The organism is Streptomyces sp. NPDC048172 (assembly GCF_043202595.1).
In the GTDB taxonomy this organism is placed as follows: domain Bacteria; phylum Actinomycetota; class Actinomycetes; order Streptomycetales; family Streptomycetaceae; genus Streptomyces.
The window spans coordinates 70,194-181,346 of record NZ_JBIDAT010000002.1 but is presented as its reverse complement, the minus strand read 5'-3'; the positions used below and the strand labels follow the sequence as shown (position 1 = coordinate 181,346).

General features: G+C 71.8%; 107 protein-coding genes and 6 tRNA genes (1 of these 113 cut by a window edge). 69 read left to right on the top strand and 44 right to left on the bottom strand.

What is annotated here, in order from left to right; all coding sequences use genetic code 11:
• On the bottom strand, positions 1-162 hold the 5' portion of the coding sequence (locus tag ACGF3A_RS09365; RefSeq protein WP_393727557.1) for a hypothetical protein. The gene continues 144 nt to the left of window position 1, outside the view; only the first 162 of its 306 coding nucleotides appear in the window; its start codon is at positions 160-162; its stop codon lies off the left edge, out of view.
• 187 nt (positions 163-349) lie between these two features.
• On the opposite strand from ACGF3A_RS09365, the gene ACGF3A_RS09360 reads away from it, so the two are divergent.
• Positions 350-1,381: a LuxR C-terminal-related transcriptional regulator gene (locus tag ACGF3A_RS09360; RefSeq protein ID WP_393727555.1), complete on the top strand. Its 1,032-nt coding sequence runs from the start codon at positions 350-352 to the stop codon at positions 1,379-1,381.
• Between the two features lie 64 nt (positions 1,382-1,445).
• On the opposite strand, the gene ACGF3A_RS09355 is transcribed toward ACGF3A_RS09360, so the two are convergent.
• Together ACGF3A_RS09355 and ACGF3A_RS09350 are read right to left on the bottom strand one after the other, a co-directional pair.
• Positions 1,446-2,309, bottom strand: coding sequence for an ABC transporter permease (locus ACGF3A_RS09355; RefSeq protein WP_393727553.1), 864 nt, complete (start codon positions 2,307-2,309; stop codon positions 1,446-1,448).
• Positions 2,309-3,277 carry an ATP-binding cassette domain-containing protein gene (locus ACGF3A_RS09350; protein ID WP_393727551.1) on the bottom strand — a complete coding sequence of 323 codons (969 nt, stop codon included), beginning with the start codon at positions 3,275-3,277 and terminating at the stop codon, positions 2,309-2,311. The genes ACGF3A_RS09355 and ACGF3A_RS09350 overlap by 1 nt, the downstream gene beginning before the upstream one ends.
• A gap of 295 nt (positions 3,278-3,572) precedes the next feature.
• Here ACGF3A_RS09350 and ACGF3A_RS09345 point away from each other — a divergent pair, with 295 nt between their 5' ends.
• The 7 genes from ACGF3A_RS09345 to ACGF3A_RS09315 all read left to right on the top strand — a co-directional run bounded on the left by ACGF3A_RS09345 (position 3,573) and on the right by ACGF3A_RS09315 (position 12,001).
• The gene (locus tag ACGF3A_RS09345) at positions 3,573-5,837 is read left to right on the top strand and encodes an MMPL family transporter (RefSeq protein ID WP_393727549.1); all 2,265 of its coding nucleotides are present in this window, start codon (positions 3,573-3,575) and stop codon (positions 5,835-5,837) included.
• 108 nt (positions 5,838-5,945) lie between these two features.
• Positions 5,946-6,953: a 2,3-diaminopropionate biosynthesis protein SbnB gene (gene sbnB, locus ACGF3A_RS09340; RefSeq protein ID WP_393729058.1), complete on the top strand. Its 1,008-nt coding sequence runs from the start codon at positions 5,946-5,948 to the stop codon at positions 6,951-6,953.
• 136 nt (positions 6,954-7,089) lie between these two features.
• On the top strand, positions 7,090-7,389 hold the full coding sequence (locus tag ACGF3A_RS09335) for a hypothetical protein (protein ID WP_393727547.1): 300 nt from the start codon (positions 7,090-7,092) through the stop codon (positions 7,387-7,389).
• A 328-nt stretch (positions 7,390-7,717) separates the two neighbouring features.
• Positions 7,718-8,299, top strand: a complete 582-nt coding sequence (locus ACGF3A_RS09330; RefSeq protein WP_393727546.1) for a DUF2617 family protein — start codon at positions 7,718-7,720, stop codon at positions 8,297-8,299.
• Between the two features lie 95 nt (positions 8,300-8,394).
• Entirely contained in the window at positions 8,395-10,143 is a 1,749-nt protein-coding gene (locus ACGF3A_RS09325; RefSeq protein WP_393727544.1) for a polyamine aminopropyltransferase, read from the top strand.
• A gap of 91 nt (positions 10,144-10,234) precedes the next feature.
• A complete protein-coding gene (locus ACGF3A_RS09320) occupies positions 10,235-11,191 on the top strand; it encodes a hypothetical protein (RefSeq protein WP_393727542.1) in 957 nt (318 codons plus the stop codon).
• A gap of 21 nt (positions 11,192-11,212) precedes the next feature.
• Positions 11,213-12,001: an aldose 1-epimerase gene (locus ACGF3A_RS09315; protein WP_393727541.1), complete on the top strand. Its 789-nt coding sequence runs from the start codon at positions 11,213-11,215 to the stop codon at positions 11,999-12,001.
• A gap of 320 nt (positions 12,002-12,321) precedes the next feature.
• Here ACGF3A_RS09315 and ACGF3A_RS09310 read toward each other — a convergent pair whose 3' ends face one another.
• A complete protein-coding gene (locus ACGF3A_RS09310; protein ID WP_393727539.1) occupies positions 12,322-13,728 on the bottom strand; it encodes an arylsulfotransferase family protein in 1,407 nt (468 codons plus the stop codon).
• A gap of 113 nt (positions 13,729-13,841) precedes the next feature.
• Here ACGF3A_RS09310 and ACGF3A_RS09305 point away from each other — a divergent pair, with 113 nt between their 5' ends.
• The 9 genes from ACGF3A_RS09305 to ACGF3A_RS09265 all read left to right on the top strand — a co-directional run bounded on the left by ACGF3A_RS09305 (position 13,842) and on the right by ACGF3A_RS09265 (position 23,627).
• Entirely contained in the window at positions 13,842-14,384 is a 543-nt protein-coding gene (locus ACGF3A_RS09305; protein WP_393727537.1) for an orotate phosphoribosyltransferase, read from the top strand.
• A gap of 172 nt (positions 14,385-14,556) precedes the next feature.
• Positions 14,557-15,588: a class II fructose-bisphosphate aldolase gene (fbaA, locus tag ACGF3A_RS09300; RefSeq protein ID WP_393727536.1), complete on the top strand. Its 1,032-nt coding sequence runs from the start codon at positions 14,557-14,559 to the stop codon at positions 15,586-15,588.
• A 106-nt stretch (positions 15,589-15,694) separates the two neighbouring features.
• Positions 15,695-17,317 carry a maltose/glucose-specific PTS transporter subunit IIBC gene (gene malX / locus ACGF3A_RS09295; protein WP_393727534.1) on the top strand — a complete coding sequence of 541 codons (1,623 nt, stop codon included), beginning with the start codon at positions 15,695-15,697 and terminating at the stop codon, positions 17,315-17,317.
• Complete coding sequence (locus ACGF3A_RS09290; RefSeq protein ID WP_393727532.1) at positions 17,314-18,471, top strand: MalY/PatB family protein; 1,158 nt, start codon at positions 17,314-17,316, stop codon at positions 18,469-18,471. The genes malX and ACGF3A_RS09290 overlap by 4 nt, the downstream gene beginning before the upstream one ends.
• Before the next feature lie 189 nt (positions 18,472-18,660).
• Positions 18,661-19,074, top strand: a complete 414-nt coding sequence (locus tag ACGF3A_RS09285) for a DUF3151 domain-containing protein (protein WP_393727530.1) — start codon at positions 18,661-18,663, stop codon at positions 19,072-19,074.
• 150 nt (positions 19,075-19,224) lie between these two features.
• Complete coding sequence (locus tag ACGF3A_RS09280; RefSeq protein ID WP_393727528.1) at positions 19,225-20,061, top strand: tryptophan 2,3-dioxygenase family protein; 837 nt, start codon at positions 19,225-19,227, stop codon at positions 20,059-20,061.
• 249 nt (positions 20,062-20,310) lie between these two features.
• On the top strand, positions 20,311-21,531 hold the full coding sequence (gene kynU / locus ACGF3A_RS09275; RefSeq protein ID WP_393729056.1) for a kynureninase: 1,221 nt from the start codon (positions 20,311-20,313) through the stop codon (positions 21,529-21,531).
• 14 nt (positions 21,532-21,545) lie between these two features.
• Positions 21,546-22,259 (top strand): alpha/beta hydrolase family protein, encoded by a 714-nt coding sequence (locus tag ACGF3A_RS09270; RefSeq protein ID WP_393729054.1) that lies wholly within the window; start codon positions 21,546-21,548, stop codon positions 22,257-22,259.
• Positions 22,260-22,316: 57 nt separating this feature from the next.
• Positions 22,317-23,627: an MFS transporter gene (locus ACGF3A_RS09265; protein ID WP_393727526.1), complete on the top strand. Its 1,311-nt coding sequence runs from the start codon at positions 22,317-22,319 to the stop codon at positions 23,625-23,627.
• Positions 23,628-23,699: 72 nt separating this feature from the next.
• On the opposite strand, the gene ACGF3A_RS09260 is transcribed toward ACGF3A_RS09265, so the two are convergent.
• Complete coding sequence (locus ACGF3A_RS09260) at positions 23,700-24,008, bottom strand: hypothetical protein (protein ID WP_393727524.1); 309 nt, start codon at positions 24,006-24,008, stop codon at positions 23,700-23,702.
• Positions 24,009-24,164: 156 nt separating this feature from the next.
• Between ACGF3A_RS09260 and ACGF3A_RS09255 the strand changes: the two genes are divergently transcribed.
• Positions 24,165-24,725, top strand: coding sequence for an HXXEE domain-containing protein (locus ACGF3A_RS09255; RefSeq protein ID WP_393727522.1), 561 nt, complete (start codon positions 24,165-24,167; stop codon positions 24,723-24,725).
• Here the strand turns inward: ACGF3A_RS09255 and ACGF3A_RS09250 are convergent.
• The 3 genes from ACGF3A_RS09250 to ACGF3A_RS09240 form a co-directional block, all read right to left on the bottom strand.
• Positions 24,703-26,028 carry a HEAT repeat domain-containing protein gene (locus ACGF3A_RS09250; protein WP_393727520.1) on the bottom strand — a complete coding sequence of 442 codons (1,326 nt, stop codon included), beginning with the start codon at positions 26,026-26,028 and terminating at the stop codon, positions 24,703-24,705. The genes ACGF3A_RS09255 and ACGF3A_RS09250 overlap by 23 nt on opposite strands.
• Positions 26,029-26,049: 21 nt before the next feature.
• Complete coding sequence (locus ACGF3A_RS09245) at positions 26,050-26,646, bottom strand: Uma2 family endonuclease (RefSeq protein WP_393727518.1); 597 nt, start codon at positions 26,644-26,646, stop codon at positions 26,050-26,052.
• A 117-nt stretch (positions 26,647-26,763) separates the two neighbouring features.
• Positions 26,764-28,047 (bottom strand): adenylosuccinate synthase, encoded by a 1,284-nt coding sequence (locus ACGF3A_RS09240; RefSeq protein WP_393727516.1) that lies wholly within the window; start codon positions 28,045-28,047, stop codon positions 26,764-26,766.
• 241 nt (positions 28,048-28,288) lie between these two features.
• Between ACGF3A_RS09240 and ACGF3A_RS09235 the strand changes: the two genes are divergently transcribed.
• The 3 genes from ACGF3A_RS09235 to ACGF3A_RS09225 all read left to right on the top strand — a co-directional run bounded on the left by ACGF3A_RS09235 (position 28,289) and on the right by ACGF3A_RS09225 (position 32,445).
• Positions 28,289-29,380 (top strand): hypothetical protein, encoded by a 1,092-nt coding sequence (locus tag ACGF3A_RS09235; RefSeq protein ID WP_393727514.1) that lies wholly within the window; start codon positions 28,289-28,291, stop codon positions 29,378-29,380.
• 37 nt (positions 29,381-29,417) lie between these two features.
• Positions 29,418-29,996 carry a TetR/AcrR family transcriptional regulator gene (locus tag ACGF3A_RS09230; protein ID WP_393727512.1) on the top strand — a complete coding sequence of 193 codons (579 nt, stop codon included), beginning with the start codon at positions 29,418-29,420 and terminating at the stop codon, positions 29,994-29,996.
• A gap of 1,135 nt (positions 29,997-31,131) precedes the next feature.
• Positions 31,132-32,445, top strand: coding sequence for a helix-turn-helix domain-containing protein (locus tag ACGF3A_RS09225; RefSeq protein ID WP_393727510.1), 1,314 nt, complete (start codon positions 31,132-31,134; stop codon positions 32,443-32,445).
• Positions 32,446-32,593: 148 nt separating this feature from the next.
• Here the strand turns inward: ACGF3A_RS09225 and ACGF3A_RS09220 are convergent, their stop codons facing one another.
• Positions 32,594-33,145 (bottom strand): GbsR/MarR family transcriptional regulator, encoded by a 552-nt coding sequence (locus tag ACGF3A_RS09220; protein WP_393727509.1) that lies wholly within the window; start codon positions 33,143-33,145, stop codon positions 32,594-32,596.
• Positions 33,146-33,238: 93 nt separating this feature from the next.
• Between ACGF3A_RS09220 and ACGF3A_RS09215 the strand changes: the two genes are divergently transcribed.
• Positions 33,239-34,219 (top strand): ATP-binding cassette domain-containing protein, encoded by a 981-nt coding sequence (locus tag ACGF3A_RS09215; RefSeq protein ID WP_393727507.1) that lies wholly within the window; start codon positions 33,239-33,241, stop codon positions 34,217-34,219.
• Entirely contained in the window at positions 34,216-35,895 is a 1,680-nt protein-coding gene (locus ACGF3A_RS09210; protein ID WP_393727505.1) for an ABC transporter permease, read from the top strand. The genes ACGF3A_RS09215 and ACGF3A_RS09210 overlap by 4 nt, the downstream gene beginning before the upstream one ends.
• A gap of 61 nt (positions 35,896-35,956) precedes the next feature.
• Here ACGF3A_RS09210 and ACGF3A_RS09205 read toward each other — a convergent pair whose 3' ends face one another.
• The 4 genes from ACGF3A_RS09205 to ACGF3A_RS09190 form a co-directional block, all read right to left on the bottom strand.
• A complete protein-coding gene (locus ACGF3A_RS09205; RefSeq protein WP_393727503.1) occupies positions 35,957-37,183 on the bottom strand; it encodes a TolB family protein in 1,227 nt (408 codons plus the stop codon).
• Between the two features lie 146 nt (positions 37,184-37,329).
• Positions 37,330-39,072 carry a serine/threonine-protein kinase gene (locus tag ACGF3A_RS09200; protein ID WP_393727501.1) on the bottom strand — a complete coding sequence of 581 codons (1,743 nt, stop codon included), beginning with the start codon at positions 39,070-39,072 and terminating at the stop codon, positions 37,330-37,332.
• A 6-nt stretch (positions 39,073-39,078) separates the two neighbouring features.
• Positions 39,079-41,139: a serine/threonine-protein kinase gene (locus tag ACGF3A_RS09195; protein WP_393727499.1), complete on the bottom strand. Its 2,061-nt coding sequence runs from the start codon at positions 41,137-41,139 to the stop codon at positions 39,079-39,081.
• 49 nt (positions 41,140-41,188) lie between these two features.
• Entirely contained in the window at positions 41,189-43,045 is a 1,857-nt protein-coding gene (locus ACGF3A_RS09190; protein WP_393727497.1) for a DUF4328 domain-containing protein, read from the bottom strand.
• 173 nt (positions 43,046-43,218) lie between these two features.
• Here ACGF3A_RS09190 and ACGF3A_RS09185 point away from each other — a divergent pair, with 173 nt between their 5' ends.
• From ACGF3A_RS09185 to ACGF3A_RS09160, 6 genes are all read left to right on the top strand, one after another.
• Positions 43,219-44,001 carry a DJ-1/PfpI family protein gene (locus ACGF3A_RS09185; protein WP_393727496.1) on the top strand — a complete coding sequence of 261 codons (783 nt, stop codon included), beginning with the start codon at positions 43,219-43,221 and terminating at the stop codon, positions 43,999-44,001.
• Positions 44,002-44,079: 78 nt separating this feature from the next.
• Positions 44,080-44,700, top strand: a complete 621-nt coding sequence (locus tag ACGF3A_RS09180) for a DUF4956 domain-containing protein (protein WP_393727494.1) — start codon at positions 44,080-44,082, stop codon at positions 44,698-44,700.
• A complete protein-coding gene (locus tag ACGF3A_RS09175; protein ID WP_393727492.1) occupies positions 44,697-45,518 on the top strand; it encodes a VTC domain-containing protein in 822 nt (273 codons plus the stop codon). The genes ACGF3A_RS09180 and ACGF3A_RS09175 overlap by 4 nt, the downstream gene beginning before the upstream one ends.
• A gap of 26 nt (positions 45,519-45,544) precedes the next feature.
• Positions 45,545-46,540 carry an aldo/keto reductase gene (locus tag ACGF3A_RS09170; protein WP_393727491.1) on the top strand — a complete coding sequence of 332 codons (996 nt, stop codon included), beginning with the start codon at positions 45,545-45,547 and terminating at the stop codon, positions 46,538-46,540.
• A gap of 178 nt (positions 46,541-46,718) precedes the next feature.
• Positions 46,719-47,111, top strand: coding sequence for a peptidase inhibitor family I36 protein (locus ACGF3A_RS09165; protein WP_393727489.1), 393 nt, complete (start codon positions 46,719-46,721; stop codon positions 47,109-47,111).
• Positions 47,112-47,211: 100 nt separating this feature from the next.
• The gene (locus tag ACGF3A_RS09160; protein WP_393727487.1) at positions 47,212-48,114 is read left to right on the top strand and encodes a hypothetical protein; all 903 of its coding nucleotides are present in this window, start codon (positions 47,212-47,214) and stop codon (positions 48,112-48,114) included.
• A gap of 161 nt (positions 48,115-48,275) precedes the next feature.
• Here the strand turns inward: ACGF3A_RS09160 and ACGF3A_RS09155 are convergent, their stop codons facing one another.
• Positions 48,276-48,668 (bottom strand): ATP-binding protein, encoded by a 393-nt coding sequence (locus ACGF3A_RS09155; RefSeq protein ID WP_393727485.1) that lies wholly within the window; start codon positions 48,666-48,668, stop codon positions 48,276-48,278.
• A 235-nt stretch (positions 48,669-48,903) separates the two neighbouring features.
• On the opposite strand from ACGF3A_RS09155, the gene ACGF3A_RS09150 reads away from it, so the two are divergent.
• From ACGF3A_RS09150 to ACGF3A_RS09115, 8 genes are all read left to right on the top strand, one after another.
• Entirely contained in the window at positions 48,904-49,755 is an 852-nt protein-coding gene (locus ACGF3A_RS09150) for a helix-turn-helix domain-containing protein (RefSeq protein ID WP_393727483.1), read from the top strand.
• Positions 49,756-49,764: 9 nt separating this feature from the next.
• Complete coding sequence (locus ACGF3A_RS09145) at positions 49,765-49,956, top strand: DUF397 domain-containing protein (protein WP_393727481.1); 192 nt, start codon at positions 49,765-49,767, stop codon at positions 49,954-49,956.
• On the top strand, positions 49,953-50,135 hold the full coding sequence (locus ACGF3A_RS09140; RefSeq protein ID WP_393727479.1) for a DUF397 domain-containing protein: 183 nt from the start codon (positions 49,953-49,955) through the stop codon (positions 50,133-50,135). The genes ACGF3A_RS09145 and ACGF3A_RS09140 overlap by 4 nt, the downstream gene beginning before the upstream one ends.
• Entirely contained in the window at positions 50,132-50,314 is a 183-nt protein-coding gene (locus tag ACGF3A_RS09135; protein WP_393727477.1) for a DUF397 domain-containing protein, read from the top strand. Before ACGF3A_RS09140 ends, ACGF3A_RS09135 begins: the two co-directional genes overlap by 4 nt.
• Positions 50,311-50,817: an SMI1/KNR4 family protein gene (locus ACGF3A_RS09130; RefSeq protein WP_393727475.1), complete on the top strand. Its 507-nt coding sequence runs from the start codon at positions 50,311-50,313 to the stop codon at positions 50,815-50,817. The genes ACGF3A_RS09135 and ACGF3A_RS09130 overlap by 4 nt, the downstream gene beginning before the upstream one ends.
• A gap of 118 nt (positions 50,818-50,935) precedes the next feature.
• The gene (locus tag ACGF3A_RS09125) at positions 50,936-51,730 is read left to right on the top strand and encodes an SDR family oxidoreductase (RefSeq protein ID WP_393727473.1); all 795 of its coding nucleotides are present in this window, start codon (positions 50,936-50,938) and stop codon (positions 51,728-51,730) included.
• A gap of 64 nt (positions 51,731-51,794) precedes the next feature.
• Positions 51,795-52,505, top strand: coding sequence for a DinB family protein (locus ACGF3A_RS09120; protein WP_393727471.1), 711 nt, complete (start codon positions 51,795-51,797; stop codon positions 52,503-52,505).
• Between the two features lie 90 nt (positions 52,506-52,595).
• Positions 52,596-53,213, top strand: coding sequence for a dihydrofolate reductase family protein (locus tag ACGF3A_RS09115; RefSeq protein WP_393727470.1), 618 nt, complete (start codon positions 52,596-52,598; stop codon positions 53,211-53,213).
• Positions 53,214-53,229: 16 nt separating this feature from the next.
• Here ACGF3A_RS09115 and ACGF3A_RS09110 read toward each other — a convergent pair whose 3' ends face one another.
• Positions 53,230-53,961 (bottom strand): SDR family NAD(P)-dependent oxidoreductase, encoded by a 732-nt coding sequence (locus ACGF3A_RS09110; RefSeq protein WP_393727468.1) that lies wholly within the window; start codon positions 53,959-53,961, stop codon positions 53,230-53,232.
• A 155-nt stretch (positions 53,962-54,116) separates the two neighbouring features.
• On the opposite strand from ACGF3A_RS09110, the gene ACGF3A_RS09105 reads away from it, so the two are divergent.
• Positions 54,117-54,572 carry a MarR family transcriptional regulator gene (locus tag ACGF3A_RS09105; RefSeq protein WP_393727466.1) on the top strand — a complete coding sequence of 152 codons (456 nt, stop codon included), beginning with the start codon at positions 54,117-54,119 and terminating at the stop codon, positions 54,570-54,572.
• Positions 54,573-54,632: 60 nt separating this feature from the next.
• Here the strand turns inward: ACGF3A_RS09105 and ACGF3A_RS09100 are convergent, their stop codons facing one another.
• Positions 54,633-55,487: an NAD(P)H-binding protein gene (locus ACGF3A_RS09100; protein ID WP_393727464.1), complete on the bottom strand. Its 855-nt coding sequence runs from the start codon at positions 55,485-55,487 to the stop codon at positions 54,633-54,635.
• Positions 55,488-55,626: 139 nt separating this feature from the next.
• On the opposite strand from ACGF3A_RS09100, the gene ACGF3A_RS09095 reads away from it, so the two are divergent.
• Complete coding sequence (locus ACGF3A_RS09095; protein ID WP_393727463.1) at positions 55,627-56,214, top strand: TetR/AcrR family transcriptional regulator; 588 nt, start codon at positions 55,627-55,629, stop codon at positions 56,212-56,214.
• A gap of 241 nt (positions 56,215-56,455) precedes the next feature.
• Here ACGF3A_RS09095 and ACGF3A_RS09090 read toward each other — a convergent pair whose 3' ends face one another.
• Complete coding sequence (locus tag ACGF3A_RS09090) at positions 56,456-57,196, bottom strand: helix-turn-helix domain-containing protein (protein ID WP_393727462.1); 741 nt, start codon at positions 57,194-57,196, stop codon at positions 56,456-56,458.
• Positions 57,197-57,428: 232 nt separating this feature from the next.
• On the opposite strand from ACGF3A_RS09090, the gene ACGF3A_RS09085 reads away from it, so the two are divergent.
• From ACGF3A_RS09085 to ACGF3A_RS09070, 4 genes are all read left to right on the top strand, one after another.
• Positions 57,429-58,100, top strand: a complete 672-nt coding sequence (locus ACGF3A_RS09085) for a DUF4097 family beta strand repeat-containing protein (protein ID WP_393727460.1) — start codon at positions 57,429-57,431, stop codon at positions 58,098-58,100.
• Positions 58,101-58,112: 12 nt separating this feature from the next.
• Complete coding sequence (locus ACGF3A_RS09080) at positions 58,113-59,084, top strand: ATP-binding cassette domain-containing protein (RefSeq protein WP_393727458.1); 972 nt, start codon at positions 58,113-58,115, stop codon at positions 59,082-59,084.
• Positions 59,081-59,872 (top strand): ABC transporter permease, encoded by a 792-nt coding sequence (locus ACGF3A_RS09075; protein WP_393727456.1) that lies wholly within the window; start codon positions 59,081-59,083, stop codon positions 59,870-59,872. The genes ACGF3A_RS09080 and ACGF3A_RS09075 overlap by 4 nt, the downstream gene beginning before the upstream one ends.
• 123 nt (positions 59,873-59,995) lie before the next feature.
• The gene (locus ACGF3A_RS09070; RefSeq protein WP_393727454.1) at positions 59,996-60,493 is read left to right on the top strand and encodes a hypothetical protein; all 498 of its coding nucleotides are present in this window, start codon (positions 59,996-59,998) and stop codon (positions 60,491-60,493) included.
• 26 nt (positions 60,494-60,519) lie between these two features.
• Here the strand turns inward: ACGF3A_RS09070 and ACGF3A_RS09065 are convergent, their stop codons facing one another.
• The 6 genes from ACGF3A_RS09065 to ACGF3A_RS09040 all read right to left on the bottom strand — a co-directional run bounded on the left by ACGF3A_RS09065 (position 60,520) and on the right by ACGF3A_RS09040 (position 65,207).
• Positions 60,520-61,242, bottom strand: coding sequence for an FG-GAP repeat domain-containing protein (locus tag ACGF3A_RS09065; RefSeq protein WP_393727452.1), 723 nt, complete (start codon positions 61,240-61,242; stop codon positions 60,520-60,522).
• 207 nt (positions 61,243-61,449) lie between these two features.
• On the bottom strand, positions 61,450-61,902 hold the full coding sequence (locus tag ACGF3A_RS09060; protein WP_393727450.1) for a protein phosphatase: 453 nt from the start codon (positions 61,900-61,902) through the stop codon (positions 61,450-61,452).
• A 182-nt stretch (positions 61,903-62,084) separates the two neighbouring features.
• Positions 62,085-62,450, bottom strand: a complete 366-nt coding sequence (locus ACGF3A_RS09055) for a hypothetical protein (RefSeq protein ID WP_393727448.1) — start codon at positions 62,448-62,450, stop codon at positions 62,085-62,087.
• A gap of 66 nt (positions 62,451-62,516) precedes the next feature.
• Positions 62,517-63,101 carry an NADAR family protein gene (locus ACGF3A_RS09050; protein ID WP_393727446.1) on the bottom strand — a complete coding sequence of 195 codons (585 nt, stop codon included), beginning with the start codon at positions 63,099-63,101 and terminating at the stop codon, positions 62,517-62,519.
• 38 nt (positions 63,102-63,139) lie between these two features.
• Positions 63,140-64,498 (bottom strand): ATP-binding protein, encoded by a 1,359-nt coding sequence (locus tag ACGF3A_RS09045; protein ID WP_393727444.1) that lies wholly within the window; start codon positions 64,496-64,498, stop codon positions 63,140-63,142.
• The gene (locus tag ACGF3A_RS09040; protein ID WP_393727442.1) at positions 64,491-65,207 is read right to left on the bottom strand and encodes a response regulator transcription factor; all 717 of its coding nucleotides are present in this window, start codon (positions 65,205-65,207) and stop codon (positions 64,491-64,493) included. The genes ACGF3A_RS09045 and ACGF3A_RS09040 overlap by 8 nt, the downstream gene beginning before the upstream one ends.
• Positions 65,208-65,326: 119 nt before the next feature.
• Here ACGF3A_RS09040 and ACGF3A_RS09035 point away from each other — a divergent pair, with 119 nt between their 5' ends.
• The 3 genes from ACGF3A_RS09035 to ACGF3A_RS09025 all read left to right on the top strand — a co-directional run bounded on the left by ACGF3A_RS09035 (position 65,327) and on the right by ACGF3A_RS09025 (position 67,997).
• On the top strand, positions 65,327-65,923 hold the full coding sequence (locus ACGF3A_RS09035) for a hypothetical protein (RefSeq protein WP_393727440.1): 597 nt from the start codon (positions 65,327-65,329) through the stop codon (positions 65,921-65,923).
• Between the two features lie 82 nt (positions 65,924-66,005).
• Positions 66,006-67,346 carry an aspartate aminotransferase family protein gene (locus tag ACGF3A_RS09030; protein ID WP_393729052.1) on the top strand — a complete coding sequence of 447 codons (1,341 nt, stop codon included), beginning with the start codon at positions 66,006-66,008 and terminating at the stop codon, positions 67,344-67,346.
• Positions 67,347-67,352: 6 nt separating this feature from the next.
• The gene (locus tag ACGF3A_RS09025; protein ID WP_393727438.1) at positions 67,353-67,997 is read left to right on the top strand and encodes a GntR family transcriptional regulator; all 645 of its coding nucleotides are present in this window, start codon (positions 67,353-67,355) and stop codon (positions 67,995-67,997) included.
• Between the two features lie 150 nt (positions 67,998-68,147).
• Here ACGF3A_RS09025 and ACGF3A_RS09020 read toward each other — a convergent pair whose 3' ends face one another.
• Complete coding sequence (locus ACGF3A_RS09020; protein ID WP_393727436.1) at positions 68,148-68,612, bottom strand: TetR/AcrR family transcriptional regulator; 465 nt, start codon at positions 68,610-68,612, stop codon at positions 68,148-68,150.
• A gap of 97 nt (positions 68,613-68,709) precedes the next feature.
• Positions 68,710-70,026 carry an MFS transporter gene (locus ACGF3A_RS09015; RefSeq protein WP_393727434.1) on the bottom strand — a complete coding sequence of 439 codons (1,317 nt, stop codon included), beginning with the start codon at positions 70,024-70,026 and terminating at the stop codon, positions 68,710-68,712.
• Positions 70,027-70,194: 168 nt separating this feature from the next.
• Between ACGF3A_RS09015 and ACGF3A_RS09010 the strand changes: the two genes are divergently transcribed.
• Positions 70,195-70,851: a hypothetical protein gene (locus ACGF3A_RS09010; protein WP_393727432.1), complete on the top strand. Its 657-nt coding sequence runs from the start codon at positions 70,195-70,197 to the stop codon at positions 70,849-70,851.
• A gap of 25 nt (positions 70,852-70,876) precedes the next feature.
• Here ACGF3A_RS09010 and ACGF3A_RS09005 read toward each other — a convergent pair whose 3' ends face one another.
• Positions 70,877-71,635, bottom strand: coding sequence for an SLATT domain-containing protein (locus ACGF3A_RS09005; protein WP_393727430.1), 759 nt, complete (start codon positions 71,633-71,635; stop codon positions 70,877-70,879).
• A gap of 195 nt (positions 71,636-71,830) precedes the next feature.
• Between ACGF3A_RS09005 and purD the strand changes: the two genes are divergently transcribed.
• The 4 genes from purD to ACGF3A_RS08985 all read left to right on the top strand — a co-directional run bounded on the left by purD (position 71,831) and on the right by ACGF3A_RS08985 (position 77,855).
• Positions 71,831-73,102, top strand: coding sequence for a phosphoribosylamine--glycine ligase (gene purD / locus ACGF3A_RS09000; RefSeq protein WP_393727428.1), 1,272 nt, complete (start codon positions 71,831-71,833; stop codon positions 73,100-73,102).
• Between the two features lie 212 nt (positions 73,103-73,314).
• Positions 73,315-75,144 carry a hypothetical protein gene (locus tag ACGF3A_RS08995; protein ID WP_393727426.1) on the top strand — a complete coding sequence of 610 codons (1,830 nt, stop codon included), beginning with the start codon at positions 73,315-73,317 and terminating at the stop codon, positions 75,142-75,144.
• Between the two features lie 129 nt (positions 75,145-75,273).
• Positions 75,274-76,854 (top strand): N,N-dimethylformamidase beta subunit family domain-containing protein, encoded by a 1,581-nt coding sequence (locus ACGF3A_RS08990; RefSeq protein ID WP_393729050.1) that lies wholly within the window; start codon positions 75,274-75,276, stop codon positions 76,852-76,854.
• 101 nt (positions 76,855-76,955) lie between these two features.
• Positions 76,956-77,855: a phosphoribosylaminoimidazolesuccinocarboxamide synthase gene (locus tag ACGF3A_RS08985; protein ID WP_393727424.1), complete on the top strand. Its 900-nt coding sequence runs from the start codon at positions 76,956-76,958 to the stop codon at positions 77,853-77,855.
• A 71-nt stretch (positions 77,856-77,926) separates the two neighbouring features.
• On the opposite strand, the gene ACGF3A_RS08980 is transcribed toward ACGF3A_RS08985, so the two are convergent.
• The 8 genes from ACGF3A_RS08980 to ACGF3A_RS08945 form a co-directional block, all read right to left on the bottom strand.
• A tRNA-Gly gene (locus ACGF3A_RS08980) sits at positions 77,927-77,999 on the bottom strand.
• A gap of 55 nt (positions 78,000-78,054) precedes the next feature.
• Positions 78,055-78,720, bottom strand: coding sequence for a response regulator (locus tag ACGF3A_RS08975; RefSeq protein WP_393727422.1), 666 nt, complete (start codon positions 78,718-78,720; stop codon positions 78,055-78,057).
• Between the two features lie 39 nt (positions 78,721-78,759).
• Positions 78,760-80,097, bottom strand: a complete 1,338-nt coding sequence (locus ACGF3A_RS08970) for a sensor histidine kinase (RefSeq protein ID WP_393727420.1) — start codon at positions 80,095-80,097, stop codon at positions 78,760-78,762.
• Positions 80,098-80,125: 28 nt separating this feature from the next.
• A complete protein-coding gene (locus ACGF3A_RS08965; protein ID WP_393727418.1) occupies positions 80,126-80,911 on the bottom strand; it encodes an ABC transporter permease in 786 nt (261 codons plus the stop codon).
• Positions 80,908-81,840: an ABC transporter ATP-binding protein gene (locus ACGF3A_RS08960; protein WP_393727416.1), complete on the bottom strand. Its 933-nt coding sequence runs from the start codon at positions 81,838-81,840 to the stop codon at positions 80,908-80,910. The genes ACGF3A_RS08965 and ACGF3A_RS08960 overlap by 4 nt, the downstream gene beginning before the upstream one ends.
• A 143-nt stretch (positions 81,841-81,983) precedes the next feature.
• Positions 81,984-82,056, bottom strand: a tRNA-Gly gene (locus tag ACGF3A_RS08955).
• 49 nt (positions 82,057-82,105) lie between these two features.
• Positions 82,106-82,177: transfer RNA gene (locus ACGF3A_RS08950), tRNA-Gly, on the bottom strand.
• A 135-nt stretch (positions 82,178-82,312) separates the two neighbouring features.
• Positions 82,313-82,630 (bottom strand): Lsr2 family protein, encoded by a 318-nt coding sequence (locus ACGF3A_RS08945; RefSeq protein ID WP_393727414.1) that lies wholly within the window; start codon positions 82,628-82,630, stop codon positions 82,313-82,315.
• A gap of 384 nt (positions 82,631-83,014) precedes the next feature.
• On the opposite strand from ACGF3A_RS08945, the gene purS reads away from it, so the two are divergent.
• The 4 genes from purS (at position 83,015) to ACGF3A_RS08925 (ending at position 87,483) form a co-directional block, all read left to right on the top strand.
• Positions 83,015-83,287, top strand: coding sequence for a phosphoribosylformylglycinamidine synthase subunit PurS (purS, locus tag ACGF3A_RS08940; RefSeq protein ID WP_393727412.1), 273 nt, complete (start codon positions 83,015-83,017; stop codon positions 83,285-83,287).
• Complete coding sequence (gene purQ, locus ACGF3A_RS08935) at positions 83,284-83,964, top strand: phosphoribosylformylglycinamidine synthase subunit PurQ (protein ID WP_393727410.1); 681 nt, start codon at positions 83,284-83,286, stop codon at positions 83,962-83,964. The genes purS and purQ overlap by 4 nt, the downstream gene beginning before the upstream one ends.
• Positions 83,961-86,231 (top strand): phosphoribosylformylglycinamidine synthase subunit PurL, encoded by a 2,271-nt coding sequence (purL, locus tag ACGF3A_RS08930; protein WP_393727408.1) that lies wholly within the window; start codon positions 83,961-83,963, stop codon positions 86,229-86,231. The genes purQ and purL overlap by 4 nt, the downstream gene beginning before the upstream one ends.
• A gap of 436 nt (positions 86,232-86,667) precedes the next feature.
• Positions 86,668-87,483: a sterol carrier family protein gene (locus ACGF3A_RS08925; RefSeq protein WP_393727406.1), complete on the top strand. Its 816-nt coding sequence runs from the start codon at positions 86,668-86,670 to the stop codon at positions 87,481-87,483.
• A gap of 8 nt (positions 87,484-87,491) precedes the next feature.
• On the opposite strand, the gene ACGF3A_RS08920 is transcribed toward ACGF3A_RS08925, so the two are convergent.
• Together ACGF3A_RS08920 and ACGF3A_RS08915 are read right to left on the bottom strand one after the other, a co-directional pair.
• A complete protein-coding gene (locus ACGF3A_RS08920; protein ID WP_393727404.1) occupies positions 87,492-88,901 on the bottom strand; it encodes a sulfatase-like hydrolase/transferase in 1,410 nt (469 codons plus the stop codon).
• A gap of 140 nt (positions 88,902-89,041) precedes the next feature.
• A complete protein-coding gene (locus ACGF3A_RS08915) occupies positions 89,042-89,122 on the bottom strand; it encodes a putative leader peptide (protein ID WP_393729048.1) in 81 nt (26 codons plus the stop codon).
• Between the two features lie 105 nt (positions 89,123-89,227).
• Here ACGF3A_RS08915 and purF point away from each other — a divergent pair, with 105 nt between their 5' ends.
• Both purF and purM read left to right on the top strand, forming a co-directional pair.
• Complete coding sequence (gene purF, locus ACGF3A_RS08910) at positions 89,228-90,772, top strand: amidophosphoribosyltransferase (protein WP_393727402.1); 1,545 nt, start codon at positions 89,228-89,230, stop codon at positions 90,770-90,772.
• Between the two features lie 88 nt (positions 90,773-90,860).
• Positions 90,861-91,931 carry a phosphoribosylformylglycinamidine cyclo-ligase gene (gene purM, locus ACGF3A_RS08905; protein WP_393727400.1) on the top strand — a complete coding sequence of 357 codons (1,071 nt, stop codon included), beginning with the start codon at positions 90,861-90,863 and terminating at the stop codon, positions 91,929-91,931.
• Positions 91,932-92,009: 78 nt separating this feature from the next.
• Here the strand turns inward: purM and ACGF3A_RS08900 are convergent, their stop codons facing one another.
• Positions 92,010-92,282: a DUF3073 domain-containing protein gene (locus ACGF3A_RS08900; RefSeq protein WP_393727398.1), complete on the bottom strand. Its 273-nt coding sequence runs from the start codon at positions 92,280-92,282 to the stop codon at positions 92,010-92,012.
• 271 nt (positions 92,283-92,553) lie between these two features.
• Positions 92,554-93,675 (bottom strand): Leu/Phe/Val dehydrogenase, encoded by a 1,122-nt coding sequence (locus ACGF3A_RS08895; protein WP_393727396.1) that lies wholly within the window; start codon positions 93,673-93,675, stop codon positions 92,554-92,556.
• Between the two features lie 208 nt (positions 93,676-93,883).
• Here ACGF3A_RS08895 and ACGF3A_RS08890 point away from each other — a divergent pair, with 208 nt between their 5' ends.
• Together ACGF3A_RS08890 and bldC are read left to right on the top strand one after the other, a co-directional pair.
• Positions 93,884-94,759 carry a hypothetical protein gene (locus tag ACGF3A_RS08890; protein WP_393727394.1) on the top strand — a complete coding sequence of 292 codons (876 nt, stop codon included), beginning with the start codon at positions 93,884-93,886 and terminating at the stop codon, positions 94,757-94,759.
• 505 nt (positions 94,760-95,264) lie between these two features.
• Positions 95,265-95,471, top strand: a complete 207-nt coding sequence (bldC, locus tag ACGF3A_RS08885) for a developmental transcriptional regulator BldC (RefSeq protein ID WP_003949541.1) — start codon at positions 95,265-95,267, stop codon at positions 95,469-95,471.
• Between the two features lie 406 nt (positions 95,472-95,877).
• Here the strand turns inward: bldC and ACGF3A_RS08880 are convergent, their stop codons facing one another.
• The 3 genes from ACGF3A_RS08880 to hrpA form a co-directional block, all read right to left on the bottom strand.
• The gene (locus tag ACGF3A_RS08880) at positions 95,878-96,045 is read right to left on the bottom strand and encodes a DUF6274 family protein (RefSeq protein WP_393727392.1); all 168 of its coding nucleotides are present in this window, start codon (positions 96,043-96,045) and stop codon (positions 95,878-95,880) included.
• Positions 96,046-96,226: 181 nt separating this feature from the next.
• Positions 96,227-96,301: transfer RNA gene (locus ACGF3A_RS08875), tRNA-Asp, on the bottom strand.
• Between the two features lie 82 nt (positions 96,302-96,383).
• Entirely contained in the window at positions 96,384-100,415 is a 4,032-nt protein-coding gene (gene hrpA / locus ACGF3A_RS08870; RefSeq protein WP_393727390.1) for an ATP-dependent RNA helicase HrpA, read from the bottom strand.
• A gap of 167 nt (positions 100,416-100,582) precedes the next feature.
• Between hrpA and ACGF3A_RS08865 the strand changes: the two genes are divergently transcribed.
• The 5 genes from ACGF3A_RS08865 (at position 100,583) to ACGF3A_RS08845 (ending at position 104,439) form a co-directional block, all read left to right on the top strand.
• The gene (locus ACGF3A_RS08865; protein ID WP_393727388.1) at positions 100,583-101,002 is read left to right on the top strand and encodes a hypothetical protein; all 420 of its coding nucleotides are present in this window, start codon (positions 100,583-100,585) and stop codon (positions 101,000-101,002) included.
• An 89-nt stretch (positions 101,003-101,091) separates the two neighbouring features.
• Positions 101,092-101,610 carry a hypothetical protein gene (locus ACGF3A_RS08860; protein WP_393727386.1) on the top strand — a complete coding sequence of 173 codons (519 nt, stop codon included), beginning with the start codon at positions 101,092-101,094 and terminating at the stop codon, positions 101,608-101,610.
• 54 nt (positions 101,611-101,664) lie between these two features.
• Positions 101,665-102,450 carry a DsbA family protein gene (locus ACGF3A_RS08855; protein WP_393727384.1) on the top strand — a complete coding sequence of 262 codons (786 nt, stop codon included), beginning with the start codon at positions 101,665-101,667 and terminating at the stop codon, positions 102,448-102,450.
• Positions 102,450-103,310 carry a cytochrome c biogenesis CcdA family protein gene (locus ACGF3A_RS08850; protein ID WP_393727382.1) on the top strand — a complete coding sequence of 287 codons (861 nt, stop codon included), beginning with the start codon at positions 102,450-102,452 and terminating at the stop codon, positions 103,308-103,310. The genes ACGF3A_RS08855 and ACGF3A_RS08850 overlap by 1 nt, the downstream gene beginning before the upstream one ends.
• Positions 103,311-103,335: 25 nt before the next feature.
• The gene (locus tag ACGF3A_RS08845; protein WP_393727380.1) at positions 103,336-104,439 is read left to right on the top strand and encodes an ABC transporter permease; all 1,104 of its coding nucleotides are present in this window, start codon (positions 103,336-103,338) and stop codon (positions 104,437-104,439) included.
• Between the two features lie 27 nt (positions 104,440-104,466).
• Here the strand turns inward: ACGF3A_RS08845 and ACGF3A_RS08840 are convergent, their stop codons facing one another.
• From ACGF3A_RS08840 to ACGF3A_RS08830, 3 genes are all read right to left on the bottom strand, one after another.
• Positions 104,467-105,024: an EF-hand domain-containing protein gene (locus ACGF3A_RS08840; protein WP_393727378.1), complete on the bottom strand. Its 558-nt coding sequence runs from the start codon at positions 105,022-105,024 to the stop codon at positions 104,467-104,469.
• A 204-nt stretch (positions 105,025-105,228) separates the two neighbouring features.
• Positions 105,229-105,302, bottom strand: a tRNA-Phe gene (locus tag ACGF3A_RS08835).
• A 3-nt stretch (positions 105,303-105,305) separates the two neighbouring features.
• Positions 105,306-105,380 (bottom strand) — tRNA-Asp (locus tag ACGF3A_RS08830).
• Between the two features lie 496 nt (positions 105,381-105,876).
• Between ACGF3A_RS08830 and ACGF3A_RS08825 the strand changes: the two genes are divergently transcribed.
• From ACGF3A_RS08825 to ACGF3A_RS08805, 5 genes are all read left to right on the top strand, one after another.
• Positions 105,877-106,647, top strand: coding sequence for a DeoR/GlpR family DNA-binding transcription regulator (locus tag ACGF3A_RS08825; RefSeq protein ID WP_393727376.1), 771 nt, complete (start codon positions 105,877-105,879; stop codon positions 106,645-106,647).
• Positions 106,648-106,785: 138 nt separating this feature from the next.
• Positions 106,786-108,162, top strand: a complete 1,377-nt coding sequence (locus ACGF3A_RS08820) for an ABC transporter substrate-binding protein (RefSeq protein ID WP_393727374.1) — start codon at positions 106,786-106,788, stop codon at positions 108,160-108,162.
• Positions 108,159-109,112, top strand: a complete 954-nt coding sequence (locus tag ACGF3A_RS08815; protein WP_393727372.1) for a carbohydrate ABC transporter permease — start codon at positions 108,159-108,161, stop codon at positions 109,110-109,112. Before ACGF3A_RS08820 ends, ACGF3A_RS08815 begins: the two co-directional genes overlap by 4 nt.
• Positions 109,109-109,999, top strand: a complete 891-nt coding sequence (locus tag ACGF3A_RS08810) for a carbohydrate ABC transporter permease (protein ID WP_393727370.1) — start codon at positions 109,109-109,111, stop codon at positions 109,997-109,999. The genes ACGF3A_RS08815 and ACGF3A_RS08810 overlap by 4 nt, the downstream gene beginning before the upstream one ends.
• Positions 109,996-110,991: a zinc-dependent alcohol dehydrogenase family protein gene (locus ACGF3A_RS08805; protein WP_393727368.1), complete on the top strand. Its 996-nt coding sequence runs from the start codon at positions 109,996-109,998 to the stop codon at positions 110,989-110,991. The genes ACGF3A_RS08810 and ACGF3A_RS08805 overlap by 4 nt, the downstream gene beginning before the upstream one ends.
• The last annotated feature ends 162 nt before the right edge of the window (positions 110,992-111,153 follow it).

Here is a 111,153-nt window from a genome sequence, read left to right as displayed (position 1 = left end):
GGCCGTGAGGAAGAGCATCGCGCTGGCCCCCTCGAAGTCCGTCTCCGCGTAGACGTGTTCGAGGCCGTCCTCGGCCTCCGCCGCCGCGTACATCAGCTTCCGCACCTGATGCGCGTCCAGGACGGTCCGACCACGCACGACGCGGCCGATCAGCATGTACATGACGTTGCCCTTCCCGGGGCCGAGGGTGCCCCTGGTCGGCTGTGCACGGGGGAACGTGAACGGGGAGTTGACCTGACTGGCATTAACCGGCCATGTCACACGCGCGGTTGAGTCGTAATATGTCGGGGGTGTGGCCGGACCGTGGAGGGGCCGCAGCGGTACTCGGAGCACTCATGGGGGAGACCACGTGCTGGAAGTACTAGGAGTCAGTGCCAGAGCGGAGACCGTCTACCGGGCCATGGTCGCCAAGCCCGAGTTAGGCGTCGCCGAACTCGCCGAGCAGCTCGCCTGGACGCCGGACGAGGTCCGTGCCGCGCTCGACGAGCTGGCCCGGCTCTCGCTCATCCGGCAGTCCGACCAGCGGCCCGGCGGGCTGATGCTGGTCAACCCCGAGGTCAGCCTGGTCTCACTGCTGGCCCGGCAGGAGACCGAGCTGACGCAGCGGCAGCAGGAGATCACCTCCGGGCGGCTCGCGGTGAGCCAGATCGTCGCCGAGTACGTCGACTCGGTGCAGCAGCAGCGACGCCTCGACGTCGAGGAGCTGACCGGGATCGACACCGTCAGGACCCGGCTGGTGGAGCTGGCGCACGGCTGCACCACCGAGGTCATGGACTTCACGACCGGAGGCGGTCAGTCCGAGGCCAGCCGTTCGGCCAGCAAGCCCCTGGACCAGCAACTTCTCGAACGTGGCGTCAAGATGCGCTCCCTCTATCTGGAGAGCGTCTCCAACCATCCCGACACCACGTCCTACCTGGAGTGGCTCACCGGGCTCGGGGCCCGCGTCCGGGTCACGGCCTCGCTGCCGCTCCGGATGATCATCTTCGACCAGCGCACGGCGATCGTCCCCAGCAACCCCGACAACACCTCCGTCGGGGCGCTGCTGCTGCGCGGCAGCGGCCTGGTCTCCGCCCTCTGCGCGCTCTTCGAGCACATGTGGGAGGCGGCCCTGCCGCTCGGCGGGGCCGCGCCCCGCGACGACAGCACCGGGCTCAGCAGCCAGGCGCGCGCGGTGCTGAGCCTGCTCGCGCAGGGCCACACCGACGAGGTCGTGGCCCGCAAGCTGGGCATCTCCGTCCGCACCTCGCGCCGGGTCACGGCCGAGCTGATGACGCTGCTCGGGGCGCGCAGCCGCTTCCAGGCCGGCGTGATCGCCGGTGAACTCGGCTGGCTCCAGGGCTCGCAGGACGAGCCCGCGGCCCCGGGGCCCGCGGCGGGCTGATCCGGCGGATCCGTGCTCGTGGCCGTACCTGTCCTCGGGTTGGTGCTCGTCGGAGTCCATGACGTCACCGCACGGCCGCCGTGCGGAAGGTCCGCAGGCAGACCGGGACCAGGACCACGATCATGGCGCCGACCGTGAGGGAGGCGACCAGCACGGGGTGCTCCACGGGCAGGCCGCTGCCGTGCGCCGCCGGAGCGTTCCCCCACAGCACCCGGCACGACTCGGAGACCGTGCTGACCGGGCTCCACTCCGTGACGGTGCGCAGCCACGCGGGCAGTCCCTGCAGCGGCATGAAGGAGCTGGACAGGAACGACGCGATGACGAGGACCAGCGCGGAGACCCCGTTGATGGCCTCGGCGTTCCGCATCACCAGCCCGAGCAGGGCGCCCAGCCACAGCATCGCGTAGGCGAAGGCGATCAGCAGCGCGAAGCCGCCCAGCGCGGGCAGCACGCCCCGCTCGATCCGCCACCCCACCAGCAGCCCGACGCCGCCCACCGCGGCCATGCTGCACAACGCGGGCACCAGGTCGGCGGCCGTGTGGCTGAAGAGCACGGCGGGCCGCGCCACCGGGAGCGAACGGAAGCGGTCGATCAGGCCCTTGCCCATGTCGCCCGCGACGCCCAGCGCGGTGATGCCCACGCAGGTCAGACCCACCTGCGCGAAGACGCCCGCCATCACGTAGTCGTGGTACTCGCCCTGCCCGACGCTCACCACGCTGGCGAAGAGATAGCCGAGGATGACCACCATGGCGACGGGGGTCAGCGCCACGGCGACGATCTTCTCCGGGGTGCGCTTCAGATGCCGCAGGTGCCGTCCCGTCAGCGCGAGGATGTCGCTCAGCGCGGCAGCCGGGCCGCCGCCACGGCCCGCCACGGGGGCCGGCCGCGAGCCCGCGGGGGGCGCGGGGGTCGCCATCAAGCCGCTCATCACTTCTCCTCCGGGGTGGAAACGGTGGTCTTCTCGCCGGTGAGCTGGAAGAAGACGTCGTCGAGCGAGGGCCTGCGCAGCGCGAAGTCGGTGACCTCGACGCCCTGGGCCTCCAGCGCGGCCGAGCAGGCGGACAGGGCGCTCATCCGGTCGGTGACGCGCAGCGCGAGGGTGCGGCGCTGCTCGTCGACGGTGGGCGCCTCGACGGAGACGGTGACGGGGGCAAGTGCCGCGAGCGCGCGGGGCACGTCCTCGTCGGTCGGTACGGCTATCTCCAGCCATTCCTGGCCGACCTTGCGCTTCAGCTCGTCGGCGGTGCCCTCCGCGAGGACCTGGCCGGATCCGAACACCATGATGCGGTCGGCGAGGTAGTCCGCCTCCTCCAGGTACTGCGTGGTCAGCAGCACGGTCACGCCCTGCGCGACCTGCTGGCGCACCATCTGCCACAGCACCATGCGGCTGGAGGGGTCGAGCCCGGTCGTCGGCTCGTCCAGGAACAGCACCTCGGGCGCCGCGATCAGACAGGCCGCGAGGTCGAGCCGCCGGCGCATGCCGCCCGAGTACGTGCGTACGGGCCGGTCGGCGGCGTGCTCCAGCTCGAAGGAGGCGAGCAGCTCGTCGGCGCGGCCCCGCGCGGCACGGCGGCCGAGCTTGAGCAGCGTGCCCAGCAGCGTCAGGTTCTCGCGCCCGGTGAGCAGTTCGTCCACGGCGGCGTACTGCCCCGCGAGGCCGATCCGGCGCCGGACCTCGCGCTGCTGGCGCACGACGTCGTAGCCCGCGACGCGGGCCCAGCCCCCGTCCGGCTCCAGGAGCGTGGCCAGGGTGCGTACGGTCGTGGTCTTTCCCGCTCCGTTGGGGCCCAGCAGACCGAGGACGGTTCCTGCCCGGACCTCCAGGCCCACTCCGGCCAGCGCCCGGGTTTCCCCGTACCGCTTCTCCAGGCCTTCTGCCTGTATCGCGATCTCCACGAAATTCCCTCCCTTGGATCATGACGGCGGAATTCCGGGGGAATGAGAAATGCGGGGAACAGGCCCTGGAATTCCGCGCTTCGGCGGTACGGGTGTCGCGTTACTGCCTAGGAAACGTAGCAGCGAAAACCTTGATCCGGTGCCCGGTATGTCCGTTCCGTGGTGGCAGTGTCTTGCCGCTGCAGGAAGCTGCAGGCGGCCTTTCCCCCAAGGCCGCCGAACCGCGCCTAGCGTCGAGAGCGATCCCCGGTTGACCGCTTCGAAGCCGGGGCTGCCGATGACCGCAGGAGAGGTAATGGCAAGCAAACGGAACTTCGCAGCCGCGCTCGGTGACTGGAGCGCGCAGCACCGCAAGACAGCAATCTTCGGCTGGCTGATCCTGGTCGTGCTCGTCACCGTCCTCGGCGGGTCGGCAGGCCAGAAGACCATGACCAACGCCGACTACGGCACGGGTGACTCGGGCAAGGCCGAGCGCATCCTCCAGGACGCCGGGCTCGCGCCGCCCGCCGGCGAACTGGTCCTCGTCGAGAGCGGAAAGCTCACGGCCGACGACCCGGCCTTCAGGTCCGCCGTCAACGCCACCGTCAAGGCGATCGACAAGACCGGCCTCGCGCAGAACCTCAAGGACCCGACCACCACCCACCTCTACTCCCAGGACAAGCACGCCGCCCTGATCCAGTACGAGGTCAAGGGCGACCCCGACACCGCGGCCGACCGCATCCAGCCGGTCATCGACGCGGTCGAGAAGACCGACAAGGGCCAGGGCGAGGTCACCCTCGGCCAGTACGGCGCCGCCACCGGGCTCAAGGGCATCAACGACAGCCTCGGCGAGGACCTGATGCGCGCCGAGCTGACCGCCGTGCCCGTGGCGCTCGGCATCCTGTTCATCGTGTTCGGCGCGCTCGTCGCCGCCGTGCTGCCGGTGGCGCTCGCCGTCACCGCGTGCGTGGCCGCGATGGGACTGCTCGCCGTCTCCAGCCAGTTCGTCCCCGTCGACGGCATGACCAACTCGGTGATGTTCCTGATGGGTCTGGCCGTGGGCGTCGACTACTGCCTCTTCTACCTGCGGCGGGAGCGCGAGGAGCGGGCCAAGGGCCGCGACCGGGCGAGCGCGCTGCACATCGCGGCGACCACCTCCGGCCACTCCGTGATGATCTCGGGCCTGACCGTCGTCGTCGCCATGGCGGGCATGTTCCTGTCGGGCCTCACGGTCTTCGAGGGCTTCGCGATGGCCACCATCGAGGTCGTGCTGATCTCCGTCATCGGCTCGATGACGGTGCTGCCCGCCGCGATGGCCTGGCTCGGCGACCGCGTCCAGAAGGGCCGCGTCCCGTTCCTGAGCAAGCGCCGCGAGGCCGCGGCCGCCAAGGCCGCGCAGGAGGCCGCCTCCGGCACCCCGCGCAAGGACAACGTGCTGCTGCGCGGCGTCATGCGGCGCCCCGCGCTCTTCGCCGCCGTCGGCGCCGCGCTGCTGCTGGCGCTCGCCGCTCCCGCGCTCGGCATGAAGACCGAGAAGCTCGGCACCGACAAGCTGCTCCCGCCGGACAGCCCGATGGTCACCGTCTCCGAGAAGATCGGAAAGGAGTTCCCCGGCGCGCCCGCGCCCGCCGGAGTCGTCGTCAAGGCCGGTGACATCACCGACCCGTCCGTCAAGGACGCCATCGCCGACTTCAAGAAGGCCGCGCTCGCCTCGGGCAAGACCGGCAAGCAGATCGACGTCAAGGTCCACGAGAAGGAGGACATCGCCGAGATCAGCGTCCCGCTGATCGGCAACGGCACCGACAGCACCTCCAAGAAGGCGCTGGAGACCCTGCGCGGCGAGACCGTGCCCGACACCCTCGGCAAGCTGAAGGACACCGAGTCGCTGGTCCGCGGCGACCTGGCCTTCTCCGAGGACTACAACGACCAGCTCAGCGACAGCATCGTGCCGGTCTTCGCCTTCGTCATGGGCGTGACCTTCCTGCTGATGCTCATCTCGTTCCGCTCGCCCGTCATCGCGCTCACGTCCATCGTCCTCAACCTGCTCTCCGTCGGCGCCGCCTACGGCGTCATGACCGCCGTCTTCCAGCGCGGCTGGGGCGAGGGCCTGGTCGGCACCGAGGCACCGGGCGCGATCGAGTCCTGGATGCCGCTGTTCGTCTTCGTCGTCCTGTTCGGGCTCTCCATGGACTACCACGTGTTCGTCGTCTCCCGGATCCGTGAGGCGTACGACAACGGGGCACCGACCCGGCAGGCCATCGCGCACGGCATCCGCTCCACCGCGGGCGTCGTCACCAGCGCCGGTCTGATCATGGTCGCGGTCTTCGCGGTCTTCGGCACGCTGTCCATGCAGGACTTCAAGCAGCTCGGCGTCGGCCTGGCCGTCGCGGTCGCGCTGGACGCCACGGTCGTCCGGGCGATCCTGCTGCCGTCCGTGATGGCGCTGCTGGGCGAGGCCAACTGGTTCCCGCGCAAGCGCCGTCCGGCGGCGCCCGTCGAGCCCGCCGCGTCCGGCGCGTCCGGCGCCCCGGCCCCGTCCGTCGAGGCAACCGGCGGCGACCGCGTCCCCGTCACCCACTGAGCACGGCATCCGGCCCCGCCCCTCACCTCCCCCGGCACCCGGCCGGGGCGGGCGAGGGGCGGGGCCGGGCCGTGCGCCCCCGTATCCGTGCAGATCGAGAGGACCGACGTGTTCGAGTTCAGCGTCATCACCGGCACCACCGCCCGCGCAGTGATCGACCGGACCCGCCCGGAGATCATCGAGGAGGTGCGGAGGACCTATCTGACCCACGGGGCGGGGGACTCCGTGAACCCCGACAGCTACTTCCTGCGCTTCCCCGAGAAGCCCGAGGCCCGCATCATCGCGCTCCCCGCCTACCTCGGCGGCGACCACGGCGTGGCGGGCATCAAGTGGATCGGCAGCTTCCCCGCGAACATCGAGGAGGGCATCCCCCGCGCCTCCGCGGCCCTGCTCCTCAACGACTACGCGACCGGCTACCCCTTCGCCCTCCTGGAGGCGTCCCAGATCAGCGCGGCCCGTACGGCGGCGTCCGCCGTGCTCGCCGCGCGCGAGCTGACGGGCGGCCGTACGGCGGAGCGCGTCGCGGTCGTCGGCGCCGGGATCATCGCCCGCAACATCCTGGAGTTCTTCGCCGCCGACGGCTGGCACTTCGGCCGCGTCGACGTCCACGACCGGGTGCCGGCCTACGGCGAGGCCCTCGCCGCGCACGCCGCGGAGACCCTCGGCTGCCCCGCGGAGCTGACGGCCGGGCTGGAGGACGCGGTGCGCGGCGCCGACCTGGTGGTGCTGGCGACGACGGCGGGCGAGCCGTACATCCTCGACCCGGACGCCTTCGCGCCGGGCCAGACCGTCCTCAACATCTCGCTGCGCGACATCGGCCCCGAGATCGTCCACGGCGCCCACAACCTCGTCGACGACGTCGACCACTGCCTGAAGGCCAACACCTCGCCCCATCTGGCCGAACAGAAGTACGGGAACCGCGACTTCGTCACCGGCACGCTCGCCCAGCACCTGACGGGCGCCGTGCGCGTCGACGCGACGAAGCCGGTCATCTTCTCCCCCTTCGGCCTGGGCGTGCTCGACCTGGCCGTGGGCGTGCACGTCTACCGCGCGGCGGGCGCCTCGGGGGAGGCCCTGGCCGTCGACGGATTCTTCGGGGAGACCAGCCGCTGGTGAGCCGTTCGGGTCACCGAACCTCTGAAGTTCCTCAACTCCGCTTTGGAACGGATTTCCCCCGGGCAGGAGCCGTTCACGCCGCTACGGCGTCAACACAAGTGTGCGGAACAGCAATTGACCAAAGGGGGAACCGCACATGGCGATCACATTGGTAGCTCTGCTCGTCATCGCCGTCATCGTCGTGCTGATCATCGCGGTCGCGAAGACCGGCGGTGGCGGGGGCTCGATGAGCGGGGGTTCGAACAACTCGTCCTGGTGGGCGGGAGCGGGCGAGATGGGAAGCGGTGACGGCGGCGGCTCGTCCTGCGGGGGCGGCCACCACGGCGGCGGCCACGGCGGAGGACACCACGGCGGCCACTCCTGCGGCGGCGGCTCCTCGTGCGGGGGCGGCGGCGGTGGCGGCGGCTGCGGTGGTGGCGGTGGTGGCGGCGGCTGAGCCCGCGCGCGAGCCCCCGCGCCACGGCGCGCGGCAGTGACATCCCTCCGGCCCCCGGCGCTCCGCCGGGGGCCGGTTCACTGCCTTCTGTGACTCTCCGGGACTCAACTTCCGTATGTTTCGTGTGGATTCCGTCCCCCTTCCGTGGGCTTTGTGGGTGAACACATGACCTGTCCCGCACCGATGGGATGGAAATCCGGAGAAGTTGGGTAAAACCGCTGAGGACGCGGCGCATTCCATGATTCGGTGATTTCGCGTCCCCGGGCTGTGGCCCCTTGCCGAGGGGTGGGCCGGCCCACCCTCCACTGCGTGTTTGCGGAGCCGACCCATGCTCACCACACTCAAGACCGCCTACACCGACACCCGCGCGGGCGACCTCGCCTGGGCGCTGGGCCACGAGCCGCTTCCGGCGCTCGCCGCCCTCGATCTCGAACTCGCCGGGGCGCGGGTGCAGCTGAGACTGCTCGGCGCCTCGCACCAGGTCCTGCTCGACGAGGAGTACGGGAGCTGCTCCGAGACCGTGGCCTGCATGCCGGGCAGCAGCACCCCGCTCCCGCTGGGCGTCTCGAAGCGGTTCGGGGAGTGGGAGTACGAGTTCGCGGCGCGGGTCGAGACTCTCTCCGGCGGCTCGTTCGCCGGGCGCGCCTCCGAGCTGCTCGCGCTCGTCTCCGACCATCCCAACGGGCTCGCGGGGACGTTCCCCGGCGAGCCCCACGCCTTCACCGCGCTGCTCGTCCAGCGGCACGAGGGGCAGGTGCACTGGCGCACCTGGCACTCGTATCCGCAGGAGGGACGGCTGGTGGCGACGCGTACCCGGGTGGGCGTCCGCGCGCTCGACCCGCCGGAACGGTCCTCCTTGTCCCCCGCTCCGTCCGCGGTCTCCGGACAGCGGGGCCGCGCGTTGGCCTGAACGGGGCCTGAACGGGGCAGTGCGGGGCGTTTCGTCCTACGAGAGCACTCGTGTGGGTGACCGGGGGTTCCATAGATGTCACGTAGCGTTCACGCATGATCGACCGGCCGCCCTACGAGCGCTACGGCCGTGAGACGCGTGAGGAGCGTGCGCGGCTGCCCGTCCCGGCCGCCGTCGGGCGCTGGCTCGTCCTCGCCTCCGTCTTCATGTGCGCGGCCTGCGGTCTGGTCTACGAGCTGGAACTGGTCGCGCTCGCCTCCTATCTGGTGGGCGACTCGGTCACCCAGGCGTCCGTCGTCCTCTCCGTCATGGTCTTCGCGATGGGCGTCGGCTCGCTGCTCGCCAAGCGGCTGCGCGGCCACGCCGCCTCCGGCTTCGGCTATGTCGAGGCGCTGCTCGCGCTCGTCGGCGGCGGCTCGGCGATGGCGCTGTACGCGACGTTCGCCTGGTTCGGCGAGGCCCGGATCGCCCTCGTGGCCATCTCGTTCGCGATCGGGGTGCTGATCGGCGCGGAGATGCCGCTGCTGATGACGCTCATCCAGCGCATCCGCAGACAGGACCCGGGCGGCGCCGTCGCCGACCTGTTCGCCGCCGACTACGTCGGCGCGCTGGTGGGCGGCCTCACCTTTCCCTTCCTCCTGCTGCCCCTGCTGGGCCAGTTGGCGGGCGGCCTGCTCACCGGCGTCGTGAACGCGCTGGCGGGCGGCGTCGTCGTGCTCTGGCTCTTCCACCGCGACCTCAGCGCCCGCCGCCGCTGGTGGGTGCTGGCGGCGAACGCCGGGGTGGCGGTGCTGCTGCTCGTCGGCACGGCGTTCGTCGGCCCGTTCGAACGCGCCGCGCGCGAGGCGGTCTACGGCGACGACGTACGGGTCGCCGTGCGCACCGGAGTCCAGGAGATCGTGCTCACCGGCGGCCTCGACGGCACCGCCGCTGTCGGCGGCAAGGAGCTGCGGCTCTTCCTCGACGGGCGGCTGCGGGTGCGGGGCGCCGACGAGGCGCGCTACCACGAGGCGCTGGTCCGCCCCGCGATGGCCGACGGACTGCCGCACGCGCGGGTGCTGGTCCTCGGCGGCGGCGACGGGCTCGCGGCCCGCGAGGTGCTGCGCTTCCCCGGCGTCCGCGAGGTCACCGTCGTCGAGCAGGACCCCGGCCTGACCCGCCTCGGCCGCACCGACCCGGGGCTGCGCGCGCTCAACCGCGGCGCGCTGGACGACCCGCGGGTGCGGGTGGAGACGGGTGACGCGTTCGCGTGGCTGCGGGACCGGGACCGGTCCCGCAGCCACGGGGGCGGCCCGTACGACGTCGTGGTCTCCGGCCTCCCCGACCCCGGCATCACCACCAGCACCAAGCTCTACTCCCAGGAGTTCTACGGGCTGGTGGCCCGCGCCCTCGCCGACGACGGGCGGCTCGCCGTCCACGCGGGCTCGCCCGGCAGCCGCCCGCGCGACTACTGGACGGTCGAGGCCACCCTCCGCTCCGCCGGCCTGCACACCAGGCCGTACGTCGTGGACGGCCACCGCACCCGCTTCACCTCCGGGCCCGACCGCTCCAACCAGCACGGGCACGGCGCGCGCGGCCCCCGCGGCTGGGGCTTCGTCCTCGCCTCCCCGGAGCCCGCCCCGGGCGTCCTGGACGGCGGTACGTTCGGCGGCGCGGTCGCCGGGGGCACCGGCGGCACCTCCTCCTCGGTGCGCGCGGGCGCGGCCCAACAGCTGCCGCCCGCGCGTGCCTTGACCGCGAGCCGGTACGCCGAGGCCCGCCGCCGCGCGGAGTCCGGACGGCTGACCGGACTCCCCGCCTCCACCCTGATGCACCCCCGCTACCTGGCGACGGAGCCCGGCTGACAGGGCTGAGGGTCGTCCGAGGGGAGTCCGACGCGACGGATCCGGGCCCAGTCATATGTGCGCCGAAGGCATCAGTAATAGGCTCCGCCCCATGGAGCACGAGGTGTACGTTCCGTTTCCCATCGGCTCTGTACGAGCCGCACTAGCCGACCGCGAGCGCGTGGCCCGCTGCGTCCCGGGCCTCCAGCAGGACGCCGAGGGCGCGGGCACCCAGGACCAGGACCCCGGGTCCGTCGCGGGCCGGATCAAGGTCCGTATCGGCGGATCGACGATCACGTACCGGGGCAGCCTGACGCTGACCCCGCGCGAGGCCGCAGGCGGAGTGGCCGACGGCTTCTCCGTCGAGGGCACCGGCAGCGAGGCGCGCGGCAGCGGCACCGTGAAGCTGGTGCTCAACGTCGTGCCGAAACCGGCCGCGAGCCCCGAGCCCGACGCCGGGGACGAGGAGGGCTCCCACCTCCTCTGCACCGGCACCGTCACGGGCACCGGCCGCATCGGCGACGTCGAGGCCAAGGCGGCGGCGTCCGCGGGCGTCCGGCTGCTGGACCGTTTCGGCGCCGCGCTCACCGAGAGCCTGCGCGACGACCCGCCGCCCGTCACCGGCGGCATCGGCGCCCCCGGCGACAACGAGCGCGCGATCCCCGGCATCCCGGAGCCCGAGCAGCAGGGGCCGGAGCCGTCGGAGCCGTCGGAGCCATCGGATCCTTCGGATCCGGAGCCGTCGGAGCACACCAGCGTCTTCGAGACGGAGATCCCGCCGTCGTCGCTGGAGTCCGAGGGCGGCCACGTGTCCGCGGGCGCCGGTCCGGAGTCGCTCGGCCCCGACCCCGAGGACCCGCTGACGGCCGAGGCCGCGCACGCGCGCCGCACGATGATCGGGCGCAGCGCCGAGGAGGTCGACCACGCGCCGCCGCGCGGACGGTACGCGCCGGTCCCCGCGCCCGAACCCGCCACCGCCACCGCCACGCTCCGCTGGGCGGCGCCCGCGGCGGCCGTCGTGGTCGCCGGGGCGGTCGTGATCGGCCGGGTCCTGAGGCGACGGCGCTGACGCGCGGTTAGGGTCGGCCGTATGACTGTTCTGCGCGCCGGAGACACCGAGCTGACCGTCGAGCCCGAGCACGGATGCCGGATCGCCTCGTTGAAGGCGGGCGGCACGGAACTGCTGCGCCAGGGCGACAAGTACGGCTCGTTCGTGATGGTGCCCTGGTGCGGACGTACGGCCGAGGGCCGCTTCCGCAACGGCGGCGAGCTCTTCCAGCTCCCCGTCAACGACGGCCCGCACGCCATCCACGGCACGGTCCGCCACGCCGCGTGGCGGACGGCGCGGGCCGACGAACGCTCGGCCTCCTTCGTCCTGGACCTCACCGACCCCTGGCCCTGGGAGGGCCGGGTCACCCAGCTCGTCGAGCTGGCCGAGGACGGCGGCGGGGTCACGCTGACGCTGGCCGTCGAGACGCCGGACGACTCGTTCCCCGCGCAGGCGGGCTGGCACCCGTGGTTCCTGCGGAACCTGGGCGCGGGCGGCGAGGACGTCCGGATCGACTTCTCCGCGGAGTGGCAGGAGGAGCGCGGCGAGGACCACATCCCCACGGGCAAGCGCATCGCCCCACGGTCCGGCCCCTGGGACGACTGCTTCGGCATGCCGGGCGGGGTGGACGTCACGCTGACGTGGCCGGAAGAGCTGTCGCTCCACGTCGCGAGCCGTGCGGAATGGGTCGTCGTCTACGACGAGCAGCGCGAGGGCGTCTGCGTCGAGCCCCAGTCCGGCCCGCCCAACGGCCTCAACTCCCACCCCCGCCTGGTCACGCCCCTGGACCCCCTGGAACTCTCGACGACCTGGACTTGGCGCCGCCTCTAACCCTGGCGCCTTGAGAGAGCACGCTTGCCTCTCCCTCCGCCCCACTGTGCTTGGGAGCTCTGCGCTTCTCCCTCCGCTGTGCTTGGGAAGTCTGCGCAAGGCGCAGGGTTGGCAAGCGCAGCCCCCCACGCCGGGTGCCCCGCGTACAGGGCCGGGTTCGGGGTGCCCCGGGCTGTGCTTCGCGGGCCGCGCCCGCGTGGGGGCTGGGCGCGCAGTTCCCCGCGCCCCTGAGGGAGAAGGGGCAAGCCCCGAAGTCTTGAACCGCACAGGGCCGCGTCCCCGCAGGGGCAAGCCCCGAGGTGTCGTGAGCGGGTGTGTCCTCAGGGGCTCGTGGCTGTGCGGGTCTGCAAGGGGTTGCCCTTGGCGTCCAAGGCGGTGATCCGGACCTTCTCCGGGGACCCGGAGATGCGGGTGCGGGTCTCGAAGCCTGTGCGCTTGACCTCTTTCGCGCGCTCGCCGGAAACCTCGACGCGCCAGCGCCGCACCTCCGTCGAGCCGTTCCAGCTCATCGCCAAACGGTCACCCCGAAGCACCGCGGAGGGCCGAGAAGAAGGCGTGCCCTTCCAGTCGGCCCGTTGGGCCCGATACGTGAGGTAGTTCTCGGGGAAGGCCCCGGCCCAGACAGGGGCCTCGCCCTGGAACTCGGCGATCTCACCGGTGTTGCCGTAGCTGACGAGCTGATCGCCGTTGGCCATCTCGTTGTTGGAGCCGACGTACGACCCGTACTGCGGCGGATCCGGCTGGAGATCACGCGTGAGCGTGGCCGTCTTCTTCGCCTCGTCGAGGGTGTAGACGGCGCCCCGCGACCGCTGCGGGTTCGCGAGGTTCCCGTTGTCGAAGACGGAGATGCTGCCGTCCTTCAGCCGCCGCGCGTCGTGCTGGAAGCTGAACGCGTCGCCGAGACCCGGCAGCGCGAAGTCGCTGTTCTCGCCGCCCAGCCGCCACTTGATCTTCCCGTCCGCCATGTCGATCTTGTAGACGGTGCTGCTGTGCCGCGCGCTGGCGAGGAGCGTGCCGTCCTTCTCGTAGGCGAGCGAGTTGAAGTGGACGTAGTCGACCTCCTTCTCGTCGAGCCGGACCTGGGTCTCGGTGAGTGGGATGTGGTCGAGCGCGCTCCACTCGAAGGTGACCTCGCCGGTCTCGATGTCCTGTTCCTGGACGACGGCGTCGGTGACGGTCGCGTCCTTGGGCCCGCCGTACTCGCTGAGGTCCTTCTTCACCGGGTGGTAGCTGAGCAGCAGCACCCGCTTGCCGTCGGGGCTGACCTGGAAGTCGTGCGGATCGGTCGTGTAGCCCTTCATCGCGAACTCGGCGACCTGCCGGTACGAGCTGTCCAGCAGCACGTACTTGCCGTCGCCGCCCGAGGTGGCCGAGAAGACGCTCAGGACGGGCTCGCCCCGGTACGTGGCCGCCTTGAGGTCGGCGTACTTGCCGTCCTTCCAGTAGATCAACTGGCCGCTGTTGTCGTAGATCCCGATGCCGCCCTGCGCGGTGGTGCCCGGCGTGGTGAGCAGGGGGCGCGGGTCCTCCTTGCCGGTGCGGATGGTGGAGAGCGCGGGGGCCTCGGCGGCGAGGCCGGGCCGGGAGAGGAAGGTCTCGTGCGTCGTGTCGGGGCGGGGCGCGCGGGACGGCCCCGCGTCGTCGGCGGCCGTCGCGCCGTCGACCGCAGCGAGCGGGACGAGTAACGCGACGGCGCCCAGCACGGTCAGAGTCGTACGTCTTCTCATGGGGACCTCCATGGTGGGGGTGAGGCCGGTGAGGGGCGGATCGTAGGACGTACGGCCGTGGGGCGGAAGGCATAGGAGTGAGCACGCGACCGGAGCGCATAAGCTCGGGACCCATGAGCGATGACGTGCGCAGTGAGCTGCTGCGGCAGATCAAGGACAAGGCCGTGGTGCACGGCCGGGTGACCCTCTCCTCCGGCGCGGAGGCCGACTTCTACGTCGACCTGCGCCGTATCACGCTGGACGGCGAGTCCGCTCCGCTCACCGGCCAGGTGATGCTGGACGCGACGGCCCACCTGGAGTACGACGCGGTGGGCGGGCTGACCCTCGGCGCCGACCCGGTCGCGACCTCGATGCTGCACGCCGCCGCCGCGCGCGGCAGGAAGCTCGACGCGTTCGTGGTGCGCAAGACGGGCAAGGCGCACGGCCTCCAGCGCCGCATCGAGGGCCCGGACGTGGCGGGCCGCCGGGTGCTGATCGTCGAGGACACCTCCACCACGGGCAACTCGCCGCTCACCGCCGTGGAGGCGGCGCGCGAGGCGGGCGCCGAGGTGGTCGCGGTGGCGACGATCGTCGAGCGGGGGGCGGCCCCGGCGATGGAGCGCGCCGGAGTCTCGTACGTACACGCGTTCGATCTCGACGACCTCGACCTGAGCTGACGGGCTGGCGAGCCGGCGGCCTGACGTTGTTTCACGTGAAACCGTCCAGGACTCCTCGCTCGTGAATTTGTGAAGCCCCGCGTCTGGAGCATGCGAACCGGTCTGGAAAGATGGGGCCGACGATGACGTCGAGCCGGTACCCGGACGAACCACACACCCAAGGAGCGGTCTGATGCCCATCGCAACCCCCGAGGTCTACGCCGAGATGCTCGACCGGGCGAAGGCAGGCACGTTCGCCTACCCGGCCATCAACGTCACCTCGACGCAGACCCTGCACGCCGCGCTCCGCGGCTTCGCCGAGGCGGAGAGCGACGGCATCGTTCAGATCTCCACGGGCGGCGCGGAGTTCCTGGGCGGTCAGTACAGCAAGGACATGGTCACGGGCGCGGTCGCGCTGGCCGAGTTCGCGCACATCGTCGCGAAGAAGTACCCGGTCAACATCGCGCTGCACACCGACCACTGCCCCAAGGACAAGCTCGACGGGTACGTGCGTCCGCTGATCGCCCTCTCCCAGGAGCGCGTCGACCGCGGCGAGAACCCCCTCTTCCAGTCCCACATGTGGGACGGCTCCGCCGAGACGCTCAAGGACAACCTGGAGATCGGCCAGGAGCTGCTCGCCGCAGCCGCTGCCGCCAAGATCATCCTTGAGGTCGAGATCACCCCGACCGGTGGCGAGGAGGACGGCGTCACCCACGAGATCAACGACGAGCTGTACACCACGGTCGAGGACGCGATCCGTACGGCCGAGGCGCTGGGCCTGGGCGACAAGGGCCGCTACCTGCTGGCCGCCTCGTTCGGCAACGTCCACGGCGTCTACAAGCCGGGCAACGTCGTGCTCCGCCCCGAGCTGCTCAAGGACCTCCAGGAGGGCGTCGCCGCCAAGTTCGGCAAGCCCGCCGGTGCGCAGCCCTTCGACTTCGTCTTCCACGGCGGCTCCGGCTCCACGGAGGAGGAGATCGCCACCGCGCTGGACAACGGCGTCGTGAAGATGAACCTCGACACCGACACCCAGTACGCCTTCACCCGCCCCGTCGCGGACCACATGTTCCGCAACTACGACGGTGTCCTGAAGGTCGACGGTGAGGTCGGCAACAAGAAGGTCTACGACCCGCGCAGCTGGGGCAAGGCCGCCGAGAAGGGCATGGCCGAGCGCGTCCAGGTCGCGTGCGGGAACCTGCGCTCGACGGGCACCAAGCTGAAGTGACGCGCGTCTGTGACGCGTTGTGAGGGCCCGGTTCCCGCCCGTGGGAACCGGGCCTTCCGCTATGAATTCGTAATTCGCCGCCCCCTGCACATCCTGATGTCCGGACATGCAGACTGACCCGATGAAGATCGCGCGGATACGGCAGGCCAGGTCCTCCCTCTGGGAGTTCTTCCAGGGCCTCGGCAAGACGTTCATGCTCCCCGTCGCGCTGCTGGCGTTCTGCGGCATCATGCTCGGCATCGGCTCCTCGCTCTCCAGCGAGGCCGTCACCGACAACCTGACCTTCCTCCAGGGCCAGGGCTTCCACGTCGTCTTCACCTGGATGGCCAACACGGGGCAGGTCGCCTTCACCTTCCTGCCCGTCCTCTTCGCGATGGCCATCCCGCTCGGCCTCGCCCGCGAGGACAAGGGCGTCGCCGCCTTCTCCGGCTTCGTCGGCTACGTCGCGATGAACCTCGCGGTGAACTTCTTCCTCACCACCAAGGGCGTCGACCTGGAGGACAAGAAGGAGATCGCCCACTACGGGATCGCCGACGTCCTCGGCATCCAGTCCATCGACACCGGGCTGCTGGGTGCCGTCGCCGTCGGCATCGTCGTGGCCTGGCTGCACGGCCGCTTCCGCACCCAGCGGATGCCGGACGCGCTCGCGTTCTTCGGCGGGCTCCGCTTCGTCCCGATCGTCTCGGCGCTGGTGCTGAGCGCGGCCGGGCTGCTCATCCCGCTGGTCTGGCCCACGTTCAACGGCTGGATCAAGGACATCGGCGAGGCCATCGGGCACGCCGGGGTCTTCGGCCCGTTCTTCTTCGGCATGGGCGAGGTCCTGCTGCGCCCGGTCGGGCTGCACCACGTCCTCGTCGCGATGTTCCGCTTCACCGACGTCGGCGGCTCGGGCGCGGTCTGCGGCGAGCACGTCTCCGGCGCGCTCAACATGTTCTACGCCCAGCTCAACTGCGACTCCGCGCCGAACGGCGACGTCACAGGCGCCACCCACTTCCTCTCCCAGGGCAAGATGGCCGCGTACCTCGGCGGGCTGCCCGGCGCGGCGCTCGCCATGTACCACTGCGCGCGGCGCGCGATGCGGCCCGAGATCAAGGCGCTGCTCGTCTCCGGCGTCGTGGCCTGCGTGGTCGGCGGCATCACCGAACCCCTGGAATTCCTCTTCCTGTTCATCGCGCCCTGGCTCTACCTGATCCACGCCGTCCTCGTCGGCCTCGGCTTCCTGACGGCCGCCGTGCTCGGCGTCTTCATCGGCAACACCGACGGCAACGTCATCGACTGGCTCGTCTTCGGCGTCCTCCAGGGCAGCACCACCAAGTGGTACCTGGTCCCGGTGATCGCCGCCGTCTGGTTCGCCGCGTACTACTTCCTCTTCCGCTGGGCGATCCGCCGCTTCGACCTGAAGACGCCGGGCCGGGAGGAACCGGAGGAGGACGAGAAGGGCGAGGAGGCCCCTGAGCCCGTCGAACTCGTCGCCGGGAAGTACGACCCCGCCGCGATCCTCCGCGCCCTCGGCGGCGCCGCCAACATCCGTACCCTCGACAACTGCATCACCCGCCTCCGCCTCACCGTCGAGGACGCCGAACAGCTCGACGAGGCCCGGCTGAAGAAGCTCGGCGCCGTCGGCGTCGTCAAGCTCGACGCCAACACCGCGCAGGTCGTCATCGGCCCCCAGGTGCAGTCCGTGAAGGACGCGATCGACGCGCTGCTCGCTGCGGCGGACCGACGATGACGGGGCCGTACGACTTCGACCGTACGGTCGACCGGCACGGCACCTGGTGCACGCAGTGGGACTACGTCGAGGACCGCTTCGGCGTCCCGGACCTCCTGCCGTTCACGATCTCCGACATGGACTTCGAGACCGCGCCCGAGGTGCTGGCCGCGCTCCGCGCCCGGCTCGACCACGGCGTCCTCGGCTACTCGCGGTGGCGCCACGACGACTTCCTGTCGGCCGTGACGGACTGGTTCGCCGCCCGGTACGGCGCCGACGTCGACCCCGGCGCGATCGTCTACGGCCCCTCGGTGATCTACCAGGTCTCCCAGCTGCTGCGGCTCTGGTCCGAGCCGGGCGACGGGGTGGTCGTGCACATCCCGTGCTACGACGCGTTCCCGAAGGTCCTCGCGGCGCACGGCCGCGAACTGCGGGGCTGCCCGCTGGGCGACGACGCGGAACTGGAGCGCCTCCTCGCCCTCCCCGACACGACCGTGCTGCTGCTGTGCTCGCCGCACAACCCGACCGGGCACGTGTGGACGCGGGGCGAGCTGGAACGGATGGCCGCGCTCTGCGCGCGGCACGGCGTCGCGGTGATCAGCGACGAGATCCACGCGGACCTCGCGCACCCGCCGTACGTCCACCGGCCGTGGACGCTGCACGGTCCGGCCGGGGGCCGCTGGGCCGTGCTGACCTCCGCCTCGAAGTCGTTCAACATCCCGGCGCTGACCGGCAGCTACGGCATCATCGGCGACCCGGAGTCACGGGACGCCTACCTACGGGCGCTGAAGGAGGCCGACGGGCTCTCCTCCCCCGCGGTGCTGGGGCTCGTCGCCCACATCGCCGCGTACCGCGAGGGCGGGGCCTGGCTCGACGCGCTCCGCACGTACGTACGCGGCAACCTGCGGTTGCTCGCGGACCGCCTGAATTCCGCGTTCCCCGGCTTGGCCTTCGTACCGCCGGAGGCGGGTTACCTCGCCTGGATCGACCTGCGCCCGCTCGGTGTCGCGGACGACGCGCTCCAGCGCGAACTGATCGAGCGCGAGCGGGTCGCGATCATGCCGGGTACGGCGTACGGGGCGCCGGGCTTCGTACGCCTCAACCTGGGTTGCCCCCGCGCCAAGGCAGAGGCCGGCATCGAGGCCCTGGTCCGGTCTGCGAGCCGCCTGAGCTGACAGTTCCCCGCGCCCCTGAGGCCTCAGGGGCGCGGGGAACTGCGCGACAAGCCACAATGCACCCGCAGCCCGCGATGCACGACACGGGGCAACCCCTGCCCGGAGGTGGAGGCGCCGGGCACCCCGGCGAAGTGGGGGAGCCATGATCCGGCTGACAGCCCCGTCGCAGCGAGCGGCACACTTGGGCGTATGAGCATTCACGAGAATCTGCTGGGGGGACCGCCCCCCACCCACCTGCCCGACGATCCCGAGCCGCGCGAGCTGCTGGCGGCGGGGACGGACCCCGCCGAGGTCGCCGCCAGGTTCCCCACGTCCTCGCTGGCGTGGGCGCAGCTCGCCGACGACGCGTACCAGGCGGGCCGCACCGTCGAGTCGTACGCCTACGCCCGTACCGGCTACCACCGGGGCCTGGACTCGCTGCGCCGCAGCGGCTGGAAGGGGCACGGCCCGGTGCCGTTCGAGCACGAGCCGAACCGCGGCTTCCTGCGGGCCCTGCACGCGCTCGCGCGCGCCGCGCGGGAGATCGGGGAGGACGAGGAGTACGAGCGCTGCACGACCTTCCTGAAGGACAGCTCGCCGACGGCGGCGTCCACGCTCTCCTGACGGCATATGCCGCACGGCCCGCTTGCCGCCGCGAGCGGGCCTCGCGCATCATCGCTGTGGGCCCTCATGAGGGCCCGAGGGGACCGGGGCTCCGACGCCGTCAGGAAGGAGCGGACCGCTACCCGGTAGCTCACGTCGATGGAGACAGCGATGTCGCACGACTCCGATGTCCAGCCTGCCCAGACGCCCAATCTGGACTTCGCCGGCACCACCCCGTACGAGGACTACGTCCAGGCGGACGTCCTCACCCACCTCCAGCACCCGCTCTCCAGCGATCCCGGAGAGATGGTCTTCCTGGTCACGACCCAGGTGATGGAGCTCTGGTTCACGGTCGTCGTCCACGAGTGGCAGACGGCGGCCGAGGCCCTGCGGGACGACGACCTGCAGACCGCGCTCGCGGCGCTCAAGCGCTCGACGTACGAGCTCCAGTCGCTCAACGCGTCCTGGGAGCCGCTCGCACATCTGACACCCGTCCAGTTCAACTCCTACCGCAGCGCGCTCGGTGAGGGCTCCGGCTTCCAGTCGGCGATGTACCGGCGCATGGAGTTCCTGCTCGGCGAGAAGTCCGCGTCGATGCTCGTCCCGCACCGGGGCGCGCCGCGCGTCCACGCCGAGCTGGAGAAGGCGCTGCACGAGCCGAGCGTCTACGACGAGGCGCTGCGGTATCTCGCCCGGCACGGCGCGGAGATACCCGATCACGTCCTGCGCCGTGACGTCTCGCAGCGGTACGAGCCGGACCCGGCGGTCGAGGCCGCGTGGGTCGCGGTCTACACCGGGGACTCCGAGGCGACCCCGCACCGGCTGGGTGAAGCGCTGACCGAGGTCGCCGAGCTGGTGTGGCGATGGCGGAGCGACCACCTGGTCGCGACGCGCCGCGCGATGGGCGCCAAGACCGGCACGGGGGGCTCCGCCGGTGTCGCCTGGTTGGAGAAGCGGGCCGCGAAGCAGGTCTTCCCGGAGCTGTGGACGGCCCGCAGCCATGTCTGACCCGACCGTACCTTTGGGCTGCACCCCATCTGCCCGCCTTGGCGCGTCGCAGTCTGCCGACGCGTCGTGGCCGCTCGCGCAGTTCCCCGCGCCCCTTGCGGGGCACTTTCCGTGCCCCCTAGCGGGGCACGCCCCGCCTCTCCCCACTGCGCTTGGGAGGTCTGCGCCAGAGGCGCAGGGCTGGCAAGCGCAGCCCACCATGCCGGGCAGGTACAACTCGCCGGACCAGCGGAAAGGGCTCGCATGACCATGGAGCAGGAGCTCTTGCGAGAGGCTCAGGAGAGGGACGGCGCCGATCCGCTCGCGGAGAAGCGGAAGGCCTTCGAGGTCGACGACGGCACCGTCTATCTCGACGGCAACTCCCTGGGCGCACTGCCCAAGAGCGTGAACGCACGACTCGCCGACGTCGTGACGCACGAGTGGGGCGAACTCCGCATCCGGTCCTGGGACGAATCGGGCTGGTGGCGGGCGCCGGAGCGGATCGGCGACCGCATCGCCCCCCTCGTCGGCGCGGCCGAAGGCCAGATCGTGGTCGGCGACTCCACGAGCGTCAACGTCTTCAAGGCGGTCGTCGCGGCACTGCGGCTGGCCGCCGAGGACGACCCGGCGCGGACCGAACTCCTCGTGGACGAGGCGACGTTCCCCACGGACGGGTACATCGCGGAGTCCGCGGCGAGAATGACCGGCGCCACCCTCACACCGCTGCCCGCCGCCGCGATGCCCGACGCGCTGGGCCCCACGACGGGGGCCCTGCTCGTCAACCATGTCGACTACCGCACCGGCGAGTTGAACGACCTCCCGGGGATCACGGCCGCGGCCCGCGCCGCCGGGGCCCGTACGGTCTGGGACCTGTGCCACAGCGCGGGCGCCCTGCCCGTCGGGCTCGACGCGCACGGCGTGGACCTCGCCGTGGGCTGCACGTACAAGTTCCTGAACGGCGGCCCGGGTTCGCCCGCGTACCTGTACGTACGGCGCGCCCTCCAGCCCCGCTTCGACTCGCCGCTGCCGGGCTGGACGGGGCACGCCGACCCGTTCGCGATGGCGCCCGCGTACGTCCCGGCGGACGGCGCGACGCGGGGGCGGGTCGGGACTCCCGACATCCTCTCGATGGCCGCGCTGGAGGAGGCGCTGACCGTGTGGGAGGGCACGGACATCGACGCGGTCCGCGCCAAGTCCCTCGCGCTCGGCGACTTCTTCCTGCGCTGTGTGCGTGTGTACGTCCCCGAGGGCACCGTCACCCCGCTCACCCCCGAGGAGCACGCGCGGCGCGGCAGCCAGATCTCGCTGCTGTGCGAACCGGCGGACGCGGCGGGCCCGGTGATGGACGCGCTCATCAAGCGCGGCGTGGTCGGGGATTTCCGTCGCCCCGGTGTACTCCGCTTCGGCATCACCCCGCTCTACACTGCGTTCAGGGACGTGGAGCGAGCCGCACGCGTCCTGGGGGAGATTCTGCGTGACACGCTCACTTAAGGCGGGGGGCCATGATGAGCGACGCTGAGGAAAAGGCACTGCTGTCCCTGGAGCCCGTGCGCCCGGAGACGGTGGTGCGGTACGGACCGCACCCGTCGCAGGTCGTCGATGTGTACGGGGCGGAGGCCACGGGCCCGCGGATCGCGCTGCTGCACGGCGGCTTCTGGCGGGAGGCGTGGGACCGCACGCATCTCTCGCCGTTCGCCGCGGCGCTCGCGGGGCGCGGCATGCGCGTGGACCTCATCGAGTACCGGCGCGTGGGCGGAGGCGGCGGCTGGCCCACGACCGTCGAGGACGTGGACGCCGCGCTCGAACACCTCGGCACGCCGCCGAGCGTGCTGCTCGGCCACTCCGCTGGCGGGCATCTCGCGCTGTGGGCGGCGTCCAAGCGGGAGCGCGCGGCGGGCCGTGCCGTCGTCGTCGCGCCCGTGGCCGATCTGGCGCTGGCGCACGAGAAGAGGCTGAGCGACGGGGCCGTCGCGGAGTTCCTGGGCGGCGAGGAGCAGGTGTCCTCGCTGATGTGGGACGCGGACCCGATGCGGCTGCTGCCGCGCATCCCGGTGGAGATCCTGCACGGCACGGCGGACACGGACGTCCCGATCGAGCAGTCCCGCCGGTACTGCAACAACTGGGGCGGCAGGCTCCATCTGCTGCCCGGCGTCGGCCACTTCGCGCCCTTCACGCCCCGCACCCCGGCGTTCGAGGTGCTGGTCAGGTCGCTGACGTAGGACCGCGCACCCCCGTACGCCCCCGTGGAAGGCGGCGTACGGGGGTAGTGCGGCGGCATGCGCAAAACGAACAAACCCCCCACGCTTCTCCGGCTGGCCTCGGCGTCCCTCGTGGGCACGGCCATCGAGTTCTACGACTTCTTCATCTACGGCACGGCCGCCGCGCTCGTCCTCGGGCCGCTCTTCTTCCCGACGTTCTCGCCGCTCGCGGGCACGCTCGCCGCGTTCGGCACCTTCGGCGTCGGCTTCGTCGCCCGGCCGCTCGGCTCGGTCGTCTTCGGTCACATCGGCGACCGTTACGGACGCCGCCCGGTCCTCTTCGCCTCGCTCGTCCTCACCGGCGCCGCGACGGTCGCGGTCGGCTGCGTGCCGACGTACGCGACGCTCGGCCTCGCCGCGCCCGCGCTGCTCCTGGCGCTCCGCTTCCTCCAGGGCCTCGGGCTCGGCGGCGAGTGGGGCGGGGCCGTGCTGCTGACCGCCGAGCACGCGCCGCCGCACCGCAGGGGCCTGTGGGCGAGCTTCCCGCAGATCGGCCCCTCGGTGGGCTTCCTGCTGGCCAATGGGGTGACGCTGGCCCTCTCCGCCTCGCTGACGGACGCTCAGTTCGCCGCGTGGGGCTGGCGGGTGCCGTTCTGGGCGGCGGGGCTGCTGGCCCTGGCCGGGCTGCTGCTGCGTTCGTCGGTCGCGGAGACCCCGGAGTTCACCGCGCTGGCCGAGTCGGGCACCCGGGCCGGGGCGCCGCTCGCGGAGGTCGCGCGCCGCCACTGGCGGCTGGTGCTGCTGACGGCGGGCGCCCTCGCCACGGGGTACGCGGTCTTCTACGCCGTGACCACCTGGTCCCTCGCCTACGCGACGGAACGGCTGGGCGTCAGCCGCACGGTCATGCTCGCCTGCGTCATGGCCGCCGTCGCGCTCAAGGGCGCCGCGACGCCGCTGGTCGCGCTGCTCGGCGACCGCTACGGGCGCAGGCCGCTCTGCCTGGTGGGCTGCGCGGCGACGGCGCTGTGGATGTTCCCGATGGCGGCGCTGCTGCACACGGGCGAGCCGGTGTGGATGGTCACGGGCTTCGTGGGCGCGATGCTGGCCTTCGTCACGATGTTCGCGGTGGTCTCGGGCTACCTCCCCGAGCTGTACGAGCCCCGGGTGCGCTGCACCGGCGCCGCCGTCGGCTACAACCTCGCGGGCGTCCTGGGCGGCGCGCTCACCCCGCTCGTCGCGACGGCGCTGACGGACGGCGCGGGCGAGGGCCCGCCGTGGGGCGTGGCCGCGTACCTGACGCTGCTGGCCCTCTTCAGCCTGGGCTGTTTCGCGCTGCTCCCGGACACCCGTCCGGAGCCGAGGACCGCTTCCGCCTCGGCCCTCGCGTAGCCCGCACAGCCGCGCGCCCGGCCCCGCGGTGCGAGCGGGGCCGGGCGCGTGAGTGGCGCGTGACGCCGGGCGTCAGTCGAAGTACATACCGCCGGTGCGGGCACCGCTGTGGTTGTTGCTGACGTTGCCGATGACGTTCGTCGAGTCGCTCTCGTACTCCGAGGAGACCGAGGAGTCGTTGTCACTGCGCTCCGAGATACGCGTGATCATCGCGTCCTCGTAGTTGTCGATGTAGTCGCTGATGTGGGCGATGCGGCTCCTGTTGTTGCCGTCGTCCCCGGAGCCGTCGTTGTCGTTGCTCACGGCGAAGGCGCCCCCGGCAGAGCCGAGGACGGCGGCGGCGGCGAGGACGGCGGCAGCGGTGGCGGTACGGATACGCATGTGTCGTGCTCCTTGCTCGTCGAGGCACTCGGAGGAGAGTGCGCCCTTACGAGCCCAACCATTCCCACGATCTGATCGGAAATGATCGTGAATAGTCCGTTAGGGGTGGGATTTGGGCCGTCCGGGGGCACGAGAGGGGCTGGCAGACTCCCGCACATGAGTGACGCGAGAAGCGGGACGGACACCGCCGGGCTCCCGGCCGCCGTGACCTGCGGGCTGCTGGCGGCGTGGGCGTTGCACGACGTGGAGGAGATCGCCACCATGCGGCGCTGGGCCCGAGCACGGGTTCCGGAGTTGCGCGAGCGCTGGCCGGAGGTCCCCGACCGGCTCTGGGACCGGCTGGAGTCCGTCGGGACCCGCGAGTTCGCGCTCGCCGTCGGATGCGTCGGGGTGCTGGTCGCCGCCGCGTCCGCCGACGGCCACCGTACGGGCGGGCGCTCGGCCCTCTACCAGTCCGTGCTGACCGGCTTCGGGCTGCACGGCCTGGTCCACCTCGCCCAGGCCGCCGCCACCCGCGGCTACACCCCGGGCGCGGCCACGTCCCCGACCCTGGTCCTCCCCTTCACCCTCTGGGCCCGCCACCGCCTGCGCACCGCAGGCGTCCTCCGCCCCACCACGCCCCGCGCCGCCGCCACATCCCTCGCCGTCGCGGGCGCGGTGGCGGCGGGCGCGAACGCCGCGGCCCGCCGGATCGTCAGGCGTCGCGCAGGCCCGTGATCCAGCGGAGGTAGCGGACCCTGTACGGGGTCAGTACGGGCTCGGCGCGGGCGATCTCGGCGCTCAGCGCGGCCCGTTCGGGCGGGGGCAGGGCCGCCACCAGGGCGCCCGCGTCCCGGGGCGTCCAGCGCTGGACGACCGCGCGGGCCATGCGGCCGGTCTCCGGGTCGTCCACCTGACGGAGCGCGACGCGCAGCGGCTCCAGGCCGCCGCGCGCGGCGAGCAGCCGCAGCGCGTGCCAGCGGCCACGCGGCGGACGCCCCGGCGCGGCCCGCGCCACGAGCTCGGCCTCCGGCAGCATGCCCGCCTCCGGCAGCAGCGCCTCGACGGCCCGCCGGACCACGCCCGGCGACGGGTCGTCGAGCAGCGGCAGTACGCGCGCCACCGACACGGCCCCGAGCGCCCGCAACGCCCCCACGGCGGCGCCGCGCACGGCGGGACGCGGGTCGTCCAGGCAGGCCGTCACGGTCGGGACGTCCTCCGGACCCCCGCACTCCCCGAGCCCGGCGACGGGCCCGGGGGAGACGGCGTGCCGCCGCAGCACCTCGCGGTAGTGGGCGAGCGGGTCCCCGCCCGCCTGGCGCACCGCCCACTGCGCACACGCGCGGACCTGGGCGGAACGGTCGGTCAGCCAGCCCCTCGCGCGGCCCGGCTCCCCCTGCCGCCGCAGCGCCGTGACGGCGACGGCCCGTACGCGCGAGCCCCGTGCGGTGAGGAGCCGGTCGAGAAGGTCCGGCGGTACGGGCGCGGTCCGTACCGCGGCCTCGGCGCACCGCACCTGGACGAGGACGTCGGAGTCCCCGAGCGCCCCCTCGGCGAACCGTTCCAGGGGCAGGCCCCACCGTTCGTCGGCCCGGCGCCAGGCCCAGCGCCGGACCTCGCGCGCGGGGTGCCGCAGCGCGTCCTCCCGTACAAGGGCTTCCCCATCGAGCCGGGCCTCCAGCAGCTCCAGCGCGTACCCGCCGTGCCGCCGTCCCGCGAGCCGCAGCACCACGTGCGCGACGGCGGTCAGCTCCCCGGCGTCGCACACCGCCAGCACCTCGCGCGCCACGTCCCGCACGGGCCCCGCCCAGTCGGCGCACCGCACGACGACGAGGGGCAGCAGCTCGGGGGCGACGCCGCCACGCAGGGCGGCCTCGCGGACGCGCCCGTTCCGGTGGCAGAGCGCGAGGGCGGGGGCGAGGGCGGGGTCCTGGGGCGGCTCGTCCCGCCAGTACCGCTCGCGCCGCACGTCCATGTCGTACGCGACCCACTCCCTGGCGGGCGCCTGGAGCACGGGCGGCGGTGATCCTTGGGGCGACATGCCCGCACAGTAGTGAGGGCGTCAGCCTTCCCGCACGGCCGTTTCCTCGTACCGTGGGAGGCAGTCGGTGTCCACGGACCGGGTGAACGGCGGGGGGAGCGGGATGTCCTCGCCGTATGAGCCGTGCAGGACGCCTTGATAGCGGCCTTCCTTGGGGCGGGTGTACAGGATCCAGGAACCGGCGCCACGCGGGTCCAGGGCCAGGAGCGTGCGGACTCCGGCGGCGGCGTACCAGCCGTTCTTGGCGTCGACGGCCTTGGACCTCTCCGACTTGGAGATCACTTCGACGGCGAGCGCGACATCGGCGGGATCGGCGAGCCACTCGTCGTCCTCGTCCCATTCGACGGGGAGCACGATCAAGTCCGGGGTGCAGTAGTCGTCGGGGTCGTCCGGCATCGCGATGGAGGACACCTCGTAGGCGTCCGTCCCGTCGGGCATTCCCGGAGCGAGCTGCCGACGAATGCGCCTGACCGTGCCCGCGTGCTTGCCGCGCGGCGTCGGTGACATCACGATCTTGCCTCCCAGGATCTCCACGTGCAGGCCGCCCATGGAGCGCTCGATCTCCTCGGCGACCTCACGCAGATTGCCGGGGCTCGGGTGCAGGGCGGGCAGTGCCATGGCGTCCTCCTCCACTCGACCGGGAGACGCTACTCAGACTATCGACCGGAACGCGCCTGGGGCTCACTCATGCGAGTGAGCCCCAGGCGTACGGACCGGAAGGCGGAGCCTCAAGGGCTAAAGGAAGGAGTTGACCTCGATCGTCTCGTCGCGGCCCGGGCCGACGCCGATCGCGGAGATCGGGGCGCCGGACATGTCCTCCAGGGCCTTGACGTAGGCCTTGGCGTTGGCCGGGAGCTCGTCGAAGGTCTTGGCCTTCGTGATGTCCTCGGTCCAGCCCGGCAGGTACTCGTAGACCGGCTTCGCGTGGTGGAAGTCGCTCTGGTTGTACGGGAGTTCCTCGACGCGCTGCCCGTCGATCTCGTACGCCACGCAGACCGGGATGCGCTCCCAGCCGGTGAGGACGTCGAGCTTGGTGAGGAAGAAGTCGGTGAGGCCGTTGACCCGCGTCGCGTAACGGGCGATGACCGCGTCGAACCAGCCGCAGCGGCGGTTGCGGCCGGTGGTGACGCCGAACTCGCCGCCGATGGTGCGCAGCGCCTCGCCGTCGTCGTCGAACAGCTCGGTCGGGAAGGGACCGGCCCCGACGCGCGTCGTGTACGCCTTCAGGATGCCGATGACCCGGCTGATCTTCGTCGGGCCGACGCCCGAGCCCGTGCAGGCGCCGCCCGCGGTCGGGTTCGAGGAGGTGACGAAGGGGTACGTGCCGTGGTCGACGTCGAGGAGCGTGCCCTGGCCGCCCTCGAAGAGGACGACCTTGTTCTCGTCGATGGCGTTGTTGAGGATCAGGGTCGTGTCGGCGACGTAGCCCCTGATCTGGTCGGCGTAGCCCAGCAGCTCCTCGACGACCTGCTCGGCGACGATCGCGCGCCGGTTGTAGAGCTTGGCGAGGACCTGGTTCTTGAAGTCGAGCGCGGCCTCGACCTTCTGCAGCAGGATCGACTCGTCGAAGAGGTCCTGGACGCGGATACCGACGCGGTTGATCTTGTCGGCGTAGGCCGGGCCGATGCCGCGGCCCGTGGTGCCGATCTTGCGCTTCCCGAGGAAGCGTTCCGTCGTCTTGTCGAGGGTCTCGTGGTACGAGGTGATCAGGTGGGCGTTGCCGCTGACCAGGAGCTTGGAGGTGTCGACGCCGCGCTCGTTCAGTCCGCTCAGCTCGGAGAGCAGGACCGCCGGGTCGACGACGACACCGTTGCCGATGACCGGGGTGCACCCCGGGGAGAGGATCCCGGAAGGGAGGAGGTGGAGCGCGTACTTCTGGTCGCCTACGACGACCGTGTGACCGGCGTTGTTGCCGCCCTGGTAGCGCACCACGTAATCCACGGAGCCGCCGAGCAGATCGGTGGCCTTTCCCTTGCCTTCGTCACCCCACTGAGCACCGAGCAGCACGAGTGCGGGCACAGGCGTACACCCCTTCCGGGCGGGGCATGTCCCACGTGCATGGCGCTTTTCGCCATCGCAAGAGCCGTGGACCGGTGCCCCAGATAGAGGAAGCCCCTGGCGCAACAGCGACAGGGGCTCTTGCACCGAGAGATTACCGAACAATTCTCTCGGGTGACGAACAGGGAGTCCCCACGGCGAACATGTGTGCGACTTGTGCGCGACGTGCCGAAGCCGCCGTATCTGATGAGGAAGGACCGAGGTGTCGGCTCCAGATCCCGCGAGGACACCCGGAAGCGGAGGGCCCGGCGCCGGGCCCGACGACGATCGGCCCGACGCCAGGCCGGAGGGCAGGCCGGAGGTCAGGCCGGAGGTCAGGCCGGACGGGGGCCCGGGTCCGGACCCGGGCCCGGATCCGGGCCCGGAGGCCGCTCCGCTCCTCGTGGTCGTCGATCCCGTGGCCCGGCTGACCGACGGGGAGTCCGTGCGGATCGCGCGCGACGTGCTGTGCGCGGGTGCGCCCGGGGCGAAGGTGTGTCTCCCGGAGGACCCGGAGGAGACCGCGCGTGCCCTCGCGCGGCGCGGCAGCAGGCGGCCCGTGCTGGTCGGGAACGACCGGGCGCTGCTGCGCGCCGTCCAGATCCTGCACCGCGACCACGGGCTGCCCGAGGCGGCGCTCGCGGTGGTGCCGGTGGGCGCCGCGCCGACGGTGGCGCTGACCCGTGGCCTGGGCGTGCCCGCCGACGCGGTCTCGGCCGCCCGCGCGGTGCTGGGCGGCGCCGAGCGCCGCCTCGACCTGATGGTCGACGACGACGGCGCGGTCGTGCTGGGCGGACTCCACATCCCCGCCTCCTCCTGGACGGGGCCGTACGGGGTGCCGCCCGCCCGCGGCGAGGACGCCGAGCCACCCGGCGCGGAGGAGCTGGCCGCACACGGGAGCGGCCCCTCGCCGTGGCGCCGCGTGTGCCGGTCCCTCGCCCGTACGGTGCTGCCGCAGGGCCTGCGCGGCGGCGAGGCCCCGCACGGGGAGCTGCTGACGGAGCCCGCGGACCGCGAGCAGGTCGTACGGGCGCTGCGCGTGGTGGCCGACGGCCGGGTGCTGGCCGATCCGGAATCGCCGGTGACGGAGATCTCCGTCCGTACGGCCGCGGGCCCGGGGCTCGCCGAGGTGACCGTACGGCCGGGCGCCGCGGGGTCCGACGGGACGCCGGAGGAGCCGGTCGTCGCACGGGCGCGGGAGGTCACGGTCTCGGGCGCCGCGTTCCGCTACCGCGCCGACGTGCGCGTGGGCGGCCCCGTCCGCACCCGTACGTGGACGGTCGTACCGGAGGGATGGCGGCTGGTGCTGCCGTGAAGTAGACAGTGTCTACGCCCGCTGGTAGACAGGATCCATGAGCGAGGAGCACGAAGACGACGGGCTGCGGGAGCGGCTCGTGCGGGCCGGGGTGGAGCTGGTCGCGCTGGAGGGCGCCCAGGCGCTGTCGCTGCGGGAGATCGCCCGGCGGGCCGGGGTCTCGCACGGGGCGCCGCGCCGCTGGTTCCCGACCCACCTCGCACTGCTCTCCGCCGTGGCCCGCGAGGGCTTCACGGCACTCGGCGCGGAGTTGCGGGCGGCGGACTCCGCCGGTGCCCCGCGCGCCCGGCTCCTCGCCCTGAGCCGCGTCTATCTGGACTTCGCGCGCAGGCGCCCGGGGATGTACGAGCTGATGTTCCGTCACGACCTGCTGGAGAGCGAGCACCTGGGACTCCGCCGGACCAGCCTGCCCCTCTTCGACGAGCTGGTGTCCCTGCTGCCCCCTTCTGGCGACGGGGACCCGAAGATCGTCGCGGGCGCGTTCTGGGCCAACCTCCACGGCATCGCCCAGCTCTGGTCACGCGGCGCGCTCCAGTTGGCGACCGATACCGACGAGGTCGAGCCCCTTCTCCGCGCCACGCTTGAGGCCCATGCGCCCGGCAGTGCGCCCGAGTAGGGGGCTGCCCCTCGCTGGGTGTCGGAACAGGCTTTGGCGGTAGCCGGACAGCTTGATCCACCAGTGGCGTCTGGCGGATGCTCCCGAGTGCAACAAGTAGGACGATGGTTGCGAGACTCTGGATGACTACTGATCACTGATGTAAGGACGCGGGGTGCTCGGCGTTGTCCAGGTCGAAGTGCCGGCATGAGGCGTGTCGCCAGCCGCAAAACAGTGTCCGGCGCAACTCCGCTCAGGCCCCGTCGTGTTCAGCGAGCGGTGGTAGGTGACACCGTGCAGGCCCACCCCCTACAGCCTGCTTATACGCAACAAGTATGACGCACGCCACACGGTCAAGATTCGGGGGGACCGGACAGTGATCCCGACTGCGTAGAACGACGTAGACGCCCTCCTCGTGCACGGATCGCTCACTGCATCATGGCCGGTGAACACCGGCCCAAGCAGGGGGTGTTCGGCCGATGGCCCGCTGGTCGAGGCCGACAAGGGCGAAGTGATACAAGGATCAATCAAGCGTCAAAAGTCTGATTCCGAACCGCAGTTGGTTCGGCACCTTCGAGCCTTGGTCGGCTACCGACCGGTGTTGCACACGGGACCCGGTAAGCTCGTCCCAACATCTTCTCTCGCGGCGTAACCCGTCGATCGGTTGACCCGATCGGGGCCGATCGGCTCCGCGACCGAGAGGAGGTGTTGCGTATGGAATCCCCGCCGGACGGCGGGGAGCGGAAGTACCGGAAGATCGTCAAGAAGGTGATCGGGTGGTTGACGCTTCAGGCACTGGGTGCCTGGTTGCGTCACCTGTTCGTAAAGATCTTTCTGGACGTCTAAGGCCCCCTGCTGCGAACAGAGGGCCTTCCGGGAACTTGCTCCCAGACGCTGGCCCTGTGCCCCCGCCAACGGCGTCATGAACCGTGGAGGTACAGGGCCTCTTTGACAACTAATACACGTGGACCGTGGTCCCAAACGGTGCGGCCCAACGGCGTCCAACGTCGCGCATTTCTGCGTGAGCATCCACCAGTTCTGCCGCTAAAAAATACGGTAGCGCAGGTCAACCTCTCTGGGGTGCCGCAGATGCACTCGCTCGTGGCCTTCGAATGGTACCTCTAAACTGGTCCCGGAGACGAGGGAGAGTACGCGTATGGCACGGGGTCTCGCTCACTTCAGCCCCAGTGAGCTGCGGGCGCAGCGGACGAACGTTCCCCCGCGCCCGGATGGAGCGTCGATGACCGCTGAGGAGCTGGCGAGGGCCGTCGGGGCGACGAAGGCGCAGATCCTGGCCTACGAGAATGGGCACCGAGTGCCAGACCCGCCGCGTCTACGAGCCCTCGCCCGGGCGCTGAAGGTTCACCCGTTGCAGCTCATGAACCTTGACGGGCGCAAGACCTGGACACTTGCGGACTATCGGCGCGCCATCGGGCTGCGTGCCCAGGACGTCGTGGATCGTCTCGGGGTTTCCCCGAAGAACTACCGACGATTCGAGAACGAGGGGATCGTGCCCAGTCGTAGCCCTCGGTTCTTGGACCAAGTCGTCCAAGCAGTGGGCATACCCCGCCAGATCGTCGAGACGGCCATCGACCAGACGCCGGCCGTGCAGCGACGCCAAGCCCGCGCCGCCGACCTGGTCGCAGTCATGGCCAAGCGTTACATTCCCCGGCGAGGGCCGTGGCGGGGTCCTGCACTCGACGACCCGAACCTGATCGAACTGGCCGCCGCCTACAGCCGTCCGGTGCAGCGGCTACGCCGTGTCCTCACCTATGAACTAGGCGAACTGCGGCTGAGTCAGGTACGTGCCCAACGTGAGCAGGTGATCGCGGAGTACGACACCGACCGCCATCGTCAGGCCAGCGCGCGGCACGCGCAGGACCGCTGGTGCGAGGTCCTTGAGCGAGACCTGGCCGGGATACCGCGTCGCCTGGAGCAGTTCCATCGCACTGCTCAGCCGTCAGATGTGTGGCAGCTCCTGGTCGACCTCTACAACGTCGATGCGTCAGCTCGCTCCGACGTCGGGACATGGGCGGTCACCTCTCTGTTGTGCGAGGACCGCACAGTGCTGTCCCCCTACTTGGTCGATCAACGCGTTATCGACGACGTCCGGGTCTGTCGCCTTTCCGCTCAGGGAGCCGGTCACCTTCAAACCTTCGCCGGGCTCTACGCAGCGCTGTACCCTGGTGTGCGCAGGCCGCTCCGCCCGCGCGGTCGTGCCACCACGAAAGCCCGCGGAGCTGGTCCGGAGACTTTCACCCTTCCCGACCGGGCCGAGCGTCTGGCAGCGCCCCACCCGGTCCTGGAAACTGCGCGCATCACGGCGACGGCAGCCAAGACTCCGGTGTCGATGGACCTGAGCCCTTCATACACCCTCACAGTGGGAGCCAGTTCCTTGTCGGTCACCTCTGTGGGCACGCTGTTTCCCGTCGACGCAGTGGGCAGAGGTTCCACTCTGGAACCCGGGTAGGCTTCGGGCGTCCGGAGTTCAGACGCTGGCAGAGCCAGTACGGCGTCATGGCCCCGTTTTCATATAGCTATGGCTAGCGGATGTGCAGCAGTCCCGGACCGCGACGCACGGCAAGGGGCACAGCCTCCGGTCGGCTCATGTGCGGCACTCAGGGCGAAGGCGCCGGGTTCGTGGTGCTGTCGGGGGCGCCCGTGTCCCCGCCGGTCCCGGCACGCTGCTCGTTCCAGCGCTTCAAGATGCCCTGCAGCTCGCCCTGGAGGAAGCGGAGGAAGTCCGTCGTCTCCTGGAGGCGCCGGCCGCCGGGGGTGTCCTCGCCGAGGGAGGAGACGCCCGAGTCGAGGGTCGCCGTCCAGCGGTTGATGAGCGGTTCGCGGTCCGTCATCGCGGCGAACCAGACGTCCTGCCGCAGCAGGTAGATCTCGCGGCGGGAGCCGGGGGAGCGCTGGCGGCTGACCATCCGTACCTGGGAGAGGTACCGGACGGCGCCGGAGACGGCGGCGGGGCTGATCTGGAGGCGCTCGGAGAGCTCGGCGGAGGTCAGCGCCCCGTCGTCGGAGGCGAGCAGGCAGGCGAAGACCCGGGCGGCCATCCGCTGCATCCCTGCCTCGGTGAGGTCGGCCGCGAAGCGCTCGACGAAGGGGGACGCATTCGCCTCGTACTCCCGCTGGGCGTCGTCCCCGGCGGTCTGTTCTGCTGCCACGTTCTCAGCTTCTCCTCGTGCTCTCGCTCGTACGAGGGATCCTAACGCTTCCTTAACTTCACAAGTTTGTGAAACTAGCGTAGCTTCAGAATCATGACCACGGCAACAACCACCGCGATTTCCGTTTCGGGTCTCGTCAAGACCTTCGGCCGGACTCGTGCGCTCGACGGGCTCGATCTCGACGTGCGGGCCGGCGAGGTGCACGGCTTCCTCGGGCCCAACGGAGCCGGGAAGTCCACCACCCTGCGCGTCCTGCTCGGCCTGCTCCGCGCGGACGCGGGCAGTGCCACGCTGCTCGGCCGCGATCCGTGGAACGACGCGGTGGAGCTGCATCAGCGCCTCGCGTACGTGCCGGGCGACGTCGAGCTGTGGCCGAACCTCACCGGGGGCGAGGCCATCGACCTGCTCGCGCGGCTGCGCGGGGGCATCGACCAGGGGCGGCGGGACGAGCTGGTCGAGCGCTTCGACCTCGACCCCACCAAGAAGGGCCGCACCTACTCCAAGGGCAACCGCCAGAAGGTCGCCATCATCGCCGCGCTCGCCTCCGACGCGGAGCTGCTGCTCCTGGACGAGCCGACGGCCGGGCTCGACCCGCTGATGGAGGTCATCTTCCAGGACGTCATCATGCGGGCGAAGAACGAGGGCAGGACGGTCCTGCTCTCCAGCCACATCCTGGCCCAGGTCGAGAAGTTGTGCGACCGCGTGAGCATCATCCGGCTCGGCAAGATCGTGCAGTCCGGGACGCTCAGCGAGATGCGGCACCTCACCCGCACCACCATCGAGGCCGAGACCGACCGCCCCGTCGAGGGCCTCGACGCGCTGCCGGGCGTGCACAACGTCCGTACGGACGCGGGCCGCGTGCACTTCGCCGTCGACGGCGCGCACCTGGACGGGGCCGTGCGCCACCTCAGCGCGCTCGGCATCCGCAGCCTGACCAGCCACCCGCCGACGCTGGAGGAGCTGATGCTCCGTCACTACGGCGACGAGCTCTCCGCGAACGGGCACGGCATGGCCGGGATCGACGAGGACACCGCCCAGGACACGGCTCGGGGCGCGGGAGGGAACGGACGATGAGCGGCACCACCCGCACCACCGCGCCCGACGCCGGGCGCAGGGCCGGGGAGGGCCGCGAGCGGGAGCCCGCCGGGGGGAACGTCCTCGCCGGGACCGGCATCCTCTTCCGCTTCGCGCTCCGCCGCGACCGCGTGCGCCTGCCCGTCTGGGTCCTCGCGCTCTTCCTCTTCACGCTCACGGCCGCCAACAACTTCAAGACCAAGTACGGCGACGCGGGCAACCGCGCCGACATCGCCAAGACCCTCGACAGCCCCGCCGGGCGCGCGATGACGGGCCCCGAGCGCTACCTCCAGGGCGGGTACGACTACGGCGCGATGCTCAGCCACCAGATGATCGCGTACATGGCGATCATGGTCGCCCTGATGAGCGTCCTCGCCGTCGCCCGGCACACCCGTACCGAGGAGGAGACGGGCCGCGCCGAGCTGGTGCGCGCCGGGGTCGTCGGGCGGCACGCCTCGCTGACGGCCGCGCTCGGCGTCGCCGCGCTGGCGAACGTCGTGCTCGCGCTGCTGATCGCCGTGACCCTCCCCGGCCTGGACATGGAGGGCATCGACTCCCGGGGCGCGCTGGTCTACGCGGCGGCCCAGGCGGCCGTCGGGCTCTTCTTCGCCGGGGTCGCCGCGGTCACCGTGCAGATCACCGCGTACGCGCGGGCCGCCACCGGCATGGCGTTCGCCGTGCTCGGCGCCGCGTTCGCGCTGCGCGCCGCCGGTGACGTCGGCACCGACGCGCTCGCCTGGCTCTCCCCCATCGGCTGGGCCCAGCGCGCCTACCCGTTCGTCGACGACCGCTGGTGGCCGGTGCTGCTCACGTTCGTCTGCGCCGTCGCCCTCGGCGCCGCCGGGTACGTGCTCAGCACCCGCCGCGACGTCGGCGCCGGACTCCGCCCGCCGCGCCGGGGATCCGCGCGCGCGACCCCGTTCCTGGCCTCGCCGCTCGGCCTCGCCCTCCGGCTGCACCGGGGGCTGCTCGCCGGGTTCAGCGGCGGCCTGCTGCTCCTGGGCGCGATGTACGGCTCGCTGCTCAGCGACGTCGAGGACCTGGTCAAGGACCTCGGGGAGGTGAAGGAGGCCATCGAGAAGATGGGCGGCTCCATCACCGACTCGTTCGCCGCCACGATCATGGTCGTCCTCGCGGTCGTCTCCTCGGTCTACGTCGTGATGGCCGCGCTCCGCCCCCGCGCGGAGGAGACGGCGGGCCGCGCGGAGCCGCTGCTCGCCACGGCCCTGTCGCGTACGCGCTGGACGGGCAGCCACTTCGTGCTCGCCGTCGTCGGCGGCACCTGCGTCATGCTCGTCGGCGGCCTCGGCATCGGCGTCGCGGGCGCCGCCTCCACCGGCGAGGCCGACATGCTGCCCCGCCTGCTCGGCGCCGCGCTCGCCTACGCGCCCGCGCTCTGGGTCACCGGCGGACTCGCCGCGCTGCTCTACGGCTGGGCGCCGAAGGCGGCACCCGCGGTGTGGATCGTGCCCGTGTACGGCTTCGCGACGGGCTATCTGGGCCAGCTCTTCGACTTCCCCGGCTGGATGAAGAACCTCTCGCCCTTCGGCCACGTGCCCCAGCTCCCCGCGGACGGCATGAACTGGACGCCGGAGCTGCTCCTCACCCTCGTCGCCGCCGCCCTCTTCGCGGCGGGCGCGGCGGGGTTCCGGCGCCGGGACCTGGAGACGAAGTAGAGGGAAGCGGGACGTACGGAGGGGGCTGGGCGCGCCCGGCCCCCTCCGTGCCCTCGGTGTCTCAGGACGCGGGCGGCAGGGTCGTCACGAAGACGTCCCAGGTGGCGTTCGTGTCGCCGGGGACGATGCCGTCGGCCAGCGAGTTGAAGACGACCTTGCGGCCGTCGCCCGTCATCGCCGCGTCCCCGGGATACGCGGGGGCCGGAGTGCCGTCCACCGCGGTGGTCACGGTCCGCGCCTCGCCGGTCTCCAGGTTCCGCAGGACCAGCGGCCACGGCCCCCCGCTCGGGCTCGCGACGCCCGGCATGAAGAGCACGGAGCGGCCGTCGGCGCTGAGCGAACCCCTGCTGGTGGTGCCGGTTCCGGCCCCGTCGGCCGGGACCGGCCGGGTGGTACCGGCCGACGGTTCGCGGACGAAGGTGTTCGAGCCCTGGTCGTCCGCCGTCACCGGGCTGGTGTCATGGCGGTTGAAGAGCACCCGGCTGCCGTCCGCGCTCATCGACAGACCGAACATCGCCCGTTCCGGAGTCGGTCCGTCCGCCGAGACGTCCAGCATCTGCCGCTCGCCCGTCGTCCGGTCGAGGAGATAGGCGTTGCCCTTCGCGGCGCCCTTGGGAGGCTGCCAGGTGCTGGTGTACGCGATGTGCTGCCCGTCGTCGCTGATGACGGGCCCGCCCGAGGCGTAGTCCTTCGCCGCGGTGTTGGGGTGGCTCACCCACTGGGTCGTGCCCTTGCGCAGGTCACGTACGTACACCCGCGCGCTCTCGGCCGCCGTCGAGCCCGCGGGGCGGCCCTCGGTGAACACGACGTACCGGCCCGAACCGCTGATCCGGCCGCTGTGCACGCCGCCGCCGGTGAACTCGCCGAGCTCGACGTCCACCCGCTGGTCGCGGCCCGTCTTGAGGTCACGCACGTACAGCTTGTTGCCCGAGTTCAGCACCATCCGGTTCCCCGAGGCGCTGAAGTCGTGCACGTCGGCGCGGGCGCCGTCGACGGTCACCCGCTCCAGCGTGCCCCTGCGCAGGTCGCGCAGGTACGTCCAGTCGCCGGGCGGCGCGGAGGGCACGAGGTTCGTCGCGCGCGAGACGAAGGCGGCGTAGCGGCCGTTCCTGCTGATCACCGGGTCGAACGACGTTCCGTCCGACTGCGTCCCGTCGGCGGCGACGCTGATCCGCTCGGTCGTCGCCGCGCCGTCCCCGGTCTCGGCGCCCGCCGTCCCCATCGGCAGCACCGCCGCCAGCAGACCGACCGCCAACGCACCCGTCACCGCGGGTAAGAGTCTTCGCATGATTCCCCCGGACATCCATGGCCCCGGCCCCCTGCCGGGACACCACGCGATACAACCGCGCGGAGCCGGGCGCGGGCAATCCGTCCGGTTACGTACAACCTTGGAGGCGTTCCGGGAGTCGGGGCCGCGCTGCCGCTGCTAGGGGCCTAGCTGTGCGAGAGCGGGAACGTGCCTCCGGACGACTCGTGGAAGCGGAGCTCCTTGCTGCTCACCGGCGTGATCCAGGGCTCGCCGCCGTGCACCATGCAGCCCGTGTTCTCCGAACGGTCCGTGATCCGGGGCTTGCCCAGCGACAGGCGCGTGGACGACACCGAGGTCACCTCGGACGTCCACTCGCACCACGGCACCTTGGCGTCGGACGGCCGCGAACGCCAGCGCACCGAGGCCCCGTCGAGGTCCCCGTGCGGAACGGTCACCGTCTGGTGCTCGTCCGTCCCGTTCGTTCCGGTCCACACGCCCATGTACGCCTCGGGGAACGGGGAGTCGGGCTTCTCCGGGTCCTTGCCGTCCCCGGTGTCCTCCTCCTTCTCCCCGTCCTCTCCGCGCGAGGGGCCGGAGCCGGGCTCCGGCTTCCCCTTCTTCCGCTCCGAGGCGGACGCGGAGGCCGACGGCTTGCTGCCGTCCTTCACCGGCTTCGGGGAGCGTGAGGACTTCTCGTGCTCCCGGCGGTGCGAGGGCGAGGCGCTGGGCCCGTCGGCCGCGGCGGACTTCCGGGGCGAGGCCGACGAGCCGTCGCCCGAGTCCCCGGAGTCCCGGTTCAGCGCCGTGATCCCGGCCCCGACGGCGACCACGGCCACGAGCGCGGCGGCGACGACCAGGGGCGTACGGCGTTTACGCCCGCTGGTCTGTGCGGGTGCGGGTGCGGGTGCGGGTGCGGGTGCGGGCGTGGGCGTGGGCTCCGGCTTCGGTTCCGGTTCCGGCTCCGGTTCGGGTTCCGGTTCCGGTTCGGGCTCCGGCGGTTTCGCCGGGGGCGGGGGCGGGGTCTCCGGGCCCTCCGCCGCCAGGCCCCGTACCGCCTGGCGGCCCAGCAGGGCGATGACGCGGGGCGGGAGCCATTCGCCGCCCGTGTCCGCGTCGGCCGTACGGGAGATGAGCTCGTCCGGCGTCGGGCGGTCGGCGGGGTCCTTCGCCAGGCAGGCCGTGACGAGGCCGCGCAGCCCGTCCTCCAGCTCGTCGGGACCGCCGAGTTCGGGCTCGTTCTCCACGATCCGGAACATCTGCGCGTGCGGCCCGATCTCCGGTGGCCCGAACGGGAATTCACCCGTCCCCGCGTACGCCAGCACCGCGCCGAGGCAGAAGACGTCGCTCGGCGGTCCCACGTCGCCCCCGAGCACCTGCTCGGGTGCCATGAAGCCCGGCGAGCCCAGCGTCTCTCCCGTACGCGTGGCCACGGTCGTCGCCGCCACCTGGCGGGCGATGCCGAAGTCGATGAGGCGCGGCCCGTCCAGCGCCACCAGCACGTTGGACGGCTTGAGGTCGCGGTGCACGAGCCCCGCGCCGTGGATGGCGACGAGCGCCCGCGCCAGCCGGTTGGCGAGGAAGCGGACCGAGGGCGCGGGCAGCGGGCCGTACTCGGTGCCGACGACCGTGGTGAGCGACGGGCCCGGCACGTACTCGGTCGCGATCCAGGGCGACTCGGCCTCGGTGTCCGCGTCCAGCACGGCCGCCGTCCAGTCGGCGCCGACCTCACGCGCCGCCCGTACCTCCAGGCGGAAGCGGCGCCGGAACGCCTCCTGGGACGCCAGGTCGGCGCGGACGAGCTTGACCGCGACCGTACGGCCGCGCTCCGAGCGCGCCAGGTACACGCGTCCCATGCCGCCCTGCCCCAGCCGCTCCAGCAGCCGGTACGGGCCTATCCACTCCGGATCGTCGGCGCCGAGTTCCCCCATGGGGGATCAGCCTAGTCGCGCGTACCTGCGGGCACTTCCGTCGGGGAACTTCCGTACGAGCGCGTCGCCTTCGAGCGTCAGCGTCGAGGAACCGCCGGAGACGCAGGCGCCGTTCGAACGGTCGCGCTTGACGTCCGGCGGCGTCAGCCGCACGGCCTCGTCCTCGCCGTCGCCGCCCGCCGAGAACACGGTCACCTTGGCCTCGCAGTGCTCGCTGCCCTCCGAGACCATCGTCAGGCCCTTGCCGTCGTCCATGGCGTCCTCGGTGACGGTGAGCTTCTGCTGACCGCCGCCCGGCAGGGCCCGCTGCCACTCCCCGGCCATCTCGCGGGGCAGCTTCTCGGGCCCGTTGACCTTGTGCAGTACGGCCGTACGGCCGCCCGCGTTCCACTTCAGGGCCCCGTCGCCCGCCTCGGTGAGGGTGTGCTCGCCGATGGCCGAGCACTTGTTCGCCGGGATGGACCGTACGACCTTGGTGTCGAGCCGCAGTCCGGCCGAGGCGCTGGGCCTGGCGGTCAGCTTGCCGTCGCTCTCGCAGGCGTACTTGTCGCCGAGGCTGAGGCTCGTCGCCACGACCTCGCCGACCTCGCCCTTGGTGATGACGAACCGGCGGTACTGGCCCGTGGGCTCGCCGTCCCGCTCGACGGGCCCGCTCCAGGTCCCCAGGTACGCGCGCGGCACATCGGTGGTGTGGGCCTCCTTGCCGCCGCCCGACTTGCCGCCGATCAGCGGCACTTCGGCGCCCGTCGCGGCGAAGCCGAGGCCTCCGAGGACGACGACGGCGGCGAGCGCCCCGACGGCCACGAGCACGCGGCGCGAACGCCGCGGGGGCGGCGGCGCGGGCTCGTACCGCTGCTGCGCGAAGTTCGGCGAGGGGGTCTGCGGCGGGGTGCCCTGGATCCCGTACGGGTCGGGTCCCGGCGGGGGGAAGCGGGGGACCTGCGAGGTGTCGGGCTCGGGTGCGTACGCGGCGTGGCCGTAGGCCGCCGCAGGATCGGGCACGGGTTCCGGGGCCGGAGCGGAGGCCACGGCCCCGCTTCCCGTGGTGTCCGGCGTGCGCGCGGACGAGGGCTCGGGTGCGGGCTCGGGTGCGGGCGCTGGCTCGGGCGGGAGGCCGCCCGAGCCGGAGGGCGGGGTGTCCGTGTCGAGCAACTGGACGGCCTGCCGCCCCAGTTCGGCGATGAGCGCGGAGGGCAGCCACGGCGGCGCCGAGGCCCCGAACGACACCGGCTGCACCCGCGCGACGATCTCCTCGGGCGCGGGCCGCGCCTCCGGCTCCTTGGCGAGGCAGTCCGCGATCAGCTCCCGCATCGGCTCCTCGACGCCCTCCAGGTCGGGCTCCTCGGACGCGATGCGGAACATCACCGAGTGCACCCCGCCCGCGCCGCCGCCCGAGCCGAACGGCGGGCGTCCCGTCGCGGCGTACGCGAGGACCGCGCCGAGGCAGAACACGTCGCTGGCCGGAGTGACCTGGCCGCTCCTGATCTGCTCCGGCGACATGAAGCTGGGCGAGCCGACGACCATGCCGGTGCTCGTCAGCGTCGACTCGGGCACCTCGTCCAGGGCGCGGGCGATGCCGAAGTCGATGACGCGCGGACCGTCGATGGTGAGCAGCACGTTGGAGGGCTTCAGGTCGCGGTGGACCAGCCCGGCGCCGTGGATGTCGAGCAGCGCGGAGGCCAGCCCGTACGCGAGCACGCGCAGCGAGTCGGCGGGCAGCGGACCGTGGCCGAGGCCCTGTCCCGCGTGGCCCGCGGCGATCACCTGGTCGAGCGCCGGACCCGCGATGTAGCCGGTGGCGACCCAGGGGGTGGCGGCCTCGGTGTCCGCGTCGAGCACGGGCGCCGTCCAGCGGTCGCCGACGCGCCGCGCGGCCTCGACCTCCAGCCGGAAGCGGGTGCGGAACAGCTCCTCCTGCGCCAGCTCGTTCTTGATGAGCTTGACCGCGACCGTACGGCCGCCTTCCGACCGCGCGAGGTACACCCGGCCCATGCCGCCCGTACCGAGCCTGCTCAGCAGCCGGTAGCCGCCGATTTCGGCCGGATCGTCCGGCGCCAGGTCTGCCATCTGTCCGCCCCCTAGTTCTTCTTCGTCCTTCGACTGTCCGTCACCAAGGTCACGACCTGGCAGCCAACGGGCCTCTGTTTGACAGCCGGGCCTGCTGGAGGGAGGTGAGGCGGGTGACGTAGACGAACGCGAGCGCCGTGGCGAGGATCCCCACGACGTTGCTGACCGCGCCGATCGTCAGGCTCGTGGAGGCGGAGCCGACCGTGGTGCTGTCGTACCAGCTCCCCCGGAGCTCGGACAGCATGTACATCGCCAGGTGGGCCAGCCAGCCGATCCACCAGGCGTGCAGGATCACGCGCGAGACGGGGCGCTCGCCCTCGGAGGCGCGCCAGACGTCGTTGGCGATCCGCTTGGGCAGGACGAGGTTCGCGAACGGGATGAGCCAGGCGCCGACGGCGAATCCGGGCGCCTCGCGCAGCGTGCCGGGCGCGAACACCTCGGCGTTGAGCCGCGTACGCCGGAACCAGCACAGCCACAGGACGCCGGCCGCGATCTCCACCAGCAGGGAGAGGGCCTCGGCCACGAAGGTCACGAGCCGCATCTCGTTGAAGTCGGCGGTGTCCCGGACCATGGGGCTCAGTTCGGTCCCCAGCGAGCTGTCCACCGCGACGAGCACGAAGAGGTGGAGGGCCATGGCGGCGGCGTAGCAGCCGAACAGCACGCGCAGCGCCGTCGCGAACCCCCGGGGCGACTCCGCGACGCCGACGCGGAAGCGGGGCGGGGGCGTGCCGTGCGGAACCGGCCCAGGAACCGGACCCGGACCAGGACCAGGAACCGGCCCCGGCCCCGGCACGGCCCCCGGCGGCTGCCAGCGCGGCGGCGCCGCACCGAAAGCGGAAGCCGGGGCCGCCGCCGGGATCGGGGACGGCGACGGGGCCGCCACGGCGGAGTGCGCGGGATGCGCGGAGTGCGCGGAGGTCGTGGGCGGCGCGCCCGGCCCCTGTTCCAGCTGTTCCGGCTGCTCCGGCGGGCCGAAGCGCTGCGGGTCCTCGCTGTCCAGCAGCCGTACGGCCTGCTGGCCGAGGTGGGCCAGCAGTTCCGCCGGGAGCCACGCCTCCCCGAGCCCCGTGCCGGGCGTCGCCTCCGTCGCCTCGACGGCGGTCAGCAGGGCCTCGACGCTGGGGCGCCCGTCCGGGGTCTTGGTCAGGCACGAGGCGATCAGCCCCCGCCAGGGCTCGGCGATCCCGTCGAGGTCGGCCTCCTCCTCGGCGATACGGAAGAGCAGCGCGTGCAGCCCGCTGTCCTGGGTGCCGAACGGCAGCCGCCCCGTCGCCGCGTACGCCAGCACGGTGCCCAGGCAGAACACGTCGCTCGCCGGGGCCACCGGCTGCCCGCGCACCTGCTCGGGCGACATGAAGCCCGGCGAGCCCACCAGCGCCCCGGTGCGGGTGAGCCCGCCCGCAGACTGCACGGCGGCGTCGAGGGCGCGGGCGATGCCGAAGTCGATGACGCGCGGACCCTCGATCGTCACGAGGATGTTGGACGGCTTGAGGTCACGGTGGATCAGCCCGGCACCGTGGATGGCCTGGAGCGCGCGGACGAGGCCGAGCGCGAGCGCCCGCAGGGACGTCACGGGCAGCGGCCCGTACTGCTCGGAGACCACCTCCGTCAGCGAGGGTCCCGCCACATAGCCGGTCGCGACCCACGGGGTCTCCGCCTCGGTGTCCGCGTCGAGCACGGGCGCGGTCCAGGTGTCGCCGACGCGCCGCGCCGCCCGTACCTCCTGCGCGAACCGGCGACGGAAGTCGGGCTGCCGGGCCAGCTCCGCCTGGACGACCTTCACCGCCGCCGTCCGGCCGCGCTCGGAGCGCGCGAGGTAGACGCGGCCCATGCCGCCCTGGCCGAGCCTCCCCAGCAGCCGGTACCCGCCGATCGAGGCGGGGTCGTCGGTGGTCAGTCCCTGCATGCGCGCTCCCCTTGCCCCAAGTCCCTGGGCACGAGGATAGGAGGAAGCGCGGGACGCGCGGGAACTCAGGTGCCGATGCGTCCGACCCCTGAGTTACGTGCCGCCGTGACCGTTTCCCGTACGGACGCGGGGAGATGACGCGGCATGACCGACACGAGGGGAGTCGCGCGGAGATGACGACGATGGGCGGGGGCGAGGGGCGGCCGGGAAGCCGCCGCAGAACGGTGCTGAGGACGGCCGTCGCGGGCGGACTCGGCGCGGCGGGCCTGACGGCGGGGGCCCGCCCCGCGCACGCGGAGGACGGCGGAGGGCGTACCCGCGTGAGCATCCTGCTCTACGACGGCTTCACCGCGCTCGACGCCGTCGGCCCGTACGAGGTGCTGTGCCGGGTGCCCGGCGTCGAGGTCACGACGGTGGCGTGCGAGCGCGGGCCCGTGCCGACCGACACCGGCGAGCTGTCGCTCGTCGCGGCGCGCGCGATGCGCGAGGTGCGGCGCACGGAGGTGCTGCTGATACCGGGCGGCGGAAACCGGGGCACGCTCGCGATGATGGAGGACGAGGGCGTCCACGCGTGGATCCGGCGGCTGCACCGGCACACCCGGTGGACGACCTCGGTCTGCACCGGCTCGCTGATCCTCGGCGCCGCCGGGCTGCTGCGCGGCCTGCCCGCGACGACGTACTGGGCCTCGCGCCCGTATCTGGAGAAGGTGGGCGCGACGTACACGCCGGGCCGGTTCGTCGAGGCGGGGAAGGTCCTCACGGGCGCCGGGGTCTCCGCGGGCATGGACATGGCCCTGCACCTCACCTCCCGTATCGCCGACGCGCGTACGGCGCAGGCGGTGCAGCTCGGCATCGAGTACGACCCGGATCCGCCGTACGACACGGGCAGCCCGGAGAAGGCGGACGAGGAGCTGGAGGAGCTGGCCCTGAAGCTGATCGACGACGCGGCACGCTGAGGATCCCCGGTCGGCCCGCCGTCACGTTTAACGTCGCGGGGAAGTCGCGTTAACCCTCGTCTCCCTAGCGTGCGGGGCATGGAATCACTGAGCCAGCTCCTCGGCCGTCTGGCGCTCGACCTCGGCGCGGTGGCGGTCCTCACCTTCGCCGTCTACTTCCCGAGGCACCGGCGCAGGGACCTGCTCCCGGCGTATCTCGCGCTGAACGTCGCGCTGTTCGCGGTCGTCGCCGCCCTCGCCCGGGTGGGGGAGGGCGGCGGCATGGCGCTGGGATTCGGCCTCTTCGGCGTGCTGTCCATGATCCGGCTGCGTTCGGAATCCATCCAGAACGAAGAGGTGGCGTACTACTTCACCACCCTCGTCCTCGGGCTCATCGCGGGCCTGCCGCACCTCCCCTTCGGCATCGCGGCCACGCTCTGCCTGCTGCCGGTCGCCGTGATCTACGTGGCGGACCACCCGCGCCTCTTCGCCCGGACGTACCGCACCGTCGTCACGCTCGACGCCGCGGTCACCGACCCGGAGGCCGTGCGCGCGCACGTACGGGCGCGGCTCGGCACGCCGCTCGCCTGGTCGGTCGTCGAGGTCGACTTCGTCCGCGACGTCACGGTCGTCGACGTCCGCTACCGCCAGGAGGTCCCCGCCCGGCCCCCCGTCCCCGTCGCAGTCCCCGCCGCCCGTACGAGGGAGAACGCCGTATGACCGCCGCCCGCGCCGCCCGTGTCGCCCCCGCCGTCCGCGCCATCGCGCGCGCCGCGCTCGCCGCGCACCCCATCGGGCTGGACGCCGTGATGGAACGGGCCCAGCTCCTCGACCGCTACGACCGCTGCTATCTCGTCCCCGCGCACGCCTTCCAGGAGATCGCGGCGCGGCTGACCGACCCGCACCGCGACGAGCCGTTCCGCGCGCTGTCGATCAACGGGCGCCGCTGGTTCCGCTACCACTCGGTCTACTACGACACCCCGGGGCTGCGCGCGTACCACGACCACCGGCAGGGGCGCAGGCGCCGCTGCAAGATCCGTACGCGGCTGTACGCGGACACGGGGGAGCGGCAGTTCGAGATCAAGGTGAAGGGCAACCGGGGCCAGACGGTCAAGTACCGCAGGCGCTCGGAGGAGGAGAGCCGGGGCCTGACGGGCCGGGACCGCGACTTCCTCGCCCGCACCCTCTCCGAGGCGTACGGCGCGGACTTCGAGGTCCCCGAGGACCTGCGCCCTTCCCTGGTCACCGACTACGACCGGGCGACGCTCGTGGCCGAGGGCCAGCGCGTGACGTGCGACGCGGGCCTCGTCTGCCGCGACGGGGACGGCGAGGGGCTGCACGCGGCGCGGGACCTGGTCCTGGTCGAGACGAAGTCGACGGGCCACCTCACCGAGGCCGATCTGCTGCTGCACGAGTACGGCTACCGGGCCGCCGAGTTCACCAAGTACGCCTCGCTCGGCGCCCTGCGCCCCGGCCTCCCCGCGCACCGCTGGCGCCGCTCGCTGCACGAGACTTTCCCGTCGAAACAGTTGGAGTGAGCGCCCGTACCGGGGACCATCGGCGAATGGAGACGAACCACCTGAAGACGAACCACCTGGGGCGCAGCACGGTGGAAGTCACGGAACTCGGCTTCGGCGGCGGCCCGCTCGGCGGCCTCTTCGCCCCCCTCGACGACGGGTCGGCCGCCGCCGCGCTGGCGGCGGCCTGGGACGCGGGAATCCGCTACTACGACACGTCACCGCACTACGGGCTCGGCCAGTCCGAGCGCCGTACGGGCGCGGCCCTGCGCCGCCGCGCCCCCGCCGCCTTCACGGTCTCGACCAAGGTCGGCAGGCTCCTCGTCCCCCAGGACCCGGAGGGGCGCCAGGACCCCGAGGGCTTCCGCGTACCGGCGACCCACCGCCGGGTCTGGGACTTCTCGCGGGACGGCGTCCGCCGCTCCGTGGAGGACTCCCTCACCCGTACGGGCCTGGACGCGGTCGACATCCTCTATCTCCACGACGCCGAGGCCCACTTCGAGGACGCCCTGCGCGAGGGGTACCCGGCGCTGGACGAGCTCCGCGCGGAGGGCGTCGTGCGCGCGATCGGCGCCGGGATGTACGACACGGCGATGCTGACCCGCCTGGTGCGGGAGGCCGACGTGGACGCCGTCATGCTCTCCGGGCGCTGCACCCTGCTCGACCACAGCGCGTACGACGACCTGCTCCCGGCCTGCGCCGAGCGCAACGTCTCCCTCGTCGCGGCCTCCGTCTTCAACTCGGGCCTCCTGGCGACGCCCGACCCCTCGCCCACGGCCACGTACGACTACGCGCCCGCGACGGACGCCCAGCTGGAGCGGGCCCACGCCCTCGCCCGCGTCTGCGCGGCGCACGATGTCCCCCTCCCGGCGGCGGCCCTCGCCTTCCCGCTCCTCCACCCCTCGGTCGCCTCGGTGGTCGTCGGCATGCGCACCCCGGAGGAGGTGGAGGCGAACGTCGCGTACTTCGGGACGGAGATCCCGCCGTCGCTGTGGAGGTCACTGAAGGACGAGGGCCTCATGGACACCCGCGTCCCCGGCTAGGCCGGATCTTCTCCGGCGTGGTCGTCCGGCTCGTTCCAGTTGGCCGTTCCGGCCATGTACACAACTGATCGCGAGTGCTTCACTTTGCGCTTGTTATTGGTGACCAGTACGGGGGATTCCCCCATTGGGCGCTATTCGTCCTTGCTGGTTCCATATGGCAAACGGGAGGACAATTCACGTGAAGCGTAAGATCGCCGGTCTGCTCGGCGCGTTCTCGCTGGGCGCGGTCGCCGTGCTGGGGGCCGGTTCCACCGCTCAGGCCCAGGAGGCCGATGTGGAGGCCAAGCGCCTGGCCTGCCTGGGCTGGTACTTCTGCCTGTACCAGCACGACGACTTCAGGGGAGCCAACGTCAGGGTCAGCTACGACACCAAGATCAAGAACCTGGCGAGCTCCGAGTACAGGTTCGACAACGCGGGCAGCTCCATGTCGAACAACACCGCCGTGTCCGTGACGCTGTACCGGTACAAGGGCTACGCGGGCACCCGCTACGTGGCCAAGAAGCAGAGCGAGGACAAGGACTTCACGAACAACGGCTTCGACAACAAGGCCAGTTCGCTCCGGGTTCCGTAAGGTCTGCCGTTCGGATCAGGCTTGATCATCCGGGAGGGACGGGGCGGCCGCCGCTGTCCCGCCCCTCCCGGCGCACCGCGAGAAACGGGGAAGAGAAACCGTGTCTGTTCGTTCGAGGGCCGTCGTCGCGCTGGCCCTGCTCTGTGCGCTCACCGGCTGCGCGGAGGGCGCGGACGCCGGCCCGGAGCGGGACTCCGCCCCGAAGGGCGCTGGCCCCAGCGCCCCCGTCCCTCCCCCGGGCAAGGAGGCGCGGGCCATCAAGGTCCCCCTCGACCGCTACGACCCCTCGCCCGCCGACCTGGAGGTCATCAGCGCCGCCGAGGACGTGCTGACCGCAAAGTGCATGCGGGGCAAGGGCCTGGACTGGAAACAGGCGCCGAGGTCGGCCGAGGAGGACGCCGAGCCGCGCAACCGCCGCCGTTACGGGGTGGTCGAGCCCGGCATCGCGAAGATCTACGGCTACCACCTGCCCGCCGACCGCCCGACGGTCGCCCGGCGCGCGGCGGCCCGCAAGGCCCGCGAGAAGGGCCTCGACGCGGCGGCGCGGAAGGCGGCGTACGGCCCCCAGCGCAAACCCGGCCAGAAGGGCGGCGGCTGCGTGGACAAGTCGAAGGAAGCGCTGGTGAAGGACGTCCCCGACGCGGACTTCGGCCTGCTCGACAAGACGCTCGGCGCGACGTACGAACGGTCCATGAAGGACCGGAAGGTGAAGCGGGTCTTCCGCGCCTGGAGCGCCTGCATGAAGAAGAAGGGGTACGCCTACCCCGGCCCGATGGAAGCCATCACCGACAAGCGCTGGATGAAGGGCGACCAGGTCTCCCGCGCGGAGATCCGGCAGGCCCGTACGGATGTGCGCTGCAAGGAGAAGACGGACCTGGTGGCGGTCTGGAACGCGGCGGAGAACCGCATCCAGCACGCCGCGATCAAGTCCGACGCCGCAGCCTTCCAGAAACTGGAGCGGGCCCAACACACCTGGATGACCGCCGCGCGCCGCGTGCTCTAGGCCGTGGCCGCTGGGCAGGGGCTGCCCCGGAGCGCCCCGCACCTCTAGGGGCGCGGGGAACTGCGCGACAAGCCACGACGCAGCCGCAGTCTGCAACGCACGGCACGGGGCAGCCCCTGCCCAGCCCTCAGCTGAGGGCACCCATGATCCGCCGGACACGGCTAGGCGGCGTCCCCCAGCTCGCACCACACGTGCTTGCCGTTGTACGTGAGCAGGTGCCATCCCCACTTGTCGGAGCAGGACCGTACGAGGGCGAGCCCCCGCCCCTCCTCTGCGAGGGCGTCCGCCGGTGCCGGTGCGGGCGGATTGGGGTCGGTGTCCCACACCCCGATCCGCAACGTCGCGGTGCCCACGTCCCAGCAGATCCGCAGCGCTGCGGGCCCCTTGGTGTGCTGCACGGCGTTGGTGACCAGCTCCGTGCCGAGCAGCTCGGCGACGGGGACGAGGTGGGCGACCCCGTGCGCGATGAGCACTATCCGCAACGTGTGACGGCAGATCGCCACGGCCCGTGGGTCGTTGGGGATGTGCAGCGTGTATTCCCAGGGTTCGGACATACGGCCACTCCACTCCGGGAGGAGAACGGTGAGAGGGTGCGGCGTTCCTCGGGCGGTGGCATGGCCGTTCCGTCATGGCATGACGGCACGGTGCGCTTCCGGGTACCCCGGTTTCGCAGCGTGTGCGACGCGTCACCGAATGTATGGCATAACCTTTGTACGTCGCAAGGTGATGCCCTAACGTTGCGGAGCAACTCCCCTGCCGGGGCACGCTGTTGGATACGAGGAGTGCGAGATGCCGCCGAGAAGGCAGCCGACTGCCCGTCAGGAACGCCTGGGTACGGAGCTTCGCAAGATGCGCGAGGCAGCGGGCATGACTGCCCGTGACACGGCCGGGCTCCTGGGCACGAACAACATCCAGATGAGCCAGATGGAGTCGGGCCGCGCGGGCGTGAGCGAGGCGCGCATCCGCAGGATGGCGTCGCACTACGCGTGCGACGACAACGACTACATCGACGCCCTGGTCGCCATGGCGACGGACCGCACACGCGGGTGGTGGGAGGAGTACCGGGGCGTGCTGCCGCCCGGGTTCCTCGACCTCTCCGAGCTGGAGCACCACGCGACGTACCGGATGGACGTGGAGCTCATGCATGTGCCGGGTCTTCTGCAGACGGAGGAGTACGCGCGGGCGGTCTTCGGCTACAGGCTGCCGACGCTGCCCGAGAGCGAACTGGAACCACGCGTGGCGCACCGGATGCGACGCCGCGTGATCATCGACCGTGAAGACCCCATTCGGTACGAGGCGATCACTCATGAGGCGGCGCTGCGCATCATGGTCGGAGATCGCGCCTCTGCCCGTAGGCAGCTCACCCGGATCCTGGAGCTGTCCGAGGCCGAGCGCATCGCGGTGCGAGTCATCCCCTTCGGGAAAGAGGGCTTCGGCGGGGCTGGTTGGACCATGATGTACGTGGGCGGGCTGGTGCCGAGGCTCGACACTGTTGCCCGGGATTCGCCACACGGCACGGACTTCCTCGACGCTGCGTCCCAACTCGGCGCGTTCCGACGTTTGTTCGATAAGATGGAGGGGGAGTCACTGGCTCCCAGCCAGTCGCGTGACTTCATCCATCAGGTCGCCAAGGAACTGTGAGGCTCAGCCGTGAACACACACATCCGCTGGCAGAAGTCGTCCTTCTCCGGTGGCGGTGATGGCAACAACTGCGTCGAGGTCGCCACGACCCCGAACACCCTCCTCCTCCGCGAGAGCGATGACCCCAGCACTGTGCTGGCCCCGTCTCCTCGCGCTCTGTCAGGGCTGCTGGCGCACCTCAAGCGCGACGGCGTCCGGTGAAGCACTGGCAGAAGTCGTCGTTCTCGGGAGGCGGCGACGGCAACACCTGCGTGGAGCTGGCCCGCACGGGCAACCAGCTCCAACTCCGGGAGAGCGAGGCCCCCGACACGGTGCTGGCCCCATCTGCGTACGCGCTGTCGGGGCTGCTGGCTCACATCAAAGGGGAGGGCATCCGGTGAAGCACTGGCAGAAGTCCTCGTTCTCCGGCGGGGACGACGGGAACGCGTGCGTGGAGATCGCCACAACCCCGAGCACTCTCCTCCTCCGGGAGAGCGACGAGCCCGACACGGTGCTGGCCCCCTCCCCTCGCGCTCTCTCCAGCCTGCTGGCGCACCTCAAGGGTGAGGGGCAGGCGTGAGTGATCCGGAAACGGGGGCGTTTCCGGAGGCGTTGCGGGAGGTCTGCGGCGTTGAGCTCTCGTTCGACTTCGAGCCGTTCGACGCGTTTCTGGACGCGGACGACACCACCACCTGGCTCCGGCACTGGACCGGAAACGAGGAGGTGACGGGGGACGACTTCCGCGTGTTCGGAATGGACGGCACGGGCGGCTACGCCGCGTTCTGGCTCGTACGGCCGCGAGCCGAGGTCACCGAACAGCCCGTCGTCTTCCTCGGCTCCGAGGGCGAGACGGGCGTCGTGGCGGCGAACATGGACGCCCTGCTCTGGCTGATGGCCGCGGGCCGGGGCCCGTACGAGGCGGCCGTGTCCGGTGAGGACACGGCCGCCCCGCACTCGGGCGTGGCGGAGATCGCCGCGCGGCATGCCCCCGGCACGGGGCCGCGGGACCCGGAGGCGATCACGGAAGAGGCCCAGGCCGAGTTCCCGCACTTCGGGGCGGTCATGGACGCGCTCTGTTGCTAGCACGGCCCCTGCTCCGCTTGCTTGGAGTGCGCTCCAAAGCCATAGCGTTGAGACAGCTGAGCAGCCGAACAACCCACGCGTCGACGCACCCTCCCGCACGACCGACAGGAAGACGCAAGTGGTAGACAAGCAATTCACGACGCACGCGGAGCTCTTTGATCTGCGCGGAAAGCGCGCGCTCGTCACCGGTGGCACACGGGGCATCGGAATGATGATCGCGCGTGGCCTGCTCCAGGCGGGCGTCCGCGTGGTCATCAGCTCACGCAGCGCGGAAGCGTGCGCTCAGGCGCAGGAAGAGCTGTCCGCATTCGGTGAGGTGCGGGCCGTCCCCGCCGACCTGTCCCGTCACGACGAGTGCCGGCGACTGTCCGACCTCGTCACCGCCGACGCTGAGCCTCTCGACATCCTCGTCAACAACGCGGGCGCCCTGTGGGACGAGCCGCTGGAGACGTTCCCGGACGAGGCCTGGGACACGGTCGTCGACCTCAACCTGAAGTCGCCGTTCTGGCTGGTCCAGGAGCTGCTGCCCGCCCTCCGCAAGGCGGGCACAGCGGACGATCCCGCGCGGATCATCAACATCGGCAGCATCGCCGCCATCCACATCCCCCAGCGGCCCAACTACTCGTACTCCAGCAGCAAGGCCGCACTGCATCAGCTCACCAGGGTGCTCGCCAAGGAACTGGGGCCGCAGCGCGTCACCGTGAACGCCGTGGCGCCGGGTCCTTTCCCGTCGACGATGATGGCCGCGACCCTCGATGAGTTCGGGGAGGCGATCGCGGCGTCGGCCCCGCTGCGCCGGATCGGCCGCGACGACGACATGGCGGGTGTCGCCGTGTTTCTCGCCAGCCGGGCAGGCGCGTACCTGACGGGCGCCGTGATCCCCGTCGACGGCGGCATCGCCACGACCGCGTAGGGGAGCCGCGCCGCTCCTTCCGGACGCCCGCCTGGTGTCGGCCCGTCGGTACACAATGCTCGGCATGGTGAGCTTCGAAGATCAGGATCTGGCCGGCGCGGAGTTTCGCGAGTGCGACCTGACAGGCGCCCGGCTGATCGGCGTGGTGATGCGGGACGTCGTGATCGACGGGCTGGTCAGCAACGTGGTGGTCAACGGCGTGGAGGTGACGTCCTACGTCGAGGCCGAGCTCGACCGGCGGTATCCGGTCCGGTTGCTGATGCGCTCGGGTGACCCGGCCGATCTGCGCGAAGCCCATCGACAGCTGCGGGAGGGCTGGGCGAGGACGATCGAGCGGCTGCGCGCGATGCCCGCGGGCTCCGAGCACCTGCGTGTCGCCGACGAATGGTCGGCGGTGGAGACCCTGCGCCACCTGGTGTTCGTGCACGACTCGTGGTTTCGCCGGTGCTGCCTGGGATCGGCCCAGCCCTTCACCGGGATCGGGCTGGCGTCCGGCTTCGTGCCCGATCAGGAGGAACTGGGCCTCGATCGAACGGCGAGCCCAGGCCTCGACGAGGTACTGGCTGTGCGAGAGGAGCAGTCCGCCGAGCTGGAGCGTTGGCTGGCGACCGTGACGGCCGACGAGCTGTCCGCGGTCGCTCCCGTTCCCGCGGGACCGGGCTGGCCGCCGTACGCCGAGGGCAAGCCGGTGGTCGAGTGCCTGCGGGTGGTGCTGAACGAGGAATGGCTGCACCACGGGTTCTGCGTCCGTGACCTCGATACGCAGGAACGCTGAGCTGGATCCCTGCGCGAGGTCGCGATGAGTTCGGTCGGCTTCGCCAGTCTGTACGACGACGAACCGCAACCGCTGCATTCGGAGAAGCCGATGTCCGACACCACCTGCCACATGTCGATCTCGCTCGACGGTTACGTCGCCGGGCCCGAGCAGAGCCGGGACGACCCGCTGGGCAAGCGCGGCAAGGAGCTGCACGGCTGGCACATCGGCGACCCGCGTGCGACCGAGGCCGACAGGACGGCCAACGGCTGGCTGATGCGCCCGCGCGGCGCGTACGTCATGGGCCGGAACATGTTCGGGCCGATCCGGGGCGAGTGGAGTGAGGCCTGGGACGGCTGGTGGGGCGCCGAGCCCCCGTACCACGCCCCGGTCTTCGTGCTCACTCACTACGCCCGCGAGCCGGTCAAGATGGAGGGAGGGACCACCTTCCACTTCGTCACCGGAGGCTTCGACGCCGCGTACGCGCAGGCGCTGGAGGCCGCCGACGGCAAGGGCGTGGACATCGCCGGTGGCGCGTCGACGGTCCGGCAGGCACTGAACGCCGGGGTGATCGACGAACTCGCCCTCGACATCGCACCCGTCCTGCTCGGCGGCGGCGAGCGCATCTTCGACGGCATCGACGCCGAGAGCTTCGACTTCGAGCCCGTCGAGGTGCTCCACTCGCCGCTGACCACCCATGTCCGCTACCGCAGGCGCGCCGTCGGCTGAGGGCCGTGCCCAGCCGTCAGCCCTTGCTGAGCATGTGGAGCACCGTCCTACGGGGCAGGGTGCGGGCGGCAGCGGCGAAGAGGGTGTTCCGTCGTCCGGAGATGACGGTGGGGTGCTTGCGGCGCCGCAGGGCGGCGAGCGCGGTCCGTACGACGCGCTCGGGGGTCTGGACCAGCCCGGCGGGCACGTCGTCGCCGGTGTGCGGCTGGGACTCGGTGGCCGTCATGCCGGGGCACAGGCCCATCACGTAGACGCCGCGGTCCTTGTGCTCGTGCCAGAGGGACTCGGAGAAGGAGGTCACGAACGCCTTGGTGGCGGCGTAGACGCTCAGGTTCGGCATGGGCGCGAAGGCGAGGGTCGAGGAGACGTTGAGCAGGCTGTCGCCGGGTTCGGCGCGGGCGACGAACCGGTGGGCGAGGGTGACCAGCGCTTCGCAGTTGAGGTGCAGCATGGCCAGGGTGTGCGGGAGCGGGGCGGTGCCGAAGGCGCCCGGCACGGCGGCGCCCGCGTTGTTGACGAGCAGGTGGACCCGTTCCCCGTCGAGCACGTCGGTGACCCGCTGACGGCCTTCCGGGGTCGTCAGGTCGGCGGCCACGGGGGTGTGGCCCGGGCCGAGCGCGTCGGTCAGCGACCGGAGGCGGTCCGTGTCGCGGGCGACGGCGATCACGCGGTGGCCCTGGCCCGCGAGCTGACGGGCGAACTCGCGGCCGATGCCCGCGCTCGCTCCGGTCACCAGAGCGGTGCTCACTTCCCGGCCCCGGGGTGCTCAGTAGGCTCGGTCTGCCCGGGATGCGGGGCGGCGGTGACGTTCATGGGCATATCCTCCGTGGTAGCTTCGCAAGCGAAGTTGCTGCGCATGAGAAGTCTCTTCGTTCGCGAAGAGATTAGGGAGTGGAGGAACCCTTGTCAACGCCGTCGATGCGCCCCGATGCGGGCGAGGTCTACCGCCAGTACCTCAGCGCGGTGCTGCTGCACGGCCACGCCAGCGCCCATGCCTGCAACCTCGGCGCCACCGATCTGTACGCGCTGAACATCCTTCATCTCTCGGGCGCGATGACCCCGGGCGAACTGGCCACCCGCACCGGCCTGACGACCGGCCCGACCACCCGCCTGATCGACCGCCTGGAGCAGGCGGGCTACGTGCGCCGGGTGCCCGACCCCGGCGACCGGCGCAAGGTGAGCGTCGAGCCGGTCGGCGAACCCGCGGAGCTCGACCGCGTCATGGCACCGGCGCGCAAGAAGATCGGCCAGATCCTCGGCAGCTACACGCCGGAGCAGCTCGACGCCCTCTTCGACTACTTCACCCGCGCCGCCGAGGCGTACCAGGAGGCCGCCGAGGAGCTGCGCCGCGAGCAGTGAACCGGCGGGCCCGGCGGCTCGGCGGCCCGGCGACCCGGCGGCCCGGCGAGAAGCTCGGCCTCAGGCGGCGAGGTGGGCCGCGAGCCGGTCGGCGGCGGTGCGGGGCTCGCGGCCGAGGAGCTCGGCCAGCAGCGGTCCGGCCTGGGCGAAGTGGCCCGCGCGTGCCGCCTGGTACCAGCTGAGCATGAGCCGGGCCGTCTGCTCCGGCACGCCGCTCGCGAGCTGGTCGGCGACCCACTCCTCGTCGTCCACGACGACGCGCTCGATGGTGCGGCCGGTGAGGTCGGAGGCGATCCTGGCGAAGTCGTCGAAGGTGACGGCGGTCGGCGCGGTCAGGTCGACGGGCCCCTCGACGGCGCGGTCCCCGGCGAGCAGGGCCGCGGTGGCCTCGGCCACCTCGTCCCGCTCGACGTACGGGGTGGGGCCGTCCTCCGGCATGGCGATCACGCCGGTGCGCTGCCACGGGCCGAGCACCTGATCGAGCGGACCGTAGGCGCCGTTGCGCAGGGCGGTCCAGGCCACTCCCGTCCCGGCGAGGATCGCCTCGGTCGCGACGTGGAACTCCGAGGGCGTGTACGGGTTGCCGGGCACGGCGCCCTGCTGGCTCGTGTAGAGGATCCGCCGGACACCGGCCGCGACCGCCGCTTCGACCGCGTTGCGGTGCAGGGCGACCATGTCGGCGGCCGGATCGTTGCCGGACACCAGCAGGACCTGCTCGGCACCGGCGAACGCGTCACGCAGCGCGGCCGGGTCCTCGTAGGAGCCCTGCCGGACGCGCACGCCACGGTCGGCGAGGTGCCGCGCCCTGGCGGTGTCGCGGACGCTGACGCCGATCCGGTCGGCGGGTACGCGCGTGAGGAGGTGCTCGACGGTGGCGCCGCCCAGCCCACCGGTGGCGCCGGTGACAACGATCATGCTCTCGGCCCTCCATGGGTCGACCTAAGTTGACCCAGTAGGTCAATTTCTCTTCCGTCCCCGACCGTAGGTAAACTGACCCGGCGAGTCAAATTACGACGGTCGGCGGCATGACGTGCAGAAAGAGACGGTGAGGACCATGGCCGGTGCGGTGCCTTCGGGGTCCCGGCTGCGTGCCGACGCCCGGCGCAATTCCGAGCAGATCCGCGCCGCCGCGGTCGGCGCCTTCCAGGGGCAGGGCCTGGCGGTGCCGCTGGAGGAGGTCGCCAAGGCGGCGGGGGTGAGCAAGGCCACGGTCTTCAACCGGTTCGGCGGGCGGATCGGCCTCATCGACGCCGTCATCGAAGAGGTCGTCGCGCGCGAGCTGTTCGCCGTCATCGACCACACGCGGACCATCGACGACGCCGGCGAGCGGGTCACGTACTACCTCACCGCGATCCGCGACCTCCAGTACCGCCAGCCCGCCTTCAACGACGTCCTGCTGCAGACCTATCCGCACTCGGAGCAGCTCATGGAGATCTGCCGGGTCGGCGGTCAGGCCAACGAGGAGTTCATCGCGGCCGCGCGGGCCTCCGGAGTGCTGCGGCCGGAGTTCACGCCGGACGATCTCCACGCCCTCGTCGTCGACAACGCCCTCGCCCTCAAGCACGGCGACAGGCCCGCCCGGGCCGACTACGACCGCCGCACCACGTATCTCCTGGACGGGATCCGGGGACGCGCGGCGTGAACTTCGCCGCGACCGCGTCATGGTTGCCCTGTGCCGTGGCTACTGGGCAGGGGCTGCCCCGTGCGGTGCCTTGCAGGCTGCGGCTGAGTCGTGGCTTGTCGCGCAGTTCCCCGCGCCCCTGACGGGGCGCTCCGAGGAGCGCCGCGTATCTCTAGGGGCGCGGGGAACTGCGCGCGCAACCACCCACAAGCCGCAGCCTGCGACACACAGGCAGGGGCAGCCTCTGCCCAGCGGCCACGGCCTAGGCGTCCTCCGGACCCCCCGTCGGCGCCGGGGACTGGGTATGAAGGACCTCGCGGGCCTGTTCCGCGGCGCGGGCGACGGCCTCGGAGACGAAGTCGAGGAAGCGGGCGATGCTCTCCAGCCGTTCGGCGGCCGGAGTGCCGGGCTGGAGGACGCCGACGCCCTCGCGGGCGGCCTCGCCGAGCTCGGAGGTGCTGCGGGCCGCGGCCAGGATCGACTGGTACCAGACGTCGTCGTCCACGACATACCGCTCGCGGCGGCCCGCTTCCTGCTCGCGGCGGACGAGGCCCTGGGTCTCCAGGAAGGCGACCGCCTTGGAGACGGAGGCCGGGCTGACCTGGAGCCGCTGGACGAGCTCGGCCGCGGAGAGGCTGCCCGCGTCGGTGAGGGTGAGGCAGGTCAGCACGCGGGCGATCATCTTGGGGAGGCCCTGCCCCATGAGGATCGTCGTGAACGTCTCCTCGAACTCACGCACGGCCTCGGGGTCGCGCCCGTGCTCCTGGCGGGGTGACTCCGGCCCCCGGGGCGTGGACTGCCTGCGGCGGTGGGCGCGGCGCTCGGTGGCGCGGTGGGCCAGGTCGGAGCGGTACGCGGTCGGGCCGCCGTTCCGCATCACCTCGCGCGTGACGGTGGACGTCGGGCGGTCGAGCCGCCGGGCGATCTCCGCGTAGGCCAGGCCGTCGCCCAGCCCTGTCGCGATCTGCTGGCGCTCCTGCTGGGTGAGTCTGCCTCCTGGCACCGCGCGCTCCTCTCGTACGTCCTCGGTCCCCGCAGCATAGCTTTCCGCTTGAACCATTGCAACGAACCTCAGGGGTTGCGTTGCGTTAAATCTTATTCCATTGCAATGAAATCTCTGCTGTGAGCTGCAGTGATGTACTTCTGGTGCAACAAGAGTGTTGATGGAATCATGAACGCAACGTAGCTTTTCCTGTGTCGGAAACACCGACGACAACGAGCGACAGGAGAGCACGATGCAGAAGTTCGAGACCCCCACCCCCGTCTCCGCCGTCCTCGACATCCCCGCGGGCCGCGTCCAGCTCATCGCCGCCGACCGCGCCGACACCACCGTCGAGGTCCTCCCGCTGAACCCCGCGAAGAGCCGGGACGCGAAGGCCGCCGAGCGGATCGCCGTCGAGTTCGCCGACGGCGTCGTGCGGATCACCGCGCCGGAGGCCAAGAACCAGCTCCTCGGCAACTCCGGATCCGTCGAGGTGACCGTCCAACTGCCCGCCGGGTCCCGCGTCGAGGCCGCCACGGCCGCCGCCGACCTCCGCGGGGTCGGACGGCTCGGAGACGTCGTCCTCGACGGCGCGCAGGGCGCGGTCAAGATCGACCAGGCCGCGAGCGTCCGCCTCACCGTGAGCGACGGATCGGTCGAGATCGGCCGGCTCGACGGCCCCGGCGAGATCACCGTCGACCGCGGCGACCTGACCGTCGCGGAGGCCGTGCGCGGCACCGTCACCCTCGCGACCCGGCAGGGCTCGATCTCCGTCGGCGCGGCGCGCGGCGTCTCCGCCTCGCTGGACGCGGGCACCGCGTACGGCCGCGTCAGCAACTCGCTCAGGAACGCCGAGGGCGACGACGCGCCCCTGGCCATCCACGCCACCACCGACCAGGGCGACATCACCGCCCGCAGCCTCTGAGGAGCAACCGCCATGACGAACCCGGCCATCCTGGCGAACGATCTGCGCAAGTCCTACGGCGAGAAGCTCGTGCTCGACGGCATCGACCTGGCCGTCCCCGAGGGAACCGTCTTCTCCTTGCTCGGCCCGAACGGCGCGGGGAAGACGACCGCCGTGAAGATCCTCTCCACCCTCGTCACCGCGGACGCGGGCGCGATACGGGTGGGCGGCCACGACCTGGCCGCCGACCCGCAGGCGGTACGCGCGGCGATCGGGGTGACCGGGCAGTTCTCCGCCGTCGACGGTCTGATCACCGGCGAGGAGAACATGCTCCTGATGGCGGACCTGCACCATCTGTCCAGGCGCGAGGGGCGGCGCGTGGTCGCCGGACTCCTGGAGCGCTTCGACCTGACGGAGGCCGCGCGCAAGCCCGCCGCCACGTACTCCGGCGGCATGAAGCGCCGCCTCGACATCGCGATGACGCTGGTCGGCTCGCCGCGGATCATCTTCCTCGACGAGCCGACGACGGGGCTCGACCCCCGCTCCCGGCACAGCATGTGGCAGATCGTCCGCAAGCTCGTCGCGGACGAGGGCGTGACGGTCTTCCTCACCACCCAGTACCTGGAGGAGGCCGACGAACTCGCGGACCGTATCGCGGTGCTGAGCGACGGGAAGATCGCGGCGGAGGGCACGGCGGACGAGCTGAAGAGGATGATCCCCGGCGGGCACGTACGGCTCCGCTTCGCGGACCCGGTCGCCTACCGCAAGGCCGCCGCGGCCCTGAGCGAGGCCCAGCGGGACGACGAGGCACTGGCCCTCCAGCTCCCCAGCGACGGCAGCCAGCGCGCACTGCGCGCCATCCTCGACGGGCTGGACTCCGCCGGGATCGAGGCGGACGAACTGACCGTGCACACGCCCGACCTGGACGACGTCTTCTTCGCCCTCACCAGCACCAGCACCAGCACCGGCACCGGCAACAACGCGCCCAAGGAGGCCGTCCGATGAGTTCCCTCGCCCTCGCCGTACGCGACTCGTCCACGATGCTGCGCCGCAACCTGCTGCACGCCCGGCGCTACCCGTCGCTCACCCTCAACCTGCTGCTCACGCCGATCATGCTGCTGCTGCTCTTCGTCTACATCTTCGGCGACACCATGAGCGCGGGCATCGGCGGTGGCGGCGCCGACCGCGCCGACTACATCGCCTTCCTCGTCCCCGGCCTGCTCCTGATGACCATCGGCAGTACGACGATCGGCACCGCGGTCTCCGTCTCGAACGACATGACCGAGGGCATCATCGCCCGCTTCCGCACGATGGCGATCCACCGCGGAGCGGTCCTCGTCGGGCACGTCGTCGGCAGCGTCCTGCGGGCCGTGATGAGCGTGGTCCTGGTCGGCGCGGTCGCCGTCGCCATCGGCTTCCGCTCCACCGACGCCACGGCCCTGGAGTGGCTCGCCGCCTTCGGGCTCCTGGTCCTCTTCGCCACCGCGCTCACCTGGATCGCGGTCGGCATGGGCCTGGTCAGCCCGAACGCCGAGGCCGCCGGGAACAACGCGATGCCGATGATCCTGCTGCCCCTGCTCTCCAGCACCTTCGTCCCGCTCGACGCGATGCCGGGCTGGTTCCAGCCGGTCGCCGAGTACCAGCCCTTCACCCCGGCCATCGAGACCCTCCGCGGCCTGCTCCTCGGCACGGAGATCGGCAACGACGCCTGGCTCGCGCTCGGCTGGTGCCTGGGCCTCGCCGTCCTCGGCTACTTCTGGTCCACCGCGAAGTTCGCCCGCGACCCGAAGTGACAGCGCCCCACCACGCGCACCCCGTACGAACCCGAGGGCGGCGTACTCCGACATCACGTCGGTGCACGCCGCCCTCTTCGGCTTTCAGGTGCTCCTGCCCTGTCCTCCTGGGATCATCGTCCCGTGCTGCGAACCGTCGAGATCACCGCCGAACTCACCGGTGTCCCCCAGGGCGAGGACTTCCACAACCTGCACTGGGAGAAGACGATCGAGCTGAGCCTCGACTGCTTCGTGTGCGAACGCACCGACCGGACGACCGTCCTCCGCCTCGGCGAGGAACGGGCGACCTGCAGCGCGGGGCGGGAAGCCCCCCGGCATCCCGCCCCGGCCCGGATCGCCGCGTTCGACGTCACGACGGGCCAGGACCGGCTGGCGCTCCGGGCCGTCGTCGACCACTGGTGGGCGCCGTTCCACGACGCCAAGCGTGACCGGCCCGCCTCGGCGCTCACCCGGGCCCCATGGGTCCGGCTGCACGTCGGGTCCTACTGCTCGGGGGTTCGGCAGTCGGGCTCGTTCAGCATCCAGAGCAACATGGTCCGGCCGGTGCGTGAGACCTGCGGCGACTGCGGCCTGCGGCTCGCGGTCAGCGATCAGGCGCCCGGCATCCGGCTCCTGGCCTGAGCCGGAACGGATCTACCCGGAGCGGATCAGGAGCAGCGCTCGTAGAAGTGGCTCCAGCCGTCGGTGGGCATCTTCGGCGGCTCGGGGGTCGTGCCGGTCTCGCCGTACTTCTCGTCGTGCTCCCGGTTCCAGTCCCCGATGCCCTTGCCCGGCTCGGTCACCCGCACGGAACGGTCGAGGTTGCCGTCACCGGAATTGTTGAGGACGGCCACGTCGGGGTACTCGTCGTCGCCGTAGTTGGCGATGCGCAGCTCCTTGGCCTCGCCCATGTCGCCGATGTCGGTGTGGCGGGCGTCCGGCGAGGAGAGGTCGTCACGGCTGACGGGGCCCGGGCGGTACTCGGCGATACGGGCGGTGTTCGGGTCGTCCCCCTCCGAGCGCTTGACGACGTTGACGACCATGTCGAGGGTGCCGTCCTTGTCGAAGTCGGCGAACTGGGCGGTGGTGCCCTCGCCCGCCTTGGCGCCCACGAGCTTGGACACGTACTGCTTCTCGCCGAACGAGCCGTCCTCGTTGCCCCACTGGATGGTCCCGCGGGTGCCGGAGAGGCCCACGTCGGAGATCTTGTCCGGGTTGCCGTCGCCGTCCAGGTCGCCGACCAGCGTGGTGGCGTCCGCCAGGCACGGCGCGGCGGCCTTCTGCGCGGGCCCGGCGGGCTCGGCCGCGGTGGCCTGGTACCCGGCGATCGTGAGGGACAGGGCGACGGCCGCGAGCGGCGCGGCGATCAGACGAGAACGCTTGCGAAGCATGGTGTGAACTCCCGTGGTCATTGCTGTTGAACCGTGCTCGCTACGGGAAGCCCCCGACGAGCACGGTCCGAGCCTGCGGGACGCCCCGTCCAGGGCGCCACGGTTGCCGGGAAGTTGGGGACGCTGGAACGCCATTTCCCCCTCTGACCAGGGAAGATACGGTCGGTCTGGAACGCCTCGCTGGGACGCCGCCCGCCGCCTCCGTGGCTACGGGCGCGGGGAAACGGCCCGGAAACGGAGGACGAAGCGCCGCTGCCACGGGGTCTCGACGGCGTGCGACGAGTAGTGCGCGCGGACATACGCCACCGCCTCTTCCGGCGGGACGCCGTCCTGGATCGCGAGGCAGGCGAGCGCGGTGCCCGTACGCCCGCGGCCGCCGCCGCACGCGAACTCCACGCGCTCGTCCCCGGCCCGCTCCCACGCCTCGCGCACCGCCGCCGCGAACCCGGCGCGGTCGGACGGCAGCCAGAAGTCGGGCCAGCGGATCCAACGGTGATCCCACGCGACGTCCTCGGGGCGGCGGCCCCGCAAATGCAGCGCGAATTCCGGACGCGGCCCCTCCGGAAGCGGATGGCGCAGCCCGCGCCCGCGCACGAGCCGCCCGGAGGGCAGCCGCAGCACACCCGTCGCGTCGGGGTCCCAGGTAAAGGTGGCGGTCATGGCCCGAGCGTAGGAGCGCGGCGCGGTGCACGCGGGCGGAACGCTTCGTTCCGCCCGCAACGCACAGCTCCCCGCCCTCGCGCGCCGCCGCGCGTCAAGGACGGGGAGTCGGTGGTTCGTCCACAGCCTGTGGGCGGCGGGCGTTCAGCCGCCGTGCGGCGTGGGTGAGGTGGGGTGTCCCGTCACTTGGCGGGGATCACGCACATGTTGGGGACGTAGCCGCGGGTGCCGCGGTACTCGACGTAGCCCCAGCCGTTCCAGTTCTTCATGCCGCACTTGCTGTACTTGCCGCCCTTGAGGCCCTTGATCCAGCAGCCCTTGGTGCCCTTGTACCAGAGGCGCAGGCCGGGCGACTTCGTGCTGGGCTTCTTGCGGACCTTGACGTTGGTGTTCGCCTTGGCCCACTCCTTGGTGCCCCCGCTGCACTTGGCCGCGGCGGTGCTGGTGCCGCCCGCGTCGGTGCCCACGGTGGTGGCGGTGGCCGCGGCCCCCGCGCCGAGCAGCGAGAAGACGGCGACAGCCGTCGGAATGATCAGACGCTTCTTCATTTGTGGAGCTCCCCGTGTGACGTGTTGATCAACGTGCGGCCCCATGTGTACCTGACAAGGCGTAGATCAACAAACGCGGAGCTGAGCGCGTGCCTCCATCAGCGCGAAGCCCAGCAGATTGAGCCCGCGCCAGCGGTCGGGCCGTGCCGCGTTCTCGTCGTCGGCGGCGAGCCCGATGCCCCAGACGCGGTCGAGAGGGCTGGCCTCCACGAGCACGCGCTCGCCGGTCGTGAGGAGGAAGTCCCGGATGCCGGAGTTCTGCCCGAACTTGGCGCGACTGGCGGCGACGACGATCTCGTACCGGTGCGCGTCCCACGTCGCCTCGTCGAAGCCGCGGACTTCCCGTCCGAGTTTCTTCGCCTGCGCGGGATGAGGGGCCGCGAGCACGCGCTCCGCGATGTCGTCGTTCCCGAAGAGCCACGCCTTGTGGGCCATCATGTAGTGCTCGGCGGAGGCGAAGACGTGCCCGTCCTCCGTGAATTCCGCGGGCCACCACTGGCTGAGACAACCGGCACCGGGCGAACCGTCCCGCCGGGGCCGGTGCCCCCAGAAGAAGAGGAACTTCAGCGGAACGCCGTCGGCGACGGCCCGGGCAGCGGCGTCCACGGACCTGACCGGCCCGATTCCCGTCCCTGCTTCTGTCTCTGACATGCCGGAATTCTGCGGGCGGCCGAGCCGTCCGCTCAAGCTCATTTCGGCTCCGCGGCGCGGCCGAAGCGGCAGTGGATCGCCGCGCCCGTGCCGCGCGCGGGCGTGCCCAGGGTGACGTCGCCGCCCGAGTGCTCGGCGGTCGTACGGGCGATGTCGAGGCCGAGGCCCGTGGAGCCCGCGCCGCTCTCGCCGCGCGCCGAGAACGTCTCGGCGGTGCCGTCGGGGAAGCCCGGACCCTCGTCCTGGACCGTGAGGACGCCGTGCCGCGGCTCGGCGGCGACCGTGACGGAGAGGGCAGCGCCCTCCGGCGTGTGGTCGAGGACGTTGCCGATCAGCGCGTCGAGGACGGCGGAGAGCTCGTCCTCCGGGACCCGGACCCCGACCGGCGCGGCGGGCGCGTCCACCGTCACCTCGCGGCTCTGGTCCTCCGCCAGCGGGGCCCAGAACGCGGCGCGTTCGCGCGCGACCGCGGCGAGGTCCGCGCGGCGCGAGCCGGGGGCCGCGCCCGCGCGCCGGGCGGCACGGATCACCTCGTCCACGCTCCGCTCCAGCGCCGCGACCGAGGCCCCGATGCGCGCCGCCTCGCCCTCGTCGCGCAGCCCCTCCGCGTCCAGCCGGAGCGCGGCGACGGGCGTACGGAGGCGGTGCGCGAGGTCGGCGCCGCGTTCGCGCTCGGCGGTGACGAGGACGTCGATGCGCTCGCCCAGCTCGTTCAGCCGCCCGGCGAGCAGCCGCAGTTCGCGGGGCCCCACCGGTTCGGCGCGGGCCGACAGCTCGCCGCCCGCGAGCCGGTCGGCGACCCGGGCGAGGCGCCGCGTGGCCCGTACGAGCCGGGCCGCGAGCCGGTCGGCGAAGGCGAGCCCGAGCAGCATCAGGGCGACCCCGAGCCCCGCCACCGCCAGCCACGACGGCAGCACCCCGGCCCGCAACTGGTCCTCGCTCACCGCGACCTCGACCACCGAGGCCGAGTGCTTGCCCTTGGCGGACGACGCGTGCGCGCCCAGCACCGGCACCATCACCACGCGCCCGCCGCCCCGCGCGTCGTCGGGCGCGTAGGTGAACGCGCGTCCACGGCGCGCCAGTCGCAGCGCGTCGGCGCTCACGCCCGGCGCGCGCGGCCCCAGCACGTCACCGTTCGCGAGGACCACCGACGTACGCGGCTGCCCCCGGCCGTTGAGCCCGTCGAGCACGCCCTGGACGACCCCGCGCCCCTCCTTCTCGCGCCCCGGCGAGAGCGAGCCGCCGACGACGGCCGCGAGCGACTGGCCGCGCTCGGTCGCGTCCGTCATGGCGCGGTCCTCGGCGTGGCTGCGGACGAGCAGCGCGAGCGGCACGAGCAGCACGGCGAGCACGACGGCGGTCGTCGCGCCGATGAGCAGCAGGAGCTGCCTACGCACGGTCGTTCCCGCCCTCGGCGCCGTCCGGGGCTGCCAGCTTCACGCCCACCGTCCGCACCGTGTGCAGATAGCGCGGCCTCTGCGCCGTCTCGCCCAGCTTCCGCCGCAGCCAGGAGAGATGGACGTCCACCGTCTTGTCGGCGCCGCCCAGCGGCTGCTGCCAGACCTCGGCGAGCAGCTCGCGGCGCGAGATCACCTGGCCCTGGCGGCGCGCGAGATAGCAGAGCAGGTCGAACTCGCGCGGCGTCAGCTCCAGCGGCTCGCCGTCGAGCGTGACCTCGCGCGCCGAGGGCGCGACGAGCAGCCCGCCGACCTCGACCGGCGGCTCGGGCTCGTCGGGCTCGCCGCTGCCGAGGCGCCGCAGCACGGCCTTGATACGGGCGTCGAGCTGCCCCGAGCCGAACGGCTTGACGATGTAGTCGTCGGCCCCGTCCCCGAGCGCCGCGACGATCTCGGGCTCGTCGTCCCGCGCCGTCGCGACGATCACCGGTACGTCGCTGACCGCGCGCAGCATCCGCAGCACCTGCCCGCCGTCCACGTCCGGCAGCCCCAGGTCCAGGACCACCAGGTCGGGCCGGTGGGTGACGGCCGCGTCGAGCCCCGCCATGCCCGTCGACGCCGTGGCGACGGCATGGCCGCGGTCGCGGAGCGCCCGGACGAGCGCTCCGCGGAGCTGGGGGTCGTCCTCGACGACAAGTAGGTGCGACATACACGTACGTTAGCCGTGCGGGAGCCGTGGACAGTCCATAGGTGCTCGTATTAGCCAGCTCCTGCGCCCTTGTCCAGTTTTTAACCGGGCGTTAGGAGAGGACGGAGGAGACTGAGGCAATGGCACATTCCGAGGAGCAGGACCACGAGCCCGGCGGCGTCCGGCGGCGACGGCTCGCGGCGGGCGCGTGGGTGTGCGCGGTGGGCGCGGCGTTCCTGCTCGGCGCCTGGTCCTTCTCGCACGCGGACCCCGGCGGCCAGTACGGGCGCCCCGAGCCGCTCGGCGAGGGCGCGGTGAAGCACGAGCTGTCCCAGGAGCGCGCGAAGGCCCAGCGGCACCCGGCCTCCGTCCCGACCTCGCCCCCGGAGTCCTGGGGAACCCCGAAGTCCCCGAAGTCCCCGGCGCCGTCCTCCTCCTCTGAGTCCACCCCCCGCGTCCACACCGCCACCGTCCGCTTCCCCGACGGCCTCGGCACCGCCGTCGCGGAGTGCCGTGAGGACGCGGCCACCGTGAAGCTGCTCAGCTGGAGCCCCGCCGAGGGGTACAGCGTGGACGACGTCGAGCCAGGACCCGCCGTGCGCGCCAGCGTCGAGCTGGAGCCCCTGGCGGACGACGCCGACGACCGCACCGTGCTCGTACGCTGCACCGACGACAAGCCCCACGCGACGTACGAGGACGACGACGGGGGCGACGGGGACGACACGGCGGAGGACTGATCACTACGCTGAGCGGGTCCCCGAGCGAACCGAGGTGCCCATCGTGACGACGCACTCCTCCGTCCCCGACCCCGACCCCGCCATGGGCCAGGCCGTCAAGAGCGCCGACCGCGCGCACGTCTTCCACTCCTGGTCGGCGCAGGGCCTCATCGACCCGCTGCCCGTCGCGGGCGGCCAGGGCGCCTATTTCTGGGACTACGACGGGAACCGCTACCTCGACTTCTCCTCCCAGCTGGTCAACACCAACATCGGCCACCAGCACCCCAAGGTCGTCGCCGCGATCCAGGAGCAGGCGGCGCGGATGTGCACGATGGCGCCGGGCTTCGCGATCGACGTACGGTCCGAGGCCGCGCGGCTGGTCGCGGAGCGCACCCCGGGCGACCTCGACAAGATCTTCTTCACCAACGGCGGCGCCGAGGCCGTGGAGAACGCCGTCCGGATGGCCCGGCTGCACACCGGCCGCCCCAAGGTGATGAGCACCTACCGCTCGTACCACGGCGCCACGGCCGCGGCGATCAACCTCACCGGCGACCCGCGCCGCTGGGCCTCCGACTCGGGCACGGCGGGCGTCGTGCGCTTCTGGGGCCCGCACCTGTACCGCTCGCACTTCCACGCGGAGACCGAGGAGCAGGAGTGCGAGCGCGCGCTGGCGCACCTGGAGGAGACCCTCGCGTTCGAGGGGCCGGGGACGGTCGCCGCGATCATCCTGGAGACGATCGTCGGCACCGCGGGCGTCCTCGTCCCCCCGGCCGGATACCTCGCGGGCGTGCGCGAGATCTGCGACCGTTACGGCGTGGTCTTCATCCTCGACGAGGTGATGGCGGGCTTCGGGCGTACCGGCGAGTGGTTCGCGCTCGACCACTACGGCGTGGTGCCCGACCTGCTGACCTTCGCCAAGGGCGTCAACTCCGGTTACGTGCCGCTGGGCGGCGTCGCGATCAGCGCCGAGATCGCGGCGGACTTCGACCAGCGCCCCTACCCGGGCGGGCTCACCTACTCGGGGCACCCGCTGGCCTGCGCCTCGGCGGTCGCGACGATGAACGCGATGGCGGAGGAGGGCATCGTGGAGAACGCGGCCAGGATCGGCGAGACCGTCCTCGGCCCGGGCCTGCGCGAGATCGCCGAGCGCCACCCGTCGGTCGGCGAGGTGCGCGGCACGGGCGTCTTCTGGGCGCTCGACCTCGTCCGCGACAAGGAGACGCGCGAGCCGCTGGTGCCGTACAACGCGAGCGGCGCCGCGAACGCGCCGATGGCCGAGCTCGCCGCGGCCTGCAAGAGCCGCGGCCTGTGGCCGATGACGAACATGAACCGCGTCCACGCCGTCCCCGCCTGCACCGTCACCGAGGCCGAGGCCAAGGAGGGGCTCGCGGCGCTCGACGAGGCGCTGACGGCCGCCGACGCGCACACGGCGGCGGGGGCCTGAGGCCCTGTGATCCGACGCAGCACCCTGCGTGCGCAGATCGCCACCGCGCTCCGCGACGAGATCCTCGCCGGACGCCTGGCCACGGGCCGGGAGTTCACGGTCAAGGAGATCGCCGAGCAGTACGGGGTCTCCGCCACGCCCGTGCGCGAGGCGCTGGTCGACCTCGCCGCGCAGGGGCTGCTGGACATGGAGCAGCACCGCGGCTTCCGCGTCCACGAGTTCACGCTGGACGACTACCGCGCCATGTGCGAGGCGCGGCAGCTCGTCCTGGACAGCGTCTTCGCGGGCACGGCCCTGCCCTCCCCGGCGGCGCCGGAAGCGCTCGCCTCCGTACGGCGCCGCGCCGAGGCGGCCGAACGGGCGGCGACGGCGGGCGACCTGGACGTACTGATCACGTACGACCTGCGGTTCTGGCGCGAGCTGAGCAACATCGTGGCGAACCCATACATCGCGGACTTCCTGGACCGCCTCCGGGTCCAGTGCTGGGTCTACACGGTGCCCCTGCTCCGCGCCGAGCACTCCCTCACGGGCCGCCTGTGGACGGGCCACTCGTCGCTCCTGGACGCCCTGGAGGCCCGGAACGAAAAGGAGACCCACACCCTCCTCGCCGCCTACCACGCCCACGCGGCGGCCTTCCCCGCGACCGCCTAGCGGGCGGCTCCGGGGAGCGCCGCGTACCTCTAGGGGCGCGGGGAACTGCGCGACAAGCCACGACGACGGCCGCAGTCTGCAACGCACGGGAAGGGGCAGCCCCTACCCAGTTGCCACGGCAGGGAGCAGCCATGATCCGCCGGACACGGCCTAGTCCGGCGGCGGCAACAGCTCCCGCAGGAGCGCCTCGAAATCCGCAGGGCCCGGCGGCTCATCCCGCAGCAACCCCCGAAGCAGCATGCCGTCGTACGCGTTCGCGAAGAGCTCCACGCGCAGCGGGCTGTCCGTGAAGAGGCGGGCGAAGTCGCGGAGGGTCTCCGTCCAGCGGTTCGTCGGCCCGCGCAGCTCCGCCCGCCGGGAGGCGAGCAGGCACAGCTCGAACTCGGCGAGCAGATGCCCCCGGTGGGAGAGGACGTCCGCCATGAGCCGGGCCAGCCCCTGGATCTTGTCGGACGCCGAGCCGTCCGGGGCCGCGATCAGGTCCCGCAGCCGCTGCGAGTCCTCGTCCATGCACTGCGTCAGCGTGGCCGTCAACAGCGCGTCGAGGGACGAGAAGTAGTACGTGCTCGCAGTGGTCGGCAGCTCCGCCTCGCGCGCGACGCTGCGGTGGCTCACGCCCGAGACACCGTCCCGCTCGATCACCCGCAGCGTCGCCTCGATCAGCGCCTGCTTGCGCCGCTCGCCCTTGAGGCGGCGGCCGTCGGTGAGCGGCCTACGTTCGGCAGGGGGCGGGGGAGGCGGGGGAGTCAGCGCGGGGCTCCTCTCGGGACGGCGGCGCGGCGGGGGACGCCGCGGCCGTCCCGACCTTACCGGCGTACTCGGCCCCGGCCCCGGCACCGTCATCGGGCCGCCCGCGCAGCACCCGGTACGCGGCCAGCGCCAGCCCCAGCGCGACCGCGCCCGCCGCCGGGGCGACGGCGAACCCGGCGCGCGTACCGAAGGCGTCGACCAGCTGGCCGGAGACCGCCGCGCCGAGCGCGACGCCCACCTGGAGGCCCGCGAGCATCCAGGTCATCCCCTCGGTGAGCCGCGCGGCGGGTGTCACCCGCTCGACGAGGGCCATGATCGTGACCATCGTCGGGGCGAAGAAGACCCCGGCGAAGAAGACCGCGACCGACAGCGTGGCGATCCCGCTGACGAGCAGGAACGGCACGGTGGTGAGGGCCGTCCCGGTCACCCCGTACAGCAGCAGCCGCGGCAGCGGGGCGGCGAGCCGCAGCGCGCCGAAGGTGAGCCCGGAGAGCGCCGAGCCCAGCGCGTAGACGGCGAAGACGACCCCGGCGGCGCCCTTCTGCCCCTGCTCCTCGGCGAAGGCGAGCCCCATCGTGTCGACGGTCCCGGCGATGGCGCCGCCCGACAGCAGCGTGAGCGCGAGGAGCGCCACGGGCGCGGAACGGATCACGGACCGCCCGCCCTTCCCCGCCGTGGCGGAGGCCCGTACGGGCGGCTCCGTCCGCTTCTGCGGCACGAACAGCAGCACTCCCGCCGCCAGCAGCACCATCGCGACCAGCGGTCCGGCCGCGGGGAAGAGCGTGGTGCCGAGCATGACGGCGAGGGCCGGGCCGACGATGTACGTCAGCTCGTCCACCACCGATTCCAGCGAGTACGCGGTGTTGAGCTGCGGCGTGCCGCGGTAGATCTCCGTCCAGCGGGCCCGCACCATCGCGCCCATGGCGGGCATGAACCCCGCGAGCAGCGCGAGGACGAAGAGCGTCCACACCGGCGCCCCGTTCGAGGCGCACAGCAGCAGCCCGCCCAGCGCGGCGACGCTGACGCCGGTGACGGGCAGCAGCACGCGCCCCTGGCCGAGGCGGTCGACGAGGCGCGAGATCTGCGGCCCGAGCAACGCCATGGAGAGCGTGAACGTCCCGGCGACGGCCCCGGCCAGGGCGTACTGCCCGGTGAGTTCGGACAGCAGCGTCAGGATCCCCATATGGGTCATCGGCATCGGCAGCCGGGCGAGCAGCCCGGCGGCGGAGAAGCCCGTGGTCCCCGGTGCGGAGAACAGGCGGCGGTACGGATCGGACATGGCAGGCCCCCTCTGCGGCTCCCGTCGTTCGAGAAACCTGAACGAACGTACCACTTGTTTGGACGGCCCCCGCAGTGGGCACGACGCGGGGTGCTCCCGCGTGCGCACCGCGCATTACGCTGGGTCGGCGCGGGTCCCGACGTATGCCCGACCTATAGGAGTGCTCTCTTGGCCTGTGACCTCTGGCTGGTCCCGTTGGTCGACGTGCTGTGCCACAGCCCTGACAACCCCTTCGCCGAGGAAATCGCCACCTACGACCGCGCGTTGGCCGAGGCCGGTCACCCCCCGGTGCCGGTCTTCGGGTACATGCCGGGCCTCTCCGGCGATGTCGCCCCGGTCGCGGGCTTCGACTACGAGGCGCTGCACTACCTCCGCCGCGCCTACCTCCTGCTGGTCAGCGGCCTGGAAGTCACGCCCATCGACGAACTGGGCGGGGACTACGAGCAGTTGCTGGAGATGTTCGAGCAGGCCGCCCAGCAGTCCCATCTCGTCTGGCACTTCGACCACGCGGGCGCGTACGTCCCGGTCGACTTCGAGGCGCCCCTCTCCGGCGACGAGCTGCTGGAGGGCGGCGGGCCGCTCGGCTCCAGCCACGGGCTGCTGCGCGAACTCCAGGCCGTCGCCCCGCACCTGGGCATCGACCCGGCGAACCCGCCCCCGCCGCCCGCCGCGCCGATCCGCCCCACGGAGCTGGAGGAGCCCGCCGCGTCCTCGGCCATCGGCTACGACGGCACGCCGTTCGGCCGCGAACGCCACGTCTGGCTCGGCCTGCACGCCGCGGTCACCCGGAGCCTCGCCCAGGGCTCGATGATCGTCTTCAGCTGACCGAGGGCCGTAACTGTCAGGCCGGTCAGCCCTCGGGCGGCCGCTGCCGGGGCATCTGCGGCCTGGTGCCAGGGGCGCCCGGTGCGCCGGGGAACGGGGGCGGCGGGAAGCGGTTCCACCGCGGACCGCCCCCGCCCCCGCCGCCCCCGTTCCCCTGACCCGCTCCGGCCGCGCGCAGGGCCCGCGCGCCGCCGTGCAGATGCAGCGGACCCGACCGCGTGCGGAACTCGACCATCCAGTCCGCCGTCTCGGCCCGCACGATCTCCTCGACGTCCTCGGCGAAGCGCCGCAGCACCGCGAGCGACCGGTCGGCCGCCTCGCCCGCCGTCCCCTCCGCGGGCCCGAGCACCTCCCGCACGCGCTCGGCCGCCCAGTCGTACTGCAGCACCGCGAGCCGCGCCCGTACGGCCTGGGCCGTGGCGATGTCCCGCATCCAGCCGGAGGTCAGCCCCAGGCAGCGGTCGGCGGCGAGGCACACCGCGGCGCCCAGCAGCGCCAGATACCCCCACCAGGGCCCGGCGCCCGACGGGCCCAGCCGCACGCCCGCGGGGCCCAGCAGCGGCAGGAGCCCGCCCACCGCGCCGCCGCCCACCGCGCAGACGCGCAGCGCGCGCGCCCCTCGGCGCTTCCACACGCGGTCGTCGAGATACCGGGCCACCACGGTCAGCGCACCCTGCTCCACCCACTGGTACAGCTCGTCCAGGCGCTCCGCCGGCTCCGCCCAGTCCCCGACCGGGAAGGCCCGTCCCAGCAGATCCCCGGGCCGCATCTCCGGCTGACTCACCCGCACTCCCCACACTCGGAGCTGACCTCGGACCCCCCTTCATACCGCCGCCCACCCGCCCGGGAACGGCCCCCGCACCCCGCCCGGACCCCCGGCCACCCCCGGAACCCCCGCCTGCCCAGGCCCGCAGGCCCGTGCCGGGGCCCTCCCCTCTCACCCGAAAGAGGCGCCACGCCCGCCCGCTAGGCTGAGCGCGTGAGGATCCTGGTCATTGGCGGCGGTGCCCGCGAACACGCAATCTGTCGCTCGCTCTCCCTCGACCCCGAGGTCACGGCCGTGCACTGCGCGCCGGGCAACGCGGGGATCGCGGAGGTCGCGACGCTCCACCCCGTCGATGCGCTCGACGGCGAGGCCGTCGCCGATCTGGCGGTCTCGGACGAGGTGCGGGCCGACCTCGTCGTCGTCGGCCCGGAGGCCCCGCTCGTCGCGGGCGTCGCCGATGTCGTACGGGAGCGCGGCGTCCCCGTCTTCGGCCCGTCGGCGGAGGCCGCGCGGCTGGAGGGCTCGAAGGCGTTCGCCAAGGACGTGATGGCGGCGGCGGGCGTCCCGACGGCGCGCAGCTACGTGTGCGCGACCCCGCAGGAGGCCGACGCCGCGCTCGACGCCTTCGGCCCGCCGTACGTCGTGAAGGACGACGGGCTGGCCGCGGGCAAGGGCGTCGTCGTCACGGACGACATCGAGCAGGCCCGCGCGCACGCGCGGGACTGCGGCGGCGCGGTCGTCATCGAGGAGTTCCTGGACGGCCCCGAGGTCTCCCTCTTCGCGCTCACCGACGGCGAGAGCGTCGTCCCGCTCCAGCCCGCGCAGGACTTCAAGCGGGCCTACGACGCGGACAAGGGCCCCAACACCGGCGGCATGGGCGCCTACTCGCCGCTGCCCTGGGCCGACCCGAAGCTGGTGGACGAGGTCGTCGCCACGGTCCTCGAACCGACCGTGAACGAGCTCCGCCGCCGCGGCACCCCCTTCTCCGGGCTGCTCTACGCGGGCCTGGCGATCACCTCGCGCGGGGTGCGGGTCATCGAGTTCAACGCCCGCTTCGGCGACCCCGAGACCCAGGCGGTGCTGGCCCGGCTGAAGACGCCGCTGGGCGGCTTCCTGCTCGCGGCCGCCACTGGGCGGCTCGCCGACTTCCCGGCGCTGCGCTGGAGCGACGGCGCGGCGGTCACGGTCGTCGTCGCCGCCCACGACTACCCGGCGAAGCCCCGTACGGGCGACCGCATCGAGGGACTCGACGAGGTGGCCGGGCAGGACGGCCCCGAGGCGTACGTGCTGCACGCGGGCACGAAGCGGGACGCGGACGGGCACCTCGTCAGCGCGGGCGGCCGGGTGCTCTCCGTCACCGCGACGGGCACGGACCTGCGGCAGGCCCGCGAGCGCGCGTACGCCGCGGTGGAGCGCGTCCGGCTCGACGGCTCGCACCACCGCTCGGACATCGCGAAGGAGGCGGCGGAGGACTCCGCGGCCTGACCCAGGGTGGCCCGGGGTGGCGCGACGGGATGGCGAAAGTGTCCATATCCCGTGGACGACTCGTGGGCAAGACCTCTCCCCAAAGCCATTCCATCGAGTGACCGCGCCCTTGTCCGGCTGACGGTCCCGCATGCCCCAACTAGGGTTCCGCACAAGCGGTATGGACCAAGCGCGTCCGACTGGCGCAGCGCGCATTGCGGTGTCGGTGGGCGATGCCACAGTGGGTGGGAAGCCGGAGAAGCCGGAAGTCCGCGACGTTGTCGGGGGTGTGTGAGCTCGTGGCTGGGGTTGGTCAGCAGGCGGACGCGCGGTCGGCGCGCGCCCACGCCCTCGCGGTGCTGCGGATCCGCAGCTCGGCGCTGGGCGCGGCGCTGCTGCCCGCCGCGGTGGCCGTCATCCTCCTCGCGGGGCGTACGACGGGTCATCTGGGCCCGGCGTGGGACGCCCCGCGCTGGATCGTCACGGGCGTGGCGCTCGCGGTCCTCGCGGCCGCCGCCGCGGCCGCGGCCGTGATCGCGCGGGCCAGACCCGCCGTCTCGCCCACCGTCCCGGTGGAGGAGCGCGCGGCCCCGGATCTGTACGCGCTGGTGAGGGACCTCGCCGACCGGCTCGACGTGCCCGCGCCCTCGGCCCTCGCGCTCACCCCCGACTGCGACAGCTGGCTGGAGGACCGCACCCACCCGGCCCAGTCCGAGGGCGGCGGGCGCGGCCTGCGCCCCCGCTCCCGGGAGGAGGCGCCGGTGCTGGTCGTCGGCTCGCCCTTCCTGTGGTGGATGCGGGTCGCCGAGCTGCGCGCGCTGCTCGCGCCCGTCGTCGCGGGCACGGGACCGTCCGCGCACCCCGACATAGCCGCGGCCCGCCGCTTCGTGCGCGGGCTGGACGCCGCGGTGGCCGTGGCCGAGCGCGCGCGGACGACGAGTTCGGGCGCGGGCATCGGCACGGGCCTGCGGCTGGTCGGCGTCCTCGCCCGGCTGATGCTCCGCGCCAGCGGGCCGCACGCGGCCGAGATGGAGCGCGGCGTCGCCGCCGCGGCCTCCGAGCGCGCCCAGAGCGTGGACTACGGGCTGCGGGTGGTGGCCCAGGAGCAGGTCGGCCTGGCGTACGCGGGCTGGGACCGGCTCCTCACCCGCGTCGCGCTGCCCGCCTGGCGGCTCGGCCTGTGGCCCTCGCGGCTGGACGCCGGGGTCGTCTCGGCGCTGACCGAGCTCTCCCGCCGCGACCGCCTCGCGGAGGGCTTCACCTCCCGCCTCGGCGAGCGCCCCGCCTGTGACCTGCTGGAGGAGCCCGGCGCGGTCGACGGGGCCGTCTCGCTCCTCGCCGCCCGCCTCTTCCACGGCCCCCGGCCGACCCCGGGCCCGGGCGGCGCGGCCCCCGAGTGGACGCCGGTCGAGTGGTCGGCGTATCCGGAGGAGGTCGTGGACCGCATCTGGCGCACCGAGGCGGCCCGCCTCTTCGACGCGCTCGCGGACTCGGCGCCGACGACCGCCTCCGGCGACGGGCCCGCCGGGACGGAGCGCGGGGACCACGGCCGTACGGGCGTCCGTACGGGCGGTCGTACGGACGAGGGCGACGAGCTGTGCGGCCCGACCCTCGCCCGGGTCCTCGACCACCTCACCGGAGCGGGGCACGGCGAGGCGCTCGCCGCCCGCATCAGCGCCGACGTGGCCCGCGAGGAGGCCGCGGGGGCGGGCGAGCCGGGCGCCCCGGCCGGAGCGGGCGGCGTGGGCACCGTCCCGGGCGCGGGGGACATGCTTCCCGCGCCCCCGGCCCCGATGGGCCTCCCGCTGCGGCCGCCCCGCAGCGGCCGGGAGCTGCTGACCGACCACGTCACGGCGGCGGTCTGCTGCGCGGCCGTGGACACCGCGGGCGGTGCCCCCGGGCTGGACTGGCTGGACGGGCCGACGCTGCTGGTCGCGGGCGAGCGGCGCACCGACCTCTCGCGGCCGGTGCTGGCCCTCGTGGAGGAGGGGGACGCGGAGCCGTTGCGCGAGTGGCTCGCGGCCGTCGGCGTGCGCCCCGACAAGCCCGTGCGCCTCGTCTGAGAGATCAACTCCAGCCAATTCGCCACGAACGGTGACCGAGTGCTCGCGTAATGTGATGTGCTGTCTGCCGTCAGCAACTCGTGACAAAGGGAGCGACGCGGGGCGAGCAGGAGGGGCCGGGTGAAGCAGGTGGGGTCCGAGCACAGGGGGCAGACCGAGCACGCCGAGTACACCGAGCAGATCCGCAGATGGGAATCGGGAGCGCTCGCGCACGCCGTCACCGATCCCTTCGGCCAGGGCCCCCTGCCCTGGCTCCGGGTCAGTGAGCACTACTTCGAGAACGGCCGCCTCGTGCCCTGGTACGTCGAGTGTCTCGACCCGGCCCCCGGCCAGACCACCGGCACCCCCGAGCTGGTCCGCGGCCGCGAGGGCGGCAACCGGCTGCTGGCGCCCCCGCGCCCCCGCCGGGGCTCGCGCAGCGGGCCGACGACCGCCGACGACGTCCGGTGCCAGATCAAGGGCTTCGCCTCCGTCGCGGGCGGCACCATGCCCGGCGAGTCCATCGACTTCCGCATCACCGTCAATCCGCCCCAGCCCTTCGGCGTCGACGTCTACCGCATCGGGCACTACGGGGGCGACGGCGCCCGGAAGATCACCACCAGCCCCCGCCTCTCCGGCATCCAGCAGCCCGCGCCGCTCACCGCCGACCGCACCGTCTCCTGCCACCACTGGTGGCTCTCCTGGCGCCTCCAGATCCCGGAGTACTGGTCGTCGGGGGCCTATGTCGCCGTCCTCACCACCGCCGACGGCCACCGCTCCCACATCCCCTTCACGGTCCGCGACCGCGACCCCGCCGACCTGCTGCTCGTCCTCCCGGACGTGACCTGGCAGGCGTACAACCTCTTCCCCGAGGACGGCAGCACCGGCGCCAGCCTCTACCACGCGTGGGACACCGACGGCCGTCTCCTCGGCGAGGAGGACGCCGCCGTCACCGTCTCCTTCGACCGGCCCTACGCGGGCGCGGGCCTGCCCCTCCACGTGGGCCATGCCTACGACTTCATCCGCTGGGCGGAGCGGTACGGGTACGACGTGGCGTACGCGGACACCCGCGACCTCCACGCGGGCGTCGTCGACCCCGCCCGCTACCGGGGCCTGATCTTCCCCGGCCACGACGAGTACTGGTCGGTGCCCATGCGCCGCGCCGCCGAGAAGGCCCGCGACAGCGGCACGTCCCTCGTCTTCCTCTCCGCCAACACCATGTACTGGCAGGTCGAGCTGGACGCCCTGCCGTCCGGCGCCCCCGACCGCCTCCTCACCTGCCGAAAGCGCCGGGGCACGGGCCGCGCGGCCCTCTGGCGCGAGCAGGGCGAGGCCGAGCAGTCGCTCCTCGGCATCCAGTACGCGGGCCAGGTCCGCCGGCCCTCGCCCCTCGTCGTGCGGAACGCGGAGCACTGGCTCTGGGACGCGACGGGCGCGGGGGAGGGCGACGAGCTGCCGGGCCTCGTCGCGGGCGAGGCCGACCGCTATTTCCCCCGCACGAGCCTGCCGGACCACGCCGAGCGGATCCTGCTGGCCCACTCCCCGTACCGGGACGGCGGCGGCACCCGGCGCCACCAGGAGACGTCCCTCTACCGCGCCCCGTCCGGCGCCCTCGTCTTCGCCTCCGGCACCTTCGCCTGGTCCCCGGCGCTCAACCGGCCTGGCCATGTGGACGAGCGGGTCCAGCGGGCGACGGCCAATCTGCTCGACCACATCTGCAAGCGCGACTGACTCCCGGACCGGCTCCCCGGGTACTCGCGCGAAGGCCACCCCCGGCCGTACGGGAGAATCGGCCGCAGGGAGTACGTCGGCTGCCCCGGGAGGAAGAGAACGTGAGCGGATTCGTCGAGAAGCCCGAACCTGTGCAGGTGCCCCACCTCACGCACCTGCACACCGGCAAGGTCCGGGACCTCTACCAGAACGAGGACGGTGACCTCGTGATGGTCGCCAGCGACCGCGTCTCCGCCCACGACTGGGTGCTCCCGACCGAGATCCCGGACAAGGGCCGCGTCCTCACCCGGCTCTCCCTGTGGTGGTTCGACCAGCTCGCGGACCTGATCCCGAACCACGTCCTCGGCACGGACGTCCCCGAGGGCGCCCCCGCCGACTGGGAGGGGCGGACCACGGTCTGCAAGTCCCTGCGGATGGTCCCCGTCGAGTGCGTCGCCCGCGGCTATCTCGCGGGCTCGGGCCTCGCCGAGTACGAGACGAGCCGTACGGTCTGCGGACTCGCCCTCCCCGAGGGCCTGGAGAACGGCTCCGAGCTGCCGGGCCCCCTCTTCACCCCCGCCACCAAGGCGGCCGTCGGCGACCACGACGAGAACGTGGCGTACGAGGAGGTCGCCCGCCAGGTCGGCCCCGAGGCCGCGGCCGAGCTGCGCCAGGCCACCCTCGCCGCGTACGACAGGGCGCGGGACATCGCGAAGGACCGGGGCATCATCCTGGCGGACACCAAGTTCGAGTTCGGCTGGGACGGCGACGTCCTGACCCTCGCCGACGAGGTGCTGACCCCCGACTCCTCCCGCTTCTGGCCCGCCGACACGTGGCAGCCGGGCCGCTCGCAGCCCTCCTTCGACAAGCAGCCGATCCGCGACTGGCTGGTCTCGCCCGAGTCCGGCTGGGACCGCGCCTCCGAGGAGCCGCCGCCCCCGCTCCCCGAGGAGGTCGTGGCCGCGACCCGCGCCCGCTACATCGAGGCGTACGAGCGCCTGACCGGCGTCCCCTGGTCGTAACCGCACGGCGTACGGCACGGCCGTACGGCGAAGGGCCCCGGTCCGAAGACCGGGGCCCTTCCGTTTCCCTGAGCGGACGACGAGGCTCGAACTCGCGACCTCAACCTTGGCAAGGTTGCGCTCTACCAACTGAGCTACGTCCGCATCACCCACGGGTCGCCCCGTGTGCGCGCCCCAGTATAGCCAGTCCCGGGGGCGCTCAGATCCACCCCCGCTCGCGGGCCATCCGGACCGCCGCGTGCCGGTTCTCGGCCCCGATCTTCGACGCGGCGGCGGAGAGGTAGTTGCGCACCGTGCCCTGGGTGAGCGAGGCCCGTGTGGCGATCTCCGCGATGGGCGCCCCGTCGGCCGCCAGCTCCAGCAGCTCGGCCTCGCGCGCGGAGAGCGGGGAGTCCCCGGCGCTGATCGCGTCGGCGGCCAGCTCGGGGTCCACGTACCGGTTGCCGTCGCGGACCGTACGGATGATCTCCGCGAGCTGCCGCGCGGACGCCGTCTTCGGCACGAACCCGCGTACGCCCACCGCCAGCGCCCGCTTCAGATGCCCGGGGCGGCCATGGCTGGTCACGATCATCGTCCGGCACTCCGGCAGCGTCTCCCGCAGCTCCGCCGCGACCCGCACCCCGTCGGCGCCGGGCATCTGGAGGTCGAGCACCGCCACGTCGGGCCGGTGCGCACGGGCCATCGCCAGCGCCTCGGGCCCGGAGGCGGCCTCGGCGACGATCGCGAGGTCCTCCTCCAGCGCGAGCAGCGCGGCCAGCGCCCCGCGGATCAGATGCTCGTCGTCAGCCAGCAGCACCCGGATGGGCGGCGCCCCGCCCGCGTGCTGCCCCTGACCCCCGTCGCTCCCGTCGCCCACGACCCTCATCTTCCTCACCCTCGCCGATCGCCCTGTGCGCCCCCGTACTCATGCCGCCCTGCCGTCTCCCGCGTCCCGCTTGCTCGCCTCACCGCCCGCCCGGCGCTCGGCCCCGGGCCGCTCGTCCGGCTCGCTCCCGCCCGTCGCGGGTTCCGTGTCGTCCGCCGGGACCTCCGCGCGGAGCCGGAACGTGCCGTTGCCGTCGTGGCCCGCGGTCAGGGTGCCGCCGAGTGCGGCCAGGCGTTCGCGCAGGCCAGGGAGGCCCGAGCCGCCCTCCGGCGGACCCGCGTCGCCCCGCGCCCCGTCGTTCTCGACCTCCACCACGACCGTCCCGGCCCCGTGCCGTACCCGTACGGTGCAGCGCATGGCGTCCGCGTGCCGCAGGACGTTGGTGGCGGCCTCGCGGACCACCCAGCCCAGCGCCGACTGGACGCGTGGCGGTACGTCCACGTCGGCGCCCTCGATACGGCAGTCGACCCCGGCGGCGCGCAGCACCCCGCGCGCCCCGGTCAGTTCGGTGTCGAGCCCGGCCTCGCGGTAGCCGCGGACGACCTCGCGCACCTCGGTCTGGGACTCCCGCGCGAGCCGCTGCACCTCGTTCATCTGCTCGACGGCCTTCTCCGCCGCCTCGGGCCCGCGCCGCGCGAGCTGGACGGCGAGTTCGCTCTTGAGCGCGATGACCGACAGATTGCGGCCCATCACGTCGTGCAGGTCGCGGCCGAAGCGGAGCCGCTCCTCCGCGACGGCCAGCCGCGAGCGCGCCTCGCGGGCGTCGGCCAGCTCCCGCATCACGGAGATGTACCAGGCGGAGGAGCGCGGCGTGAACAGGTTCACGAGGCTGCCCAGGAGCATCACGAACGCGCTGCCGATCAGGTCGCCCGTCCCCATCCCGGCCACGGCGAACGCCACCAGCACGAGCACCACGTACGCGCCCATGACCTGGACCGCCCTGCGCCACGGCACCGTCAGCCCGTAGACGCCGGAGATCGGCGCCAGCACCCCGAACATGGTCATGCCCGGCGCCTGCACGTCATCCAGCGGGACCGTGGCGACCACCGCGGTCACCAGCGCGGTCAGCGTCAGCGTCGTCACCGCGAACAGCACGACCCACCGGCGCGGCGGCTCCGTATCGCCCAGATAGCAGTCCAGGCTCTCGCGCAGCGCCCGCCCCACGAGCAGGCACTGCGCGAGCCCGATCGCCGCGATCGTCCACGCCAGCGCGGTGCCCGTGGAGGAGTGCTGGGTCGCGGGGAAGAGCTGCGGGGTGCCGCCGACGTAGAACGCCCAGGGGGTGACGTTGAGCATCCAGCGCGTGGTGGTCTCCACCTGGTCATGGCTGCTGCGCCGGTACCACCCGCGCCGCTTGTCCCTGGCCCAGCCGATCACTGTCTCTCCTGTCCACCGTGTCGCCGTCTCAGTGGCGAGGCTCCCAGCGGAACCACCGTCGTACAGCAAACACCCCGAGCGCGATCCACAACACCGCCGTACCCAGCGCGCGCAGCGTGTCCGCCGCGTCGAGCTGCCCGGTCCAGCCGGCCCGCAGCAGGTCGACGACGGGCGTCAGCGGCAGCAGACGGCAGATGTCGGCCACCCGGTCGGGCAGGATCTCCAGCGGTACGAACATGCCAGAGCCGATCAGGCTCACCATCATCAGCGGCATCGCCGTGAGCTGCGCCATCTCCGTCGTACGGGTCATGGCCGCGGTCGCCACCGCGAGCACCACCATCATCGGCAGGCCCAGCATCAGCCCGGCGATCATCAGGTCGGGCCGCTCGGGCGCCCCGAGGTCCATCACGACCGAGCCGCCGACCATCAGCACCACGGCCTGGACCAGCCCGATGCCCACGGCGGGCAGCGCGGCGGCGGCCAGTATCTCCGGCTCGCTCGCCTGTCCGGTCCGCAGCCGCTTGAGCACCAGCTCCTCGCGGCGCGCGACATAGACGCCCAGCAGATTGCTGTAGACCGCGAAGATCAGCACCATCCCGATCGAGCCGGGCAGCACGGCTGTCCCGAGGGAGAGCCCGTTCTCGGCGAGCTGGTCCTTCGGCATCGTCTGCTTCATCGAGAAGGTCAGGCCGATGGGCAGCGTCAGCGCCACGAAGAGCGCCGCCTTGTTCCGCAGGAGCAGCGTCAGCTCGGCCCGTCCCAGCGCCAGCATCCGGTTCGCCGAGGCCCTGCTCACCATCGTCGTCGCACTCATGCGAGCGCCCCCTCCTTCACGCTTCCCGCTCCGGTCGTCTCCGCCTCGGCGATCTCCAGGAACGCCTCCTCCAGCGAGGCCGAGCGCGCCTGGAGTCCCTCCAGCACGACGCCCTCGTCCCGCGCCCACAGCAGCAGTTCGGTCAGGGACTCCTGCAGCTCCTGCGTCTTCACGGAGACCGTCCGCCCGTCCACGGCGGCGGGCACGGTCAGCGGCAGCCGCTCGGGCGCCACCCCGGCGGGCAGCTTGAACCGGATACGGGACGGCCGCGCGGCGACGACCTGTTCCGGCGTCCCGGACGTGACGATCTCCCCGCCCCGCATGATCGCCAGGCGGTCGGCCAGCTGTTCGGCCTCCTCCAGGTAGTGCGTGGTCAGCAGCACCGTCGTGCCCTCGGCGCGCAGCGCCCGTACCAACTCGGCCGTCTCCTGGCGCCCTTCGGGGTCCATGCCGGTCGTCGGCTCGTCGAGGAAGAGCACCTCGGGCCGCCCGATCAGCGCCAGCGCCAGGTCCAGCCGCCGCCGCTCGCCGCCGGAGAGCTGCTTGACGCGTACGTCGGCGCGCCTGGCCAGCCCCACCAGCTCCAGCACCTCGGGCACGGGCCGCGCCTCGGCCATGCACCCCGCCCACATCCTCGCGGTCTCGGCGACGGTCAGCTCGGACGGGAAGCCGCCCTCCTGCAGCATCACGCCGGTACGCGGCCGTACGAACGCGCGCTCGGTGAACGGGTCGAAGCCCAGCACCCGCACCTGGCCCGCGCTGGGCTTCGCCAGCCCCTCCAGCACCTCGACGGTGGACGTCTTGCCCGCGCCGTTGGTGCCGAGGAGCGCGAAGATCTCGCCCTCCCGCACGGAGAACGAGATGCCGCGCACCGCCTCGTACCCGCCCTCGTACCGCCGTTTCAGTCCCTCAACCTCGATCGCGTCCATGCCTTCAGCCTTCCGCCCGGGAAGGGGGGCGGACGATGCGCGGCGTCATGGGTGCGTATGACGAATGTCATCAGGGGCCCGAGATCCGGGGGACGGCATGAAGAAGGGCCCCGGTCCAACGACCGGGGCCCTTCTCCTACTTGAGCGGACGACGAGGCTCGAACTCGCGACCTCAACCTTGGCAAGGTTGCGCTCTACCAACTGAGCTACGTCCGCACTGCCCTCACTGTACCCGACCGGCGGAGCCGGGGGTCCAGGGAAAGAGAGCGGGTGACAGGAATCGCACACTGCGCCTCCCCCTTGGAAAGGGGGCGCTCTACTACTGAGCTACACCCGCGTGTCCGTGAGGCCTTCCCCGTTTCCGGGGCCGCCCTCGCGGCGTGCCTGAACTTTAGCCGATCACAGGGGGTCGATGGCAAGTCGGTGGAACGAAGAGGACGAAGGGGGCGGAAACCCCCCTCGGTCCTCCCGCTCACCGGGACGCGTTGAACGCCTCGTAGATCTTCTTGGGGATGCGTCCCCGCGCCGGGACCTCGTACCCGTTCGACTCCGCCCAGGCCCGCACCGCGCGGGGGTCGGGCGCGACGGAGGTGCGGTGGTACGTCTTGCCGGACTTCGCACGCTTACGCCCCGCCTCGACATAGGGCGCGAGGTCCTTGCGGAGTCGCTTCGCATTGTCGGTGTTGAGGTCGATCTCGTACGACTTCCCGTCGAGTCCGAAGGAGACCGTCTCCGCCGCTTCCCCGCCGTCGATGTCATCGGAGAGTGTGACCACTACGCGCTGTGCCACGGATATCGGTCCTTCCTTCAGGATCACGAAAGGGATCACTCCGCCTTTCCGTCCGGCACGCCGGGGGGACTTGACCTCCCATGACGCGCACTGCCGGAACCGGCTGACTCAACCAGCCGTCGGAGTGAGTCCCGCTATAGGGGACGGGTCGATTTTCTGGTGTGCGAGTGCCTGCGGCAGCAGGCATTGCAATGCTGTGCGCGAATTTCTGAGCGGAACCGCGCCGCAATCGGGACCATACGTTTTCCCCGGCCGTTTTCCCAGTGCTTCACGAACTCTAGGCGCGATCGTCACGTATATCAACGCGCGTAGATTTTCGAGCCGGGTACGCTGGCCAGCGCAGCCTCACCGCCGCGCCCCCGCGCAGAACACCTAGGAGTACCCGTGGCTCGCGTCGTAGTCGACGTCATGCTGAAGCCCGAGATCCTCGACCCCCAGGGACAGGCGGTGCAGCGCGCACTGCCCCGCCTGGGCTTCGAGGGAATCGCCGATGTCCGCCAGGGCAAGCGCTTCGAGCTGGAAGTGGAGGGATCCGCTGACCAGCTGGACGACGCGGCCCTCGCCCGTATCCGGGAGATGGCGGAGACCTTTCTCGCCAACACCGTGATCGAGGACTTCACCGTCCGCGTCGAGGAGTCCGAAGGAGCCACGGCGTGACCACCCGTATCGGCGTCGTCACATTTCCCGGTTCCCTCGATGATCGTGACGCGGCGCGCGCGGTCCGTATCGCGGGCGCCGAAGCCGTTCCGCTCTGGCACCGCGACAAAGGTCTGCACCAGGTCGACGCGGTCGTACTCCCGGGCGGATTCTCGTACGGCGACTATCTGCGGTGCGGGGCAATTGCCCGCTTCTCGCCGGTGATGGAGAGCGTGATCGAACAGGCCAGGGCCGGAATGCCGGTTCTCGGTATCTGCAACGGCTTCCAGGTGCTGTGCGAATCCCATCTGCTGCCGGGTGCCCTGACGCGCAACGACCACCTGCACTTCATCTGCCGGGACCAGCGCCTGCGCGTCGAGAACGCGGCCACGGCCTGGACGTCCGACTACGCGGCGGGCGACGAGATCACCGTCCCGCTCAAGAACGGCGAGGGCGGCTTCGTCGCGGACGAGCGCACCCTGGACGAACTGGAGGCCGAAGGCCGCGTCGTCTTCCGGTATCTGGACGTCAACCCCAACGGCTCCCGCCGCGACATCGCCGGCATCACCAACGAGGCCGGGAACGTCGTCGGCCTGATGCCCCACCCGGAGCACGCCGTCGAGTCCCTCACCGGGCCCACGACCGACGGGCTCGGCTTCTTCACCTCCGTCCTCAAGAAGCTGGTCACGCACGCATGAGCACCTCTCATCTGGACACGGTCACCCACGCCGAGCAGACCCCCGACAGCGACCAGCCCTGGGCCGAACTCGGGCTGAAGCGCGACGAGTACGACCGTATCCGCGAGATCCTCGGCCGCCGCCCGACCGGCGCCGAGCTCGCCATGTACTCGGTCATGTGGTCCGAGCACTGCTCGTACAAGAGCAGCAAGGTCCATCTGAAGCAGTTCGGCGAGAAGGCCCCGACCGAGGGCCCCGGCGCCGAGGCCATGCTCGTCGGCATCGGCGAGCAGGCGGGCGTCGTGGACGTCGGCCAGGGCTACGCGGTCACCTTCAAGGTCGAGTCCCACAACCACCCGTCGTACGTCGAGCCCTACCAGGGCGCGGCCACCGGCATCGGCGGCATCGTCCGCGACATCATCGCGATGGGCGCCCGCCCCGTCGCCGTCATGGACCCGCTGCGCTTCGGCGCCGCCGACCACCCCGACACGAAGCGGGTGCTGCCCGGAGTCGTCGCCGGAATCGGCGGCTACGGCAACTGCCTGGGGCTCCCGAACATCGGCGGCGAGGTCGTCTTCGACGACTGCTATCAGGGCAACCCGCTGGTCAACGCGCTGTGCGTCGGCGTCATGAAGCACGAGGACATCCACCTCGCGAAGGCCGCCGGGACCGGCAACAAGGTCGTCCTCTACGGCGCCCGCACGGGCGGCGACGGCATCGGCGGCGCCTCGATCCTCGCCTCGGAGACCTTCGACGACGCGAAGCCCTCGAAGCGCCCGGCGGTCCAGGTGGGCGACCCCTTCCAGGAGAAGCTGCTCATCGAGTGCACCCTGGAGGCGTTCCACGCCGACCTCGTCGTCGGCATCCAGGACCTCGGCGCGGCCGGACTCTCCTGCGCCACCAGCGAGCTGGCCTCCAACGGCTCCGGCGGCATGCGCGTCGAGCTGGACGACGTGCCGCTGCGCGACTCCTCGCTCTCCCCCGAGGAGATCCTGATGAGCGAGTCGCAGGAGCGGATGTGCGCGGTCGTCGAGCCGGGCAAGGTCGAGGACTTCCTCGCCATCTGCGAGAAGTGGGAGGTCACCGCCACCGTCATCGGTGAGGTCACCGACGGCGAGCGGCTGGAGATCTTCTGGCACGGCGAGAAGATCGTCGACGTCGACCCGAAGACGGTCGCGCACGAGGGCCCTGTCTACGAGCGCCCGTACGCGCGCCCCGACTGGCAGGACGCGCTCCAGGCCGACGACCCGGCCAAGCTGCCGCGCCCGACGGGCGGCGAGGAACTGAGGGCGGCGGCCCTGGCCCTCATCTCCTCCCCGAACCAGGCGTCGAAGTCCTGGATCACCGACCAGTACGACCGCTACGTCCTCGGCGACACGGTGCTCGCGCAGCCGGAGGACGGCGGCATGATCCGTATCGACGAGGCGACCGGTCTCGGCGTCGCCGTCTCCACGGACGGCAACGGGCGGTACGCGAAGCTCGACCCGTACGAGGGAGCGCGCCTGGCGCTCGCGGAGTCGTACCGCAACGTCGCCGCGACCGGCGCGCGCCCCCTCGCCGTCACCGACTGCCTCAACTTCGGCTCGCCCGAGGACCCGGCGGCGATGTGGCAGTTCGCCGAGGCGACGCGCGGCCTCGCGGACGCCTGCCGAGAGCTGGGCACGCCGGTGACGGGCGGGAACGTCTCCCTCTACAACCAGACGGGCGAGGCCGCGATCCACCCGACCCCTGTGGTGGGTGTCCTCGGCGTCATCGACGATGTCACGCGCCGTACGCCCATGGCGTTCCGCGACGAGGGCCACCTGCTCTACCTGCTCGGGGAGACGTCGGAGGAGTTCGGCGGCTCGGCGTGGTCGCAGGTCGCCCACGGCCACCTCGGCGGCACGCCGCCCCGCGTGGACCTGGACCGCGAGCGGCTCCTCGCCGAGATCCTGATCTCTGCCTCGCGCGACGGCATGGCCGACGCGGCGCACGACCTCTCGGACGGCGGTCTGGTCCAGGCCCTCGCCGAGTCCTGCCTGCGCGGCGGAAAGGGAGCCCGAATCGTAGTCCCGGACGACCTCGACCCCTTCGTCTTCCTCTTCTCCGAGTCGCAGGGCCGCGCGGTCGTCGCGATTCCGCGCAGCGAGGAGGTCCGCTTCACGGACATGTGCGCGGCGCGCGCCCTTCCGGCCACCCGTATCGGCGTGGTCGACGGCAACGCCCTGGAGATCCAGGACCACTTCACGCTGCCGCTGAGCGATCTCCGCTCAGCACACGAGAAGACGCTCCCGGAACTCTTCGCCTGACGCCGAAAGAGCGAAAAGGGGGTGCCTCCTACAGGGGGGGCACCCCCTTTGCTCCTCCCTCGGCTGCGCTTGCGAGCTCTGCGCTTCTCCCTTCGCCCACTGTGCTTGTGAGCTCTGCGCTTCTCCCTCCGCTGAGCTTGGGAAGTCTGCGCAAGGCGCAGGGTTGGCAAGCGCAGCCCCCTGCGCCGGGTGCCCCGCGTAACGGGGCCGCGCCCGGCGTGCCCCGGTCTGTGCTTCGCGGACTGCGAGTGCGTCGTGGCTTGTCGCGCAGTTCCCCGCGCCCCTTAGGGAACAGGGGCAAGCCCCGATGTGTCGTGACCGGTCGCGCCCACGCGGCGGAGCCGCAAAGTAAACACAGCCCCGTGCCCCTGGGCGGGGCAGGGGTACCCCCTGAAGCTACGGGCGGCCCCGGAGAGGGCTGGGTAGTCTCACCGGCATGCCGTCCGTCAGCAGAAAAGACAGGAAGCCCCGGACGTACGACCCGGCGAAGACGCGCAAGGCACTCATCGCCCAGGTCGAGGCCGTGGCCGAGGCCGCGCACCGGCTCACGCCCGAGCAGCGCGCGCTGCCCACCGCGCTCCCCGGCTGGGACGTGCACCACCTGCTCGTCCACATCGCACTCCAGATCGACGCCGTGCCCCGTTTCCTCGCCAGGCCCGAGTTGTCAGAGGCGAAGAGCCCCGAGGTCTCCCTCGCCTCCTGGGCGCGGGCCACCGCGACCGTCGCCGACCGGCTCGACGCGCAGACCCGCGAGGACGCCGCCACCTGCGAGGACGGCGCGGCCCGTATCGACGCGGCGGTCGCCGAGCTGGAGCCGGTCATCGAGGCCGCGGTCCGCGAGGACCTGCTGATCCCGCACCCGTTCGGCGCGATGCGCATGCACGACTTCACCGTGACCCGCCTCGTCGAGCTGGTCGTGCACAGCGACGACCTGGCCCGTGCGACCGGCACCCGCGTCCACCTGGACCGGCAGGCCCTCGCGGCCACCGTCCGGCTGCTCGCCGACGCGCTCGCGGCGAAGGCGCCCGGCGGGTCCGTGGAGGTGCGGATCCCGCCGTTCGCCGTCGTCCAGGCCGTCGAGGGCCCGCGCCACACCCGCGGCACCCCGCCCAACGTGGTGGAGGCCGACCCGCTCACCTGGCTGCGTCTCGCCACGGGCCGTACGGCGTGGGACGAGGTGCTGGGCACGGCCCACCTCTCCGCGAGCGGCGAGCGCGCCGACCTCTCGGGGCTGCTGCCGGTCCTGGGCTGACTGCCGGTTCAGTCCGGATACGGCAGCAGCGTGCGGTCGGTCCGTTCCCACGCGCTCTTGAGGGTGGCCGTCAGCCTCTTCTCCTCGCCCGCCCTGTCCGCCTGCTCGCGCGGATCACGGCCGAGGTGGAAGAGCTGGTCGGCGCCGTCATTGCCGCGGTAGTACTTCCAGTCGCCGCGACGCAGCGCCCGTTCGCCCCGTACCCGCCAGAACAGATCGCGCTCGCGGAGCCGTTCGCCGCGCAGCAGGTACCCGGCGAGGCTGGTGCCGTCCAGGGGGTACGCCCGGTCGGGGCGGGCGCCCGCGAGCTCCAGCAGGGTCGCCGTCCAGTCGGGGGAGTAGACCGGCTCGTGGCTGACCTGCCGCCCGTCGATCCGTGCGGGCCAGCGCAGGACGGTCGGCACCCGGATGCCGCCCTCCTGGAGCGAGCCCTTGTTCCCGGAGAGCGGCCAGTTGTACGACCAGCGTTCGCCGCCGTTGTCGCTGGCGAAGACGACGAGGGTGTCCTTCTCCTGGCCGGACCGGCGCAGCGCGGCCAGCACCTCGCCGACCGAGCGGTCGAGGTCCTCGACCATCGTCCGGTACGTCGCGAGGGAGCCGCCGTCCGCGTGCCAGAGGGCCCGCTTGTCGCCCGCCTTGATCCGCCGGACGATCTCGGCGCTGCCCTCGGTGTCGCCGTCGGTGATCCAGGGCCAGTGCGGGGTCGTGAAATTGAGGTTCAGCAGCCAGGGTCTCCCCTGTTCACGCCCCGCCCGTTCGACGTGCTCGACGGCGCGCTCGGTGAGGATCCGGGTGTAGTAGCGCAGGTCCTTGTACGTGGCGTCGCCCTCGTACAGGTCGTATTCGCCCCCGCCGCCGAGCTTCGAGTAGTACTCCAGCGCGCCGCCGAAGTTCCCGAAGAAGGTGTCCCAGCCGGAGCGGGTCGGGCTGTGGTCGGGCAGGAAGCCGCAGTGCCACTTGCCGATCAGCGCCGTGGAGTACCCGGCGTCGCGCAGCAGCGAGGCGAGCGTGGGGTGGCGGGGGTCGAGCCCGGCGCCCTTGTCCGCGATGGGCTCGGCGAGCCCGCCCTCCGTACGGCCGGGGAAGCGGCCGGTGTAGAGCGCGAAGCGGGTGGGGGAGCAGGTCGCGGAGCCGGAGTACGCCTGCGTGAACCGCACGCCGTCGCGCGCGAGCCGGTCCAGGTGCGGGGTACGGATCCCGGTCGCGGCCTGGGAGCCGTACGAGGACAGATCGGCCCAGCCCAGGTCGTCGCCGAGGACGAAGAGGATGTTGGGGCGGGGGGAGTGCCGCGCGGGGGCGGCACGGAACGGACGTTCGTGGTGTTCGTCCTGAGCGAGGGCGGTGCCGGTCGGGAGGACGGCCGTGGCGGCACCGGCGCCGGCCAGTCCGCCCAGGGCTCGTCGGGATATTCCAGGCATGGGAGATCTCCAGGTGCAGCAGCGTGCGCGCAAGTGGATCTACGGGCTCCGGCCGGTGCGGACGTGGCGAATGTCACCGCGCACACGGCGGCCCGTGTCAGAAAAGGGAGGGAGAAACGTGAACAGCGCGACAGAAGCGCTTACGCGCAGCGACAGATGGCGCTCGCGACGTGACCGAGGTCCACGTGACGGCGCTGCACCAGGGTCGGCTGGGGCTGCATGGGCGGGATCCTGACGGCGAAACGGTGCAGGCGTCAAGTACCCCCCGGCGCCGCGGACCGTTCCCCGGTTCGGCCCATCCCGGCACCTGTCCTAGACTCGATGGCGTGCCACGTGGTGACGGACGACTCAACCACGACCTCCTCCCCGGCGAGAAAGGTCCCCAGGACGCCTGTGCGGTATTCGGCGTCTGGGCCCCCGGAGAAGAGGTCGCGAAGCTCACGTACTTCGGGCTGTACGCACTGCAACACCGCGGTCAGGAATCCGCGGGCATCGCGGTGAGCAACGGCTCCCAGATTCTCGTCTTCAAGGACATGGGCCTGGTTTCCCAGGTCTTCGACGAAACCTCTCTCGGTTCCCTCAAGGGCCATATCGCGGTCGGTCACGCCCGCTATTCGACGACGGGCGCCTCCGTGTGGGAGAACGCCCAGCCGACGTTCCGCGCGACAGCGCACGGCTCCATCGCCCTGGGCCACAACGGAAACCTGGTCAATACGGCGGAGCTGGCCGAAATGGTCGCCAAGCTCGCCGTGAACGGGAACGGGCGCGCGACCCAGGTCGCCGCGACCAACGACACGGACCTGGTCACCGCTCTCCTCGCGGGCCAGACCGCGGAGGACGGCACCCCGCTGACCGTCGAGCAGGCGGCGCCGAAGGTGCTGCCGCAGGTCCAGGGCGCGTTCTCCATGGTGTTCATGGACGACCACACGCTCTACGCCGCTCGGGACGCGCAGGGCATCCGCCCCCTCGTCCTCGGCCGCCTGGAGCGCGGCTGGGTCGTGGCGAGCGAGACCTCGGGCCTCGACATCGTCGGCGCCAGCTTCATCCGGGAGATCGAGCCGGGCGAGCTGGTGGCCATCGACGAGAACGGGCTGCGCTCCACCCGCTTCGCGGAGGCAAAGCCCAAGGGCTGCGTCTTCGAGTACGTCTATCTCGCCCGCCCCGACACCGACATCGCGGGCCGGAACGTGTACCTCTCCCGCGTGGAGATGGGCCGCAAGCTCGCCGCGGAGGCCCCGGCCGACGCGGACCTGGTGATAGCGACTCCGGAGTCCGGCACCCCGGCCGCGGTCGGTTACGCCGAGGCGAGCGGGATCCCGTACGGCGTGGGCCTGGTCAAGAACAGCTACGTCGGCCGGACCTTCATCCAGCCGAGCCAGACCATCCGCCAGCTCGGTATCCGGCTCAAGCTCAATCCGCTCAAGGAAGTCATCCGCGGCAAGCGCCTGGTGGTCGTCGACGACTCGATCGTCCGCGGCAACACCCAGCGCGCCCTGGTCCGGATGCTCCGCGAGGCGGGCGCCGCCGAGGTCCACGTCCGGATCAGCTCGCCGCCGATCAAGTGGCCGTGCTTCTTCGGCATCGACTTCGCCACCCGCGCCGAGCTGATCGCCAACGGCCTCTCGGTCGAGGAGATCGGCAAGTCCCTGGGCGCCGACTCGCTCTCGTACATCTCCACCGACGGCATGATCGAGGCGACCACGATCGCCAAGCCGAACCTGTGCCGTGCGTGCTTCGACGGCGAGTACCCGATGGAGCTGCCCGACCCGGAACTGCTGGGCAAGCACCTGCTGGAGTCCGAGACGGACGTCGACGGCGTCAGCACCCTGACGGCCGGAGTGGGCGCCTCGGACGCGCTCAAGAGGCCCTAGCAAGGTTGTGGGCAATCGTTCCGCGGGGCGGAACGGGTGGGCACAACCGGCCTGCACCCATTCACGAAGAGACGCGAGACGAAACCTCATGACCACCAATTCTCCTGGCGCGAGCTATGCCGCCGCAGGCGTAGACATCGAAGCGGGCGACCGCGCGGTCGACCTCATGAAGGAATGGGTCAAGAAGACCCAGCGCCCCGAATCACTCGGGGCGCTGGGCGGCTTCGCCGGCCTCTTCGACGCCTCCCGCCTCAAGGGCTACGCCCGCCCGCTGCTGGCCTCGGCGACCGACGGCGTCGGCACCAAGGTCGCGCTGGCCCAGCGCATGGACATCCACGACACCATCGGCCACGACCTGGTCGCGATGGTCGTGGACGACCTGGTCGTCTGCGGCGCCGAGCCGCTGTTCATGACGGACTACATCTGCGTCGGCAAGGTCGTGCCCGAGCGCGTGGCCCAGATCGTGAAGGGCATCGCCGAGGGCTGCGTCCTGGCGGGCTGCTCGCTGGTCGGCGGCGAGACCGCCGAGCACCCGGGCCTGCTGGGTCCCGACGAGTACGACGTCGCGGGCGCGGGCACCGGCGTGGTGGAGGCGGACGCGCTGCTGGGCCCGGATCGCATCCGTACGGGCGACGTGGTGCTCGCGATGGCCTCGTCGGGGCTTCACTCGAACGGGTACTCGCTGGTCCGGCACGTCGTCTTCGACCGCGCGGGCTGGGCGCTGGACCGCGAGGTGGCCGAGTTCGGCCGCACCCTCGGCGAGGAGCTGCTGGAGCCCACCAAGATCTACTCGCTGGACTGCCTGGAACTCGCCCGTACGACGGAGGTGCACGCCTTCTCGCACATCACCGGCGGCGGGCTCGCGAACAACCTCGCGCGGGTGGTCCCGGACGGGCTGCACGCGACCGTGGACCGCGCGAGCTGGACCCCGGCGCCGGTCTTCGACGTCGTCGCGAAGGCGGGCGACGTGGCCCGTGAAGAGCTGGAGAAGACGCTCAACATGGGCGTCGGCATGATCGCCGTCGTGCCGCAGGAGTCGGTGGCCCCCGCGCTCGCCACCCTGGCCGACCGGGGCGTGGACGCCTGGGTCGCGGGTGAGATCGGCGAGCGGGCAGGCCGCACCGAGGCAGTGACGCTCACCGGGGACCATGCGCGCTGAGTGCGGCGCCGGTTCCGCGCGCGGGACAGCACAGAACCCGGTCCGGCAGGCGCCGGACCGGGTCACTGTGAGCAAACGTCAAGCGCGACGTCGGTTCGACCGGTGGTCGGAGGAGCCGGTGGCGTCCGGCTCATCCGCCTCGTCATCGTCCCGGTCGTTGTACAGATCCGCGTACTGTGCGTACGGGTCGTCGTCCAGCTCATCGTCCTCGAACGGCTCACTGTTCGGCGGCTCGTTCGATGTCGATGCGCCCAGCTCCTCGGCCAGGCGCGATAGGTCCGTCCCACCGCTGTTGTACTTCAGCTGGCGGGCGACCTTCGTCTGCTTGGCCTTGGCCCGGCCGCGCCCCATGGCTCGACCCCCTCAACGACGGGGCTCGACGGCCCCAGAGTCTTGACACGCGTTCATGATTCAGAGCGGTCTCTCGGGGGGAGAGACCGATACTCAGGGCTTCAACGGTACCTGCTTCCGCGGCCGTACGGTACGCCGCCCGCACGACACGGCCGCTGTCCGACGCGCCCGGTGACCATCACTTCGCTGGTCACTGGTGATTTTACCTTCCTGTAGCGGATCGACCCGCCGAGGGGTCGTGAGACGCCGCTCACTGCCCCTGTGAGCGGCGTTATCCAGCCATCCCCTGGGCCATCCGCTGCTCCGCGAGACGGTCCGAGGCGGCGGCCGGGGGGATGCCGTCCGCGGCGGCCCGCTCGAAGATCGAGACGGTCGTGCCGAAGATCTCGGCGGCCTTTGCCTTAGCGCGTGCGAAGTCGAATCCGTGGAGCTCGTCCGCGACCTGGATGACGCCGCCGGAGTTCACGACGTAGTCCGGCGCGTAGAGGATCCCGCGGTCGGCGAGGTCCTTCTCGACGCCGGGGTGCGCGAGCTGGTTGTTGGCCGCGCCGCAGACCGCCTGGGCGGTGAGCACCGGCACGGTCGCGTCGTTCAGCGCGCCGCCGAGGGCGCAGGGAGCGTAGATATCCAGCCCTTCTGACCGGATGAGCGCATCGGTGTCCGCGACGGCCGTCACCTCGGGGTGCGCGTCGAGCACGCGGCGCACCGAGGCCTCGCGCACATCCGTCACGAGCACCCGCGCGCCGTCCTCGATCAGGTGCTCGACCAGGTGGTGGCCGACCTTGCCGACGCCTGCGACGCCGACCGTACGGCCGCGCAGCGTGGGGGCGCCCCAGAGGCGCTGGGCGCTGGCGCGCATGCCCTGGTAGACGCCGAAGGCGGTGAGCACGGAGGAGTCGCCCGCGCCGCCGTTCTCGGGCGAGCGGCCAGTGGTCCACCGGCACTCCTGCGCCACTACATCCATGTCCTGGACGTAGGTACCGACGTCGCAGGCCGTGACGTAGCGACCGCCGAGAGAGGCCACGAAGCGGCCGTAGGCGCGCAGCAGGGCGTCGGTCTTGATCTTCTCGGGGTCACCGATGATCACGGCCTTGCCGCCGCCGTGGTCGAGCCCGGCCATGGCGTTCTTGTACGACATCCCGCGCGCCAGGTTGAGCGCGTCGCGCACGGCGGCCTCCTCGGGGTTCCGCTCGTCCGCGTACGCGTGGAAGCGGGTGCCGCCGAGGGCCGGGCCCAGCGCGGTGGAGTGCAGGGCGATGACGGCCTTGAGGCCGCTCGCCCGGTCCTGGCAGAGCACGACCTGCTCGTGCCCGCCCTGGTCCGAGTGGAAAAGAGTGTGGAGGAACGGATCGCTCGACGTGTCCACGCTGACAGTCTCACGTACGTCGGTCACGGTGGTGACTCCTGTATTCGCGGTGGATAACCCTCTGCCGGGCCCACCCGCTTGTGGCAGGAGAAGGCCAGGGGGAGGGCCGGTCGTCAGAAGCGTACGACCTGCGCGTCGCGGGCACGTTGCGGTCCCACAATCGGGGTAGTCAACTGTCTCCCAGGCTTGTCCGCACCGGTCTTTTCTGAAGACACCGGCCCTTTTGGAGGAGTGCGTGGCTGAGAAAGCGTCGGTCATCGTCCCGTACGCCGCTTATCTGCGGGTCTATGAGCCGCTCGCCGCGTTCCCCGAGCCCGAGCGGTCGCACTGGATCGCGTACGCCAAGCGCGAGCGTTTCCCGACCGCCCAGGACGAAGTCCGCCGCGCGCTCGCCGACTTGCTGCCCGTGCCGCCCGTGGTGGTCCCCGTGCGGGAGAGCGCCGAGGCGTTCGTGGCGGATGTGGACGGTGTGACGTGCGTCTGCCCCTGGCGCACCCGGCTGCGGAGCTGGCAGTCCCTCGCCGCGCTCTCCCAGGCCGCGGGCGACCGCGAGCTGGCGCTGCCGCAGACCGTGCTCGACGCGGCGCTCCCCCCGGTCGTACGGCGGCAGGCGGCGGCCGACTACGAGCGCTGGCGCGAGCACAACCCCGACGCGCGTCCGTGGATCCGTACGGCGCTGTGGCATGTGCCGGTCCGGTGGTTCGTACTCTTCGTGGACGAAGAAAGGGAGTTTGCCAAGCCGGAATCGGGTGAGGAGAGCGGACAGCAGTTCGTCCTCCGGTACCGGACACCCATGGTCGAGGCGCGGCGTCGTCTCGCGCGTGGCCTGAAAGTGCTCCGCGAGGAACTGGAGGAAGGGCCGCTCGTCGACGGACTGGTAGATGTAGGCCGCTGGCTGGAGGAGTTCCACCCGCGTTCCCTGGTCGAACTGGACTACGGCGGACTGGCCCACGCGATCCCCGAGGAGCAGCTCGCGGGGGACCACTCTGCCGCTGACGTGGCGGAAGGTCTCGCCGCGCTCCGCGAGGGGGACGGCGAGCGGGCCGGCGAGGCGTACGAGCGGCTGACGGAGCGCTGGCGGACCGTCAGGGAGCTCCAGTTCGCGTCCTAGACGCGGGCCGGGGCGCGCCGCGAGGGCGACGCGAGGGCGAGATGTGGCGAACGCCACGTCCAGGACCTACGTCCTGAACCGGGCTATTGCCCCAAGCGTGATGGACAGCACTTACCGGGGTCTTGCTCTCAGACCTACCCCTCGTGTCAAAATAGGACAAGGAGTCCGCACGGGGCTCCTTCCGTCCAACTAAGGGCGGAAAGATCGGTATTGCGCTCCTTGGTGGGTCTGGTGACCCCTGCTCCCGCTGTGACTGATCGTCACGGCGGTGTGACTGTCCGCTATGGGACGGTCCATCGGCTTCCGCCGAGGTTGAACACCTGAGAGGGCAATTCCATCGGTTTGGCCGACGTGGCTGGACAGATGGTGTAGTTGTAGTGCCGAGGACAAGCCGTTCGTCCTATAACCGACTCGGCTCGCGTCCGCCATTTCGGGCAACGCGGGTCAAGGTGCAGAATTTAGAGGAAAGAACCGTGATGGTTCGGTTCTCCCGAGGAGGCCGCTCATGACCGCTCGCACCCCTGATGCCGAGCCGCTGTTGACCCCGGCTGAGGTTGCCACGATGTTCCGTGTGGACCCCAAGACGGTCACGCGCTGGGCAAAGGCGGGCAAGCTCACGTCCATCCGCACGCTCGGAGGGCACCGCCGCTACCGCGAGGCGGAGGTGCGCGCACTGCTGGCGGGCATCCCGCAGCAGCGCAGCGAGGCTTGATCAGGCGAAACAACACCATATAGGGGCGTTTCCGGGGCCCCCACCCCGCATGACGCCCATTGAGCACCACACGACAGGCTCTGCCCCAACAGTGCTTGCTCGTTGATCGCGCTGGACTCCGCCGGGTCCAGCGCGATCTTTTTTGTGCGCTCCTCCGGTGCCCGTTCCGTGCCCGTCGAGGAGCGCCGACTGCCCTTCTTGTGCCCGCTCTTGGATGCTGCTGATCGACCGTGATCGGCTTCGGTGAAGGGTGTCAGGGGAGTGGTGCAATTGCACATATAAAATTGACGAGGTGTGAGGGTGCCTCAAGTTCCCCGTCAGTACAGGTGAGTTCGGTGACACCCGTCACAGCGGCGCACTCTTGTCGCGGCCTGCGGCGCTGCGATAAAGAGCGCCTAAGGGCTGGTCACTTGGCAGAGGGCCCCTTGTCCTCGGACTCCATCGCCAGGCGCAGGAGCCGGTGGCAGATCGGGCAGTGGCGCGTCACGTGCCGGTACCGCGTGGCGGCAGCCAGATGCGCGCGCAGGAGCGCCTTGGTCTCGTGCCGCCGGGGGGAAATTGGAGCCGTCGTCATCCGCCGCACCTCCTCTAGTAGAGGTACCCCGGCCCCGTACGGCCGTCAACCGCAAGAGCCGTGCGTATAGGCCACCGGAAAGAGCGAGCGGCACGGAGGGGGACGTATGCCGGAAGCACGACGGGGCGGACGAAACGGCACGAAGAAGGGCCCACACCGTCTCCGGCGTGGGCCCTCATTGCGGTCCTGACGGGATTTGAACCCGCGGCCTCCACCTTGACAGGGTGGCGAGCACTCCAAACTGCTCCACAGGACCTTGCTCTTGCGCGCTTGGCGCGAAACGAGACTCTACAGCAGGTCAGGGGCGCAGAGCGAACTCACTCTGCGTGCCCGCCGCACTACGGCGCGGCCGCGTCCACGGCCTTCATGATCCGCTTGTCCGAGACCGGGTACGCCGTGCCCAGCGCGTGGGCGAAGTAGCTGACCCGCAGCTCCTCCACCATCCAGCGCACGTCCCGCGCCGCGCGGGGAACGGGACGGCCGGGCGGGAACTGTTCCAGCAGCCACAGGTACTCGTCCCACATCTCGCGGACCTTGGCCATGCGGGTGCGGTCGCGCTCGACGTTGTGCGGGAGCTGCTGGAGGCGGCGGTCGGCGGCGACCAGGTACCGCATCAGGTCCGGGAGGCGGCCCGCGCCGTGCTCCGTGACGAAGCCCGGCTTGATGAGGCCGTCGAGCTGCTGCCGTACGTCCGCCGCTGACTCGGCGAGGACCGGGCTCGTCGTCCCGCGCAGCCGCTGCTCGCAGGAGTGCCAGGCGGCCATGACCTCCCGGACCTGGTGGACCGTGCGCACCGTGCCGTCGACGAGGTCCGCGCGGACCGCGTCGAAGAGCTTGCGGTAGGACTCCTCGTCCCAGGCCGGGCCGCCGTGGGCCGCGATGAGGCGGTCGGCGGTGGCCGTCACGCAGTCCTCGAAGAGGGCCTGCACGCTGCCGTGCGGGGAGCGGGAGAGGGCCAGCTTCTGCCGGTTGTCCAGCTTGGACTGGGCGAACTTGGCGGGGTCCGAGGGGATGTTGAGGAGGATGAGGCGGCGGGTGCCGCGCCACATCGCCTGCTGCTGCTCGGCCTCGGTGTCGAAGAGCCGTACGGCCACCGAGGAGCCCTCGTCCACGAGCGCCGGGTACGCCTTCACGGGCTGGCCCGCGCGCCGGGTCTCGAACGTGCGCGAGAGGGCGCCCAGCGTCCAGTCCGTGAGGCCGGCGCGCTGCGGGGAGTCCCCCGCCGGGAGCGCCGGGCCCTCGTCGCTCTGGGCGCCGTCCTGCGCCTTGCGCGCCGCCTTGCGCGACCGCGCGCGCTCCGAGGAGTCGAACGCCTTCGAGAGCGCCTGCTGCGTCTGCGGCTTCAGCTTGAGCTGGAGCGCCTCCAGGTCCTTGCTCTCCTCCAGCTTGCGGCGCCGCTCGTCGGTCACCCGGAAGGTGATCTTCAGGTGGTCCGGGACCTTGGCCAGGTCGAAGTCCTGCGCCGTGAGGGGGACTCCGACCATTCGCTTCAGCTCGCGCGCCAGCGTGTACGGCAGCGGCTCCTGGAGCGGCCGCGCGGTCTCCAGGAAGCGCTTGGCGAAGTTGGGCGCCGGCACGTAGTTGCGCCGGATCGGCTTGGGGAGCGAGCGGATCAGCTCGGTGACCAGGTCCTCGCGCAGGCCCGGGATCTGCCAGTCGAAGCCCTCCGGGGTCACCTGGTTGAGCACCTGGAGCGGTACGTGCACCGTGACGCCGTCCGCGTCGGCCCCGGGCTCGAACTGGTAGGTCACCGGCAGGACCAGGCCGCCCTGGCGCCACACGTCCGGGTAGTCGGAGGCGGAGACCTCCTCGGCCCGGTCGCTGATGAGCATCGACTTCTCGAAGTTGAGCAGGTCGGGCTCGTCGCGCCGCTTCTTCTTCCACCAGGCGTCGAAGTGCGCCCCGGAGACGACGTCCTCGGGCACGCGCTGGTCGTAGAAGTCGTAGAGCGTCTCGTCGTCGACGAGGATGTCGCGGCGCCGCGCGCGGTGCTCCAGCTCCTCGACCTCGTCGAGCAGTTTGCGGTTGTCACGGAAGAACTGATGGTGCGTCCGCCAGTCGCCCTCGACCAGCGCGTGCCGGATGAACAGGTCGCGGGAGGTCTCAGGATCGATGCGCCCGTAGGAGACCTTGCGCTGGGCCACCACCGGGACCCCGTAGAGCGTCACGCGCTCGAACGCCACCACCGCGGCCTGCTTCTGCTCCCAGTGCGGCTCGCTGTACGTCCGTTTGACCAGGTGGGCGGCGAGGGGCTCGATCCACTCCGGCTCGATCTTCGCGTTCACCCGCGCCCAGAGGCGGGAGGTCTCGACCAGCTCGGCCGACATGATCCAGCGCGGCGGCTTCTTGAAGAGGGCCGAGCCGGGGAAGACCGCGAACTTCGCGCTGCGCGCGCCCAGATACTCGTTCTTCTCCGTGTCCTTCAGCCCGATGTGCGACAGCAACCCCGCGAGCAGCGACTGGTGGACGGCGTCCTGGGCCGGTTCCTGGTCGCCCTCGGCGAGCTGGATCTTCATGCTCCTGGCGACCTGGCGCAGCTGCGTGTAGATGTCCTGCCACTCGCGTATCCGCAGGTAGTTGAGGAACTCCGACTTGCACATGCGGCGGAAGGCCGAGGAGGAGAGGGCCTTCTGCTGCTCCTTCACGTACCGCCACAGGTTCAGGAACGACAGGAAGTCGCTGCTCTCGTCCTTGAAGCGGGCGTGCTGCTGGTCCGCCTGCTGCTGCTTGTCGGCGGGGCGCTCGCGCGGGTCCTGGATCGAGAGCGCGGCGGCGATGACCATGACCTCGCGCGCACAGCCGTTCTTGTCGGCCTCCAGGACCATCCGGGCCAGCCGCGGGTCCACCGGGAGCTGCGCGAGGGAGCGGCCGGTCCGGGTGAGCCGCCGGTCTTTGCCGTGCTCCTTGCCGCCGTCCTTGCCGGTCTCCAAGGCCCCCAGCTCCTCCAGGAGCTGCACGCCCGCCTTGATGCTGCGGTGGTCCGGCGGGTCGATGAACGGGAACTTCTCGATGTCCCCGAGCCCGGCCGCCGCCATCTGCAGGATGACCGACGCCAGGTTCGTCCGGACGATCTCCGGATCGGTGAACTCCGGGCGGGAGAGGAAGTCGTCCTCCGAGTACAGCCGGACGCAGATGCCGTCCGACGTACGCCCCGAGCGGCCCTTGCGCTGGTTGGCGCTGGCCTGGCTGACCGGCTCGATGGGCAGGCGCTGGACCTTGGTGCGGTGGCTGTAGCGCGAGATACGGGCGGTGCCCGGGTCGATCACGTACTTGATGCCGGGGACGGTGAGGGAGGTCTCCGCCACGTTCGTCGCCAGGACGACGCGGCGGGTGCCCGGGTGGGACTGGAAGACGCGATGCTGCTCGGCGTGCGAGAGGCGGGCGTAGAGCGGCAGGATCTCGGTGGGGATGCCGCGGCCGCCCCGGAACTTCTTCTCCAGCGCGTCCGCCGTGTCCCGGATCTCGCGCTCCCCGGAGAGGAAGACGAGGATGTCGCCGGGCTCCTCGCGGTGCAGCTCGTCGACCGCGTCGCTGATCGCGGTGACCTGGTCGCGGTCGGGCGCCTCGGAGTCCTCTTCGAGGAGCGGGCGGTAGCGCACCTCGACCGGATACGTACGCCCGCTGACCTCGACGATCGGGGCGTCCCCGAAGTGCCGCGAGAAGCGCTCCGGATCGATCGTCGCCGAGGTGATGACGACCTTCAGCTCCGGGCGCTTGGGGAGGAGCTGCGCGAGATAGCCGAGCAGGAAGTCGATGTTGAGGCTGCGCTCGTGGGCCTCGTCGATGATGATCGTGTCGTACTGCCGCAGCTCGCGGTCCTGCTGGATCTCCGCGAGCAGGATGCCGTCCGTCATCAGCTTGACCAGCGTGTGGTCCTTCACCTGGTCGGTGAAGCGGACCTTCCAGCCGACGGTCTCGCCGAGCTGCGACTTCAGCTCCTCCGCGACGCGCTCCGCGACCGTACGCGCCGCGAGGCGGCGGGGCTGCGTATGGCCGATCGTGCCGTGGACCCCGCGCCCGAGCTCCATGCAGATCTTCGGGATCTGCGTCGTCTTGCCCGAGCCCGTCTCGCCCGCGACGATCACGACCTGGTGGTCGCGGATCGCCTCCAGGATCTCGTCCTTCTTCTGGCTGACGGGGAGCTGCGGGGGATACGTGATCCGCGGCACGGACTCCTTGCGGGCCGTCACGCGCAGCTCGGACTCGTCCATCGCCGCGGAGATCTCCGCGAGCACGGCGGCGCGCGCCTCGGGCTTGCGGATCTTGCGTGCGCCGTCGAGGCGCCGCGCCAGACGCGTCTGGTCGCGGAGCGTGAGATCCGGGATGCGGGCCTTGAGAGCGGCGGGCGAGGGAGGCGTGGAAGTCGACATACCTGGTCCAGGATCGCACCAGCGGGTACTCACTGGCGAACCATTTGGGGCGCTGCACAGGCTCCGCGCGGGCTCCGCGCACGGGGGACACCCCGTCCGAGCCCGTTAGGCTGGCGCTGGAACGTGCCGTACGAGCGAGATACGAGCGAGAGCAGAGGTCAGCCCCGATGAGCCGGAGCCGCATCCCCGAGCGGGGCTTCGCCCTGGTCGCAGGGCTGCTCCTGCTGCTCTGCGGGACGCTGTTCGCGGCTTCGCCGTCGTCGGCGTCGTCGGCGTCGGCGGGTGCGGACGCTCCGCCCCGGGCCGCCTCGGTCTCGGCCCCCTCCTCCGCCTCCTCTTACGAGGAGCCCGGTACCGGGGACACCGCGCCGGACGCGCCCGGCTGCCACAAGCAGAAGAAGGGCGACGTCGACGGGGCCGTGCCCGCGCCCACCTCCGGGGCGCAGAACCTCGCGCTCGTGCTGTCGGCCTGCCTCGTCCCCGAGTCGCACGCCGCGATCGGCACCGCGCACGCCCGGCCGCCCGCGCGGGGGCCCACTCCGGCGCAGCCCCCGACCCCCGTGGAACTCTCCGTCCTGCGCGTGTAGACGCGCCGTCCCGGCACACGTGTGTGCCGGGGCAGGCCGCTCACACCCGTATCCAGGACAGGAGACGTGACGTCCGTATGCGCCCACGTATGCGTTCACTTCCGCCCCGTTCACTTCCGCTCGCCCTGCGCGCCGTGGCCGGCTGGCCCGCGTCCCGCTGGGGCGTCGCCGCAGGGGCTGCCGTATTCACCGCGCTCGCGGTCGGGCTGCCCACCGCCGTGATCCCGAACCCCCTCTTCACGCGCTCGGTGGCCACCCCGTGGTGGGGCTACCCGGTGCTCGCCGTGACCGCCGCCCTCGCCGGGGTGCTGCTGGCGACGTACGTCCGTACGGGCCGCCGTCAGGAGGCGGTACGGGGCGAGGCGATACGGGGCGACGGCTCGCGGCTCGGCACCGTGGGCGGGCTGCTCGGCTTCTTCGCCGTCGGCTGCCCCGTGTGCAACAAGCTCGTGCTGCTCGCGCTCGGTACGTCCGGTGCGCTGAACGTCTGGCAGCCCGTGCAGCCGCTGCTGGCCGTCGCCTCGCTGGCGCTGCTCGCGGTCGCCGTCGTACGGCGGCTCGCGGGCGAGGTCGCCTGCCCGGCCCCCGTACCGGCGCCGTCCGCCTGAAGACTTCCTTCCCTCGACCTTCACTCCCTCCCCGGGAGTCACAGGAGTTCCCTCATGCCTTCCACCACCAAGTCCACGTCCGTCAAGAACCGCAAGGGCCTGGTCATCGGCGTCCTCGTGGCCGTCGTCGCGCTGCTCGCCGGATGGCTGTCGCAGTACGCCGTCAACGGCGACGACAGCGGTTCCGGCGGCGGCTCCGGCGACAACGCCACCCTGCACGGCAAGGAGGACACCTCGTCCGGCGACCCCGCGCTGATGAAGCTCGCGCGCCGGGACGGCGGTGACCCGCTCGCGCGGGGCGACAAGGACGCGCCGGTCGTGATGATCGAGTACGCGGACTTCGGCTGCTCGTTCTGCGGCAAGTTCGCGCGCGACACCGAGCCGAAGCTGGAGAAGAAGTACATCGACAAGGGGCTGCTGCGCATCGAATGGCGCAACTTCCCGATCTTCGGCAAGGGCTCCGAGCGGGCCGCGCTCGCGGGCTGGGCCGCGGGGGAGCAGGGCCGCTTCTGGGAGTTCTACAACACCGTCTACGCCGACAAGGGCAACGAGAAGAACGGCTTCTCCGACGGCCATCTGCGCGACATCGCCAAGGAGGCGGGCGTCAAGGACCTCGACAAGTTCGACAAGGACCGGGCGAGCGAGGCCGCGAAGAAGAGCCTCGACAAGGACCGGAACGAGGCCTACGGCCTCGGCGCCTCCTCCACCCCCGCCTTCCTCGTCAACGGCGAGCCGATCTCGGGCGCGCAGCCGGACGAGGTCTTCACGGACGCGATCGAGCGCGCGGCGAAGGCGGCCGAGGCGAAGAAGAAGGACGGCGCGAAGGGCGGGAAGGGCTGATGGACGTCGGGTACCTCGCGGCGTTCCTCGGCGGACTCCTCGCCCTGCTCAGCCCGTGCAGCGCGCTGCTGCTGCCCGCCTTCTTCGCGTACTCGATCGGCTCGGCGGGCAAGCTGCTCGCCCGTACCGGCGTCTTCTACCTGGGCCTGGCCACCACCCTGGTGCCGCTGGGCGCCGCGGGCTCGTACGCCGGGCGGTTCTTCTACGGGCACCGGGACACGCTCATCGCGGTGGGCGGCTGGCTGATCATCGCGCTCGGCGTGGCACAGATCCTGGGCCTCGGCTTCGCGCCGCGCCGCCTCCAGGAGATGTCGGGCCGCATCCGTCCGACGACGGTCGTCTCGGTCTACGCGCTCGGCGCGGTCTACGGCCTCGCGGGCTTCTGCGCCGGGCCCATCCTGGGCAGCGTGCTGACGGTCGCGGCGGTCAGCGGCAACCCGGTCTACGGCGGGATGCTGCTGGCGGTGTACGCGCTGGGCATGGCGGTGCCGCTGTTCCTGCTGGCGCTGCTCTGGGAGCGCTTCGACCTGGGCGGGCGCCGCTGGCTGCGCGGGCGCGAGCTGGCACTCGGCAGGGTGCGCCTGCACACGACCTCGCTCCTCTCGGGGCTCTTCTTCATCCTTCTGGGTGCGCTCTTCCTCGCCTTCGACGGCGCGGCGGGGCTGCCCGGACTGACGGACGTGGACGGCGCCTTCGCGGCGGAGCAGTGGGCGAAGAAGGTGGGCAACGCGGTGCCGGACGCCGCCCTGCTGGGGGTTCTGGCGGCGGTGGCGGCGGGCCTGGTGCTGTGGCGCTGGCGCGCGGGGAACGGAGGCGAGGACGGGGCACCACCCCGGGAAGAAATGTCCGAAAGAAAGTAAATGATCCTGTTTTAACCTGACTCGCATGAGCGAGCGACAGCAGAACGAGTCGGGGCACGGGGAACCCTCCGCGCACGGGGCGCACGGCAGAAAGCCCACGGCGCAGGGGCGCTGGCACGCCTTCAAGGCGTCCCCGTTCTTCCCCGCGTCCGTGCTGGTGCTGATCCTCGCCGCGGCGGCCGGGCTCTTCGCGGGCTCGTACACGTACGCCATGGCCAACCCGACCCCGCACCACATCCCCACGGCGGTGGTCGGGAAGGCGGAGAGCCAGCGGGACCGGGCGGCCTTCATCCAGGGCATGGAGAAGGCGCTCGGCTCCTCGCTGGAGCTCCACCACTACGCGTCCCAGGCCGAGGCCGAGGACGCGATCGAACGCCAGGAGGTCTTCGCGGTCATGCGGGCCGAGCGGCCCAAGGGCGTCGAGCTGGACATCTCCAGCGCGTCCGGCTCCTCGGTCGCCCAGCTCCTCCAGCAGGCCGGTCCGCAGGTGGGGAAGAAGATCGGCGTCGAGGTCCAGGTGAGGGACCTGAAACCCCTGGGCAAGGGCGATCCGCGCGGGCTGGCGATCTTCTACATCTCGCTGGCCGCCGTGATCATCGGCTTCGTCGGCGCGATCCAGCTCAGCGTCCACGCCCGCGCGCTGAACCCGCCCGAACGGATCGCGTTCACCGTCGCCTACGCCCTGCTGGGCGGCTTCGTGATCGCGGCGGTGGTCGACTGGGGCCTGGACGCGGTCCAGCTCCCCTTCGTCCAGTCGTGGATGATCCTCGCCCTGACGATGTTCACGTCGGGGATGGTCTTCACGATGTTCAACACGCTCTTCGGCCGCTGGGCGATGGTCCCGACCTGGGGCGTCATGGTCCTCCTCGGCAACCCGTCCTCGGGCGGCGCCGTCTCCTGGCCCCTGCTGCCCTCGGTCCTCGGCGAGATCGGCCGCTGGCTCCCGCCGGGCGCCTCGGTGAACGCCCAGCACACCGCCGTCTACTTCCCCGGCCACCAGCTCGCCCAGCCCTACCTGGTCCTCGCCGCCTGGGCCCTGGTCTCCTGCGCCGTCTTCTGGACCTGGCGCCACCGCCACCCGGGGGGCCGCCCCACCAGCCGCCACGCGGCGGACGCGGCCCCGGCCTGAGCCGTCAGGACCGGTGCCAGGACGGTGTCAGGCGCTGGGCTCGTCGATCGGACCGAGCAGCCAGTTCCCGGCGGCCTTCGGATCGGCGCTCAGGTAGAACTCCCTGATGGCGGACCTGAACTCGGCGTGGCTGATCGAGCCGTCCCCGTCCAGGTCGAGCAGGCGGAACGCCGCCTCGGAGTGCACCGGGGGAATTCCCAGGACGTCGTACATCCGGACGTACTCGGCCTGGCTCAGTGTTCCGTCCTGGTTGGTGTCCAGCGCCCGCATCAGTGCGTCGGCGATCGCCAGCACGGCTTCCCCGAAGTGCCGGGGGTCCGTCACCTCGGCCTCCATGACGGTGATGAACTCCTGCCTGGAGATCCGTCCGCTTCCGTCGGGATCGCCGTGGGCGAGCAGCAACCGCCACCACGTCTCGAAGGCGGTCCGCATGGCTGACGCGTTCTCCTTGTCGTCCTCGCGCGCCAGCCCGGCGAACATCCCGGCCATCTTCTGGAGGTCGTCGTGGGTGAGCAGGCCGTCCCCGTTCTGGTCGAACCAGCGGAAGAGGGTGCTGAACTTCTGGGCCTTCACGTCGTCCGTCATGCGTGCTCCTTCTCCAGGTCGTCGCATCCGGTGACGGGCGTGGCGCGGCTGCCGGAGCCGATGACCGCGCCGCCCTGGAGACGTTAGGAACGCGGGAGCCGGAGGACCAGGGCAGTTTTGAGGCGGTTCTTCCACCTCCGGGAGGCACGAGAAAGGCCCCGAGAAGTGATCTCCTCGGGGCCTTCTGCCCTGCTAGGGCTGCGGTGGCTGGGGCCGGGGTCGAACCGGCGACCTTCCGCTTTTCAGGCGGACGCTCGTACCAACTGAGCTACCCAGCCGCGCGGTCCTGACGGGATTTGAACCCGCGGCCTCCACCTTGACAGGGTGGCGAGCACTCCAAACTGCTCCACAGGACCTTGCTCTTCGCTTCTGCGCGAGCACTAGTCTCGCACAGAGCTGCGTGTGCTCCCAACGGGATTCCCTTGAGGGGTGTGGGGGCCCGTCACCAGGGGTGACGTCGCCCAAGCAGACTACCAGACCGCGAGGGGCCCCGATGACCGCCGAGGGGCGGGGCCGCGGCGCTCCGGGGGCGTGTGCCGTCGCAACGCGCGGCCCGTACGGGCACGGGGCCGATTCCAACCTTGCGGTGGCCGTGGCGAGTTCGTATCGGGCCACGCCGCAAGGGAAACGGGCGCGGAACGGGCGCACTCGGCCGCCCGAACGGGCCCGGCCCCGACCCCGGGCAGGCCGTGCGACCTCGGGCGGGGCGATATGCGGTCCGGGCGCACTCGGGCAGGAACGGTCCCGTGACGAACCTGGCCCGCCCGGACCATGGCCGGTACAACTCTCCACACGGGCCCGAACGGGCACGTTGCTGACCGTACGGAGCGGAGCGTGAGGGGAGCGGGCGTGGTGAGCGTGAGGAGCGCGGAGGAGCGCCAGCGGGAGATCGTCGGCGAGGCCCGCCGCACCGGCTCCGTGGACGTCGCCGAGCTGGCCGAGGAGCTGGGCGTCGCCAAGGAGACGATCCGCCGTGACCTGCGTGTCCTGGAGTCGCACGGGCTGCTGCGCCGTACGCACGGCGGGGCCTACCCCGTGGAGAGCGCGGGCTTCGAGACGACGCTCGCGTTCCGCACCACCCTGCACGTCCCGGAGAAGCGCCGGATCGCCGCCGCGGCCGCCGAGCTGCTGGGCGAGGCCGAGACCGTGTTCATCGACGAGGGCTACACCCCCCAGCTCATCGCCGAGGCGCTGCCGGAGGGGCGACCGCTGACCGTGGTCACCGCCTCGCTCGCCGCCGCCGGGGCGCTCGCGACGCGCGACGAGATCACCGTGCTGCTGCTCGGCGGGCGGGTGCGGGGCGGCACCCTCGCGACCGTCGAGCACTGGACGACCAAGATGCTGGCCGCGTTCGTGATCGACCTCGCCTTCGTCGGCGCGAACGGGATCTCCCGCGAGCACGGCCTGACCACCCCCGATCCGGCCGTGAGCGAGGTGAAGGCGCAGGCCGTACGGGCCTCGCGGCGGCGGGTGTTCGCGGGGGTGCACACGAAGTTCGGGGCCGTGAGCTTCTGCCGGTTCGCGGAGGTCGGCGAGTTCGAGGCCATCGTCACCTCCACCGGGCTGCCCGCCTCCGAGGCCCACCGTTACGCGCTGCAGGGGCCGCAGGTCATCCGCGTCTGAGACCCCCGTTCCCCCGTTCCCCCGTTCCCCCGTTTCCTCGTTCCCCCCGTTCCTCCATTCCCCAGTCCACTCCCCCCACCGCCCTTCCCTCGCGCGGCCCCATATGACCCTTATGTACGTCTATGACCAGGAGCCCCCATGCGCAGTCAGAGCCGACGACTCAGGACGCGGGCCGCGCTGTCGGCCGCGCTCGCCGCAGCGCTGACCGGCCCCCTGCTGTCCGCCTGCGCGGGCGCGGGCAGCCTCGGTACCGGCGGCGACACCATCAACGTGCTCATGGTGAACAACCCGCAGATGACCGAGCTGCAGAAGCTCACCGCGAAGCACTTCACCAAAGAGACCGGCATCAAGGTCAAGTTCACGACGCTGCCCGAGAACGACGTCCGCGACAAGATCGGCCAGGACTTCGCCAACCAGGCCGGGCAGTACGACGTGGCCACGATCAGCAACTACGAGACGCCGATCTACGCCAAGAACGACTGGCTGCGCCCCCTCGGCCCGTACACGAAGAAGGACAGGGCGTTCGACCAGAAGGACATCCTGCCGCCCCTGCGCGAGTCCCTCACCGGCGAGGACGGCCAGATGTACGCGCAGCCGTTCTACGGCGAGTCGTCCTTCCTCATGTACCGCAAGGACGTGTTCAAGGAGCACGGTCTGACCATGCCGAAGCGGCCCACCTGGCAGCAGGTCCAGAAGCTCGCGGCGAAGGCGGACGGCGCCGAGAAGGGCATGAGCGGCATCTGTCTGCGCGGCCTGCCCGGCTGGGGCGAGATGATCGCGCCGCTCACCACGATGGTGAACACGATGGGCGGCACCTGGTTCGACAAGGACTACAACGCCGAGCTCGACGGCCCCGGGTTCAAGAAGGCCGCCAAGTTCTACGTGGACCTCGTCCGCGAGCACGGGCAGTCCGGCGCCGCCCAGTCCGGCTACGCGGAGTGCCTCAACAACATGACGCAGGGCAAGTCGGCCATGTGGTACGACGCCACGGCCGGTGCCGGCTCGCTCGAAGCCGCCAAGTCGCCCGTCAAGGGCAAGATCGGCTACGTACCCGCGCCGACCGTGAAGACGAAGTCCTCCGGCTGGCTCTACACCTGGGCCTGGGGCATCCAGAAGGCGTCCCGGAACCCCGACAAGGCCTGGAAGTTCATCTCCTGGGCGTCCAGCAAGAAGTACGAGCGCCTGGTCGGCGAGGAGTTCGGCTGGGCCAACGTGCCCGCCGGGAAGCGGGCCTCGACGTACCGCATCCCCGAGTACCGCAAGGAAGCGGGCGCCTTCGGCGAGGTCACCCGCAAGGCCATCAGCGAGGCGAACCCGCGCGACCCGGGCCTGCAGAAGCGGCCCACCATCGGCATCCAGTTCGTGGACATACCCGAGTTCGCCGACCTCGGCACCAAGGTCTCCCAGGAGCTGAGCGCCTCCATCGCCGGACGCACGTCCGTCGACTCGGCGCTCAAGGAGTCCCAGCGGCTGGCCCAGGAGGTCTCCGACGAGTACGAGGGGCGAGGCCAGTGACGACCGCCGTACGCACACCGACACCCCGCCCCAAGACGCCGCCCGCGGCGCCCGGCAGGCCCCCGGCCCGGCTGCGCGCCTGGGTCACCCGGGCCCCGCTGCTGCCCGCGCTGGTCTTCCTGATCATCGTCACGCAGCTCCCCATGGTCGCCACGCTGGTGATCTCGTTCCTCGACTGGAACGCCCTCTACCCCGAGGCCCGTTCGTTCGGCGGCCTCGGCAACTACGGCGAGGTGCTCACCGACCCCGACCTGCGCGAATCGGTGCTCACCACGATCCTGCTGACCGTCGTGGTGGTCCTCGCCAGCCTCGTCCTCGGGCTGCTGATCGCACTGCTGCTCGACCGGAGCTTCAAGGGCCGCGGCATCGTCCGTACGCTCCTGATCGCGCCGTTCCTGGTGGTGCCCGTCGCGGCGGCGCTGCTGTGGAAGCACGTGCTCTACAACCCGGAGTACGGGCTCTTCAACGGCGCCCTGCACTGGCTCTTCGGGGACAGCGCGCCGCAGCCCGACTGGATCGCGGACATGCCGCTCGGCGCCGTCCAGATCTCGCTGATCTGGCAGTGGACGCCGTTCATGATGCTGATCCTGCTCGCCGGGCTGCAGAGCCGCCCGTCCGACGCGATCGAGGCGGCGCGGATCGACGGCGCCGACGCCTGGCAGATCTTCCGCTTCATCACGCTGCCGCACCTGCGCCGCTACCTGGAGCTGGGCGCGCTGCTCGGCACGGTCTACATCGTGCAGAACTTCGACGCCGTCTTCACCCTCACCTCGGGGGGACTCGGCACCGCGAACCTGCCGTACACGATCTACCAGACCTTCTACCAGGGCCATGAGTACGGCGTCGCCTCGGCGGCCGGTGTCCTGGTGGTCATCGGTTCGCTGATCATCGCGACGGTCGCGCTGCGCGTCGTCTCGTCGCTGTTCCGCGAGGAGGGGTACGCCTCATGAGCACGCTCGCCGTGAAGCCCCGCCCGGCGAAGAAGCCCGGCGCCGAGCCCGTAGCCACCGCCAAGCAGCGGCGCCGCAACGCCGGGCTCGGGCTGCTCGCCTGGGTCGTCGGCATTCTCTTCGCGCTGCCCCTGCTGTGGATGCTGCTGACGTCCTTCCACTCCGAGTCCGACGCCGCCACCAACCCGCCCTCGCTCGCGGCGCCGCTCACCCTCGACGGCTACCGCACCTTCTTCGGCGCCGGGGGCGGGCCCACGCCCTGGTACGCGCTGGCCAACTCGCTGACCGCCTCGCTGGTCTCGACGGCCTTCGTGCTGGTCCTCGCGCTCCCTGCGGCGTACGCGCTCTCCATCCGGCGCGTACGCAAGTGGACCGACGTGCTCTTCTTCTTCCTCTCCACGAAGATGCTGCCGGTCGTCGCGGGCATCCTGCCGATCTACCTCTTCGCCAAGAACACCGGCTTCCTCGACAACATCTGGCTGCTGGTCATCCTCTACACCTCGATGAACCTGCCGATCGCGGTGTGGATGTGCCAGTCGTTCCTCGCCGAGGTGCCCGTCGCGCTGATCGAGGCCGCGCGGATCGACGGGGCGCGGCTGCCGCAGATCCTGCTCCGCGTCATCGCGCCCGTCGCCGCGCCGGGCATCGCCGCGACCGCGCTGATCTGCTTCATCTTCAGCTGGAACGAACTCCTCTTCGCACGGGTGCTCACGGGCGTCGTCGCCCAGACCGCGCCCGTCTTCCTGACCGGCTTCATCACCAGCCAGGGCCTCTTCCTGGCGCAGGTGTGCGCCGCGTCGCTCGTCATCTCCCTGCCGGTTCTCGCCGCGGGGTTCGCCGCCCAGGACAAGCTGGTCCAGGGCCTGTCGCTAGGAGCCGTGAAATGAAGGCAGCCCTCGTCGAATCCGTGGGCAACGTCTCCCTCACCACCGTGCCCGACCCCACGCCAGGTCCGCGCGAGGTGGTGGTGAGGGTGGCCGCGTGCGGGCTGTGCGGCACCGATCTGCACATCCGCCAGGGCGAGTTCGCACCCTCGCTGCCCCTGGTGCCGGGCCATGAGTTCGCGGGCGAGGTCGTCGCCCTCGGCACGGACGTCACCGAGCTGGCCGAGGGCGACCGCGTCGCCGTCGACCCCTCGCTCTACTGCCACGAGTGCCGCTACTGCCGCAGCGGCCACAACAACCTCTGCGACCGCTGGAATGCCATCGGCGTCACCAGGGCGGGCGGCGCCGCCGAGTACGCGCTCGCGCCCGTCGCCAACTGCGTCAAGCTCCCCGACCACGTCCGTACCCAGGACGCCGCGCTCATCGAGCCGCTGTCCTGCGCCGTACGCGGCTACGACGTGCTCAAGTCCCAGCTCGGCTCCCACGTCCTCATCTACGGCTCCGGGACGATGGGCCTGATGATGCTGGAGCTGGCCAAGCGGACCGGCGCCGCCAGCGTCGACGTCCTCGACCTCAACCCCGAACGGCTCGCCACGGCCCAGAAGCTGGGCTGCTCCTCCTCCGCCGCGAACGCCGACGAACTGGACCTCGCCGAGCGCGGCGGCTGGGACCTCGTCGTCGACGCCACCGGCAACGCCGCCGCGATCCAGGACGGCCTGGGCCGCGTCGCCAAGGCGGGCACCTTCCTCCAGTTCGGGGTCTCCGACTACGCGACGACGGCGACCATCGAGCCGTACAAGATCTACAACCAGGAGATCACCATCACCGGCTCGATGGCCGTCCTGCACAGCTACGAGCGCGCCGCCGAACTCTTCGCGGGCGGCGTCCTCGACCCGGACCTCTTCATCTCGGACCGGCTCCCGCTCGACGACTACCCGGCGGCCCTGGACCGCTTCGCGGCGGGCAAGGGCCGCAAGATCGTGGTCGTGCCGTGACCGAACGGGGCTAGCCGTATATCACTGGGCAGGGGCTGCCCCGTGCGGTGGCGTTGCAGGCCGCGGCCGTCGTCGTGGCTTGTCGCGGGGGTGGGCCCCCCCCCCCCCCCCCCCCGGGGGGGGGGGGGGGGGCGGGCCCCCCCCCCCCACCCCCCCCCCCCC

Excerpts from the sequence above, each read along its gene's own strand:
- ACGF3A_RS09355 (WP_393727553.1), bottom strand. The coding sequence starts at position 2,309 with ATGAGCGGCTTGATGGCGACCCCCGCGCCCCCCGCGGGCTCGCGGCCG.
- ACGF3A_RS09345 (WP_393727549.1), top strand. The coding sequence starts at position 3,573 with ATGGCAAGCAAACGGAACTTCGCAGCCGCGCTCGGTGACTGGAGCGCG.
- ACGF3A_RS09335 (WP_393727547.1), top strand. The coding sequence starts at position 7,090 with ATGGCGATCACATTGGTAGCTCTGCTCGTCATCGCCGTCATCGTCGTG.
- ACGF3A_RS09330 (WP_393727546.1), top strand. The coding sequence starts at position 7,718 with ATGCTCACCACACTCAAGACCGCCTACACCGACACCCGCGCGGGCGAC.
- ACGF3A_RS09325 (WP_393727544.1), top strand. The coding sequence starts at position 8,395 with ATGATCGACCGGCCGCCCTACGAGCGCTACGGCCGTGAGACGCGTGAG.
- ACGF3A_RS09320 (WP_393727542.1), top strand. The coding sequence starts at position 10,235 with ATGGAGCACGAGGTGTACGTTCCGTTTCCCATCGGCTCTGTACGAGCC.
- ACGF3A_RS09315 (WP_393727541.1), top strand. The coding sequence starts at position 11,213 with ATGACTGTTCTGCGCGCCGGAGACACCGAGCTGACCGTCGAGCCCGAG.
- ACGF3A_RS09310 (WP_393727539.1), bottom strand. The coding sequence starts at position 13,728 with ATGAGAAGACGTACGACTCTGACCGTGCTGGGCGCCGTCGCGTTACTC.
- ACGF3A_RS09305 (WP_393727537.1), top strand. The coding sequence starts at position 13,842 with ATGAGCGATGACGTGCGCAGTGAGCTGCTGCGGCAGATCAAGGACAAG.
- fbaA (WP_393727536.1), top strand. The coding sequence starts at position 14,557 with ATGCCCATCGCAACCCCCGAGGTCTACGCCGAGATGCTCGACCGGGCG.
- malX (WP_393727534.1), top strand. The coding sequence starts at position 15,695 with ATGCAGACTGACCCGATGAAGATCGCGCGGATACGGCAGGCCAGGTCC.
- ACGF3A_RS09290 (WP_393727532.1), top strand. The coding sequence starts at position 17,314 with ATGACGGGGCCGTACGACTTCGACCGTACGGTCGACCGGCACGGCACC.
- ACGF3A_RS09285 (WP_393727530.1), top strand. The coding sequence starts at position 18,661 with ATGAGCATTCACGAGAATCTGCTGGGGGGACCGCCCCCCACCCACCTG.
- ACGF3A_RS09280 (WP_393727528.1), top strand. The coding sequence starts at position 19,225 with ATGTCGCACGACTCCGATGTCCAGCCTGCCCAGACGCCCAATCTGGAC.
- kynU (WP_393729056.1), top strand. The coding sequence starts at position 20,311 with ATGGAGCAGGAGCTCTTGCGAGAGGCTCAGGAGAGGGACGGCGCCGAT.
- ACGF3A_RS09270 (WP_393729054.1), top strand. The coding sequence starts at position 21,546 with ATGAGCGACGCTGAGGAAAAGGCACTGCTGTCCCTGGAGCCCGTGCGC.
- ACGF3A_RS09265 (WP_393727526.1), top strand. The coding sequence starts at position 22,317 with ATGCGCAAAACGAACAAACCCCCCACGCTTCTCCGGCTGGCCTCGGCG.
- ACGF3A_RS09260 (WP_393727524.1), bottom strand. The coding sequence starts at position 24,008 with ATGCGTATCCGTACCGCCACCGCTGCCGCCGTCCTCGCCGCCGCCGCC.
- ACGF3A_RS09255 (WP_393727522.1), top strand. The coding sequence starts at position 24,165 with ATGAGTGACGCGAGAAGCGGGACGGACACCGCCGGGCTCCCGGCCGCC.
- ACGF3A_RS09250 (WP_393727520.1), bottom strand. The coding sequence starts at position 26,028 with ATGTCGCCCCAAGGATCACCGCCGCCCGTGCTCCAGGCGCCCGCCAGG.
- ACGF3A_RS09245 (WP_393727518.1), bottom strand. The coding sequence starts at position 26,646 with ATGGCACTGCCCGCCCTGCACCCGAGCCCCGGCAATCTGCGTGAGGTC.
- ACGF3A_RS09230 (WP_393727512.1), top strand. The coding sequence starts at position 29,418 with ATGAGCGAGGAGCACGAAGACGACGGGCTGCGGGAGCGGCTCGTGCGG.
- ACGF3A_RS09225 (WP_393727510.1), top strand. The coding sequence starts at position 31,132 with ATGGCACGGGGTCTCGCTCACTTCAGCCCCAGTGAGCTGCGGGCGCAG.
- ACGF3A_RS09215 (WP_393727507.1), top strand. The coding sequence starts at position 33,239 with ATGACCACGGCAACAACCACCGCGATTTCCGTTTCGGGTCTCGTCAAG.
- ACGF3A_RS09210 (WP_393727505.1), top strand. The coding sequence starts at position 34,216 with ATGAGCGGCACCACCCGCACCACCGCGCCCGACGCCGGGCGCAGGGCC.
- ACGF3A_RS09205 (WP_393727503.1), bottom strand. The coding sequence starts at position 37,183 with ATGCGAAGACTCTTACCCGCGGTGACGGGTGCGTTGGCGGTCGGTCTG.
- ACGF3A_RS09200 (WP_393727501.1), bottom strand. The coding sequence starts at position 39,072 with ATGGGGGAACTCGGCGCCGACGATCCGGAGTGGATAGGCCCGTACCGG.
- ACGF3A_RS09195 (WP_393727499.1), bottom strand. The coding sequence starts at position 41,139 with ATGGCAGACCTGGCGCCGGACGATCCGGCCGAAATCGGCGGCTACCGG.
- ACGF3A_RS09190 (WP_393727497.1), bottom strand. The coding sequence starts at position 43,045 with ATGCAGGGACTGACCACCGACGACCCCGCCTCGATCGGCGGGTACCGG.
- ACGF3A_RS09185 (WP_393727496.1), top strand. The coding sequence starts at position 43,219 with ATGACGACGATGGGCGGGGGCGAGGGGCGGCCGGGAAGCCGCCGCAGA.
- ACGF3A_RS09180 (WP_393727494.1), top strand. The coding sequence starts at position 44,080 with ATGGAATCACTGAGCCAGCTCCTCGGCCGTCTGGCGCTCGACCTCGGC.
- ACGF3A_RS09175 (WP_393727492.1), top strand. The coding sequence starts at position 44,697 with ATGACCGCCGCCCGCGCCGCCCGTGTCGCCCCCGCCGTCCGCGCCATC.
- ACGF3A_RS09170 (WP_393727491.1), top strand. The coding sequence starts at position 45,545 with ATGGAGACGAACCACCTGAAGACGAACCACCTGGGGCGCAGCACGGTG.
- ACGF3A_RS09155 (WP_393727485.1), bottom strand. The coding sequence starts at position 48,668 with ATGTCCGAACCCTGGGAATACACGCTGCACATCCCCAACGACCCACGG.
- ACGF3A_RS09150 (WP_393727483.1), top strand. The coding sequence starts at position 48,904 with ATGCCGCCGAGAAGGCAGCCGACTGCCCGTCAGGAACGCCTGGGTACG.
- ACGF3A_RS09120 (WP_393727471.1), top strand. The coding sequence starts at position 51,795 with ATGGTGAGCTTCGAAGATCAGGATCTGGCCGGCGCGGAGTTTCGCGAG.
- ACGF3A_RS09115 (WP_393727470.1), top strand. The coding sequence starts at position 52,596 with ATGTCCGACACCACCTGCCACATGTCGATCTCGCTCGACGGTTACGTC.
- ACGF3A_RS09100 (WP_393727464.1), bottom strand. The coding sequence starts at position 55,487 with ATGATCGTTGTCACCGGCGCCACCGGTGGGCTGGGCGGCGCCACCGTC.
- ACGF3A_RS09095 (WP_393727463.1), top strand. The coding sequence starts at position 55,627 with ATGGCCGGTGCGGTGCCTTCGGGGTCCCGGCTGCGTGCCGACGCCCGG.
- ACGF3A_RS09085 (WP_393727460.1), top strand. The coding sequence starts at position 57,429 with ATGCAGAAGTTCGAGACCCCCACCCCCGTCTCCGCCGTCCTCGACATC.
- ACGF3A_RS09080 (WP_393727458.1), top strand. The coding sequence starts at position 58,113 with ATGACGAACCCGGCCATCCTGGCGAACGATCTGCGCAAGTCCTACGGC.
- ACGF3A_RS09075 (WP_393727456.1), top strand. The coding sequence starts at position 59,081 with ATGAGTTCCCTCGCCCTCGCCGTACGCGACTCGTCCACGATGCTGCGC.
- ACGF3A_RS09065 (WP_393727452.1), bottom strand. The coding sequence starts at position 61,242 with ATGCTTCGCAAGCGTTCTCGTCTGATCGCCGCGCCGCTCGCGGCCGTC.
- ACGF3A_RS09060 (WP_393727450.1), bottom strand. The coding sequence starts at position 61,902 with ATGACCGCCACCTTTACCTGGGACCCCGACGCGACGGGTGTGCTGCGG.
- ACGF3A_RS09055 (WP_393727448.1), bottom strand. The coding sequence starts at position 62,450 with ATGAAGAAGCGTCTGATCATTCCGACGGCTGTCGCCGTCTTCTCGCTG.
- ACGF3A_RS09050 (WP_393727446.1), bottom strand. The coding sequence starts at position 63,101 with ATGTCAGAGACAGAAGCAGGGACGGGAATCGGGCCGGTCAGGTCCGTG.
- ACGF3A_RS09040 (WP_393727442.1), bottom strand. The coding sequence starts at position 65,207 with ATGTCGCACCTACTTGTCGTCGAGGACGACCCCCAGCTCCGCGGAGCG.
- ACGF3A_RS09035 (WP_393727440.1), top strand. The coding sequence starts at position 65,327 with ATGGCACATTCCGAGGAGCAGGACCACGAGCCCGGCGGCGTCCGGCGG.
- ACGF3A_RS09030 (WP_393729052.1), top strand. The coding sequence starts at position 66,006 with ATGGGCCAGGCCGTCAAGAGCGCCGACCGCGCGCACGTCTTCCACTCC.
- ACGF3A_RS09015 (WP_393727434.1), bottom strand. The coding sequence starts at position 70,026 with ATGTCCGATCCGTACCGCCGCCTGTTCTCCGCACCGGGGACCACGGGC.
- ACGF3A_RS08995 (WP_393727426.1), top strand. The coding sequence starts at position 73,315 with ATGCCACAGTGGGTGGGAAGCCGGAGAAGCCGGAAGTCCGCGACGTTG.
- ACGF3A_RS08975 (WP_393727422.1), bottom strand. The coding sequence starts at position 78,720 with ATGAGGGTCGTGGGCGACGGGAGCGACGGGGGTCAGGGGCAGCACGCG.
- ACGF3A_RS08965 (WP_393727418.1), bottom strand. The coding sequence starts at position 80,911 with ATGAGTGCGACGACGATGGTGAGCAGGGCCTCGGCGAACCGGATGCTG.
- ACGF3A_RS08960 (WP_393727416.1), bottom strand. The coding sequence starts at position 81,840 with ATGGACGCGATCGAGGTTGAGGGACTGAAACGGCGGTACGAGGGCGGG.
- purL (WP_393727408.1), top strand. The coding sequence starts at position 83,961 with ATGAGCACCTCTCATCTGGACACGGTCACCCACGCCGAGCAGACCCCC.
- ACGF3A_RS08925 (WP_393727406.1), top strand. The coding sequence starts at position 86,668 with ATGCCGTCCGTCAGCAGAAAAGACAGGAAGCCCCGGACGTACGACCCG.
- ACGF3A_RS08920 (WP_393727404.1), bottom strand. The coding sequence starts at position 88,901 with ATGCCTGGAATATCCCGACGAGCCCTGGGCGGACTGGCCGGCGCCGGT.
- ACGF3A_RS08915 (WP_393729048.1), bottom strand. The coding sequence starts at position 89,122 with ATGCAGCCCCAGCCGACCCTGGTGCAGCGCCGTCACGTGGACCTCGGT.
- purM (WP_393727400.1), top strand. The coding sequence starts at position 90,861 with ATGACCACCAATTCTCCTGGCGCGAGCTATGCCGCCGCAGGCGTAGAC.
- ACGF3A_RS08900 (WP_393727398.1), bottom strand. The coding sequence starts at position 92,282 with ATGGGGCGCGGCCGGGCCAAGGCCAAGCAGACGAAGGTCGCCCGCCAG.
- bldC (WP_003949541.1), top strand. The coding sequence starts at position 95,265 with ATGACCGCTCGCACCCCTGATGCCGAGCCGCTGTTGACCCCGGCTGAG.
- ACGF3A_RS08880 (WP_393727392.1), bottom strand. The coding sequence starts at position 96,045 with ATGACGACGGCTCCAATTTCCCCCCGGCGGCACGAGACCAAGGCGCTC.
- hrpA (WP_393727390.1), bottom strand. The coding sequence starts at position 100,415 with ATGTCGACTTCCACGCCTCCCTCGCCCGCCGCTCTCAAGGCCCGCATC.
- ACGF3A_RS08865 (WP_393727388.1), top strand. The coding sequence starts at position 100,583 with ATGAGCCGGAGCCGCATCCCCGAGCGGGGCTTCGCCCTGGTCGCAGGG.
- ACGF3A_RS08860 (WP_393727386.1), top strand. The coding sequence starts at position 101,092 with ATGCGTTCACTTCCGCCCCGTTCACTTCCGCTCGCCCTGCGCGCCGTG.
- ACGF3A_RS08855 (WP_393727384.1), top strand. The coding sequence starts at position 101,665 with ATGCCTTCCACCACCAAGTCCACGTCCGTCAAGAACCGCAAGGGCCTG.
- ACGF3A_RS08850 (WP_393727382.1), top strand. The coding sequence starts at position 102,450 with ATGGACGTCGGGTACCTCGCGGCGTTCCTCGGCGGACTCCTCGCCCTG.
- ACGF3A_RS08845 (WP_393727380.1), top strand. The coding sequence starts at position 103,336 with ATGAGCGAGCGACAGCAGAACGAGTCGGGGCACGGGGAACCCTCCGCG.
- ACGF3A_RS08840 (WP_393727378.1), bottom strand. The coding sequence starts at position 105,024 with ATGACGGACGACGTGAAGGCCCAGAAGTTCAGCACCCTCTTCCGCTGG.
- ACGF3A_RS08820 (WP_393727374.1), top strand. The coding sequence starts at position 106,786 with ATGCGCAGTCAGAGCCGACGACTCAGGACGCGGGCCGCGCTGTCGGCC.
- ACGF3A_RS08810 (WP_393727370.1), top strand. The coding sequence starts at position 109,109 with ATGAGCACGCTCGCCGTGAAGCCCCGCCCGGCGAAGAAGCCCGGCGCC.
- ACGF3A_RS08805 (WP_393727368.1), top strand. The coding sequence starts at position 109,996 with ATGAAGGCAGCCCTCGTCGAATCCGTGGGCAACGTCTCCCTCACCACC.